Here is an 88,964-nt window from a genome sequence, read left to right as displayed (position 1 = left end):
GGATCTGCTGGGTCGTGCAGGACAGGGGCTTGTCGATGCCGTCCTCGCCACGCTGCAGGCGCAGCTGTTCTTCCTGCAGCCGATCGAACAGCTGTCCTTCGGGGCGTCCGGCCAAGGCACGGCGCGCGGGGTGCATCTGCGGCTGGTCGCCCGCGATCACCGAAAGGAACTGCTGGCCATAGCTTTCCAGCTTCTTGGCACCGACGCCGCTGATCCCCGCCATGTCGTCGATGTTGCGGGGGCGACGCTCGGCCATCTCGATCAGGGTGCGGTCGGGGAAGATGACATAGGCCGGCACGCGCGCGGCCTCGGCCAGGGCGCGGCGCTTGGCCTTCAGGGCGGACAGAAGCGGCTCGTCCTCCTCGGACACCTGGGTGCGCAACACATTGGCGCCCTTGGTCCCCTGGGTCGTGTCCTGACGCAGGGTGACGGTCTCGTCGCCGCGCAGGATGGGATGGGCGGCCTCGGTCAGGTGCAGCGCGCCGTGGCGTTCGGGGTCGGGGCGGCACAGGTCCAGCCCCATCATCTGCCGGAAGATCGCCTGCCACTGACCCTTGCCGAAATCGCGGCCGACGCCAAAGGTGGGCAACTGGTCATGCCCGCGTTCCTTGACCTTCTCGGTCTGGTTGCCGGTCAGCACGTCGATCAGATGGCCGCTGCCAAACCATTCGCCGGTCCGCACGATGGCCGACAGCGCCTTCCTGACGGCCATCGTGCCGTCGAACAGCTTGGGCGGGGTCTGGCACAGGTCGCAATTGCCGCAATCCTGCGCCATCTCCTCGCCGAAATAGGCCAGCAGGCGACGGCGGCGGCATCCCGTCGCCTCGGCCAGGCCCAGCAAGGCGTTCAGGCGGGCGTGATCGGCGGTCTTGCGGGCCGGATCGGCCAGGCCTTCGTCGACCTGGGTGCGGCGCAGGCGGATGTCGTCGGGCCCATAGAGGGTCAGCGTATCGGCAGGATCGCCATCGCGCCCCGCGCGGCCGATCTCCTGGTAATAGCTTTCGATGCTTTTGGGCAGGTCGGCATGGACCACCCAACGGATGTCGGGCTTGTCGATGCCCATGCCGAAGGCCACCGTCGCCACGACGATCAGCCCGTCCTCGCGCTGGAAGCGGCCTTCCGCCTCGCGGCGGGCCTCGGCCTCCATGCCGGCATGATAGGCGATGGCGGGATGGCCTTCGTCGCGCAGGGCCTGGGCCAGCGTCTCGGTACGGGCGCGCGATCCGCAATAGATGATGCCCGACTGGCCGCGGCGACCCTCCACATAGGATGTCACCTGCTTGCGCGGGCTGTTCTTGGGCTGGAAGGCCAGCCGGATATTGGGGCGGTCGAAGCCGCGCAGGAAGGTCACCGGTTCGCGGCCGTCGAACAGGCGGGTGACGATCTCGGCCCGCGTTTCCGCATCGGCGGTGGCGGTGAAGGCGGCCAGCGGCACGTCCAGCGCCCGCTTCAGATCCCCGATGCGCAGGTAATCAGGGCGGAAATCATGACCCCACTGGCTGACGCAATGCGCCTCATCGACCGCGATGGCGGTGACATTCGCGCGGCGCAACAGGTTCACCGTCCCGCCCGAAGCCAGCCTTTCCGGCGCCATGTACAACAGCTTCATCTCTCCGGCCTGCAAGGCCTGGAAGACGGCATCGGTTTCCTCGTCCGTGTTGCCGCTGGTCAGGGCGCCCGCATTGACGCCCGCCGCGCGCAGGGCCCGGACCTGATCGCGCATCAACGCGATCAGCGGCGAGATGACGACCGTCACCCCGTCCCGCATCAGCGCCGGCAGCTGGAAGCACAGCGACTTGCCGCCGCCCGTGGGCATGATGGCCAGGACGTCGCTGCCCTGGGCCACGGCCTCGACGATGTCCTGCTGACCGGGCCTGAAGCCGTCGAAGCCCCAGACCTGACGCAGCAGATCGTTCGATGCCAGATCCCGTGTCATCATGCGCCGTAGAAGAAGCCTGCATTGTTGGCCAGGGCCCGCTGCGCGATGATGATCGCGATGAAGACGATCAGCGGCGCCAGGTCCAGCCCGCCCATGTCGGGCAGGCGGCGGCGGATGGGGGAATAGATCGGCTCCAACAGCCGGTTCAGACCGTCCCAGATCTGGGCGACCAGCGGCTGGCGCAGGTTCAGGACCTGGAAGTTGATCAGCCAGGACATGATGATGTGGACGATCATGATGAACCACAGAACCTGCAGGATCAGTTGCAGCGCCTCGTACAGCGTTCCCATCGTCGCGTCCTTCCCGTGGTGTTGGCTTGTCATGTTGGCAATTCGGCCCCTGTATGCGTGTCCGGCCCGCGGGACGCAAGCGGCTGCGACCCCATGCCGCCGCGTCCCTGTTGACGACATCGCGATCCGGGGCCACCCAAGGGACAAATGAAAGGCCCCGCATGTATCCGTTGATCCGTTTCGCCAAAGAGCTGCTGAAATTCCGCAACGCGCCGCCGCTGCCGCCGACCGGCACGCATGTCTCCACCCATATCTGCTGGCCCTGGGACCTGGACCCCTGGATCGAGCTGAACAACGGCCGCACCCTGACGCTGTTCGACCTGGGGCGCATCCCGCTGGCGCGACGCACGGGGATGATCCCGGTCCTGCGCGCCAACAGCTGGGGGATCACGGTGGCCGGAAACTCGACGCGCTATCGCAAACGCATCCGGGCCTTCGACCGTTTCACCATGCTGTCGCGGATGGTGGGCTGGGATCACCGCTTCGTCTATATGGAACAGTCCATGTGGAGGGGCGGCGAATGCTGCAACCAGGTGCTGATCCGCAGCGCCATCACCTCGGCCCAAGGCATCGTCCCCCCGGCCGATGTCGTGCGCGCCCTTGGCCATGACATGGACAGCCCGGCCCTGCCCGACTGGATCACCGCCTGGATCGCGGCGGATGCCGAACGCCCCTGGCCCCCCGCCATCCCCGAGGACGCCAAACTTTCCTTGCCACTGTAATCGGCAAGGGGCCTTATATGTCGCAAACCGGAACAACCGGATCGGGGCACAGGGGGCATGAATGAACCGCAAGCGCATCTGGGGGTGGTGGTTCTTTGACTGGGCCAGCCAGCCCTTCCACACCCTGCTGCTGACCTTCATCTTCTCGATCTATTTCGCCGAGGTCGCGCGCCGCCATTTCGTCAGCCTGGGCGACAGCGCGGGCCTTGCGGGGGCCAATGCGCAGGCACTGTGGGGATACGGGCTGTCGGCGGCAGGCGTCGTCATCGCCCTGCTGGCCCCGGTGCTGGGCGCCATCGCCGACAGTTCGGGCCGCCGGATGCCCTGGGTCTGGCTGTTTTCGGCGCTCTATGTCGTCGGATCGGCGGGGCTGTGGTTCCTGATGCCCACGCAGCCCGCACTGATCCAGGCGGTGGTGCTGTTCGGCATCGGGCTGATCGGGGTCGAATTCGCGACCATCTTCACCAATGCCATGCTGCCATCCCTGGCCCCCCGATCCGAGATCGGCCGCCTGTCCGGGTCGGGCTTCGCCTTCGGCTATCTGGGGGGCGTCGTGTCGCTGGCGGTGATGCTGGCGCTGTTTGCCGAAACGCCGGGCGGGCGGACGCTGGCGGGCATCCCGCCGCTGTTCGGGCTGGACCCCGCGCTGCGCGAAGGGACCCGCTTTGTCGGGCCCTTCACCGCCATCTGGTACATCATCTTCATGCTGCCCTTCTTCCTGTGGGTGCGCGATCCGCGCGGCGCGGCGCGGCCCATCCGCGTGCGGGCCGCGCTGCGCGACCTCTGGGCGCTGGTGCGCAGCCTAGGGCATCGCGACAGCCTGCGGAACTGGCTGATCTCGTCGATGCTGTCGCGCGACGCGCTGAACGCGCTCTATGGGTTCGGCGGGGTCTATGCGGGCACGGTGCTGGGCTGGCCGGTCTTTCTGGCGGGGATCTTCGGGGTGGTCAGCGCGATCTCGGCGGCGGCGATCAGCTGGCTGGGCGGGCGGGCCGACCGCCGGTTCGGGCCGCGCCGGGTCATCGTCCTGTGCATCCTGGCACTGACGGCGGTCTGCACGATCCTGGTCGGCATGGACCGCGACGCCATCTTCGGCATCGCGGTGCCGGCGCAACCGGTGGTGGCGGGCCTGCGCCTGCCGGACCTGGTGTTCTTTGTCTGCGGCGCGGTGATCGGCGGGGCGGGCGGCGCCCTGCAGGCGGCCAGCCGCACGATGATGGTCCGCCACACGACCCCCGAACGCGCGACCGAGGGCTTTGGCCTTTACGCGCTGTCGGGCAAGGCCACGGCCTTTCTGGCCCCCTTCCTGATCGCGGTGACCACCGATCTCAGCGGCAGCCAGCGCATCGGGTTCCTTCCGCTGATCGTGATCTTTCTTGTCGCGCTGGTTCTGTTACGGTGGGTCAACCCGGAAGGAGAGTCATACCCGTGATCCGCAAGACCCTGACGACCGCCGCCATCCTGATCGGACTGGCGATGCCCGCCACCGCGCAATCGCTGGCCAAGGACGTGTTCGGCTACGCCCCCGGACCGACCGGCGGCACCCCCGCCGCCTTCGGCACCTACAGCAAGGGCTGCTTCAACGGCGGCGTCCAGATGCCGGAAAGCGGCCCCACCTGGCAGTCCATGCGCCTGTCACGCAACCGCAACTGGGGTCATCCCGACCTGGTCAACTTCCTGCAGGGCCTGTCGCAGGCCGCCACCAAGATGGGCTGGAACGGTCTCTATATCGGCGACATGAGCCAGCCGCGCGGCGGCCCGATGCTGACCGGCCATGCCAGCCACCAGATGGGGCTTGATGCCGATATCTGGATGCTGAAACCGCAAAGCCTGTCGCTGAGCCGCCAGCAGCGCGAGAATATCTCCTCGGTTTCGGTCGTGGCGTCGAACGGGCTGGGCATGTCGGGCTATTGGACGCCGTCCCACGCGGCGCTGATCCAGTCGGCGGCAATGGACCCGCGCGTCGATCGCATCTTCCTGGACGCGGCCATCAAGGACGCGATGTGCAAGGCCAACGGCAATCGCGGGTCCTGGCTGCAAAAGCTGCGCCCGACGCCGAATCACGACTATCACTTCCATGTCCGCCTGAACTGCCCCGCGGGCAATCGCGGCTGCTCGAACCAGGCCACGCCCGTCGCGGCGCTGTCGGGCAACGACAATGGCTGCGGCGCGGCGGCGCAGGAACTGGCCTATCGCGCCAACCCCGCGTCGCGCCCCAAGGCCGGCCCCGGAAACCCGAACTATCGCCACCCCCGCACCTATCAATTGGCTGAAATGCCGCGCCAATGCCAGATCATCGGCACCGCGCGCTAGGCGCCATCCTGTCGTCGCTGCTGTTCGCCGCGCCTGCCCATGCAGGCGCGGTTCTTGATTACGTGGGCACCTATGTCTGGTCCCGCGAGGAAGACAGCTTCGGCGGTTTTTCCGGGGTCGAGATCAGCCCGGACGGCCGCGAATTCCACGCCCTGACCGACCGGTCGCACCTCTATTGGGGGCGCGTCCAGCGCGATCCGCGCGGCATCGTCCGCGACATGGTCGTGGCGGGACGCGCGCATCTGCAGGACAGCAAGGGCGAACCCTTGCCGCCGGGTTATATCGGCGACAGCGAGGGGCTGGCGGTCGGCACCCGGAACGACATCTGGATCAGCTTCGAGGGGCTGGACCGCATCGCGCGCTATGACGATCCCGACCGCCCCGCCGTCACCCTGCCCCGCCCGCCGGAACTGCCCGGCATGGGCCAGAACGCAGGCCTCGAGGCGCTGGCCATCCGCCAGGACGGCACCGTCTTCGCCATTCCCGAACGATCCGCCGATCCCGAGACGCCCTTCACGGTGCTGTCCTTTGCCGATGACGCCTGGTCGAAGCACACGACCATCCGCCGCGATCCGCGCTGGCGGCCCGTCGGCGCCGATTTCGGACCCGATGGCTGGTTCTATCTGCTGGAGCGCAACTTCCACGGCATCCTGGGCTTTTCGTCGCGCATCCGGCGCATGCACCTGACCCCCGGCCAGGCGCAGGACGACGAGATCCTGCTGGAAACCAAGCCGCTGCAATATGACAACCTGGAAGGGCTGTCGGTCTGGGATGACGGGACCGGCACGCGGCTGACGATGATCTCGGACGACAATTTCCTGTTCGTCCAGCGGACCGAGATCGTCGAATACCGCCTGCGCCCCGAAAACGCGCCGCCACGGGAAAATTGACAAGGGGGTGCGGGCGCGCCTATGCCACCCGCTGCCCATGCCCGATCCGGGCCGAGTTCTTCCGCAACCTTGTAAAACGGAAACAATCCTGATGACCCGCTTTCTGCCCGGCATCCTTGCCATGGCCGCCATCGTCGTGGCCTCGAACATCCTGGTCCAGTTCACCGTCGCCGACTGGCTGACCTGGGGGGCCTTCACCTATCCGCTGGCCTTCCTGGTCACCGACGTGATGAACCGCGTCGACGGTCCTCGGGCCGCGCGCCGGGTCGTGGTGGCCGGTTTCGTCGTCGGCGTCGTCTGTTCGCTGATCGCGGCCCAGATGGACGCGACCACCCTGCGCATCGCCATCGCCTCGGGGGCGGCCTTCCTGACGGCGCAGCTGGTCGACATCGCCGTCTTCGACGCGCTGCGCGGCGGGCGCTGGTGGCGGGCGCCCCTGGCCTCGACGCTGGTCGGGTCGGCGCTGGACACGGCGCTGTTCTTCGGCATCGCCTTCGCGGCCGTCCTGCCCCATGACATCAACACCGGCTGGTCGTCGGAAGCCGTTCCGCTGCTTGGTCAAGGACCGGTCACCGCGCTGTGGGTTTCGCTGGCAGTTGCCGACTGGCTGGTCAAACTCTGTCTGGCGATACTGGCCCTTGTGCCCTTCCGGCTGATCGTCCGCAATTTGTTGGGCGATGCACGCGAAAGCTGATTGACAGAATCTGGATATGTGGCAACCTCGGCCTTACAACGGCAAACTTTTGAAAGGAGGTGGTCCAGTGTCTAGAGTGATATTGGAGAGCGGTGTCGGAACAGTCTGGGGGGCCGTGGCCTGAGGGCAATCCTGAAGGTCGTAAACCCTGATTGGGACCGGACGGGTTTCCATCCCTAACCGGACCATCTCCGTGGAACTCGCGGGCCGCCGTATCTGGGCGGTCCGTTTCCAGTTCGGCCAACCGGGCCTTGTCCCGGATGGCTGCACAGAAAAAAGGGCGGTCCGATCGGACCGCCCTTTTCCGTTCTATCTGCCGTGGCTCGCGCGCATGGCCCCCACGACGATCGCGGCCCAGGCCACGGCTGCCGCCCACCACAGGCCGCCCCCGATCAGCGCCATGCCGATCAGCCCCGCCTGCACCACGTAATAGGCCATGGTGATCAGCGTCTTGCGGATCAGGTCGCCCTCGCGGTCGGTCAGACCCACGGTGGCGGATGCGGCCACGACGTTATGCACGCAGATCATGTTGCCCGCTGCACCGCCGACCGCCTGCAGGACCACGACGACCGTGATGCCCGCCAGGTCCAGCCCGATGCCCTGCGCGGTCGAGAACTGGAACAGCGAGAACATCATGTTCGACACCGTGTTCGACCCGGCAATGAAGGCGCCCAATGCGCCGACGACCGGGGCAAAGATCGGCTATGTCGCCCCGGTCGCCGCCGCCATCCCTTCGGCCAGGGTGATGGGCATGGATGCCGTCCCCTCGGACCCCGAATTGATGAAGACCTGCACCATCGGCACCGCCAGCAGCAGCGCCGGGGCGGCCGCCAGCATCGTCTTGCCGGAAATGGCCCAGGCCTGCCCGTAATCGCGCCCCCGCATCCGGAACAGCGCGACCGAGATCAGCGAGGCGACGATCATCACGCTGCCCGGCGCATAGAGGAACTGCGCCGAAGCGTTGATCCCCGATCCGAACAGGTCGCGAAAGGCGATGGTCGTGGACGGTCCCGTCAGCCATGCCTTCAGCGGCGCGATGGTGCGGGTCAGGACCAGCAGCACCGCGACGATGACATAGGGCATCCAGGCCGTCAGCAGGGATATCGGCCGCCCTTCGGGGCCCAGATCGGCCTCCTCGGGGTGGACGCTGCCCTGCCAGCCCTCTTCCCACTGGTCGCGGGGCGGGAACTGGAAGCTGTCGGAGGGCATGAACCAGCCTGCCCGCGCCGCCGGCACCACGATCAGCAGCCCGATCAACCCGCCCAGCAGCGACGGGAATTCCGGCCCCAGAACGCGCGCCACCAGCAGATAGGGCAGCGTGAAGGCCAGCCCCGCAAAGATCGCGAATTTCCATGCGCGGAAGCCTTCGGCAAAGCTGCGGCTGGCCCCGAAGAACCGCGTCAGCATCCCCACCATCAGCAGCGGGATCAGCACGCCGATCAGTGCATGGACCAGCGCCACCTGCGCGGCCACGACCGGCACGTATTCCGCCACCGTCAGCGGCGCGATGGCCGTATCCACCGCCGCGCTGTTCGACAGGCCGGTGTTGATGCCCACCAGCATGGGCGTGCCCACCGCGCCGAAGGATACCGGCGTCGACTGGATGATCAGGGTGACCATGACCGCGGCCATGGCCGGAAAGCCGATCGCCAGCAGCAGCGGTGCCGCCACCGCGGCGGGCGTCCCGAAGCCCGAGGCCCCCTCGATCATCGAGCCGAACATCCAGGCGATGATGATCGCCTGGATGCGTCGGTCGGGCGAAATGTCGGTGAAACCACGCCTGATGGTGCGGATCGCCCCCGATTCCTGCACCGTGTACAAAAGCAGGATCGCCCCGAACACGATGTAAAGCAGCGTCACCGCCGTCACCAACCCGTTGACCGTGGCCCCCGCGATGCGCGCGACCGGCGCCCCCCACAGCACCAGCGCCAAGGCGACGGTGACCAGATAGGCCGCCAGCATGGCCAGCTTGGCCGACCGCCGCATGACGACCAGCAACACGAAAACAATCGCGACGGGCAACGCCGCCGCGACAAAGTATATGCCCTGTGACACCTCGTCTCCTCCTCGATCTGTCCGGTTCAGTCGAGGCGCCCCCTTCAACCAAAGCAAGAAAAAACCGGCCCGAAAAACGGGCCGGTTGCAGGACGTGTCAATTCCGTCTCGTGCTTAGGTCTGAGGTCAGTCCCGCCGGATGGCGATGGCGATGCCCTGACCGCCGCCGATGCACATGGTGATCAGGCCGGTGCGCTTGCCGGTCCGCTCCAGCTCGGCCAGGGCCTTGACCATCAGGATGGCGCCGGTCGCACCGACCGGGTGACCCAGTGCGATGGCGCCGCCATTGGGGTTCACGCGGGCCGGGTCCAAACCCAGGCCCTTGTTCACGGCCAGGGCCTGGGCCGCGAAGGCTTCGTTCGATTCGATCACGTCGAAATCCGCCGCCTTCAGCCCGGTCCGCGCCATCAGCGCCTCGACCGCGGGGATCGGGCCGATGCCCATCACCTCGGGGCGCACGCCCGCCACGGCATAGCCCAGGATCCGCGCGCGCGGCGTCAGACCCGCGCGCTCTGCCGCATCCGCCCGCGCCAGCACCAGCGCTGCCGCACCATCGTTGATGCCGCTGGCATTGCCCGCGGTCACGCTGCCGCCCTTCTGGAACACGGCCTTCAGGCCCGCCAGCTTTTCGGGGCTGGTCTCCTTGGGATGTTCGTCGGTGTCGAAGGCGACCATGCCCTTGCGGGTCTTGACCTCGATCGGGACGATCTGGTCCTTGAAATGGCCCGCTGCGATGGCCGCCGCCGCGCGGCGCTGCGATTCCATCGCGAATTCGTCCTGCTGTTCGCGGGTGATGTCATGTTCGGCGGCGACATTTTCCGCCGTGACGCCCATATGGCCGGTGCCCATCGGGCAGGTCAGCGCGCCGGTCATCATGTCCAGCATCGTCTGATCGCCCATCTTGGCCCCGAACCGGGCCGAGGGGATGACATAGGGCGACCGGCTCATGCTCTCGGCGCCGCCGGCGATGGCGAAATCGGCGTCGCCCAGCATCAGCGCCTGCGCGGCGGACACGATGGCCTGCGCGCCCGATCCGCAAAGGCGGTTCACGTTCATCGCGGGGGTGGTATGGGGGATGCCCGCCTCCAGCATGGCGACGCGGGACAGATACATGTCACGCGGTTCGGTGTTGATCACGTGGCCAAAGACCACCTGCCCGATCTGGTCGGGGGCGACGCCCGCGCGTTCCAGCGCGGCGCGGGTCACGGTGGCAGCCAGCTGGATCGGCGGGATGGCGGCAAGGCTGCCTCCGAAGGTGCCGATGGCGGTGCGGGCGCCGGACAGGATGACGATATCAGATGCGGACATGGCGGGCCTCCTCTTGGTGTGCGGGAAGAATAGGCGTGACGCGCGTCCCGACAAGCGCCGCCGGATATTCCGTCGCGGAACCCGCCTTTTCACGCCCGGCAAATTGCAGCCTCGCGCGCAAGGCGCTATGCTGCCACGGAATAACGAACATGAGGCGACGCATGACCCAGACCGGCCCCCGGCTGCGCATCAAGCTGCGGCTTGAATACGATTCGCCGCTGATCCTGGGCCCGGGCAAGGCCGAACTGCTGTCGCGCATCGCGCGCCTCGGCTCGATCTCGGCCGCCGCGCGCGAGATGGGCATGAGCTACAAGCGCGCTTGGACCTTGGTCGAGGAAATGAACATCGCCTTCGCCCAGCCCGTCATCGACAGCGCCCGCGGCGGCCCCAAGGGCGGCGGCGCGACGGTGACCGAAACCGGCCAGAAGGTGCTGCAGCATTACCGCGCGCTGGAAACCCTGCTGCTGGATGCGGGCGCCACGGACCTGAACGCCCTGAACGATCTGCTGCGCCCCGAGGGCAGCAGCTAGGCCGGGTCCCGCCCATCCACCGGCTTTGTGATTTCAACGCGACGGTTTTTTCCGTATGATCATGAAAAAACGAACAAGAGAGCAGGACGAGGGCAGGATGAACACGCTTTTGAAGCTGGCCATTGTGGGGCTGGTCGCCTCGTGCGGTGGCGGCAACTACAGCGCGCCGCGCCAGTTGAACAACGCTTGCGCCATCGCGGCAGAGCGTCCGGCCTATCTGCGCGCCATGAAAAAGACCGAACGCCGCTGGGGTGTTCCGGTCCATGTGCAGATGGCCACGATGTACCAGGAATCGAAATTCATCGGCGATGCCCGCACCCCGCATCAATACGCCTTGGGCGTCATTCCGATCGGTCGGCAAAGCAGCGCCTTCGGCTATTCCCAGGCGCTTGACGCCACCTGGGAGGAATACCAGCGCAAGACCGGCAACCGGCGCGCCAAGCGCGACAACATCCGCGACGCCACCGATTTCATGGGCTGGTACATGGATGGCAGCCAGAACGCCCTGGGCCTGTCGAAACATGACGCGACATCGCAATACCTGGCCTATCACGAAGGCCGCAGCGGCTTTGCCCGTGGCAGCCACCGCAGCAAGGGCTGGCTGATGCGCGTCGCCGCCCAGGTCGGCCAAAGGTCCGAGATGTATCGCCAGCAGCTGATCGCCTGCCGAAAGGCCTGATCTTCCCCGCTTGACGCGACCGCCGCATGCAGGCCTTCTGTTGAAAAAACAGGGGGCCAGAAATGTACAATGTCATCGGTACCGCGAAAAGCCGCGCCTTCCGCGTGCTGTGGATGCTCGAGGAACTGGGCCAGCCCTATTCCCACATTCCCGCCAATCCGCGCAGCGACGGCGTCGCCCAGTTCAACCCGGCTGGCAAGGTGCCGGTGCTGATCGACGACGGCACGCCCATCACCGATTCCACCGCGATCCTGACCTATTTGGCCGACCGCCACGGCCAGCTGACCCACCCCGCAGGCACGCTGGATCGCGCGCGCCAGGACAGCCTGACCCAGTTCCTGCTGGACGAATTCGACGCAGCCCTGTGGCTGGCCGCCCGCCACAGCTTCATCCTGCCCGAGGAAATGCGCCTCAGCGCCATCAAGAACACCCTGCGTTGGGAATTCGAGGCCAGCCAGAAGACCTTGGTGAACCGGATGGGCGAAGGCCCCTTCCTGATGGGCGACAAGATGACGGTGCCCGACATCATCCTGACCCATTGCCTGTCTTGGGCCCTGGGCGCGCGCTTCCCCATCGTGGAACATGACCTGACCGTCTATCTGGACCGCATGCGCGAACGCCCCGCGCATCAACGCGCCTCGGCGCTCTAGGTCCCGGTCAGGGCGCGCGCGGCGGCCAAGCCCGCGCGACGCCCGCTGTCCAGGCAGGCCGTCAGCAGATAGCCGCCCGTCGGCGCTTCCCAGTCCAGCATCTCTCCGGCGACGAAGACTCCGGGCAGTGCGCGCATCTGCAGGGTCTCATCCACCGCCTCCCGCATGATCCCGCCGGCGCTGGAGATGGCACGGTCCAGCCCCATCGGGCCATCGTGGCGCAGCGGCAGCGCCTTGGCCCGCGCGGCCCATCCGGCCGCATCCGCCGGCAAGGGTTGCCCCCATTCCAGCAACAGCGCCACCTTCACCGGATCACCCAGGATCCGGCGCAGCCAGTTCCCCAGCGACAGCTTGCCACGCGGCCGGGCAAATCGCGCCGCAAGGGCTGTCGCGTCCAGGTCGGGGGCCAGATCGACCCGCCCCTCGGCCCCGTCGCGCAGCGCCGAGGCCACCTCATAGACGCCGCCACCTTCGATGCCCTGCCGGGTGATGACCCATTCGCCGCGGCTGACCGCATCCCCCGCATGGATCGCCACACCCTTGACCGCCGACCCCATGATCCGCGCCATGGCATCGGTCCAGGCGACATGAAACCCCATATTCGCGGGCCGGAACGGCGCAATCGGCACGCCTGCACCCGCCAGCATCGGAACCCAGGCGGCATCCGAGCCCAGCCTCGGCCAGCTGGCCCCGCCAAGCGCCAGAACCGTCGCATCGGCATTCACCGTCACATGGCCGTCCGGCGTCGCAAACCCAAAGCCGCCTTCCAGATCGACCCACCGCCAGCGCGTCCGCAATTCGACCCCGCCCGCCCGCAGTCGGACCATCCAGGCCCGCAGCAGCGGAGAGGCCTTCATCCCCACCGGAAACACCCGTCCCGAGGACCCGGTGAACATCGGCACGCCCAACCCCTCGGCCCAGGCCATCACCTGGTCGGGACCAAAGGCTTCTCCGTTGTCCAAATACCCCGGGGTCCGGGGCAGAGCCCCGGTGACCCTGTTCCAGAACGCCGCGTCCGGCTCGGATTTCGTCAGGTTCAGGCCGGATTTTCCCGCCATCAGGAACTTGCGCGCGGGCGTCGGCATGGCCTCGGCCACGACGACACGCCGCCCCTGCCCCATCAGCATCTCGGCGGCCATCAATCCGGCGGGACCTGCGCCGATGACCAGCGCATCGACCCGTTCCGTCACCGCCGACCCCGTGGCTTCATCGCCAGACGCAACAGCGCGCGCTCAACTAGGGGCATCTGCGGCGCGCGGCTCGCGCTGCGCAGCGTCATGTCGGCCTGCAGCAGGGTCGAGACCGCCTCCTCCAGCGGCCCCATTCCCCAGCTTTGCGCCTGCCGCGCCATCCGCTCGCGCCGCGGGCCAAAGACCGGCGGCCGCGCCCGCGCCAAGGCCACGCCCGGCCCCGCAGGGTCCGCCGCCGCCAGGTGCAGCGCGCGAAAGTGGCGCAAGGCCGCGATGCACAATGCCACCGGCGAAATCCCCTGCCCCTCGATCCGCCGCATCAGCGGGCCGAAATCACCCTCGCGACGCTCGGCGACGACATGGATCAACTCGTCCAGCTCGGCCTCGATGGTCGCGGGGGCCAGCAGGGCGATTTCGTCCGGGGTCAGCGGCGCGGGGTCTTGGTATTTGTACAGCCCGATCTTCTCGATCGTTTGGCGCAGATCGCCGGGGTCCAGCGCGCGGGCCAGCAGCATCATTTCCTTCATGGCATCGCGCGGCACCTCGTGCAGGCCGACATCGGCCAGCCAGCGCGTCACCTCCTCGGGGCCGGGCGGATCGTCATAGATCGGCGCGGTCACCGCCTGTCCATGCGTCTCGAACAGCTTGCGCAGCGCCGAGGATTTCGACAATCCCCCCGCCGCCACGACGATCACCGCATCGCCCTGACGCCAATCTGTCAGGGCCGCGCGGATCGCATCGGCGGCGGAATCGGGTGTGTCATCCAGCAGAACCACCCGGGGTCCGGGAAAGAAGCCCACCTCGCGCACGGCGTCGATCAGCTGGGCAGGGTCCTTCTTCAGGCCCGCCCCCGGCATCCGGGTCAGGCGCATTTCCTCGTCGGCCTTTTCGCCGACCAGCGCCTGCACGGCCTCGGCCCGTTTCATCGCGACCCGCATCGGGTCCTGGCCATAGATCAGCAGCCCCGGCCGCGACGGATCGGGCCGCGTCAGATAGCGCGATATCTCGCCGCCTTTCAGCAGCATGGCACCCTCATTCCGGCAATTTCGACGCCGCTGCCAGCAGGCGCGTGACAACCTGGTCGGCCAGCATCAGCGCCAGCCGTTCCCGCGCCCCGCCCTCGGCCGCCAGGGTCGACACCGTCGTCCCCGTCGTCGAATAGGAGGTAAAGCTGCTGACCCGCCCCTGGGTGATGACCTGCCCGCCCGGACCGGTCAGCGTGAAATCGGCGGTGCCGTTCAGCGAATAGCGGGTCGTGACCTCGTCGGGGGTGATGGCCTGGGCCGCGACGGTGGCGCTGATGCGGTAATCCAGGTCATAGACCGCCGCGTCATCCGGCCCGATCCGTTCGGCCAGCCGCTGGTTGAAGACAAAGTCCAGGGGCGTGTCCGGATCGCGCGGGCGCACCTTGCCGAACAGCCGCGCCCCGCCTCCGCCCGGCCCATAGACCGGGGTCAGCCCGCAGCCCGCCAAGGCCAGGGCCGCGCCCAGGCCCAGCAGGACCGCGCGGCGGGACAGGCGGTCAGGCAACGACATTGACGATCCGTCCGGGCACCACGATCAGCTTCTTGGGGGCCGCGCCTTCCAGGAAGCGCTGCACGGTCTCATCGGCCAGGACCAGCGCCTCGATCCGGTCCTTGGGCATGTCCTTGGGGACCGTGATCTCGGCGCGGCGCTTGCCGTTGATCTGGATGGGCAGGGTCACGCTGTCATCCTCCAGCATTGCGGGATCGGCCTTGGGCCAGCCGGCATCGACCACCATGCCCTCTCCGCCCGATTTCGACCAGACCTCTTCGGCCAGGTGCGGTACCATCGGCGCCATCAGTTGGGCGATGATGCGCAGCGCCGCGCGACGGGCCTCGCCGCCCGCGCCCGACTTGCCGACGGCATTGGCCAGTTCGTAAAGCTTTGCGACGGCCTTGTTGAAGGCAAAGCCCTCGATCGCGCGGGTCACGTCGGCGATGGCGCGATGGGCGGCGCGGGTCAGTTCCAGATCCTCGCCCCCCTCGGCAGGGGCCTCGTCGGCCAGACGCCAAACGCGGGACAGGAACTTGTAGGCGGCCTCGGCCCCGGCGGCGGTCCATTCGACATCACGCTCGGGGGGGCTGTCGGACAGCATGAACCAGCGCGCGGTATCGGCGCCAAAGCTTTCGACGATGTTCACAGGATCGACGACGTTCTTCTTCGATTTCGACATCTTGGCCGAAGGGATCACCGTCACCGCCCGCCCATCGGCCAGCCTGCCGTCCGTCACATCCTCGGGCAGGTGATAGACGGGCCGGTCGCGGTCGTCGCGCGTCATGTAGATTTCATGCGTGACCATGCCTTGCGTGAACAGCGCGTCGAAGGGCTCGCGCGCCTTGTCGGGCAGGTGGCCGGTCTTGACCATCGCGCGGGCGAAGAAGCGCGAATAGAGCAGGTGCAGGATCGCATGTTCGATGCCGCCGATATACTGGTCGACATTCATCCAGTAATCCGCATCGGCCCGGTCGGTCGGCGTCGCGGCATGCGGGCTGGTGAAACGGGCGTAATACCAGCTGCTGTCCACGAATGTGTCCATCGTGTCGGTCTCGCGCCGCGCGGCCCCGCCGCATTTGGGGCAGGTGGCCTGACGCCAAGTCGGATGGCGGTCCAGCGGGTTGCCCGGCACGTCGAAGGTCACGTCCTGCGGCAGCAGCACGGGCAGGTTCGCCTTCGCTTCGGGGACGGTGCCGCAGCTGTCGCAATGGACGACCGGGATCGGACAGCCCCAATAGCGCTGGCGCGAGATGCCCCAGTCGCGCAGCCGGAACTTGGTGACGCCCTGACCGTAACCCGCGCCTTCCGCATGGGCGATGGCGGCGTCCACCGCGGCCTCTCCGGTCTGGTCGGCATCGCCCGCGAAACCGCGGACATAGGTCACGGCTTCCGTCTTGGTGGGCACGAAGGGCGCCTTGGCGACCAGATCGTCGGCCTGTTCCTGCGTCATCCCCGGCTGGCCGAAGGTCGCGCGGATCGGCAGCCCGTATTTCGTGGCGAATTCGTGGTCGCGTTCGTCATGCGCCGGGCTGCCAAAAATGGCACCGGTGCCGTAATCCATCAGCACGAAATTCGCGATCCAGATCGGCAGATGCCAATCGGCATCTAGCGGATGGGCGACGGTCAGGCCGGTATCGAAGCCCAGCTTGGGCGCGGTCTCGATCGCCTCCTCGGTGGTGCCGATGCGGCGGCACTCCTCGCGGAAGGCCTCGACCTTGGGGTCGTTTGCGGCCAGTTCCTTGACCAGCGGATGGTCGGGCGACAGCGCAACAAAGCTGGCCCCCATCAACGTGTCCGGACGGGTGGTATAGACCTCGATCCGGTCAAAGCCCGCGGGCGCATCGACGGTCGCGAATTCGAACTGCAGCCCGCGCGACTTGCCGATCCAGTTGGCCTGCATCAGGCGAACCTTTTCCGGCCAGCCCGACAAACCGTCCAGCGCCCCCAGCAATTCGTCCGAATAATCGCTGATCTTGAAGAACCACTGCGTCAGCTCGCGCCGCTCGACGACAGCACCCGACCGCCAGCCCTTGCCGTCGATGACCTGTTCGTTGGCCAGGACGGTCATGTCCTCGGGGTCCCAGTTCACCTGCGCCGACTTGCGCGTGATCAGGCCCGCCTCCAGCATGTCCAGGAACATCGCCTGCTGCTGGGCCACATAGGCGTCGTCACAGGTCGCGAATTCGCGGCTCCAGTCGATGGACAGGCCCAGGGGCTTCAGCTGTTCGCGCATGGTGGCGATGTTGGCATAGGTCCAGTCGCGGGGATGGCCGCCCTGTTCCATCGCGGCGTTTTCCGCGGGCATGCCGAAGGCGTCCCAGCCCATCGGGTGCAGCACCGAAAACCCCTGCGCGCGCTTGAACCGCGCCACCACGTCGCCCATCGTATAGTTGCGCACATGGCCCATGTGGATGCGCCCCGAAGGATAGGGGAACATCTCCAGCACGTAATATTTGGGGCGTTCGTCGCGGATGGCGGTAAAGGTGCCGGCCTCGGCCCAGGCCTTCTGCCAGTTGGCTTCGCTTTCGGACGGGGTATAGGGCATGGGTCAACCTTCGGGCATTTGCGTTGCCACGCGGTTTATACCCCAGACATGGGCGGGTCCAGTGTCCAGACCGACCCGCCGATCCAAAGGCGGGCGACCAAAAGGCGCCTGCCCTTAAAGACGGCCGTCCTGGATGCGCAGCTGGCGGGCGCGGGTCAGGATCGCGTCCTCGACCGCGCGCACGGTGCCGGGTTCGACCGCCGCCCCGCCCGGCCCCTGCAGCGACAGGCGCAAGCTGCGCGCGTCCAGCGCCGGGTCGCTGACCTGGATCGTCGCGCGATAGGACCGGCCACCGCCGGGAGGCGTGCCGTAACCCGTCTGGATCACGCCGGTGAAAGGATCGACCGTCTGCACCGGCAGGAAGTTCAGCACCTGAAGGCTGGCGTTCCACAGGTATTTGTTCACGCCGACCGTCGCGCTGGGGTTTTCGGACTGGCGGAACAGGTCCTGGATGCGGGTCACGCGCTCGGGCTCCTGCGGCGAGGCGCGTTCGGCCGTCCCGCCACAGGCGGCCAGTCCCGCGCAAAGCGTCGTGACGATCATCAGGCGTGCGGCGCGTGCGGTCTTCATGCTGTCCCCCGGGCGTATTTCGCGTGGGCCAGCTTTAACGCGGAACGACCGCCCGCGACAAGCGCCTTGGCCACGGGTCGCCGCCGCCACCCCCGGCGACGCCTAAGCCCCGCAAATCGCGGGGTTCCGCGATCACGGAAAGGTGTGGCGGTTGTGCATCACAGGGTTGGGGAAACCCCGGGGGGTCCGGTGATTCCGTTGCATCACGATTTCGAAAGAGGGAAACAACTAGACATACCCAAGGCGGGAGGCCGGTTTGGGCAACAGAGAGACAAGAGGGAACACGACCATGAAAAAGGTTCTTTTCGCGACGACCGCGTTGGTCCTGACGGCCGGCATCGCTGCGGCAGACGTCACCATCTCGGGCTACGGCCGCACCGGCGTGCTGTATCAGGAAGATGGCGTTCGCGGCGACCGCGTCGACGCTGATGGCAACGTCTACACCGCCAGCGACGCGATCGTTCAGTCGCGCCTGCGCATGAACATCGACGCGACGACCTCGACCGACCAGGACGTCGAATTCGGTGGCCGCATCCGCATCCAGTGGGACCAGGGCGACGACGAAACCACCGTTGCACCCGGCTACGTCTACGTGACCTCGAACGGTCTGACCGTCGAAGTCGGTAACTCGAACACCGCCTACGACTCGGCCGCTCTGATGTACAACTCGGAAATCGGCGTCTACTCGCGCTCGTTCGGCAACTCGCGCGGCGATTTCTTCGCCTACAACACCGACGGCTACCCGACCTACTCCAACGTCATCGACGCTACCAACCAGCGTCGCGCCGATTACATGGGCGTCATGGTCAAGTATGCCATCGCCGGCGTGAACCTGCGTGCATCGGTCGTCGATCCCGATCAGGTCTATGACGACCTGGGTGGCGACGACGAAAAAGAATACAGCATCTCGGCCGACTACGTCTGGAACGACATGCTGACCCTGTCGGCTGCCTACGTGAAGAACGGCGCCGGCATCGACGACAACGACCAGTTCTTCGTCGGTGGTGAATACGCCTTCAACGACAAGACCGACATCGGCATGCTGTACTTCGACAACGGCGAAGTCGAAAACGACGATTCGGAACTGGGCAAGACCTTCACCCTGTACGGCAGCTACGAAGTCGCACCGCTGACCACCGTCAGCGCCTACGTCACCAACAACGACGCAGAAGTCAACGAGACCGACAATGCTTACGGTCTGGGTGCTTCCTACGACCTGGGCGGCGCAATGCTGGCCGGTTCGGTCCAGCGCGGCTATGACGAGCGCGTCACCGCCGACATGGGCGTCCAGTTCAACTTCTGATCTGATCCAGATCACGCAGTTGCGGAAAGAGCGGGCCTTGCGCCCGCTCTTTTCTTTATGTTCAGTGGCTTCATGGGTTTGACAGATATCACCAGCCGCCTTGCCGCGGCCGAAGCCGCCGCAGGACGCGCCCCAGGCAGCGTCACGCTGATCGCCGTCAGCAAGGTCCAGCCGAACGAACGCGTCCGGGCCGTGCTGGATGCGGGCCACCGCGTGTTCGGTGAAAACTATGTCCAGGAGGCGCAGGCCAAATGGCCCGACTGGCGCCGGGATTTCGACGGCATCGACCTGCACATGATCGGGCCGTTGCAGTCCAACAAGGCCAAGCAGGCCGTCCAGCTGTTCGACGCGATCCACACGCTGGACCGCATGACGCTGGCCCGCAAGCTGGCCGCACAGATCCAGGAACTGGGCCGCCATCCGCAGCTGTTCGTGCAGGTCAATACCGGGGACGAACCGCAAAAGGCGGGCATCCTTGTGGATGAGCTGCCGGGCTTTCTGTCATCCTGCGCGCAGCTGGACCTGAGCCCCACCGGCCTGATGTGCATCCCCCCCGAAGGGCTGGACCCGCAGCCGCATTTCGCCTTGCTGCGCAAGCTGGCCGCCGATCACGGCCTGCCCCATCTGTCGATGGGCATGAGCGCCGATTTCGAGACCGCCGTGGCCGAGGGTGCGACCCATATCCGCGTGGGATCGGCCATCTTCGGCGCGCGCGATTACGGCTGACCCGTCAGGGGTATTTGAACAAAGAAGAAACCGGCGGGACGATCAGCGTCGTGCCGGGGACCGCACGTTCCGCGATCCAGCACAGGTCGCGGCGGGCGAAGGCGATGCAGCCCTCGGTCCCGAAATGCGGGCGGCGCCATTGGTGCAGGAAAATGGCCGATCCGCGCCCACCCCTGGCCTCCGGCCAGTTCCAGTCGGTGGTCAGCACCAAATCGTAAAGCGGATCGGCACGGCGCATCCGTTCATGGCTGTGGGCAAAGGGCGCGCGGACATGGTGGTTGTAATCCGCGTGCCCGCTGGCGTCGCACCACAGATCTGGGGGCCCGATGGGCCGCGCCCATGCGGTGGGGCGTTGCAGGCGGTCGGGGCGGTACCACAGACCGGTGATGCGGTGAACGCCGATGGGGGTGGCGCCGTCGCCTTCGCGCTTGGCGGCGGTCAGGCCCGCCTTGCCGATGGCGCAGGGGGTGGTTCGCCCGTGAAAGCGCAGGCCCGCGGGCGTCAGGACCATATCGCCGGGGGTCACAGCAGATGCCCCGATTTTTCGGCCTTGGTGTCCAGGTAGTCCGTGTTGTGGCGGTTGCGCGGCGTGATCAGCGCCACCCGTTCGGGCACCGCGATGCCGTGGCTTTCCATCATCGCCACCTTGCGCGGGTTGTTGGTCATCAGCCGTGTCGCGTTGAAACCCAGGCCCCGCAGCAGCGCGGCGCCGATGCGAAAGTCGCGCTCGTCATCCTCGAAGCCAAGGCGGTGGTTCGCCTCGACCGTGTCGAAGCCCTGGTTCTGCAGGTCATAGGCGCGCATCTTGTTGGCCAGCCCGATGCCCCGACCTTCCTGGTTCAGATAAAGCAGAACGCCCGCCCCCGCCTGCCCCATCGCATCCAGCGCCGCGCTCAGCTGCGGCCCGCAATCGCATTTCAGGCTGCCCAGCACGTCGCCGGTGAAACAGGCCGAATGCAGCCGCGCCAGGACGGGGGCATCGCGGGGCGGATCGCCTATTTCCACCGCGTAATGTTCGGCCCCGCCATCGTCGGGGCGAAAGACATGCAGGCGCGATCGTTCGGCCGATTGCAGCGGCAGACGGGCGGCGGTGACGGGCGCCATCGCGGTTTCGGCCGCAAGCTGGGCAATCACCGGGCCGGGCTGCAACCGGGTCAGCCCGGGGGGCGCGGGGGCGGTCACCAGCAGCATCGCGGGAAGCAGCTGCGCCGATTTCGCCAGCGCCAGCGCCGCCCGATGCGCGGTCACGTCGCCCCCCCGTTCCGTCGCCAGCGGGCCCTTCATGGGCGTCATCAGGTCGCCTGACGGGTCCGCCAGCGCCTGCAGCCACGCCAGATCAGCGCCTTGCGGCACGATCACCCGCGCGACGCCCGGATCATAGGCCCGCGCCTTCAGCGTCAGCGCGCGGCGGTCGGTCAGCGCCAGAACCGGCCGCGCCAGCGCCCGCAGGTCGGCCAGCCGGGCGGGCGACAGAGTCTCGACCGCCGCCGCGATATGGTCGCCCATCACCACGGGCAGCCCCATCCGCAGGTCGGCGCGGGCACGGGCGATGGTTTCGGAAAGGGTCGGGATCAGGCTCATCGGGCCACGCATTCTTGAAACATAGTGAAACATAACGCGCGATTCCGACAACTCCATGTGAGAATTCCGACATGTTGCTGGACGGATGGGGTCACGCACCCCACTCAAGTATCAACAAGCCATAGGAGGCAACATGCCCGGACTTAAAAAAATCCTGCTGGTGGATGACGAAGAAGACCTGCGCGAAGCCCTGGCCGAACAGCTGGTGGCCACCGATGATTTCGACGTGACCGAGGCCGGAACCGGTGCCGAAGCCGTCGAGGCCACGAAAAACGCCATCTTCGATCTGGTGGTGCTGGATGTCGGCCTGCCCGACACCGACGGGCGCGAATTGTGCAAGAAGCTGCGCAAGCTGAACGTCAAATGCCCCATCGTGATGCTGACCGGCCATGACACCGATGCCGACACGATTCTGGGTCTGGACGCGGGTGCCAACGACTATGTCACCAAGCCGTTCAAGTTCCCCGTCCTGCTGGCCCGCCTGCGCGCCCAGCTGCGCACGCATGAACAGTCCGAGGACGCGATCTTCCAGTTGGGGCCGTACACGTTCAAGCCAGCGATGAAGATGCTGATCGATCAGAAGGACCGCAAGATCCGCCTGACCGAAAAGGAAACCAACATCCTCAAGTTCCTGTATCGTGCCCAGGACGGCGTCGTGCCGCGCGACGTGCTGCTGCACGAGGTCTGGGGATATAATGCCGGCGTCACCACGCACACGCTGGAAACCCACATCTATCGGCTGCGCCAGAAGATCGAGCCGGACCCCTCGGCGGCGCGTCTGCTGGTGACGGAATCGGGCGGCTATCGACTGGTTGCATAAGACGACGAAAGGCCCGCTTCGGCGGGCCTTTCCAACGGTTCCGCCTGCCCATCGGCAGCTTTCCGCCAATGCAATCAGGGCGGGAACCCGGTCGGGATTTCGACGTTGAACCCATGAAGCCCAGTGGCCGGTGGATGCGGCCACACCCTCCCTCCCTGTTGGACTGCCCGGTGCCTTGCACCGGGCCTTTTTTTTCAGCCCCGCCCGTGGGGTTCGTTCCAATCGGCATCAGGTCCGACGGGGACGATCCGGTGCGGATTGATCATGTCGTGGCTGTAGTAATAGTGCCGCATGAAATGGTCGGGATGGACGGTTCCGGCCACGCCGGGCCGTTGATACAGCTCGCGCGCCCAAGCCCACAGATTGGGGTAATCGCCGATGCGGCGGCGGTTGCATTTGAAGTGGGTGTGATAGACCCCGTCAAAGCGGAAGACCGTCGTCAGCAGCCGCCAATCGGCCTCGGTCAGGCGGTCGCCTGCCAGATAGCGGTTTTCCGAAAGCAGCCCCTCGATCCAGTCGAGGCTGTCGAAAAGCGGCCCCACCGCCTTGTCATAGGCCTGCTGGGATGTGGCGAAGCCCGCCTTGTAGACGCCGTTGTTGACCGTGTCATAGACCCGGTCGTTCACCTGGTCGATCCGGTCGCGCAGATCGGCCGGATAGTAATCGTCGTGATTGCCGGTGATGCCGTCAAAGGCGGAATTGAACATGCGGATGATGTCGGCGCTTTCATTCGACACGATGCTGCCGGTCTGGCGATCCCACAGCACGGGGACCGTGACGCGCCCGGTCATGTCGGGCTGGACCTTCAGATAGACCTGGCGCAGGTAATCCAGCCCGAACTGGCGGTCGCCCGTCGCGCCTTCGAAATCGGTGCGGAATTCCCAGCCCTCGGACAGCATCTCGGGGTGGACGACGGAAATGTCGATATGGTCCTCCAGCCCCTTGATGGCGCGGAAGATCATCGTGCGATGCGCCCAAGGGCAGGCATGGCTGACATAGAGATGATAGCGCCCGCTTTCGGCCTGATGCCCGCCCTGCCCCGAGGGGCCGGGACTGCCATCCGCCGTCACCCAATCGCGGAACTTGGCGGCGTCGCGCTTGAATTCACCGCCATTGCTGTCGGTATCGTACCATTGGTCCTTCCAGACCCCGTTCACCAGCTGGCCCATCTTTCATTCCTTTCGTGATCCGTTGCGCCAACGGATGGCAGGCCGATCCGTTCCGGCGATCAGCCGATGGCGCGGTCGCGGGTTTCGGTGCGGATCAGCATCAGCGCCGCCGCCGCCAGCACCAGCAGCAGGGCAAAGATGCCGATGGCCAGGGTGAAGCTGCGGGTGAAGACCACGGCCAGCAGGCTGGGCGCCAGGATGCCGCCAAGCCGCGCGACCGCGCTGGCCGTGCCCATGCCCGTGCCGCGCAGATGGGTCGGATAAAGTTCGGGCGTGAAGGCGTAAAGCGCGCCCCAGGTCCCCAGCAGCGCAAAGCTCATCAGGATCAGCGCGGTGGCGACCATGGCGGTGCCGCTGGCCATGGTGAACAGGAAACAGCCCGCCGCGCTGAGCAGCAGGAAACCCGCAAGGGTCGGACGCCGGCCCAGAGCCTCGACCCCCCACGCGGCCAGCGCGTATCCGGGGATCTGCGCCAGGGCCAGGATCACCAGGAAGCCATAGCCGCGCACGAAGCCGAAGCCTTCGCTGGCCAGCTGCCCCGGCACCCAGATGAAGACGCCGTAATAGGACAGCGACACCAGAAACCACACGGCCATCACGCCGATCGTGGAACGGCGCAGCGGTTCCGAGAAGATCGAGGTGGCGACGCCCGACGGCACATGGGCCGCCTGAAGATGCGCGTCGGGCGGCAGGGGCGATGCGCCGTTGATGTGCAGGATGCGGTTGATGACGGTGCGCGCCTCGGCCTGGCGGCCCTTGCGGACCAGGTACATCGGCGATTCGGGCACCCAGAAGCGCAGGCCGAAGCCGATCAGCGCAGGCAGCGCCGCCACGAAGAAGATCCAGCGCCACGGTGCCTCGGCGCCCATGCTGGCGGCGGCCCATGCGGTCAGGGCCACGACGATGGTGCCCACCGCCCAGAAACCCTCCAGCCAGACCAGCCAGCGGCCCCGCGACCGTGGCGGCAGGAATTCGGCCATCATCGCGTAATCGACGGGCAGCGTGCCGCCCACCGCCACGCCCGTCAGGAAACGCAGCACCAGCAGCAGCGTGAAATCCCCCGCCATGACCGAGGCCAGCCCAAAGACCGCATCCATCGCGACGGTGGCGATCAGCACCCATTTGCGCCCCACCCGGTCGGCCAGCCGCCCGAAGGCGAAGGCGCCCACGAACATGCCCAGGAAGAAGACCGTCCCGATGTTCAGCGCCGTGACACGGTCCAGCCCAAAGGTCGTGGCGATCGAGGGCCAGGCAAAGCCCACCGCGATGACCTGCATCGCATCCGCCGCCCAGACCAGCCCGAAGATGCACAAGAGCCGCCATTGGAAAAGCCCGGTGCCGCCGCGGGTCAAGGCCTCGTCGATGGTCAGTTTCATGGTGATGTCCCCCGATACATCCTGCGTCACCCTTGCATAGCGCGGGCGGCGCACATGGCAAGCCTTGACCTCGACAGGCCGAAGACCCGCCGCTAGGGTCCGCGCGAAACCCGCCAAGGAGTGCCGCCATGTTCACCATCGCCACCTGGAACATCAACTCGGTCCGCCTGCGCGAGGGGCTGGTCGCCCGCTTTCTGGCCGAGGAAGGCCCCGACGTGCTGTGCCTGCAGGAATGCAAGTCGCCCGTCGACCTGATCCCGGTCGAACAGTTCCGCGCGCTTGGATACCATCACATGGTCGCGCGCGGGCAGAAGGGCTATAACGGCGTGGCGATCCTGTCGCGCCTGCCCATCACCGATGCGGGCGACCGCGATTACGCACAGCTGGGCCATGCCCGCCATGTCGCCGCGCGGATGGAAAACGGCGTCACCATCCACAACATGTACATCCCCGCCGGCGGCGACATCGCCGATCGCGAGGTGAACGAGAAATTCGGCCAGAAGCTGGATTTCCTGACCGAGATGCGCGACGTCTTCCACGCCGACCGCCCCACGAAATCCATCATGGTCGGCGATTTCAACATCGCCCCGCGCGAGGATGACGTCTGGTCGCACAAGCAGCTGCTGAAGGTCGTCAGCCACACGCCGATCGAGGTCGACCATCTGCTGACCGCCCAGGAGGCGGGCGATTGGGTGGACGTGACCCGGCAGGACATCCCCGAAGGTCTGCTCTATTCGTGGTGGAGCTATCGCGCGAAGGATTGGGACGGTGCCGACAAGGGGCGGCGCCTGGACCATATCTGGGCGACGCGCGACATCGCGCAGGCGGCCCATGGCAGCCGGGTGCTGCGTCCGCTGCGGGGCTGGGAAAAGCCCAGCGACCACGTTCCGGTCATGGCCCGCTTCGACCTGTAAAGGAAAAGCCGCCCCTGCAAGGGGGCGGCTTCGGGATCAGGCCGAGCTTTCGTCGCCCAGCGCGTGACCGTCCAGGTCCAGGATATCCTCGTCCTGGCGGTCCCAGTCACGGCGCTCATCCTCGGTCGCGCGGGGCGAGAACCAGCCCGTCAGCGCATAAAGGATGCCGATCAGCGGCGCGGTCCAGCAGGCGAAGGCCAGCGGGATATAGAGCAGGTTCGTCAAATCGCCGCCCATGATGTTCAACGACAGGGCCGTGATGACGAAGGCACCGCCCGCATTCCACGGGATCAGCGGCGACATCATCGTCCCGCCCTCCTCGACGGCACGCGACAGGTTCAGCGTCGAATAGCCCATGCCGCGGTACAGCGGCGCATACATCCGCCCCGGCAGCGCGATCGAGATATAGGGATCGCCCGCCACGACGTTGGTGGCGAAGGCGGTCGCGATGGCGCTGCTCTGAACCGCCGAGAAGCTTTTGACACGGCTGATGATGGCGTTGATGATCGATTCGAGGCACCCGGTGCGTTCCAGCGCACCGCCAAAGCCCAGCGCGATCAGCATCAGCGAGATGGTCCACATCATCGACTGGATGCCGCCCGCGTTCAGCAGGCTGTCGATATCCTCGACCCCGGTCTCGATGGCATAGCCCGACTGCGCATAGCTGAAGACGTCATGCAGCCCCGCGCCCTGCCAGAAGATCGCGACGACGGCCCCCAGCAGCACACCGGTGAACAGCGACGGCAGCGGCGGACGCTTGGCGATGGCCAGAACGATCACGACCAGCGCCGGGATCAGGGGAATGATGCCCAGCGTGAACTGCGCCGACAAGGTGTCGGTGATGGCATCGATCCGTTCGAAGCTGGTCGCGGCCGGGGTGATCAGCGCATAGCCGGCCACCAGATAGACCGTCAGCGCGATCAGCATGGCGGGCACCGTGGTCGGCAGCATGTTCTTGATGTGGTCGAAGATGTTGACCCCCGTCACCGCCGGGGCCAGGTTCGTCGTGTCCGACAGGGGCGAGACCTTGTCGCCGAAGAAGGCGCCCGACACGATCGCCCCCGCGGTCCAATAGGGCGGGATGCCGAAGCCCGCGCCGATCCCCATCAGCGCAACGCCGATGGTCCCGACCGTGCCCCAGCTGGTCCCCAGCGACAGCGACACCACCGCACACAGGATCATCGCCGCCGCCAGGAAGATCTGCGGGTTCAGCAGCGTCAGCCCGTAATAGATCAGCGTCGGAACCGTTCCGGATGCGATCCAGACCCCGATGATCATCCCCACGACGATCAGCACCGACAGCGACGGCATGGACACGTGGATGACGTGAAAGACCCCCTCGCGGATATCCAACCATTTCTGACCGCGCAGCACGCCCAGCAGACCGGTGATCGCAAGCCCCAGCACCAGCGGGATATGCGGTGTGAAATCGCCATAGTAAAAAAGCTGGATCGCCAGCAGCCCCAGCGTCAGCACGATGGGCAGCAAGGCCAGGTGCAGCGGCGGCAGGTCCCGCGTCGTTTCTGTGGTTTCGCTCATCCGGTTCCCCATTCTCTCTCAACGTTGTCGTCACATGCCCGTGAGGGCGTGATGCGGCGGTAACGCGCAATCCGCCCTTTTGTTCAACGCCTTCACCCCCCATATTGGGCGGGACCATGCGAACCGAATGATCCGGGGACAAGATGACAATGCTTTTCGATGGTGCGGGCAACGCACCCAAGACGGACGAATTTATCAAGGACGTGTCGCAGGCCGACTTCATGAAAGAGGTCGTCGAGGCCTCGATGGAGGTGCCGGTCATCGTCGATTTCTGGGCACCCTGGTGCGGTCCGTGCAAGACCCTGGGCCCGATGCTGGAATCCGAGGTCGCCCGTCACAAGGGCCGGGTGCGCATGGCCAAGGTCAATGCCGACGAAAACCAGGCCATTCTGGGCCAGCTGCAGATCCAGTCGCTGCCGACCGTCTATGCCTTCTTCAAGGGTCAGCCGGTCGACGCCTTCCAAGGCGCGCTGCCGCAAAGCCAGATCAAGCAATTCGTCGACAAGCTGGCCGAGATGGGCGGCGATGACGGCGGCCTGGCCGATGCCATCGCCGCGGCCGAACAGATGATCCTCGACAACGAAGCCGCCGACGCCATCGAGACCTTCACCGCCATCATCGGCGAGATGCCCGACAGTGCCGAAGCTTGGGGCGGCTTGATCCGTGCCCATCTGGCCGCCGGCGACCATGCCGCCGCTGCCGCCACCCTGACGCAGGTCCCCCCCGCCATCGCCGGGTCGAACCCCGTCGAGGCCGCCCGCGCCCAGCTGCAACTGGCCCAGCAGGCCGAAAGCGCGGGTCCGCTGGACGACCTGCAGGCGCGCGTCGATGCCGATCCGACCGATCAGCAGGCCCGGCTGGAACTGGCCCGCGCGCTGCATGCCGCCGGACAGGTCGAACAGGCGATCGACATCCTGCTGGAGAGCTTCCGCCTGGATCGCGACTGGAACGAGGGCGCGGCCAAGGCCCAGCTGATCACCATCTTCGACAGCCTGCCCGGCAAGGACCCGCTGGCACAAAAGGGCCGGCGCCGCCTGTCCTCGATGATCTTCGCCTGATCCATGGCATTGCGTCTGGACCTGCCCGAACGCATCGCGCTGTTTCCCCTGTCGGGGGCGGTGCTGATGCCCCGCGCGCGCCTGCCGCTGCATATCTTCGAACCCCGCTATCTGCAGATGATCGAGGATACGCTGAAGACCGGCCACCGCCTGATCGGCATGGTCCAGCCCGAGGCGGACGGGCTTTCGGCCATCGGATGCGCCGGACGCATCGTGTCGTTCAACGAAAACGACGATGGGCGGATGATGATCTCTCTGGGGGCCATATCGCGGTTCCGGCTTCTGGACGTGCAGGACAGCTTTGCCCCCTATCTTCAGGCAAAGGTGGACTGGTCCTCGTTCGCGCGCGACCGGGGCAAGCCGGAACATGATCCCGCGATGGACCGCAAGGCGCTGTTCGACCTGCTGGCGCGCTATATGGAAAGCCGGGACCTCTCGACCGATTGGGACGCCGCCGCCCAGGCCGAGGACGAGATGTTGATCAATTCCCTGTCGATGATGCTGCCACTGTCCCATGGTGACAAGCAGGCCTTGCTGGAATCCCCCACATTGGTCGATCGCCGCGAATTGCTGGTCGGCCTGATCGAATTCGCCCTGCGCGGCGACGAACCCGAGGAACGACTGCAATGACCGAACCCGCCCATGACCGCCACATGCTCGAGGCGCTGGTCTGCCCGGTGACCCACACCACGCTGCATTACGATGCCGACAAGCAGGAACTGGTCTCCTCGGCCGCCGGCCTGGCCTTTCCGATCCGCGCCGGCATCCCGATCATGCTGATCGACGAGGCGCGCCAGATCCGCGCCGATGATTGACCGCGAACGCCGCCTGCCCCTGTGGGTGCGGGCGCTGATCCTGGTCTGTCTGTTGGCCGAAGGGATCCTGAGCGTCGCCGATCTGGCGGGCTATCCGGCGCTGCGCCCGGCCACCTTCATGCTGGGGGCCTTCTGGTCGCCGCTGCTGATGCAGGGGGTCGGCCTCTATCCCGGTCAGGGCGTGGCGATGTTCCTGACCTATGGCCTGCTGCATGGCGGCCTGCTGCATGTGGCGATGAACATGGTGTCGCTGGCCGCCATCGCGCGCGAACTGACCCGCATGATCGGACCGGGGGCGATGGCCCTGACCTATCTGGTCAGCCAGATCGCGGCGGCGCTGCTGTTCGCCGTGATGCAGCCGCAGGCGGGCCCGATGATCGGTGCGTCGGGCGCGGTCTTCGGTCTTGCGGGCGCGCTGGTCGGCTATGCCGCCATCAACCTGACGCGCCGCCGCAAGGCCCTGACGCCGCTTTTCCGGTCCGTGGGGCTGATCCTGCTGCTGAACGTCGCCCTGACGGTGATGATGCCCTCGATCGCGTGGCAGGCCCATCTGGGCGGCGCCGCGGCAGGCTTGATCATCGGCCTTGCCCTGGGCATGCGCAGGTCCTGACCGGGCTTCTCCTTTGCACCAATACCCTGCGGGGGTCCGGGGGCGCAAAGCCCCCGGCTTGGGCGGGGCGCAATCAGGTCTCGCCGGCGTCCTTGCCCGCATCCTCGGCTTCCGGCATCTCCGCTTCGCCCTCGCCCTCGGCAGCCAGCAGGCGGCGCATCACGGGCCGGAACGCGTCGGCGGGTGTGTGGGCCAGCGTCGCCGCATCATCCAGGGGCGCGGCCGCCAGATGCTCGGCGATCAGCCTGTGGCCCAGGCCATAACCGGTCCATTTGCGCAGATCGCCCTTGCCCAGGAACCAGCGCGCGTGGTCGTAATCCAGCCGTGCCCATTCGTTCATCGCCTGCCGCGCGACGCCCGATGCCGGACGCACCGCATCCCATGGGTCGGGCTGGCCGCCCAGAACCTGCAACACGAAATGCCCCGCCAACCCTTCGCTGACCAGGGCCGCCCCCAACGACTTGCCATAGCCGGGGCCGTCCCACCGCATCAGGTGATGCAGTTCATGAACCAGCGTGCGCATCAGGTGGCTTTCGGAAAAGCGGTCGGGGTTCAGCGTCAGCTCGATGATGCCCGGCGACGGCGCATGGCCCGCCACGCCCCAATCGGGCATTCCGCCCCCCGGCAGGACCCGGATCACCAGGTCGAAATCCGGCAGATCGGCATGACCGCCGGCCAGGGCCACGGCCTGCTTTGCCGCGGCGCGGATATCGGCCATGTGGCGCGTCACCGCATGACGCGCGTTCAGAAAATGCATGGTCCAGAATGTCATGTCGTTCCTGACGGTGCCTCAGACTTCGGGCACCAGAACCTCGCGCTTGCCGACATGGTTGGCCGGGGACACGACGCCCTGGTCTTCCATCTGTTCGACAAGACGCGCGGCCTTGTTGTAGCCGATCGCCAGCTTGCGCTGGATATAGCTGGTCGAGCATTTGCGATCCTTGGCCACGATCATCACGGCCTGGTCGTAAAGCGCGTCGTCGCCATTGTCGCCGCCACCCAGACCCAGAACCGCGTCGATATTGTCGGCCTTGTCATCCTCGGGGCCTTCGACCACGCCGGATTTATAGCTGGGAGGACCGAAGGATTTCAGGTGGTTCACGATCTCCTCGACCTCCTCGTCGGAAACGAAGGGACCGTGGATGCGGGTGATGCGCGCGCCGTTGCCCATATACAGCATGTCGCCCTGACCCAGCAGCTGCTCGGCCCCCTGCTCGCCCAGGATGGTGCGGCTGTCGATCTTCGAGGTCACCTGGAAGCTGACGCGCGTCGGGAAGTTCGCCTTGATCGTACCGGTGATGACATCGACGGATGGGCGCTGCGTCGCCATGATCAGGTGGATGCCCGATGCCCGCGCCATCTGCGCCAGGCGCTGGATGCAGGCCTCGATCTCCTTGCCCGCGACCATCATCAGGTCGGCCATCTCGTCGACGACCACGACGATATAGGGGAAGGCCTCGGGCTGGAATTCCTCGGTCTCCCAGATGGCGTCGCCGGTATCCTCGTCGAAACCGGTCTGGACGGTGCGCTTGAACATTTCGCCCTTGGACAGGGCCTCGGCCACGCGGCCGTTATACCCTTCGATGTTGCGCACGCCCATCTTGGACATCTTGCGATAGCGGTCCTCCATTTCGCCCACGACCCATTTCAGGGCGACGACCGCCTTCTTTGGGTCGGTGACGACCGGGGACAGCAGATGCGGGATGCCGTCATAGACCGACAGTTCCAGCATCTTGGGGTCGATCATGATCAGCCGGCATTCATCCGGCGTCAGCTTGTAGAGCAGGCTGAGGATCATCGTGTTGATGGCCACCGACTTGCCCGACCCGGTGGTCCCGGCGATCAGCAGGTGGGGCATCTTGGCCAGGTTGGCCACGATCGGATCGCCGCCGATATCCTTGCCCAGCGCCAGGGGCAGCGGTTGCTTGCCATCGCTGAAGGCGCGGCTGGCCAGGATTTCGCGGAAAGCGACCTTTTCACGCCTGGCGTTGGGCAATTCGATCCCGATGACGCTGCGACCGGGCACGGTGCTGACCCGCGCCGACAGGGCGGACATGGACCGCGCGATGTCATCGGCCAGCCCGATCACCCGGCTGGCCTTCAGGCCCGGCGCGGGTTCCAGCTCGTAAAGCGTGACGACGGGGCCGGGGCGGACCTCGGTGATCTGGCCCTTTACGCCGTAATCGTCCAGCACCGCCTCCAGCGCGCGGGCGTTTTCCATCAGCATCTCTTCCGAGATGGGGGCCTGATCAGCCTCGTCGGGCAGCGACAGCAGGTCCAAGGGCGGACGTTCGTAGCCGTTCGCGTCCTCCTCGACATCCGGCATGGCGCGCGGGGCCGCGGGCTTGGGCGTTGCCTTGGGCATGACCTTGGGCGCGGGCGCGTCCAGGCGCATCGGCGCATCCTCGGCAGGCGCGGGCGCGGGCACGCCGTCGCGCGCCAGCTTCGATGTCACCGCCTTCAGGACCGAGGATTTGGCCGCATGGCTGCGGATCGCGTCGCTGATGCGGCCGCGCACCTCCTCGTCGGTGGGGGCATCGCCCTCGTAATCGGAATCACGCTCGATCAGCTCGGGCTCGGGCATCTCCTCCTCCAGCTGGAAGGGCTGGGGGGCAGGACGCGCACGGGCGGGGCTTGGTTCGACGCGGGACTGACGGTCGTCAGGGGCGCGGGGCTTGCGCAGGCGCTGGACCAGCGCCCCGCCCGCATCGACCGCCCGCATTGTCACATGCAGCGCCGTGGCAAGGCCGCGGAAGAAGCGCGTCTTCAGGGCCGTCAGCTCGGCCTTGCTGAAGCCCAGGACGAAGGCCCCGGCACTGACCGTGGCCACCGCGACGATCAGCGCGGCCAGGCGGATGCCCAGCTGTGCCTTCATCGGCAACAGGTTCAGGAACGCGCCCATGATCATGTCGCCGAAATGGCCGCCCATGCCGTAATTCTGCTGCCATTCGGGACCCGGCGTCAGCGTGCTGCAATAGATCGACACCAGCGCCACGGCGATGGGCGTGAAGATGCCGCGCATCAGGCGTTCCTCGCCCTTGTGCAGCATCAGGCGCAAGCCCCAGACGGCGGCGGCGGTCACCAGCATCCACGACCCATAGCCCGCGATCATCATCAGGGGTGCGGCGATGTATGCACCAAAGCTGCCCAGCATGTTCTGCGCGGGCGCATCGGTCGCCGACAGGAAGCTGGGATCGTCCGCCGACCAACTGCCCAGCATCATGCCCACCAGCAGCGCCAGCAGGATCAGGCCAGCGCCCAGCAATTCCTTGCCGCGCCGTTCAAGGGCCGCCTGGGTGGTCTGGTCGAACAGCGGATCGCGGTGTTTCGCCTGCCAACTTGCCATCTGCTCATCCCCTCGCGTCGGTCATGTCATCATAAATCACCGCGCGCAGCCGCGTCAGTGCCGTTTCGGTCTGGTCCGCATCCGCGACCAGCGCCACGCGGATGAACCCGCGCCCCGGATTGTTGCCATCCACTGCGCGCGAGAGATAGGCACCGGGCAGCACCTGGATGCCTGCCTGTTCCCACAGCTTGCGCGCGGCAGCCTCGCCGTCCTCGACGGGCAGCCACAGGAAGAACCCGCCATCGATGGGCAGGTATCCGGGAATGTTGCCGAAGATCCGGTCGGCGATCCGGTATTTCACCTGATAAAGCGCGCGGTTCGCATCCGCATGCGCATCGTCGGACCAGGCCGCCTGCGACACGCGCTGCACCGGCAAAGGCAGCGGCGCGCCCGCGAAACTGCGCAGCTGACGCATCTTCGCGATCTGCGCGCGGCCCCCGGCGGCGAAACCGGACCGCAGCCCCGGCAGGTTCGACCGCTTGGACAGCGAATTGAACATCACCACCCGGTCGGGCAGGCCCATCTGCGTGGCGACGGCCAGCGCGCCGGGCGGCGGCGTGTCGCGATAGATCTCGGAGTAGCACTCATCCGAGAAGATCAGGAAATCATGGCGTTCGGCCAGCGCGACCAGCCGCTCCAGATAGTCGCGATCTGCCATCGCGCCCTGCGGGTTGGCGGGCGAACACAGATAGGCGATGGCCACGCGGTCCAGCAGATCGGGGTCCAGCGCGGCGTAATCGGGCAGGTTGCCGGTTTCGGGCGTGGCGGGCAGAAAGACCGGATCGGCATTCACCGCCGCCGCGGCCACGGCATAGACCTGATAGAACGGATTGGGCACCAGGATCGCGGGCCGCTGGCCGTTCTTGTTTTCCGGACACAGTGCCAGCGCCGCATTGAACAGCCCTTCGCGCGTGCCGTTCAGCACCATCAGCCGGTCCGGCGTCACGTCCAGGGCATGACGGCGCTGCAACCAGCCCGCGATGGCGGCCAGCAGTTCGGGGGCGCCTTCGTTCGGGGGGTATTTGGCGAATTGCGCGATGCTGTCGGCCATCACCGGCCCGACGAAATCGGGCATGGGGTGGCGGGGTTCGCCGATGGTCAGGACCATGGGGGATTCGCCCGGCGCAAGCCCCGGTTGAATGTCGGACAACAGCGCCCGCAGCCGCGGGAACGCGTATTCCGGCAGGTTCGCGAACCGCTGGGGGAATGTCATCTCTGCCTCGCTTTCGGGGTCTGCGCCCCGTTCCTTGGCAGAAACATTAGCGTGAACACCGTCTTGCGTCCAGCGAAACACCCGATTGTCGCGGCCCGTCGCCTCAGGCCACGCCCAGCGCGGTTTCGGCCCCCGCCGCGACCCGCAGCAGATGCCGGTCCAGCCCCGCATGCCCCATCAGCGAGATCCCGCAGGCCGGCAATCCCGTCGGCAGGGTGACCGAAGGAAGGCCCAGCAGGTTCGCGATGCGGGTGTTGCGCAGCGTCAGCAGGTTGGCGCGGACGAATTCGGCCTGATCCTCCATCAGGCGATGCGTGACGGGGGGCAGGATCGGCACGGTCGGGACCAGCACGGCGTCGTAACCGCCCACCACCTCCTTGATCCACTTGCGGCGGATCCGGGTCAGGCTTTCCCAGGCGGCGACGTAATCGGGACCGCTGACATCGGCGCCCCCGCGAAAACGTTCCAGGATCGGCGCCCACATCAGTTCGGGTGCATCCTCGATCTGCGCGCGCCAGATGCCATAGGCCTCGGGGGCGAAGACCTGCGGGGACAGGGCCATCGCCTTGTCCAGCCAATCGGTCGAGACATGGGCGATCTGTGCCCCGGCCCGCGCCAGCCGATCGACCGCGTCCTGAAAGGCGGTGACCACGCCGGATTCGGCATCGTCGAAGGGCAACCCCTCCAGCACCATCAGCCGCAGCCCGCGGACCGACGCATCCTGCAAATCCGGTGCGGGCTGGTCGGCCATGATGGCGAACAGCTCGGCGCAGTCTTCGACCGTGCGGGCGATGGGGCCGGGAATGTCGAACTTGCGCGCCAGCGGCACGATGCCCTTTTCCGGCAGCGCGCCATGAGTCGGCTTGAAGCCTACCAGCCCGTTCCACGCGGCCGGCACGCGGACCGAACCGCCCGTATCGGTGCCGATCGCCGCCGCCGCCAGCCCCAGGGCCACCGACACCGCCGCCCCCGAGGACGACCCGCCCGGCGCAAGGTCCGGGTCCAGCGCATTGGGCGGCGTCGCGGTGACGGGGTTCAACCCCAGCCCCGAAAAGGCCAGTTCGGTCATGTGGGTCTTGCCAAGGCAGACGGTGCCGCGACGGGCGGCGCGGGCCAGGATGTTGCCATCCTTGCGGGGCACGCGGCCTTCCAGCAGCTTGGACCCCGCCTCGGTCACGGTGCCGCCGCTGTCGATATTGTCCTTCCAGCTGATCGCCACCCCGTCCAGCAGGCTGTGGCGGCGTTCCTGTTTCGCGCGATCATGGGCGGCGACGGCCTCGGACCGCGCGCGCGCGGGCGTCAGGCGGGCATAGATGCGCGCGCAGTCCGGATGGTCCTTGGCGGCGGCCAGATAGGCCTCGGTCTGGTCGATGGGGTCAAGAAGGCCCGCAAGAATCGCGCGGCCCTGCTGGGTGGCGGACTGGAAACGCCACTCCATTCAGAAATCCACCGCGATGCCGTTCTTTTCGTAATCGCCGAAACGCACGGCCTCGGGGCCGTCGCGACCGCCATATTCGACGGGCAGTTCCTGGTCCTTGGCGGCCTTGCGGCGGGCCTCGGCCTCGGCCAGGGCGCGCAGGGCGGCGGGCGGCAGGTCGTCGCGGTCTGGGTTGGTCGTATCACTCATGGAAACATCCCCCGAATGGGCGTATGGGTCGCGTTCAGTCTTGAACAACATCTAGGTGAAGGAAAGCGTTTTGGCAAAGCCGGGCGGCGATATGGCGCGAAAGGGCGCATTGCGATTGATCCAGGGGGTGCGCGAGGGCCGTTCCCTGTCCGACCAGTCGGGGGCGCTGCGTGCGCTGCCCGTGGCAGACCAGGCCCGCGCGGCGCGGCTGGCGGCAGAAACGCTGCGCCACCAGGGCCGTGCCGATCGCGTGATCGAGGCTTTCGTGAACCGCACCCCGCCCCCGCAGGTGGCCGACGTGCTGCGCCTTGCCGTGGTCGAGATGCTGGAGCTGGGCGCCCCCGCCCATGGCGTCGTCGGCGCCGCGGTCGATCTGACCCGCACGCTTGGCCAACGCGGTCAGGCGGCGGCGGGGATGGTCAACGCGGTGCTGCGCAAGGCCTCGGGCTTTGATGGATGGGCCGATCTGCCGCCCCAGGAATTGCCCGAATGGCTGCGCGAGCCGCTGCTGGACGCCTATGACGATGCCGCCATGACCGCGATGGAGGCCGCCCATCAGCAGGGCGCGCCCATCGACCTGACGCTGAAGCCGGGCGTCGCCCCGATCGAGGGCGGCGTCCTGCTGCCCACCGGATCGCTGCGCATGCAGGGGCCGGTCCAGGTTTCGGCGCTGCCGGGCTTTGATGCGGGCGACTGGTGGGTCCAGGACGCCGCCGCCGCCCTGCCCGCGCGCATGCTGGATGCGCGCCCCGGCGAACGCGTGGCCGATCTTTGCGCGGCCCCCGGCGGCAAGACCATGCAGCTGGCTGCGACCGGCGCGGATGTCATCGCCATTGACATCAGCGAACACCGCCTGAAGCGCGTGTCCGAGAACCTGTCCCGCTGCGGGCTGACCGCCACCATCGTCGCCGCCGACGCGCTGGAATGGCGCCCCGACGCGCCTTTGGACGCGGTTCTGCTGGATGCGCCCTGTTCGGCCACGGGCACCATCCGCCGCCACCCCGACATGCCCTTTGTCCGCGACGGCTATGGCGTGGCCGAACTGATCGAATTGCAGGCCGCGATGCTGGATCACGCCCTGAGCCTGCTGCGCCCCGGCGGGCGGCTGGTCTATGCCACCTGTTCGCTGATCCCCGACGAGGGCGAGGTCCAGATCGACGAAGCGCTGCTGCGCCATCCCGGCCTGATGGTCGAACGCCCGGTCCTGGACGGCATCGACCCGGCCTGGATCACGCCCGAAGGCGGCTTGCGCCTGCGGCCCGATTACTGGGCAGATCTGGGCGGCATGGACGGCTTTTACATGGCCTGCCTGCGAAAGCCCGCCTGATCCCGATCCCTGCTGGACCTTGGGGCCCAGCAGGGGTAACTGACGCCTGACCAGATAAACGAGGCCCACATGACCCGTCCCGTCGCCCTGAAACGCGCCCTGATCTCGGTATCCGACAAGACCGGCCTGATCGATTTTGCACGGGCGCTCGACGCCCGGGGCGTCGAGATCCTGTCCACCGGCGGCAGCGCCAAGGCCATGCGCGAGGCGGGGCTGACCGTCATCGACGTGGCCGATGTGACCGGTTTCCCCGAAATGATGGATGGCCGCGTCAAGACGCTGCACCCGGTCGTTCACGGCGGGCTGCTGGCGCTGCGCGACAATGACGAACATCTGGCCGCGATGGAGGCCCATGGCATCGGTCCGATCGACCTGCTGGTCGTGAACCTCTATCCGTTCGAGGAAACCGTCGCCAAGGGCGGCGATTACGACGACTGCATCGAGAATATCGACATCGGCGGCCCCGCCATGATCCGTGCGGGCGCCAAGAACCACGGTTTCGTCAACGTCATCGTCGACGTGCAGGATTACGACGCCCTGCTGGCCGAACTGAACGACAATGACGGCGCGACCACGCTGGAATTCCGCCAGCGCCAGGCCCAGATCGCCTATGCCCGCACCGCCGCCTATGACGCGGCCGTCAGCACCTGGATGGCCGGCGCCATCGGGATGGACCAGCCGCGCCGCCGCGCCTTTGCTGGCACGCTGGCCCAAGGGCTGCGCTATGGCGAAAACCCGCATCAGCAGGCCGCCTTCTATCGCAACGACGAATCCCGCCCCGGTGTCGCCACCGCGACCCAGCATCAGGGCAAGGAACTGTCCTACAATAACATCAACGACACCGACGCGGCCTTTGAACTGGTGGCCGAATTCGACCCGGCCCAGGGCCCCGCCTGCGCCATCATCAAGCACGCCAACCCCTGCGGCGTGGCGCGCGGCAAGACGGCGCTCGAGGCCTACAAGCGGGCCTTCGACTGCGACCGCACCTCGGCCTTCGGCGGCATCATCGCGCTGAACCAGCCGCTGGACGGCGCGACGGCGGAAGAAATCGTCAAGATCTTCACCGAGGTCGTCATCGCCCCCGATGCCGACGAGGATGCCAAGCGCATCTTCGCCGCCAAGAAGAACCTGCGCCTGCTGACCACCGGCGGTCTGCCCGACGTGACGGCGGCGGCCACCACCTTCCGCCAGGTCGCGGGCGGTTTCCTGGTGCAGGGCCGCGACAACGGCCGCATCACCCGCGACGACCTGACGATCGTCAGCGAACGCCAGCCCTCCGAGGATGAACTGGCCGATCTGCTGTTCGCCTGGAACGTCGCCAAGCACGTCAAGTCGAACGCCATCGTCTATGCCAAGGACATGGCCACCGTCGGCATCGGCGCGGGTCAGATGAGCCGCGTCGACAGCACCCGCATCGGCCGCCGCAAATCCGAGGACATGGCCCAGGCGATGGGCCTGTCCCAGCCCCTGACCATCGGGTCCGCCGTGGCCTCCGACGCCTTCTTCCCCTTCGCCGACGGCATCGAAGCCCTGGCCGAGGCCGGCGCCCGCGCCGTCATCCAGCCGGGCGGATCGATGCGCGACGACGAGGTCATCGCCGCCGCCAACCGCCTTGGTCTGGCCATGGTGCTGACCGGCCAGCGCCACTTCCGTCACTGATGGGCGGCCCTTCCAAGACGGGCGGGGCCGGGTCCATGCGCGGCAGGGGGAAACCCCTGCCGCGCGGCGACATGCGGCTGGTCGCCTGGGTCGCGGGTGCCATCTTCGTGCTGGACCAGGCGCTGAAATACCTGGTCGTCCACATGATGCAGCTGGACGTCAAACGGTCCATCGACGTGTTGCCGCCTTGGCTGAACCTGCGCATGGCCTGGAACCAGGGCGTGAATTTCGGCCTGATGTCCTCCGAACAGTTCCTGATGCGTTGGATCCTGGTGGGCATCGCGGTGGCGATCTGCATCTGGGTCTGGATCTGGGTCTGGCGTGGCAATTTCGGGCGCATCGCCAGGATCTCGGCAGGGTTCCTGATCGGGGGGGCCCTGGGGAACGTGGTCGACCGCATCCTTTATGGCGCTGTGGCCGACTTCCTGAACATGTCGTTGCCGGGATGGCAGAACCCCTACAGCTTCAACGTCGCCGACATCGCCATCTTTGCGGGCGCCATCGGCCTGGTGCTGATGCCGCAAAAGCCCGCCGATGCCGCCAAGCCGGTGGCAAGGCCCGCGGCGAAACCGAAAACCGCACCAAAGACCGTCAAGCCGGCCCCGGCCCAGCACAGGCAGGGCGACCTGTTCAGGGACGGCACCCCGCGCGACAGCACGCGTGACGGCGATGGAAAATCGGGCTAGAACGGCCCAAAGGACGAAGGGGCAGGACATGCGGACAATCGCGCTGATGATCGGAATGGCGGCTGTGACGGCCCTGGGGGCCTGTTCGGGCGAACCACGGCTGAACAACCTCAAGGCCGGACAGGCGGGACCGGACGAATTCTCGATCCTGCCGACGCGGTCGCTGTCGATGCCGCCCGATCTGGCGGTGCTGCCCGCGCCGACGCCGGGGGGGGCCAACATCACCGATCCGAACCCGCAGGGCGACGCGGTGGCGGCCCTGGGCGGCAATCCCGACCGCCTGCGCGACCAGGGCATCGGCGCGGCCGACCAGGCGCTGGTGGCCCAAGCCACGCGCACCGGCACCGATCCGGCCATCCGCCAGACGCTGGCGACCGAAGATGCCAGATGGCGGTCCCGGAACGGCCGGCGCCTGCTGGAACGCGTCTTCGGCACCTCGGTCTATCAGCGCGCCTATGCGCCGATGGCACTGGACGGGACCGATGAACAGCTGCGCTGGCAGCGGGCTGGCGCGATCACCTCGACCTCTCCGGCGCCTAGGGACCAATAGGTCTTGGCGGCGGTCTTCGACCCTTCGGCCCCCGGTTTCGGGGCCGATCCCTGGCCCGCCTATGCCGCGCTGCGCGACAGGCCCGGCCTGCCCCATTGGGACAGTTTCGGCGGATATCTGGCCAGCCGGATGGAGGATGTCCGCGCCATCGCCCTGGACCGCCGGATGGTGCGGGGCGCCGCGGCCTTTGCCGACGCCCGGGAACTGCGCCGCATCCAGATCGCCGCGAATTTCCACGACATGCCGTTCCACGAACGCTTCGTGCAGACATCCATGCTGGAGATCGACGGCCCCGCCCATGACAAGCTGCGCCGCGCGGTCTTTCCGTTCTTCACCAAGACGCGGCTGGAAAGCCTGCGCGGCTTTGTCACGGATTGGGTCGACCGGGCGCTGGACCGGCTGATCGCGCGGGGCCGCATCGACTTTATCGCCGATCTGGCGGCCCATCTGCCCGGTCAGGTCATCGGGCACCTGATCGGCACGGCCCCCGAACTGGCCCCGCAGATGACCCTCTGGTCCGAAGATGTCGTCAGCTATTTCGACATCGACCGGACGGCGGCCAAAAAGGCCCGCGCCGAGGAATCGACCCGCCTGTTCGCCGAACTGCTGGAGGATCTGCACGCCGCCCGCAGCGCCGCGCCCCGCGACGACCTGATGTCGCAGATGATCCAGACGGAACAGGCCGGGCTGATGACCCATGACGAGGTGATCGCCACGATCATGCAGATCCTGCATGCGGGCCACGGATCGACCATCGACGTGATGGGCAGCGGGCTGCACGCGCTGTTGACCCATCCGGACCAACTGGCCCTGCTGCGCGCCGATCCGTCGCTGATGCCCTTGGCCGTGCAAGAAATGTTCCGCTTTGCCGCCCCCCTGCCCTTCTTTCACCGCTTTGCATCCCAGGACCTGACGATCTGTGGACAGGACTGGCCCAAGGGGACGAAGTTCGGGCTGCTTTACGCCAGCGCGAACCGCGATTCGGCGGCCTTTGCCGACGCCCATCGGCTGGACATCACGCGGCGTCCGAACGTGCATCTGGCCTTTGGCGCCGGTCCGCATGTCTGCCTGGGCAACAACCTGGCGCGGCTGAACATGGAAATCCTGTTCACCGCCCTTCTGGACCGCGCGCCCGCCCTGGCGCTGGACGGGCCGGTGCGGTGGAAATCCGGCCTGCAGGCGCATGGCCCGACCTGCCTGCCGCTGGTTCTGGACCGATAGGGCCGACCCCGCACAATCCCGCGAGGGTCTCTTGTGCAGCCATCCTCTCCGGTCCAAGTTTCCAAGCAGCAAGAGGAGGTTGCACAGCCCATGCGTCGCCCGACCATTCGTCCCACCCTGATGCTGTCCTCGGCATTGGTGCTGGGTTCCGCCTTGTCCGCCTTGGCCCAGATGCCCCAGGACGTGACCCATTTTACCCTTCCCAACGGCCTGGAAACCGTCGTCATCCAGGATGACCGCGCCCCGGTCGTGGTGCAGATGGTCTGGTACAGGATCGGAGCCGCCGACGAGGTGCCGGGCAAGTCCGGCATCGCCCATTACCTGGAACATCTGATGTTCAAGGGCACCGACAAGCTGGCCCCGGGCGAATTGTCCAAGACCGTGACCGCCAATGGCGGCAGCGACAATGCCTTCACCAGCTGGGACTACACCGCCTATTTCCAGCGCATCGCCAGCGATCGCCTGCCCCTAGTGATGGAGATGGAGGCCGACCGGATGGCGAACCTGAAGATCTCGGATGACGACTGGATGGCGGAACGGCAGGTCGTGCTGGCCGAACGCGCGCAGCGGGTCGACAGCGACCCGGCCGCGCTTTTCGCCGAGGAGATGAACGCCATCGTCTATGACAACCACCCTTACGGACGCCCGATCATCGGGTGGCGGAACGAGATCGCCGACCTGACCCGCCAGGATGCCATCGACTGGTACGACACGCATTATTCCCCGAACGAGGCGATCCTGGTCATCGCGGGCGACGTCACCCCCGAAGAGGCCCGTCGCCTGGCCGAGGAAAACTATGGCCCCATCCCCGCCAAGGGCGAGGCCGAACCCCGTATCCGCCCCCAGGAACCGCCCAAGCAGACGGCGCGCCGCATCAGCATGTCGGACCCGCGCGTGGCCCAGCCCCGCATGACCCGCAGCGTGCTGGCGACCGAACGCAATCCCGGCGACCAGGAACGGGCGGCGGCGCTGACGGTGCTGGCCGATCTGCTGGGCGGTTCGCCCCAGACATCCGTGCTGGCCCGAGAGCTGATGCTGACGGGCAAGGCGCTGTGGGCCGGGGCCTCCTATGACGGGCTGTCGCTGGACCCGACCGAATTCACCCTGTCGCTGGTGCCCCCGCAAGGCACCGAGCCCGCCAAGGCCGAAGCCGCCTTGGACGAGGTGATCGCCAAATTCCTGAAGGACGGCGTCGATCCCGGCGATCTGGAACGCGTCAAGACGCGCATCCGGGCCACGCAGGTCTATGCCCAGGACAGCGCCCATGCCCGCGCCTATGATTACGGGCAGGGCCTGGCCACCGGGCTGAGCGTCGAGGACGTGAACGACTGGCCCGACATCCTGGCCGCCGTCACCGCCGATGACGTGATGGACGCGGCCCGCGACGTGTTGGCCGACGGGGGTGGCGTCACCGGCTGGCTGACGCCCGAACCGCCTGCCGAACCCGCCGCCAAGGCCGCACCTCCGAAATCCGACCCCGAACCTGCAAAAGCCGAGGTGCAAGGATGATCCGTGCCGCAATCGCCACCGTCCTGACGCTGCTGGCCCTGCCCGCCCATGCGATCGAGATCCAGGACGTCACCTCGCCCAAGGGGATCAAGGCCTGGCTGGTCCAGGATGACAGCATCCCCTTTGTCGCGCTGGATATCCAGTTCAAGGGCGGCGCCAGCATGGATGCGCCGGAAAAGCGCGGCGCCATCAACCTGATGACCGCCCTGCTGGAAGAAGGCGCGGGCAAGCGCGACAGCACCCAGTTCGCCCAGGCGGTCGAGGATCTGGGGGCGCGGATTTCCTTTGATGCCGATGACGACACGCTGAGCGTCGGCTTTCGCGCCCTGTCGGAGAACCGCGACGAGGCGGCGGATCTGCTGGCCCTGGCGCTGACCCAGCCACGCTTTGACGATAGCGCCGTCCAGCGCGTCCGCGCGCAGGTCCAGGCCGTCATCCGGTCCGAGGCGACCGACCCCAACAGCATCGCCGCCAAGGAACTGGCGCGTCAGGCCTGGGGCGACCACCCCTATGCCACGTCCCTGAACGGCACCGAGGAGAGCGTCGCCAAGCTGACCCGCCAGGATCTGGTCGCGGCCAAGAACCGCATCCTGGCCCGCGACCGCGTGGTGGTGGGTGCGGCAGGCGACATCTCGCCCGAGGAGCTGGGGCCGCTTCTGGACCGCATCCTGGGCGGCCTGCCCGAAGCCGCGACCGCGCCCCTGCCCGACAAGGCGGAACTGCAGCTGACCGGCGGGACGACCGTCATCGATTGGGACAGCCCGCAGACGGTGGTGTCCTTTGCGGGGCCGGGCATCGCCATCGACGATCCCGATTACTTCGCGGCCTTCGTGGCCAATCACATCCTGGGCGGCGGCGGCTTCAGTTCGCGCCTGATGACCGAGGTGCGCGAGAAGCGCGGCCTGACCTATGGCGTCGGCACGGCCTTGGCGACGGGCCTGTTCGGCCAGTCCTGGCAGGGCGGCATGGCGGGTGGCAATGACACCACCGGCCAGGCCGTGGACCTGATCCGGCAGGAATGGGCCGGCATGGCCGAAGGCGTGACCCAAAAGGAACTGACCGACGCCAAGACCTATCTGACCGGGGAATACCCGCTGCGCTTTGACGGGAACGGGCGCATCGCCGCGATCCTGGCGGGGATGCAGCTGATCGGTTTCCCGATCGATTATATCAACACCCGCAACGACAAGGTCGAGGCCGTCACCGCCGAGGACGTGGCCCGCGTGTCCAAGCGTCTGCTGGACCCCGCGCAGCTGCGCTTTGTGCTGGTCGGTCGCCCCGAAGGCGTCGAATCCACCGATTGATGTCCTGCGCCGCGCCCTTGCCGGGGCGCGGCGACCCTCTGGCGGCGATGCCCCCCCGGTGCTAGTTTCGCGCCGATGAACGCCCCAAGCCCCCATACGCGCCCGACGATCCGTCAGCTGGACGAGACCACCGCCAACCGCATCGCGGCGGGCGAGGTCGTGGAACGTCCCGCCTCCGCCGTCAAGGAGCTGGTGGAAAACGCGCTGGACGCAGGCGCCACCCGCATCACCATCGAGATCGAGCAAGGCGGCAAGCGCCTGATCCGCGTCACCGACGATGGCTGGGGCATGACGCCCGACGACCTGCCGCTGGCCCTGTCGCGCCATGCGACCAGCAAGATCGACGGCACCGACCTGCTGGCCATCACCAGCTTCGGCTTTCGGGGCGAGGCGCTGCCCTCGCTTGGGGCGGTGGGGCGGCTGACCATCACCTCGCGCAGCGACGGGTCCGAGGGCGCGGTCATCGCCGTCGCGGGCGGGCGGATCACGCCCCCGCGTCCCGCCGCCGCGAACCGGGGCACCGTCGTCGAACTGCGCGACCTGTTCTTTGCCACGCCCGCGCGGCTGAAATTCCTGCGCACCGACCGGGCCGAGGCGCAGGCCGTGGCCGACGTGGTCCGCCGTCTGGCGATGGCCGAACCCTACGTCGCCTTCCACCTGACCGCCGATGGCCGCGACATCTTTCGTGCCGATGCCGAACAGGGCGAACTGTTCGGGGCGCTGCAGACCCGCCTGTCGCGGGTGATGGGGGCCGATTTCATCGACAACACCCTGCCGGTCGATGCCGAACGCGACGGGCTGACCCTGACGGGCTTTGCCGCCCTGCCGACATTCTCGCGCGGCGCGGCGGTGGCCCAGCATGTCTACGTGAATGGCCGGCCCGTCCGGGACAAGCTGCTGACCGGGGCGCTGAAGGCGGGGTACGTGGACGTGCTGGCGCCGGGGCGGCATCCGGCGGCGGTGCTGTATCTGGCCTGCGACCCGCAGCTGGTCGACGTGAACGTCCACCCCGCCAAGGCCGAGGTGCGCTTTCGCGACCCGCAGGCCGCGCGCGGTCTGGTCGTCAGCGCCCTGCGCCATGCGCTGGCCCATGCCGGGCACCGGGCCTCATCCACCGTGGGCGACGCGACCCTTCGGGCCTTCCGCCCCGAACCGGCCCCCTCCGCCATGCCCGCCCCGCACCACGACCATCAGGCATGGCGTGCGGACAGGCCGTCAGGCGCGGCGATCCGCGCGGGGTTGGACATGCAGGCGCCCGTTCTGGACGCGGGCTTTGCCGAAGGGCCTTCGGCGCGTTACGAACCCGTCCATGACGACACGCCGGTCAGCGCACCCCTGGGCGCCGCCCGCGCGCAGATCCACGAAAACTATATCATCGCCCAGACCGAGGACGGGATGATCCTGGTCGATCAGCATGCGGCCCATGAGCGGCTGGTCTATGAGCGGCTGAAGGCGCAGGCCGGGACCTGCGCCATTCCCGCGCAGGCCATGCTGATCCCCGACATCGTCGACCTGCCCGAGCCCGATGCCGCCCGCATCCTGTCGGTCGCGGATGACCTGGCGGAACTGGGCCTGGTGATCGAGGCCTTCGGGGGCGGGGCCATCGCCATCCGCGAAACCCCCGCCATGCTGACGCGGCTGAACACCAAGGCGCTGGTCAACGACATCCTGGACGATCTGGCCGATCAGGGCAGTTCGGACCGGCTGCGGGCGCGGATCGACGCGGTCCTGTCCTCGATGGCCTGCCACGGGTCGATCCGGTCGGGCCGCCGCATGTCGGCCGATGAAATGAACGCCCTTCTGCGGGAAATGGAACGCACGCCAAGGTCAGGCCAGTGCAATCACGGGCGCCCGACCTGGGTCAAGCTGCGCCTGACCGATATCGAGCGCCTGTTCGGGCGTTCCGATTAATCGCCGCGGGTCACGCGGATCAGCTGGCCGTCATCCTCGTCAGTGATCAGCACGATCGCGCCGTCCTCTGCCACCTCGATGTCGCGGACCCGGCCGATGCCTTGCAGATGGCGGGCCTCACCGGTGACCTTTTCGCCTTCGATGTCCAGACGGATCACCGAACCGGATTGCAGCCCGCCCAGCAGGGCGTCCCCCTGCCATTCGGGGAACATCGGGCCGTCATAGAACACCATCCCGCTGAGCGCGGGCGACGGGTCCCAGTAATAGACCGGCTGAACGGTGCCCTCGACCTGGGTCTGGCCCATCTGCGCGCCGTCGTAATTGGTGCCATAGGTGGCCAGCGGCCAGCCGTAATTGTCGCCCTGACGGATCAGGTTCAACTCGTCCCCTCCCTTCGGACCGTGTTCGTTCATCCAGATGCGCCCATCGGGACCCATCGCCGCGCCCTGGATGTTGCGGTGGCCCATGGTCCAGATCTCGGGCAGGGCGCCGTCGATGCCCGCCCCTGCCGGGCTGCCATCCATCGCGTCGATGCGGATGGTCTTGCCCAGGGTCGCCTGCGGGTCCTGCGCCAGCTGGCGTGGTTCGGGGTTGGATCGTTCGCCGACGCCCACATGGATGCGCCCCTGCCCGTCATGGACGATCCGCGCGCCGAAATGCTTGGTCGAGGCCCAGGCCGGGTTCTGTTGCCAGATGCGGGTCACATCCTGCATCTGCGCGCCGTCATCCGACAGCACGCCGGTTGCGACGGCGGTGGCATTGCGCCCCTCGCCCCGCGGTTCGGCATAGGTCCACCAGACACGGCGGGTCTGGGCAAAGTCGTCGGCCACCGCCACGTCGTGCAGCCCGCCCTGATCGCGCGCATCCACCTGCGGCAGCCCGCCGATCGGATCGCCCATCGCGCCATCCGCGCCGATCACCCGCATCCGGCCCGGCCGTTCGGTGACCAGCCAAGCGCCATCGGGCAGCATCGCCAGACCCCAAGGATGCTCCAGCCCTGCGGCCAGAACCGTCTGCTGCAGAGGCATGTCGCTCAGCAGGGCGGGGGCGCGGGTCTGACCCGCAAAGGCGGGCGACTGGTCATAGGCCGCACCGTTCGGTGGCGTGTCGTTGAAGCCCTGGGCCAGGGCACAGCCGGCCCCCAGCAGCGTGGCCAGCAGCGTGGTCGTGCGTCCGATGCGGTTCATGATCATTTCCTCCGATGCGGTCTTGGGTTGCCTCAGGAACGCCGCCCGGTTCAGCGCCGTTCCTGACCTGCGACCATGTGCCCGTTGATATGCCCGTCAAAGATCCCGCGCGCCCGTTCCCAAGGGCCCGTCCCGATATCGTCCAGCCGCGCCAGCACCGGCAGCAGCTGGGCCGCGTAATCCTGCGACGATTCGCGCGGCAACATCGAGGGCAGGTTGTCGATCGCCATCACGTCCAGGGGCGGTTCCTCGGCCACGCGCAGGGCCGGGCGATCCCAGGTCGTGGTGCGGTCATAGACCTTGATGGGGGAAAAGTCGCTGGTCGGATCGCAGGCCACATCCCCGATGACTCGCAATTCGCGCCCCGGCCCCCTGGCGCTTTCGGGCACGAAGACCGGCACGCCGGGCTGGGCCAGGATGGCGTTGATGAAGATCTGGTGCATCATGATCTGAGGGAAAGGCCCGCCCGATGCGGTCTCGGCCATGTCCCAGGCCGTGACGCCGATGCCCATCCCCGTCAGCAGGTCGCAGGCGCCGCTGCCGACGCGGCCTTTGGCACCGATGACGATGGCGCTTGGGCGGGCTGTCTGCGTGGCATCCAGCTGGGCGCGCAGCTCCTGCAGCAGATGATCCTTGTCGGGATAGGCGCCGACCGGCCCGCAGACCGTGCCCCGCCTTTGCGCGATCCAGCATTTCAGCGCCACCGCCGCCCCCGCATAGCCGGCCCAATAGCCGAAGGCCGCCAGCCGCCGCCCGTCGTCGTCGGTCAGGTATTCCAGGTCATAGAGCGCCCCGCCCCCGGCCCGGAACCGGTCCAGCAGCACCTGCCCCGCGGGCTGGCCCTTGAAGGCATGGCCGAACATGATGTGGCGGTGGCGCAGGGGCGATCCGTCCTCGGGCAGTTCCTTCAGGCCGAAGACGATCGCGTCGTCCGGGGCGGCATGCCAGGACCCCTCGGGGGCGATGGCGGCGCCTGCGCGGGCATAGGCATCGGTCGGGATGATGCGGCGCGGACTATCCTCGACGGTGACGCGCATGCCCTGCGCGATCAGCTGCGCGACGCCCTCGGGGGTGATGCCGGTGCGGTCTTCGTTCGGGCGGCTTTCGGCCCTGACCCACAGATGTGTCATACGGATTTGTCCCATCGCCTGTATCCTTGCCGCCAAGGTTAGGTCACGATGCCGCACGCCCGCAAGCCACTGGAACCGGTCGCGGTCCCAAGGGGTTTGCTGGTCAGTCCCCGTAAATCCATCCGATGAAGGAACGATCATGCTGATAAGCCGCCGCACCGGACTGAAACTGGCCGCAGCCCTGCTGGGAAGCGCGCTGATCCCCGCATTCGCCATGGGGCAGGATGCCCCCCAGGACGCCTCGATGGACATGCCCAAGGTGCTGACCCATGCGACCGATGCGGGCGACGTGGTCATCCATCCCGTCGATCACGCCAGCATGGTGTGGGAAACTCCGGCGGGCGTCATCTATGTCGATCCGGTGGGCGGGGCCGAAGCCTATGCCGACCTGCCCGCCCCCGATCTGATCCTGATCACCCATGAACATGGCGACCATTTCGACCAGCCGACGCTGGATGCCCTGGCCGAGGTCCCGCTTATCACCAACCAGGCGGTCTTCGACATGCTGCCCGAGGCCATGCAGGGCCGCGCCACGGCAATGGCGAACGGCGATACCGGCACCGCGCTGGATTACGACCTGGAAGCGATCCCCGCCTACAACATCACCGAAGACCGCCTGCAATATCACCCTCAGGGCCGCGACAACGGCTATATCCTGTCCATCGGCGGCAAGCGGTTCCTGATCGCGGGCGATACCGAGGACACGCCGGAACTGCGGGCGCTGAAGGACATCCACGTCGCCTTCCTGCCGATGAACCTGCCCTATACGATGACCGTCGAACAGGCGGCCGATGCGGTGGCAGCCTTCCAGCCGCAGACCGTCTATCCCTATCATTTCCGCGACAGCGACGTCGAGGAATTCGCCCGGCTGGTCTCGGAGGGTGACGCGGAAACCGAAGTCGTGATCGCGGATTGGTATCACGCCGCCAGCTGAGGGATCGCCGCCATGCCGGCCCGCATCCTGCGCATCACCTTCGTGCTGGGATGGGTCGTCATCCTGCTGGCCGCGGCCTTCTGGCTGTGGCCATCCCTGCCCGCGCTGCAATCCGACCTGACGCGGCTGCATGACCTGCTGCAGCATGGCGAAGGTTGGAGGCAGCGCAATCCGGCGCTGGCGGTCCTGTCCTATCTGGCGATCTTCGTGGGGGCGGCCAGCCTGCCCCTGCCGGTGGTCGTGGCGCTGACCCTGGCGGGCGGCACCTTCTTCGGCTTCTGGTTGGGGCTGGCGTTGTCGCTGCTGGCGACCGTGCTGTCGGCCCTGGTCAGCTTCCTGGTCGCCCGTCACCTGCTGACGGGGGTGATGCGGCGGACATTCGGGCACCGCATCCGGCAGATGGACAGCCGGGTCGAACGCGACGGAGCGCTGGCGCTGCTGAGCCTGCGCCTGACCCCCGCGCTGCCGTTCTTTCTGGTCAACATCGTCTCGGGGCTCAGCATCATGTCGGCGCAGCGATTTGCGCTGGTGACGGCGATCGGCGTGCTGCCCAACAAGATCATCCTGACCGCCGCCGGCACCCAGTTGTCCGAGGTCCAGCGCGTCTCGGATATTTTCGGGCCGCGGGTCATCGCACTGATCGCGGCGCTGGCGATTCTGCCCTGGGTCACGCGCTGGATGCTGGAGCAGCTGCGCGCCAAGCGCCTCAGAAGGGGACCGGCGCGCTGAAGCTGTGATGCACCCCGCCATCGGGGTGACGAAAGCGCAGCGTTTCGGCATGCAGCATCAGGCGCGGAAAATCGGCGGCAGGCCCGGTGGCATAAAGCGGATCGCCCAGGATCGGATGACCGCTTTCGGCCATGTGCACCCGCAGCTGGTGGCTGCGCCCCGTCACCGGCATCAGCCGCACCCGCGTTTCATCCGCCAGGGTCTTCATCACCCGCCAATCGGTCTGCGAGGGGCGCCCTTCGCCATGGTCCACCTTCTGGCGCGGGCGGTTCGGCCAATCGACCATCAGCGGCAGGTCGACGCGGCCTGTCTTGGGCTGCAACCGGCCCCAGACCCGCGCGACATAGGATTTCTTGGTCTGGCGATCCTCGAACTGCTTGGACAGATGGCGCTGCGCATGGGGCGTCAGGCCGAAGACCATCACCCCGGACGTGTCCAGATCCAGCCGGTGGACCAGCAGGACCGTGGGAAAGGCGCGGCGCAGGCGGGCGATCAGGCAATCGGCGCGGTCATCCCCCCGCCCCGGCACCGACAACAGCCCCGCCTGCTTGTCCACCACCAGGATTTCATGGTCGGCATGCAGGACGACCGGATCATCGGGCGGCGGGTAATAGATGAAACGGTCCGCCGTCATTTCGCCACAAGACGGATCGCCAGGCCCGCGAACATCACGGCGGCGATCTTGTTGACCAGCCCCAACCGCTTGCCGATGACATGGCCCGCCACGCCGCCCACGACACCGTAACCGATGGTGACCAGCGTGCCGGTGAAGGCAAAGATCAGCCCCAGCCCCAGGATCTGCTGCCAGATCGGGCCCCAGGCGATGTTGGTGAATTGCGGCAGGAAGGCCAGCATGAACAGCACCGGCTTGGGGTTCAGCGCATTGGACAGGAAACCCCGGCGGATGATGTTCCAGACCCGGACGCTGCCCCGTGCCGACGGGTCGACGTCGCCCGCGCGCCAGCTTTTCCACGCCAGCCACAACAGATAGGCGGCACCTGCGTATTTGATGGCGCGCAAGGCCTCGGGGTGGGCGGCAACGACGGCACCAAGGCCGATGGTGGCCAGCGTGACATGCATCAGCACGCCCAGGCCCACGCCGAAGCCCGCCCATGCGCCCGCGCGCGGGCCGCCCTGGATGCCGCAGGCGCTGGCAAAGAACACGTCCTGGCCGGGGGCAAAGTTCAGCACCAGCCCCCCCGCGATGAAGGCCATCATCTGGCCCGCGGGAATGTTCATCAAGGTATCCCAGATCATCAGATGCCCTTTCGCACCCATGCAGGCGGCAGGCCCGCGGCGTTTCGGATCAAAGCTGGCCGAAGACCTGCGCCAGCATGGCGCTCAGCGCATCGGCGTCGCGCTGGTCGAAGGCGTCGGGCCGGTCGCTGTCGATGTCCAGCACCCCGATCAGCCGGTCGTCCCGGCCGATGACCGGCAGCACGATTTCCGACCGGGTCGAGGAGGAACAGGCGATATGGCCGGGGAAGGCTTCCACATCAGCCACGATCTGGACCTGCCGCGTGCGGGCGGCCGCCCCGCAGACACCGCGCGCAAAGGGAATCACCAAACAGCCGTGACCACCCTGATAGGGGCCGATCTTCAGCAGCTCGGGCGCCACGACGCGATAGAAGCCGGTCCAGTCGAACCGGTCGTCGGAATGGTGCAGTTCGCAGGCCATGGTGGCCATCAGGGCGACCTCGTCGGTCTCTCCCTCGGTCAGGGCCCGGATGCGGGCGGCAAGGTCTTGATAATCGCTCATGCGCCATCTCTACGACGGCGGCAGGGCGCGGAAAAGCCCGTCCCGCGCGGCCCGTGCAAATATCGGCCCCGCTTGCCCATTGCCCCGGCAACCGCTTGCCGCCAGTCTGCGCCCATGACGCTGAAGACCCGCATCCTGATCGTGATCCTGACGACGCAGCTGTTGCTGATCGGCGTTCTGGCCATGGGCAGCCTGGACCGGCTGCGCGGCGATATCGCGGCGGGCAGCCGCCTTGGGGCGCAGGCCGCGCGTCACCTGGTTCTGGCCACGATCGGCACGATGCAGGGCGCGGTGCCTCCCGACCGCATCATGGCGCTGCTGCCCGAACGCCTGAGCGAGCCGCCCAATGCCCGCATCGCGGTCCTGGACGCGCGCACCGGAACGCCGCGACGGCCCGCAGGCGTCATCGACCGGCCCGATGGCGCGCCGGGATGGTTCCGCGACCTTGTCGCCCCGCAGGTGACCGAATCGCGCCTGCCCGTGGTGATCGCCGGACGTCCGCAGGGGATGGTCGTGATCTCGGGCGATCCCTCGCGCCAGATCGCGGTGGCGTGGCGCGACATGCGCGATCTGATGGCGCTGGTCTTGGCCATGGCGGCGCTGCAGGGGGCGCTGGTCTGGTGGGCGGTGCGCCAGGCGCTGCGCCCCGTCACGGCCCTTGGCACCCGCCTGTCCGAGATGACGCGCGGCCAGCTGGACGACCGGATCGGCACGCTGCGCCAGCCCGATCTTGCGCCCTTGGCCCACCACGTCGACCAGCTGGCCGACACGCTGGCCCAGGCCCGTCTGGACCGCCAGCGGCTGCAGCATCAGATCGTCAGCCGCGCCGATGCCGAACGCAAGGCCATCGCCCGCGACCTGCATGACGAGATGGGCCCCTGCCTGTTCGGCCTGCGTGTCGAGGCGGACGCCCTGGCCACCGCCGCCCCCGATGCCGCCACCGCAGGCGCGGCCCGTCAGATCGCGGCGATCGCGGATCAGATCGCCCGGCTGAACCGCAACCTGCTGAACGACCTGCGGCCCATGGCGGTGGGCCAGCTGCCCTTGGCCACGGTGCTGGGCGATTTCGTCGACGACCTGGCCCGGCGGATGCCCGACATCCGCTTCCGGCTGGAGATCGCCGCCGGCCTTCCCGAGCCCGACGAGGCGACCGCCCTGACCCTGTTCCGCATCGTACAGGAGGGGACGACCAACGTGCTGCGCCATGCCGGGGCGCGGCAGGTGGCGATCCGGCTCTGGACCGATCCGGCGCATTGGCGCATGATCCTGACCGATGACGGGGTGGGCCTTGGCCCCGACCACCGCGAAGGCACCGGCCTGACCGGCATGCGCGAACGGATCACCCTTCTGGGCGGGACCCTTTGCATCGGCGCCGAGGGCCGGGGAACCCAGCTGCAGGCCAGCCTGCCCCGTCCGACGACATCATGAATGGACCCTGACGTGACCAAACGCGCCCTTGTGATCGACGACCACCCCATCACCCATCTGGGCGCCAGCCGCCTGCTGCGCGATCTGGGCTATGACCATGTGGGCCAGGCCATGTCCGGCGAGGAGGCGCTGACGCAGCTGCAGGACCAGCCCCTGCCCGACCTGATCGTGCTGGACATCAGCCTGCCGGGCGCGGGGGGGCTGGATCTGGTGGCGCCCCTGCGGGCGCAGGCGCCGGATGCGCGCATCCTGATCTTTTCCATGAACGACCAGACGGGGTTCGCGGCCCGCGCGCTGCAGGAAGGCGCGCAGGGCTTCCTGTCCAAGAACGCGCCGCCCGCGGATTTCCGTCAGGCCGTCACCACGCTGGAGGCGGGCGAGTTCTATCTGGACCCGCGCCAGGCCATGGCGCTGGCCACGCTCCGGGCGGGGGCGGCGGATGACCCCCTGGGGGCGCTGTCGGATCGCGAAAGGCAGGTGCTGGCGCTGATCGGACAGGGTCACGGGCTGCAGACCATCGCGGATCGGATCGGGGTCAGCTACAAGACGGCGGCGAACACGTCCTCGGTCCTGAAAAGGAAGCTGGGCGTGGACGGGATCAACGGCTTGATGAAATTCGCGCTGGATAGCGGCGTCTGAAGCAGGAGAGATGCGATGCTGGCATGGTTCGGCCTTGATGAAACCGCCGCCCCCGGTGCCGCCGACCGCCTGATCGCGGATCTGGCCCGCGACCTGCAGGCGCGCGGCCTGCGCGTGGCGGGGGCGTTTCAGACCAATCACGACCTGGGCCCCGATTGCGCCTGCGACATGGACATGCAGGTGATCGGCGACGGCGCGGCCCCGGTGCGGATTTCGCAATCGCTTGGGGCGGGGGCCTCGGGCTGTCGGCTGGATACCGGCGCGCTGGAGGAGGTCGTGGCCCGCACCGCCCCGACCCTGCCCGGCGCCGATCTGGTCGTCATCCCGAAATTCGGCCGGCAGGAGGCGATGGGCCGCGGCTTTTACAGCCTGATCGCCGAGGCCGCCGCCGCGGGTCAGCCCGTCGTCCTCTACGTCCCCCGCCAGCAGCGCGCGGCCTTTCTGGCGTTTGCGGGCGGGCTGGCGGTCGAACTGGCCCCCGGTGATGTCGCGGGTTGGTGCCTGGAACAGGCGGCGGCGCTGTCATGACCCATGTCGATGCGCGGGGGCTTTTGTGCCCGCTGCCGGTGCTGCGGCTGCGCAAGGCCCTGATGGCGGTGGCGCCGGGGGACCTGGTCGTGATGGTCGCGTCCGATCCGATGGCGGTGGTCGATGTGCCGCATTTCTGCGGGCAGTCCGGTCATGCCATGGTGGCGCAGCGCGACCTTGGAAACGGCGCGTTCGAATTCACGGTGCAAAGGGGGCGATCCGTCCCCCCGGCCACAGGCGGCCCCACCCCCGAGGATATTTGAGCACGAACGATGAACCTGTCCTTCATGTCCACCCGCAAGCGCCTGTCGGACCTGTCCGAGCGCGAGATCCTGGCCCTGGCCATCGCATCCGAGGAGGATGACGCCCGCATCTATCGCAACTGGGCGGATTTCCTGCGGGCCGATTATCCCGCCACCGCCGCCATCTTCGAGGGCATGAGCGCCGAGGAGGACGGCCACCGCCGCCAGCTGATCGATGCCTTTGCCGCGCGGTTCGGCGACGCGATCCCCGTGATCCGGCGCGAACATGTGGCGGGGTATATCACCCGCCGCCCCGCCTGGATGATGCAGAACCTGTCGCTGGAAACGATCCGCGCCGAGGCGGCGGGCATGGAGCGCGACGCCGCCGATTTCTATGCCCGCGCCGCCCAGCTGAGCCTGGATGCCGGAACGCGCAAGCTGCTGGGCGATCTGGCCGCCGCGGAACGGGGCCATGAAAACCGCGCCCATGAACTGACCGACCAGCATCTGGGTGACGATGCCCGCGCCGACGAGGACGCCGTGGCGCATCGCGATTTCGTGCTGACCTGGGTGCAGCCCGGGCTGGCGGGGCTGATGGATGGCAGCGTGTCCACCCTGGCGCCGATCTTTGCGGTGGCCTTCGCCACGCAGGACCCCTGGACCACCTTCCTGGTCGGGCTGGCCGCCAGCGTCGGCGCGGGTATCAGCATGGGCTTTACCGAGGCCGCATCCGATGACGGCGTCATCTCGGGGCGGGGATCGCCCCTGAAGCGGGGCCTGTCGTCGGGGGTGATGACGGCGGTGGGCGGCCTGGGGCATGCGCTGCCCTATCTGATCCCCGATTTCTGGACCGCCACCACCATCGCCATCATGGTCGTCTTCATCGAGCTGTGGGCCATTGCCTGCATCCAGAACCGCTGGATGCAGACGCCCTTCTGGCGGGCCACCTTGCAAGTGGTGGTGGGGGGTGGTCTGGTGCTGGCCGTGGGGGTGCTGATCGGTTCCGGATGACGCCCCCCGGCAACGGGGACCATTGGATTGACCGAGATTTTCCTAAAGACGCTGCCCTTTTTCGGGCTGATCGGACTGGGCTGGGCCGCCGCCGCATCGCGGTTCTTTCCGCCCGAGGCAGCCGCATGGCTGACGAAATTCGTCTTCTACTTCGCGCTGTCGGCCATGCTGTTCCGCTTTGCGGCGGGGCTGGACCTGGGGGCGCTGTTCGACCTGCGCTTCGTCCTGGCCTATCTGGCGGGATCGACCCTGGTCTGGGCGATCGGCATGACGGTGGGCCGGTGGCGCGGCCTGCCCCTGTCTGATGCCGCGATGGAGGCGCAATGCTGCATGACCGGCAATACGGGCTTTCTGGGCGTGCCGATGCTGGTCGTGCTGCTGGGCGAACGCGCCGTGGGGCCGGTGCTGATGGTGCTGACCATCGACATGCTGGTCTTTTCCACGCTGATCACGCTGATCATCCACGGCGCGCGCCAGGGGGGACTGCGCGGGGCGGCGATCCTGCCGGTGCTGCGCGGGGTGGCCGCCAACCCGATGATCCTGTCGATGGTGGCGGGGCTGTCCTGGTCGCTGCTGCATCTGCCGATGCCGGGGCCGCTGGACGAATTCCTGACCATCCTGGGACAGGCCGCCACGCCCGGCGCGCTGTTCGCCATCGGGGCCAGCCTTGCGGGGCGGCAGCTGCGGCGGATGGCGGCGTCGGGGTGGCTGGGTTTCGCCAAGCTGGTGCTGCATCCCCTGGCCGTGGGCGTCGCGGCCCTGCTGCTGGCCGTCGAACCCTTCTCCGCGGGGGTCATGATCGCGGCGGCGGCCCTGCCGGTCGCGGGCAACGTCTATATCCTGGCCCAGCATTTCGGAGTGGGCCAGCAGCGGGTTTCGACCGCGATCCTGATCTCGACCGCGTTCAGCATCGTCACCATTCCGCTGGTGATCGGGTTGATCGCCGCCTGATCGGGCCTCTCGACCCCGGCCGGGCGGCGGGCTATCCCCATCAGGTCACTTTGAGGGAGGAGACCCGGACATGCGCGGCATCGCGGACCTGACGCTGGAAAACATCGTGCTGGAGGTGGACGAGGATGACATCGCCACCGTCACGCTGAACCGACCCGCCAAGCGCAACGCGCTGGATGCCGCCACGATCGAGGAACTGGTCGACATCTTTTCGACCCTGCCCCGCGCGGGCGTGCGTGCGGTGATCCTGCGATCCAACGGCGATCATTTCAGCGCCGGACTGGACCTGGTGGAACATCACCGCGAAAACCGCAATGCCAGCGACTTCATGCATCTGTGCCTGCGCTGGCACGAGGCGTTCAACAAGATGGAATATGGCGGCGTGCCGATCATCGCCGTGCTGAAGGGCGCGGTCGTGGGCGGCGGGCTGGAGCTGGCCAGCGCCGCCCATATCAGGGTGGCCGGACCGGACACGTATTTCGGCCTGCCCGAGGGCCAGCGCGGGCTGTTCACCGGCGGCGGGGCCACGATCCGCGTGGCGGACCTGATCGGCAAGGCGCGGATGATCGACATGATGCTGTCGGGGCGGCTTTATCGCGGGGCCGAGGCCGTCGATGTCGGGTTGTGCCAGTACATGGTCGAGGATGCCGAGGCCAAGGCGTGGGACATCGCGCGGGCTGCCGCCAAGAACCCGCCCTTGTCGAATTTCGCCATCTGTTCCGCCATCAGCCATATGCAGAACATGAGCGCCCTGGACGCCGCCTATGCAGAGTCGGTTGTGGCCGGGGTGGTGAACACCCAGGACGCGGCGCGCGAAAGGCTGGCGGCCTTTGCGACCGGAGCCGCCGCCAAGATCAAGCCCGCCGACTGAGCGCAGGATCGCCGCGTCGTCGGCCATCGAGGCCGACGCCGCGGCGGCGCATGCGCCGGCCTCGATGGCCGGCTCATGCGCTCCTCGGGTTGCGGATGTCGGATTACAGGAAAAGCCGGGTTGCCGCCCAGAACAATCCGCCCAATGCGCCAAGCCCCAGCAGAGTGAACAGACCGTCCCGCGCCAGCATGCCGAAGGCAAAAAGGCACACGACGAACCCCATGATCGAAGAGGTGAAGGGCACCAGTTCCAGAAACGGCATCATCAACCCGCAGATCAGGCAGATCGCCTGCGTGACCCACAGAAACGGACGATGCACCAGCAGCCGTAATCTCTCCTTGGTGATCCGGTCCAGAAATCGGGCGGGTTTGCGCATCCAGTCGGTCGCCTTGCGCACCCGGTCCGTCCGCAGATGCTTGCGCATCAGGAAGTCGGGCAGCCAGATGTGGTCGCGCTGGATCAGCATCTGCACTGCCACCAGCGCGATGGTCAGTCCGCAGATCGATGAAAACAGCGGCACTCCGGACAGGGGGGACACCACGGCCAGGGCCGGAATCATCAGGTTGGGCAGAAAGGATGATGGACCCAGTGCCGCCACGATCTGCGCGACGCTGGTCTGATCGCCTGTCGAGGCCTTGTTCACCCGATCCACCAGATCCGTGATGCTGATATGGTCGGACATGATACCTCGCTGCTATGCGCCCACGGACCGACAACGCCGCCGAACCGGCCGGGTTTCCTTCAGCCGCGCAACGCCTGGGACAGTTCGCGGTCCAGCGCCTGCAGGAACCTGGCGCGATCGGCCTTGCCGAAGGCCGCGCCGCCGCCCTGCATGAAGGGATTCGCGGCCCGCAGGTCGGCCATCAGATCGCGCGTCGCAAGCCGTCCGCCGATATTGGCGATGGTCAGCGGCTCTCCGTCGTGGCGCAGAACCCGCGCGCCCGCCTTGAGGCAGCGATCGGCCAGGGGCAGGTCGCCCGTCACCACGATATCGCCTGGGCCGCAATGTTCGGCGATCCAGATATCGGCGACATCGGGGCCCTCGGGGACGATCTGCAGCGTCACGAAGGGGTTCTGCGACGGGCGCAGCCCGCCATTGCAGACCAGCACCATGGGAACGCGCAGCCTGGTGGCCACGCGTTCCGCCTCGGCCTTGACGGGGCAGGCATCGGCGTCGATGTAAAGCGTCGTCATCTGCCCCGGCCCCCTTTGGCGATCAATCGCGCAGCAATTCGTTGACCGAGGTCTTGGACCGCGTCTTGGCATCCACCCGCTTGACGATCACCGCGCAATAGAGATGCACGCCGTTCTTCGAGGGCATCGACCCCGACACGACGACCGACCCCGCGGGGACTTCGCCATACATGACCTCGCTGGTCTCGCGATCGACGATCTTGGTCGACTGGCCGATATAGACGCCCATGCCCAGCACCGCGCCTTCGCGGATGATGCAGCCCTCGACGACTTCGGACCGGGCGCCGATAAAGCAGCCATCCTCGATGATGGTGGGACCGGCCTGCAGGGGTTCCAGCACGCCGCCGATGCCGACGCCGCCCGACAGGTGGACATTCTTGCCGATCTGCGCGCAGCTGCCGACGGTGGCCCAGGTGTCGACCATCGTGCCTTCGCCCACATGGGCACCCAGGTTCACGAAGGAGGGCATCAGGACCGCGTTCCGGCCGATGAAGGCGCTGCGGCGCACAATGGCGCCCGGAACGGCGCGGAAGCCCGCCTCGCGCCACTGGTTGTCGCCCCAGCCGTGGAATTTCGACGGCACCTTGTCCCACCAGTTGCTGCCCTGCGGGCCGCCCGACATTTCTTCCATGTCGTTCAGGCGGAAGGACAGCAGCACGGCCTTTTTCGCCCATTGGTTCACATGCCAGTCGTCGCCGCGCTTTTCGGCCACGCGCAATGCGCCGCTGTCCAGCTGGGTCAGCGTCTGCTCGACCGCCTCGCGCACGGGTCCGGTGGTGGCATTGTTGATCTGGGCGCGGTTTTCCCACGCGGCTTCGATGGCGGTTTCCAGGGCTTGGGTCATGATGGCCTCTCTTGGATCGGGTGTGCGGGTGGAAAACGTCTTGGTCGGGCTATAAGCATCGGGGAAAGCCCGCGCAATCCGCGCGTGGCCGCAGATGAGGCCATGGATGACCGACACGCCCAAAGACGACCACGTTCACGCCCTTCCCCACAGCGATCAGGACGTGGCGCGGGCAAGGCGCACGCCCGACACGCCGCAGACCCGCGCACCGTCCTATCGGCTGGCCTTCACCGACACCGACTTCATGCTGCGCGACGCATTGCGCCCCGTCCGCCTCCAGCTGGAGCTGCTGAAGCCGCAGCTGATCATGGATGAACACGGCATCGAATCGACCGTGGTGATCTTTGGTGGCGCGCGCATTCCCGCCCCCGACCGCGCCGATCAGGCCCGCACGCCTGAACTGGCGGCGCTGTCGCAATATTACGAACAGGCGCGCGTCTTTGGCCAGAAGATGACCGAACGCAGCTTGGCCAGCGGCGGGCGCGATTTCGTCATCTGCACCGGCGGCGGCCCCGGCGTGATGGAGGCGGGCAACCTGGGCGCGGCGCAGGCAGGCGGGGAATCCATCGGCCTGGGGATCGTGCTGCCCCATGAACAGGCCCCGAACGCGCATGTGACGCCGGACCTGTGCTTCAACTTCCACTATTTCGCGATCCGCAAGATGCATTTCCTGATGCGCGCCTGCGCGATCACGGTCTTTCCGGGCGGGTTCGGCACGCTGGACGAATTGTTCGAGACGCTGACCCTGATCCAGACCGGGCGGATGGCCCGCGTGCCGGTCCTGCTGTTCGGCAAGTCCTTCTGGGAGGAGATCATCAACTGGAAGGCCCTGGCCCGCGCCGGCACCATCAGCGATGCCGACCTGGACCTGATCCATTATGTCGAGACCGCCGAGGAGGCCATCGAGATCATCGACACATGGCCCGCACCCGCGGGTTAAGCCGCTTCGGGGGCGGGGCGGCGGCGCATCAGCATCAGCATGACCCCCGTCCCGACCAGGAGGCCCGCCAGCAAAAAGCCCTGCGGCAGCGGTTCGGCAAAGATCCACAGCGCGCCCGCGGCCCCGGTCAGCGCCGCGACCGGGCCCAGCAGCGACAGCGTCACCGGTCCGCCAAGGCGCTGAAGCTGGAAGAAGGCGATGTACTGGATGACGAAGACGGCGATGTCGACGCCCAGCAGGTGGCGCAACGCCCCCTCATGCCACAGCGCGGCAGGTGATCCGTCCATAAGGGCCGCCACCGGCACGCAGGCCAGCCCGCCCATCAGCAGCGTCAGCCCCGACAGCGTCAGCGGGCGCGCGCCTTTCGGCCAATAGCGGCTGCGGAAGATGTTGCCGCCCGCGATCACCACCGGCATCGCCGTCGCCGCCAGCAGCCACAGCGTCGCATCCGACGGTAGCTGCGTCAGCTTGGACGTCGCGATGATCAGACCCCCGATCAGCCCCAGCCCCACGGCCAGCGTGCGGCGGCGATCGGCGCCCTCCAGCCCGATCAGCCGGGCCAGCGCCCAGGTCAGCAGGATCGGAAAGGCGAAGGTCATCGAGATGTAGCCCGCCCCCACATGCGACACCGCCAGATAGCCCAGCGCGGTCGGCCCCGCCAGCAGCGCCCCCGCCCCCAATGCAAAGACCAGCATCGGCCGCATATCCTGCCCCTGGCCCAGCACCTGGGCCAGCACCAGCTGCGCCAGACCGCTGCCCGCCAGCACCGCGCCCAGGAACCAGATCATCGGCGCCCCGGCATCGGATGCCATCCGGGAAATCAGGATGGTGACCGCCAGCGCGGCCCCCGCCGTCACCAGGCATGCCAGCATGACGATGCGCGCTTGCAGGTCGGTCATTGAAACACCTCGTCCCCAGGGGGTAATGTCTTGATGGAAACTATCTTGATGGAAAAACATATGCCCGAAAAGGATCGCGCTGCCAAGGCCGCGGCATCATGGCGCCGCGAACGTCCCGATCTGGATGTCGAGGCGATGGAGATCATCGGCCGCCTGAATGAACTGTCCGCCCTGATCACCCGCGACCATCTGCAACCGGGCTTCGACCGATTCGGCCTGCAGGGCGGGGAATTCGACGTGCTGGCGACGCTGCGCCGCGCGGGCGCGCCCTATCGGCTGACGCCCACTGCGCTTTACGAGGCGACGATGCTGAGTTCGGGGGGCATGACGGCGCGTCTGGACCGGTTGCAGGCACGCGACCTGATCCGGCGCGAACCCAACCCCGACGACCGCCGCGGGACGCTGGTGGGGCTGACGGATGCAGGGCTGGCGCTGATCGACCGCGCCATCGGCCCGCATGCGGAGAACGAGACGCGGCTGCTGTCGGCGCTGACCGGTGACGAACGCGCGCAGCTGAACGGCCTCTTGGCCCGGTTGCGCGCGGTACTGTGATCAGCCGGCGGCTTCGGCGGCGATGGCTGCGGCGGATTTGCGGCCGCGTTCGGTCGCCGATTTCAGCTGTCCGCAGGCCGCCATGATATCCTCGCCCCGCGGGGTGCGGATGGGGCTGGCATAGCCGGCCTTGTGGACGATGTCGGCAAAGGCGTGGATGCGGTTGTTGCTGGACCGCTTGTAGGGCGCACCGGGCCATTCGTTGAACGGGATCAGGTTGATCTTGGCGGGAATGCCCTCGATCAGCTTGACCAGTCGATGCGCATCCTCGTCACTGTCGTTCACGCCCGCCAGCATCACGTATTCGAAGGTGATGCGTTCGCTGTTCGTCAGGCGCGGATATTCCCGCAGGGCGTTCAGCAGGGTTTCGATGTTCCAGCGCTTGTTGATGGGCACCAGCTTGTTGCGCACCTCGTCGGTGGTGGCGTGGAAGCTGACGGCCAGCAGGCAGCCGATTTCCTGCGCGGTGCGGGCGATCTCGGGGACGACGCCGCTGGTCGACAGGGTGATGCGACGGCGCGACAGCGACAGGCCCTCGTTGTCCATGACGATCTTCATCGCGTCGCGGACGTTCTCGAAATTGTACAGCGGTTCGCCCATGCCCATCAGGACCATGTTGCTGATCAGGCGGGTTTCGTCCTTGGGCGCACCCTGGACGGGCCATTCGCCCAGATCGTCGCGCGCCAGCAGCAGCTGGCCGACGATTTCACCAGCGGTCAGGTTGCGCACCAGCTTCTGCGTGCCGGTGTGGCAGAAGGAACAGGTCAGCGTACAGCCGACCTGGCTGCTGACACAGAGCGTGCCGCGGCCTTCTTCGGGGATATAGACCACCTCGACCTCGTGGCCGCCGGCGATGCGGACCAGGTATTTGCGCGTGCCGTCGGTGCTGACCTGACGGGACACGATCTCGGGCAGGGTGATCTCGAATCTATCGGCCAGCAGCTGGCGGTAATCCTTGGCCAGGTTCGTCATCTGCGCGAAATCGCGCACGCCCCAATGATAGATCCATTGCCAGACCTGCCCGACGCGCATCTTGGCCTGACGTTCGGGGGTGCCTGCCGCGACCAAGGCGTCGTGCAACTGGTCACGGGTCAGACCGACGATGTTCATGCGGCCCGATTCGGGCAGCTTGCGGGGGATGGTCAGAACATCCTGCGTGATCGGGGCGGACATGACGATACCTGAGTTTGGGTGAAACGACGCAGATATGCCAAACGGGGCCGGAAATCAACCAGCCCCGCCCGATCGTGATGGAACCCTGGGGGGATATCCCCCAAGGGCGTCTTACTTGCAGCGTTCGCGCGCCGTGTTCGTCGCGGCGGTGATGCCCGACAGGCTGAACGTGTCCTTGGTGGTCGTGCCACGCGACGAACGTCCGGTCACGACGGCGGTGGACCCCGCGCGCAATGCGCTGATCACGGCCTGATCGTCCGAGGGGCTGCCCGTCCAGGCGCTCTCGCCTTCGGTGAACAGGTTGAACTGACGACCGCCGATATCGACCTCGACCGTCGAATCAGGCGCGAAGGGATAGCCGCCGGTAAAGGACAATTCGCCCTCCTGGCCGGGACGATAGGCGACGTAAAGCCGGATATCCCCACGGGCCACCTCGGTCGGCTGACCGTCCTTAGTGTTGATCGTCGATTTGGGCGGGGACACCGCCCAGCATTCGCGGGGGTTGTCGGCGGCAAAGACCGTCCAGTCACCTTCCGTCGCCACGACGTTGTTGGATTCCTGTGCCATCGCCGTACCAAGTCCGCCGATCAGGACAAGACTTGCACCGATGCCGCGCAGCGTAGTTTTCATCATGCTCTGGCCTCCTGACATTCATTTCGCCACTTCGATCGGCGTTGTTCCCGATTGCTGTGGTCTTTTCAACCGTCTCTCGTCAGGATAGCGAAAATCGCGGCCCCCGAAAGGGTGCACGATGCAAATCGCGCAATTGTCAGGGAGAATTTGCCTATGCGGTCTGCGGACATGATCGAATTGTGGCGTGGCGACCTGAGGGAAAGCCTGCACCGGGGCCATGCCGTCATCTGCGACGCCCATGGCCTGGTCGAGGCCTGGGGCCAGCCCAGCCGCACGATCTTTCCGCGATCCTCGTGCAAGATGATCCAGGCGCTGCCCCTGGTGGAAAGCGGGGCGGCGGATGCGGCCGGGCTGACCGACCGGCAGCTGGCCCTGGCCTGCGCCAGCCATTCGGGATCGGCGATGCACGTCCAGGCAGTGCGCGACTGGACCCGCGCGCTGGATCTGTCCGAGGATGACCTGCGCTGCGGCACCCACATGCCCCGCGACCCCGACGAGAACCGCCGCCTGACCTGTTCCGACGACAGCCCCTGCCAGTTCCACAACAACTGTTCGGGCAAGCATGCCGGTTTCCTGACGCTGAACCGCCATCTGGGCGGCGGGCCGGACTACATCGACCCCGACCATCCCGTCCAGCAGGCCGTCAAGGACGCCTTCGAGGAAGTGACCGGCCAGACCAGCCCCGGCTTCGGCATCGACGGGTGTTCGGCCCCGAACTGGGCCTGTTCGCTGGAGGGGCTGGCCCGCGCCATGGCGCGTTTCGCCAATCCCGGCGACGACACGCGCGGCCGCGCCATGCGTCGGCTGACCGACGCGATGCGCCACCATCCCGACATGGTGGCGGGGGCGGGCCGGTCCTGCACCCTGCTGATGGAAGCGATGGACAACAAGGTCACCGTCAAGACCGGGGCCGAGGGCGTCTTCGTCGCCATTCTGCCCGAACAGGGTCTGGGCGTCGCGCTGAAGATCACCGACGGCGCCACCCGCGCCAGCGAAGCGGCCATCACCGCGCTGCTGATCCATCTGGGCGTGCTGGACGCCCAGCACCCCATTGCCGGCAAACTGCTGAACAGCCCCATCGTCAATTGCCGCGGGATCGTCACGGGCCGGATGTGCACCGCCGACGCCTTTCCACACTGAGCCGTCACGAAACCGTCGCGCAAACATGGTTTCATCACGGGCACAAGGTCCCCACCTTGCCTGTCCCGTATCATGACCGGCGTCCTCTTGGCAGAGAGGGCGCCGCGACCGTTCACAGCATCTGCCAGATCAGCCGCAGCGCCAGGATGGTCGAGGTCGCGACCAGCAGCGGCTTGATCAGCCGCGCCCCGATCCGCGTGGCCAGCCGCGCCCCCAGGGCCGCCCCCGCGATCTGCGCCAGACCCATGCAGATCCCCAACCCCCACAGCGGATTGCCGACCAGCGCAAAGGCCGCCAGCCCGCCCAGGTTCGAGGCGAAGTTCAGCATCTTGGTATGGGCGGTGGCCTTCAGCACGCCATATCCGGCCAGGGTGACGAAACCGATCATGTAGAAGGCCCCCGCCCCCGGCCCGATCAGCCCGTCGTAAAAGCCGATCAGCGGCACGATGGCGATCGCGAAGGCCAAGGGCGTCAGGCGGCGCGTGCGGTCCAAGTCGTCAAGGCCGGGCTTCAGCGCGAAGAACAGCGCGATGGCGATCAGCACCACGGGCAGGATCAGCCGCAGCCCATCGGTCGGGATCCAGCTGACCAGAGCCGCGCCCGCAGCCCCCGCCGCCCCCGCGATCAGCGCGGAACGCCACTGGCTGCGCAGGTCGACCAGCCCCTTGGCGGCATAGCTGATGGCGGCGGTCGCGGCGCCAAAGACGCCCTGGACCTTGTTCGTGGCCAGCGCCTGCGCGGGGGGAAGGCCCGCCAGCATCAGGACGGGCACGGTGATCAGCCCGCCCCCGCCCGCGATGGCATCGACGAATCCCGCCGCAAAGGCGGCACCGACCAGCAGGATCAGCAATTCGGCAGTCAGGTCCAGCATCATGCACCAGGGGTCGGGGCACCGTCGCGGCGGGGATCACTGCCCCCGCGCCCCCGTTCGGACAGGTCGGTTCCCCTGCAGATGCGCGCGGCCCGCGCCTGCGGGGATGTCTCAGGCAGCAGGATCGGCGGTAACGAAATCGGCCTGCGCATAGCCCTGAAGATACAGAAGCGCCGTCAGATCGCCGTGATTGATGCGGATCCGGGCTTGGGCCGCCACGGCGGGCTTGGCGTGCAGCGCCACGCCCGATCCGGCCAGCTGGATCATGCCTAGGTCGTTGGCGCCGTCGCCCACCGCCATCACGTCCTGCGGCGACAGGCCGAATCGCTCGGTGATCCGCTCCAGCGCCTCGATCTTGGCCTCGCGGCCCAGCACGGGCAGCGCGACATGGCCGGTCAGCACCCCGCCATCGGCCAGAAGGACATTGGCGCGGTGTTCGTCAAAGCCCAGCTGGTCCGCGACCGCCGCCGTAAAGGCCGTGAACCCGCCCGACACCAGCGCCGCATGCGCCCCGTGCGCGCGCATCGTGGCCACCAGTTCCCGCCCGCCCGAGGCCAACGTGATGCGGCTGTCCAGCACCTTCTGGATGACGCCTTCGTCCAGCCCCGCCAGCAGGGACACCCGCTCGATCAGCGCTTCGTGGAAATCCAGTTCGCCGTTCATGGCGCGGGCGGTGATGTCGGCGACGCGGGGGCCGACGCCCGCGAAATCGGCCAGCTCGTCAATGCATTCCTGGTCGATCATGGTCGAATCCATGTCCGCCAGCAGGACCTTCTTGCGGCGGCCCTCGGCGGGTTGGACGACCATGTCGATGCCGATCACCTGAAGGTCGGACCAGACCTGGTCGATATCGTCGGGGATTGCCGCGATGTCGAATTCCGCAGCGATGCCCGATGCCAGCCAGCGCGGTTCCGACCCGCCCCATCGTGCGGCGATGCCCTGCGGAAGATCGGCGTCCAGATTGGCAGCGGCAGGGGCGGCAATCAGCGAGAGGGTGAACATGGCGCTTCCTTCGTTGGGCTTGGCCGGGAACGTGAACCGGGATCCTGAGCGGGGGGTGTAGATCAAAGATTTTTCTTGCGCCAGAGATCAGCGGGTCTTAAGTCCGGCAGTGGGACACCCTTCCCCAACGAAGGGCTTTTAGCTGGAAGGCTAGTCACATGACCGAACTGAAGACCCCGGCGACGCGGCCGGCAAACCCGCGCTTTTCCTCTGGCCCCTGCGCCAAGATCCCCCATTACAATCTGGACATGCTGGCCGACGCCCCCTTGGGCCGTTCGCATCGCGCCGCCGTGGGCAAGTCGAAGCTGGCCGAGGCCATCGAGCTGACCCGCGACGTCCTGAACGTTCCCGCCGATTACCGCATCGGCATCGTCCCCGGTTCCGACACCGGCGCGGTCGAGATGGCGATGTGGACCATGCTGGGCGCCCGCCCCGTGGAAATGCTGGCCTGGGAAAGCTTTGGCGAAGGCTGGGTCACCGATGCCGTCAAGCAGCTGAAGCTGGACGCCACTGTCCGCAAGGCCGATTACGGCCATATCGTCGATTTCGCCGAGGTGGATTTCGACAGCGACGTGGTCTTTACCTGGAACGGCACGACCAGCGGCGTGCGCGTCCCCAATGGCGATGCGATCCCCGCCAACCGCCAGGGCCTGACCATCTGCGACGCCACCAGCGCCGCATTCGCCATGGACCTGCCTTGGGACAAGCTGGATGTCGTGACCTTCAGCTGGCAGAAGGTGCTGGGCGGCGAAGGCGCGCACGGGATGCTGATCCTGTCGCCCCGCGCGGTCGAGCGCCTGGAGAGCTTTACCCCCGACCGTCCCCTGCCCAAGATCTTCCGCCTGACCAAGGGCGGCAAGCTGATCGAGGGCATCTTCAAGGGTGAGACGATCAACACGCCATCCATGCTGGCGGTCGAGGATTATCTGGTCGCGCTGAAATGGGCACAGTCGCTTGGCGGCGTGTCGGGCCTGATCGCCCGCGCCGATGCCAATGCGGCGGCGGTCCGCGATTTCATCGCCGACAAGGACTGGATCGCGGATCTTGCCGCCGATCCCGACACCGCATCGACCACCAGCGTCTGCCTGAAATTCACCGATCCTGCCATCAAGGACGGTGCCGCCTTTGCCAAGGCCGTGGCCAAGCGGCTGGACAAGGAAAACGTGGCGCTGGACGCGGGTGCCTATCGCGACGCGCCTGCGGGCTTGCGCATCTGGTGCGGATCCACCGTCGAGACATCGGACGTGGTCGCCCTGATGCCCTGGATCGAATGGGCCTATCGCGCCGAACTGGCCGCGCAATAAGCCGGACGGTCCGGGGGCCAGCCCCCGGGCCCCCGGGGTATTTTCCCAAAGTAGAAGCAGGATGTCAGCGTGGCCAAGCCCGGATGTCCCCAGACAAGGATGCACCACATGCCCAAGGTTCTCGTTTCCGACAAGCTGTCCGAAACCGCCGTCCAGATCTTTCGCGATCGCGGCGTCGAGGTCGATTACATGCCCGATCTGGGCAAGGACAAGGAAAAGCTAGCCGAGGTGATCGGTCAATATGACGGCCTGGCGATCCGTTCCGCCACGAAGGTGACTGACAAGCTGCTGGAAGCCGCGACCAACCTGAAGGTGATCGGCCGCGCCGGCATCGGTGTCGACAATGTCGATATCCCCGCCGCCAGCAAGAAGGGCGTGATCGTGATGAACACGCCCTTCGGCAACAGCGTGACCACCGCCGAACACGCCATCGCCATGATGTTCGCCGTCGCACGCCAGCTGCCCGAGGCCAGCGTCAGCACCCATGCCGGCAAGTGGGAGAAGAACCGCTTCATGGGGGTCGAGCTGTTCAACAAGACCCTGGGCGTGATCGGCGCGGGCAATATCGGCTCGATCGTGATCGACCGGGCGCTTGGCCTGCACATGAAGGTCGTGGCCTATGACCCCTTCCTGTCGGAGGAACGCGCCAAGGAACTGGGCGTCACCAAGGTCGAGCTGGACGAGCTACTGGGCCGCGCCGATTTCATCACCTTCCACGTGCCGCTGACCGACAAGACCCGCAACATCCTGTCGCGCGACGCCATCGCCAAGCTGAAGCCGGGCGTCCGCATCATCAACTGCGCCCGTGGCGGTCTGGTCGATGAGGACGCGCTGGCCGAGGCCCTGAAGGAGGGTCGCGTCGCCGGGGCGGCCTTCGACGTCTTCGCGGTCGAACCCGCCACCGAGAGCCCGCTGTTCAACCTGCCCAACGTCGTCGTCACCCCGCATCTGGGTGCCGCCACGACCGAAGCCCAGGAGAACGTGGCCCTGCAGGTCGCCGAGCAGATGTCGGATTACCTGCTGACGGGCGCGGTCGAAAACGCGCTGAACATGCCTTCGGTCACCGCCGAGGAAGCCGCCGTCATGGGGCCGTGGATCAAGCTGGCCTCGCATCTGGGGGCCTTTGTCGGCCAGATGACGGACGAGCCGATCAAGGCGATCAACGTGCTTTACGACGGGTCGGTGTCGGGGATGAACCTGAACGCGCTGAACGCCGCCGTGATCGCGGGCGTGATGAAGGCGACGAACCCGGACGTGAACATGGTTTCGGCCCCCGTGATGGCCAAGGAACGCGGCGTGCAGGTCGCGACCACGCGCCAGGACAAGGCCGGCGCCTATGAGGGTTACATCAAGCTGACCTGCGTAACCGCCACGCGCGAGCGGTCCATCGCGGGCACGGTCTTCAGCGACGGCAAGCCGCGCTTCATCCAGATCCGCGGCATCAATGTCGATGCCGAGGTGGGTGAACACATGCTGTACACCCGCAACAAGGACGTTCCGGGCGTCATCGGCCAGCTGGGCATGACCCTGGGCGATCTGGGCGTGAACATCGCGAACTTCACGCTTGGCCGTTCGGCCAATGACAAGGACGCCATCGCCATCCTGTACCTGGACGAGGCGATCAGCGACGAGGCCCTGGCCACGCTGCAGAACACCGGCAAGTTCCTTCAGGCCCGCCGCCTGCAATTCGAGGTTTGACCTGAACGCCGCGCGCCCTTACCCAAGGGCGCGCGGCATGCCTGCCTTGCCGCCCGCCACGACAAGGATGACAGGATGCGACTTTACGCGATCGGCGACATTCACGGGCAACTGGATCTGCTGAAGGCCGCGCATGGGCGCATCTTCCGCGATGGCGGGCGCGATGCCACCATCGCCCATGTGGGCGACCTGATCGACCGCGGCCCGGATTCCGCAGGCGTGGTCGATTACCTGATGAAGGGGCGTGCGGATGGCCGGCCCTGGATCGTCACCCGCGGCAACCACGACCGCTTTTTGCCGAAATTCATCGACGATCCGGACTGGATCGATCCGGGGCTGTCCTCGGGGGCGCATTGGGCCGATCATGCGGGGCTGGGGGCGGCGGCGACGCTGGCCTCCTATGGGGTCGATCCCGACCGGCCGCGCGACGCCGTGCTGCGCGACACACGCCGTGCCGTCCCCCGGGCCCATGCACGGTTCCTGGCGACGCTGCCGCTGTGGTATCTGCACCCCCGCGCGCTGGTCGTGCATGCGGGCATCCGCCCCGGCGTCGATCTGCAGGCGCAGGACGAAGGCGACCTGGTCTGGATCCGCAAGGGTTTTCTGGACAGCGATGCCGATCACGGCCCCCTGGTCGTGCATGGACATACCGCGCTGGATCGGCCCATGCTGCATCGCAACCGGTTGAACATCGACAGCGGCGCCGCCTATGGCCGCGAATTGACCGCCGTCGTCATCGATGATGACGGCGTGCATGTGCTGACGGAAACGGGCCGCGTGCCCATGATGATGGAATAGATGATGCGCAGAATTGCCGCCGCGATGGCCCTGGCCGCCCTTCCCCTGACCGCCCTGCCCACGGCTGCCGCCGCCGAGGAGGTCGCCCGCGTGGGCGTCGATTGGGTGGGCAACGACGTGATCGTCGAGGCGATCCAAGATCCCAAGGTGTCCGGGGTGACCTGCCACCTGGCCTATTTCAGCCGTTCGGTCCTGGACCGCCTGAGCCAGGGCAACTGGTTCGAGGATCCCTCGAACAGCGCCATCCAGTGCACGCGGACCGGACCCATCGACCTGTCGCAGATCGAAACCGGCGATGACGGCGAAAAGGTGTTCAGCGAAGGCCGGTCGCTGATCTTCAAGTCGCTGAGCGTGCGGCGGATCTATGACGCGGAGAACCGGGTGCTGATCTATCTGGCCCACAGCGCCGAACTGTCCGAAGGGTCGGCCAAGATGTCGCTGGCGACCGTTCCCCTGACCCAGGACGACAAGGCCCCCTGATGGCCCTGCCGTCATGCACCCGTCATCTGGTGGACAGAATCGCCCAAGCCAGCTAGAAGGCCCGCTGTCTCTCAAGGATATCGGACTTTGACGATGGATGCCCCCTCTATGCCGGTTGCAAGCCGCAGCGCCAAATACAGCCTGGGCCAGGTGGTCAAGCATCGCAACCGCCCCTTCCGGGGGGTGATCTTCGATGTCGATCCGGAATTCGCCAATACCGACGAATGGTACGATTCCATCCCCGAAGATGCGCGTCCCGACAAGGACCAGCCCTTCTATCATCTCTTTGCCGAAACCGAGGCGACCTATTACGTGGCCTATGTCTCGGAGGGGAACCTGGAACCGGATGCGTCGGGGGAACCGCTGGACCACCCCGAGGTCGACGAGATGTTCGGCGCCTTCGAGGATGGCCGCTATCATCTGGCAGCCCACGTCAACTAGACGCGCTCAGCTCTCTCCGTCCGCGGCGAAGGGGATGTTGAACGCCAGATAGTTCCGGCTTTCGCGCCGGTAATAGCACAGCGCCTGCGTCAGATCCTGGATCAGGAACCAGCCGAAGCCGCCTTCGGGCAGGTCATCGGGAATGGCGGCGGGCAGGCTGCGCGGCAGCACGCATTCGTCGGGCAGCGAAGTGCCGTCATCGGTCAGCGCGCAGGCCAGCCCCCCCTTGTGGCGCACCACGCACAGATGGATCACCGGAACGCGGTGCGGGCGTTCCTTCCCGGTCACCGGCGCATGTTCGGCGACGTTGTTCATCAATTCGGCCAGCACCAGCTCCAGCCGACCCAGGGTGTCGTCGCCGACATCACGGGCAAAGCGGCGGCGCACATCCTTCAGCGTGGCGCGGACGATCATCGGCTGCGCGTTCAGCACGCGGTGGAACATCGGCTGCCGGGACGCGTCCTTGAAGCCCACCGTCCCGGTCTGATGGTTTTCGGGTGCCGTCATTCGCGGATATCCTTGCCGGCGGCATCCGCCCGGATGTCGAAGACGCTGTCCATGCGCGTCAGCCGGAACACGCGTTCCACATTCGGCGTCATCGCGCAAAGCACCATCGCCAGGTTGGCGGGCAGGCTCTTGCGGACGGCGATCATCGCGCCCAGTCCCGAACTGTCCATGAAATCGACCGCCGTCATGTCCAGATGCACGGGCTTGCGGTTCTTCATCACGATCTCTCTCAGCTTGTCCTTGAAGGGCGTGGCGATGGCCGCGTCGATCCGCGTCTCGGTCACCTTGATCTGCAGATGGGTTGCGGCATCTTCGACGATGAACTTCATGGGGCGGCCTTCCTTGGTGTTTCCAAGCTGACTAGACGCAAAAGGTTACGATCCGGTAAGCGTGGACCCAGGGGAGGACACCATGAACGACAGACAGGTCTATGTGCTGGGTGCCGCGCGCACGCCGATGGGCGGGTTGCAGGGTGCATTCGCGGGCGTCACGGCGCCGCAGCTGGGGGGAACCGCGATCGCTGCCGCGCTGGCGCGGGCCGGGGTGGCGCCGGACGCCCCCCAGGCGCTCTATATGGGATGCGTGCTGCCGGCGGGCCTGGGACAGGCCCCGGCACGCCAGGCGGGCTTTGCGGCGGGCATGCCCGAATCGGTGCCCGCCACCACGCTGAACAAGATGTGCGGGTCGGGGATGCAGGCCGCGATGATGGCCTGCGACGCGATCCGCGCGGGCAGCGCCGAGCTGGTCGTGGCGGGCGGCATGGAAAGCATGACGAATGCCCCCTACCTGCTGCCCAAGATGCGCGGGGGCGCCAGGCTGGGCCATGGCCAGGTCATCGACCACATGTTCCTGGACGGGCTGGAGGATGCCTATGACAAGGGCCGCCTGATGGGCACCTTCGCCGAGGATTGCGCGTCCGAATTCGCCTTCACCCGCCAGGCGCAGGATGAATTCGCCCTGGCCAGCCTGACCCGCGCCCTGTCGGCCATCGAAACCGGCGCCTTTGCCGCCGAGATCGCACCCGTGACCGTTCCGGGCCGTGGCGGCGACAGCGTGATCGACACCGACGAACAGCCCGGCAAGGCCCGCCCCGACAAGATCCCGCAGCTGAAGCCCGCCTTCCGCAAGGATGGCACTGTGACGGCCGCCAACAGCAGCTCGATCTCGGACGGGGCGGCGGCGCTGGTGCTGGGCACGCGCGCGGATGGCGCGATCGCCCGCATCATGGGCCATGCCAGCCATGCCCAGGCCCCCGGCGATTTCCCGACCGCCCCCGTCCCCGCCGCCGAAAAGCTGCTGGCACGGATCGGCTGGACCCGCGACGACGTCGATCTGTGGGAGGTGAACGAGGCATTTGCCGTCGTGCCCATGGCCTTCATGGCGCGCATGGGTGTATCCCATGACAGGGTCAACGTGAATGGCGGGGCCTGCGCGCTTGGTCATCCGATCGGCGCGTCGGGGGCGCGGATCATCGTGACGCTGATCCATGCCCTGCAGGCCCGCGGTTTCAAACGCGGTGTCGCCGCCATCTGCATCGGCGGCGGCGAGGGTACGGCCTTGGCCGTGGAACTGGTCTAGGACTGCTTCGAAAACGGGCAGAGCGTGCATGCTCTGCCTGATTCCACCTCGGGGCGGCCGGGGGATTGCGGAACCAACGGGCATCGCGGACGGTTCGAATATGGACTTGCCGCAAAGCTTCGGGATCTGATGTTTGCGCAAGACCCAAGAAGAACATGCGTCAGGCAGTGGGGGAATGATGAGTTATTACAACGAAATGTTCGAGGGCGACCAGGTCCGCGACCCCTATGCGCGTCTGCAGGAATGGGTCCAGACCATGCCCGACGATTTCCGGCAGATGAAGCAGGCCGAGGCCGAGGCGCTGTTCCGGCGCATCGGCATCACCTTCGCCGTCTATGGCGAAGGCGGCGATCCCGACCGCCTGATCCCCTTCGACATGATGCCGCGCGTCTTCGAACAGGCCGAATGGCGCAAGCTGGAGCGCGGCATCAAGCAGCGCGCCCGCGCCCTGAACGCCTTCCTGCGCGACGTCTATGGCCGCGGAGAGATCGTCCGCGCCGGCCGCATTCCCGCGCGCCTTGTCTATCAGAACGAGGCCTATGAAAAATCCGTGGTTGGCATCGTGCCGCCGCGCGGCGTCTATTCCCACATCATCGGCATCGACCTGGTGCGCACGTCGAAGGACGAGTTCTATGTCCTCGAGGACAATTGCCGCACGCCCTCCGGTGTCAGCTACATGCTGGAAAACCGCGAGATCATGATGCGCATGTTCCCGCAGCTGTTCCGCAAGAACCGGATCGAGCCGGTGGACCAGTATCCCGACCTGTTGCGCCGCACGCTGGAATCGGTGGCCCCCGCCAAGTGCAACGACCGCCCCACCTGCGTGATCCTGACGCCCGGCCATTACAACAGCGCCTATTACGAACACAGCTTCCTGGCCAACCTGATGGGGGTCGAGCTGGTCGAGGGGCAGGATCTGTTCGTGGATGGCGATTTCGTCTATATGCGCACCACCACCGGCCCGCGGCGTGTCGACGTCATCTATCGCCGCATCGACGATCCCTATCTGGACCCGCTGTGCTTCCGGCCCGACAGCATGCTGGGCATTCCGGGTCTGATGAACGTCTATCGTTCGGGGGGCGTGTCGATCTGTTCGGCCCCCGGCGCGGGCGTGGCCGACGACAAGGCCATCTATACCTTCGTGCCTGAAATGGTCCGGTTCTATCTGGGCGAGGAGCCGATCCTGAACAACGTCCAGACCTGGACGCTGTGGAAGGACGACGACTATCGCTATGTGATGGAACACCTGCCCGAACTGGTCGTGAAGGAGGTTCACGGATCGGGCGGTTATGGCATGCTGGTCGGCCCGAAATCCACCAAGGAGGAGATCGAGGCGTTTCGTGCCAAGATCCAGGCCAACCCGTCGAACTATATCGCCCAGCCCACGCTGGCGCTGTCGACCTGCCCGACCTTTGTCGACGAGGGCATCGCCCCGCGTCACGTGGACCTGCGCCCCTATTGCCTGTGTGGCGACCGGATTGAACTGGTGCCGGGTGGCCTGACCCGCGTGGCCCTGCGCGACGGCAGTCTTGTCGTGAACTCGTCCCAGGGCGGGGGCGTCAAGGACACTTGGGTGTTGTCAGAATGAGGGGACGTTCCACGATGCTCAGCCGTACCGCCGCCAACCTGTTCTGGATGGGTCGCCACCTGGAACGCGCCGAAACCGCCGCACGCCTCTTGGACGTGGGCCAGCGCATCACGCTGTTGCCCAATACCGATGCGGGTTATCAGAACGAATGGCGGTCGCTTCTGCAGGCTTCGGGAACATCGGACATGTTCACCGCGAAATACGACGAGTTCAGCCAGGAAAACATCGAGGAATTCATCTTCTTCGACCGCGACAACCCGTCGTCCGTCGTCAACTGCATCGAGAAGGCGCGCGAGGCGGGCCGCATCGTCCGCACCGCCCTGACCAGCCAGGTCTGGGACGCGCTGAACGTCACCTATCAGGAATTGCGCAAGATCGAGAACACCCCCCGTCACCGGCTGGACACGGCATCGCTGACGGATTTCACCACGGGCCATACCTCGACCGTGCGGGGCGCCATCAACGCCACCCAGCTGCGCAACGACGGCTGGCATTTCATGAACCTGGGCTATGGGTTGGAGCGTGCCGATGCCACCGCCCGCCTTCTGGACGTCAAGTATTTCGTCCTGCTGCCGCGGATCGAATTCGTCGGCTCGGGGCTGGACACCTATCAATGGCAGGTGATCCTGCGCTCGCTCTCGGCGCATCGCGCCTATCACTGGGCGTATGGCGGCGACATCACGGCGGGACAGGTGGCCGATTTCCTGATCCTGAACGGCGAAAGCCCGCGTTCGCTGATCACCTCGCTCTATGAGGTCGTCTGGCACCTGGAAGGGCTGGCGCGGCGCTATGGCGATGCCGTCAGCACCGATGCCCGCGACAAGGGCCGCGAGGTTCTGGAACAGCTGCAAAGCCGCGACATCGACATGATCTTCGACGAAGGTCTGCACGAATTCCTCAGCTGGTTCATCCGCGAGCTGGGGACAATCTCGAACCTGGTGCACCAGGATTACCTGCTGGGGGGCGCTTGAGGCCATGAAACTGCGCATATCGCATGAAACGACCTATCGCTATGGCCAGCCGATCCGCAATCTGGTCCAGAGCCTGCGCCTGACGCCGTCGATCTTCGAAGGGCAGAAGGTCCATGAATGGCAGATCGACGTGTCGGGCGGCATCCGCGGCCCGGGCTTTCGCGACGGGGCGGGCGACTGGATCGAGGGCTGGACCGTGCGCGGCCCCGTCGATCAGGTCACCATCCGCATCGACGGGCGCATCGACACCCGCGACATGGCCGGCGTCCTGCGCGGCCACCGCGAGATGATCCACCCGATGGCCTATCTGACCGAAACGGCGGCGACGAAACCCGATGCCAGCCTGCGCGACCTGGCGACCGGGGTTCAGGGCAGCACCGCCGACAGCCTGGATCTGGCGCACCGCCTGTCCACACAGGTCAGCGACAGCATCGCCTTCAGGCCCGGCGTCACCGGCCACGCCACCACCGCCGCCGAGGCCTTGGCCCTGGGCGAGGGCGTCTGCCAGGACCACACCCATGCGCTGCTGGCGCTGGCGCGCGTCCGCGACCTGCCCGCGCGCTATGTCTCGGGCTATCTGCAATCGACCGTCGACGGCAAGGCCAATGACGCCGCCCATGCCTGGGCCGAGATCCACGTCCAGGGGCTGGGCTGGGTCGGCTTTGATGCGGCGAACAGATGCTGCCCCGACGAACGCTATGTCAGGCTGGGCTCGGGGCTGGACGCCTCGGATGCGGCCCCGATCCGCGGTGTGGCCATGGGCAGCGGCTCCGAGGAACTGGCCGTCGCCGTCCGGGTCGAGGAATTGGCACAATAACATGATGCGATGATGCACGGGGGCGGACCGGTCTTCCCGGCCCGCCCCTGTTTTGTTGCGGGGACCCTACAGCGTGATCCGATATTCAACAAAGCCGTCCTCGGCCTCGCCCGCCGCGGCGATGTCCAGCGTTGTCACGTCCCCGACATAGGCGGCGGCGCCCGGCCCGGTCTGGAAGAACACCGTGGCCCCGTCCAGCGGCGCAAAGGACCAGTTCCCGTCGGCCTGCGGATCGATGGTCCCCTTGTCGACGATATAGCGCACGATGATGTCGCGGTTGGTATCGGGGCCTTCGAAGACGACGGTCGACCCGTCCGCCCCCGGAAACGCCCCCCCGCCCGAGGCGCGGTAATTGTTCGTCGCCACGATGAATTCGGCCGCCATGTCCAGCGGCTTGCCCTGCCAGGTCAGATCGACGATCCGGTTCGCCGCGGCATCGGCCACCGCGCCTTCGCTGTCGAACCGCGCGGGCTGGGACAGGTCGATCCGGTAGCTGACCCCGTCGATCACGTCGAAATTATAGCTGGGGAAATCCGGGTTGATCAGTTCCTGATCCGCCTCTCCGGGCGTGATCCGGTTGAAGGCCCCGGCGCTGCGTTCCAGCCAGTCCTTGACCTGCTGGCCGGTGATCCGCACGGCCCGGATGGTGTTGGGATACAGATAGAGATCCGCGACGTTCTTGATGGCGATATCGCCCGTCGGCACGTCGGTATAGTAATCCGCGCCCCCGCGTCCGCCCGCCTTGAAGGGTGCTGCCGCCGACAGGATGGGCAGGCCCTCATGCGCGGTCCCCGCCATCATCTGTTCGATATACCAGCTTTGGGCGTTCGACACGATCTGCACCGAAGGATCATCCGCCACCATCGCGAAATAGCTGTAGAGCGGCGCGCTGGTCTGGCCCACGGGGCGGCGGACATAGTCCAGCGTCGCCTGATGCTCGGCCTGTGTCACCTCTTCGATGGCGGGCACGCTTTCGACCAGGGGCGTCACGTTGCGATCCGCGTCACGCTCATAGATCGGGCGCGCCTCGGATTGGTGGCTGGCGATGACCCACCGATCGCCCTGGCGTTCCATCAACAGGTCGATCAGCCCCATATGCGACCCCCAGAAGCCGCCCATGACCGCAGGCTTGCCGTTGATCGTGCCGGCGGCCACGTCGACACCGTCGACGCCTTCGAAATCGGGCCCCGGAAAGACCAGGTGCTGGTGGCCGGTCAGGACGACGTCGATGCCCTGAACCCCGGCCAGCGGCACCGAGGCGTTTTCCATCCCCTGAACCGCCTTCGCATCGCCGATGCCCGAATGGGACAAGGCGACGACCAGTTCGGCCCCCTGTTCCAGCAGCTTGGGAACCCAGGCCTCGGCCGCCTCGACGATGTCGCGGGTGGTGACGTTGCCCTCCAGATGCGCGCGGTCCCATTGCATGATCTGGGGCGGGACGAAGCCGATGACGCCGATCCGGATCGGATGCGCGGTCCCCGCCCCGTCGGTCAGCTGATGGTCGATGATCGCATAGGGCGGCACCAGCGTCTTGTCCTGATCGGGCGTGGCCCCGCGTTCGGTCACGACATTGGCGCAAACCACCGGATAGCCCGCACCCGCCAGGGTGTTCTTCAGGAAATCCAGGCCATAGTTGAATTCATGGTTCCCCAGCGTGCCTGCCGCGACACCGACCTCGTTCAGGGCCGATATGATGGGGTGCATCTGCCCCTCGGCCATGCCGCGTTCATAGGCGATGTAATCGCCCATCGGGTTGCCCTGCAGGAAATCGCCGTTGTCGAACAGGATGGCGTTCGTCGCCTCGGCCCTGATCGCCTGCACCAGCGCCGCGGTGCGGGCCAGCCCCAGCGTATCGACCGGCTTGTCGGCGTAATAGTCATAGGGCCAGACATGCACATGCAGGTCGGTCGTTTCCATGATGCGCAGATGCGCCTGCCCCGCCTCGGCGCGGGCCGAAAAGGGGTGCAGCGCCACGACCGCCAGTCCGGCGGCGCTGGAGGTCAGGAAACCGCGGCGGGTCAGGGCAAGGGGATGGGACATGGCGAAGGCTCCGGGATGATGATGCCGGAAAGTTGCACGAAGTGCAGGCGGATTGCCAAGACTTCTCTGCCCGAGTTCTATCCGTTCGGAAGCATTGCCTCGCCCGCGGCAGACCCCTAGTCTGCTTTGCGGAAGACGAAGGGAAAGACCGCCGATGACCTATTGCGTCGGACTGAAACTGGATGCCGGGCTGGTGCTGCTGTCGGATACGCGCACGAATGCGGGGCTGGACAACATATCCTGCTATCGCAAGATGTTCTTCTTCGAAAACCCCGGCGAACGCATCATCACCATCATGACCGCCGGGTCGCTGTCGGTCACCCAGACCACCATCGCCCGCCTGGAGGAGGCGATCGAGGACGACCTGGCCGATGAGACGACATCGATCCTCAAGGCGCCGACGATGTTGCGCGTGGCCACGATCATCGGCGACACGCTGTCGCGCACGCGCCGCGAAATCGCCGACCAGTGCCGCGACCTGAAGCAGCAGGCATCGGCCAGCATGATCGTCGCGGGCCAGCGGCAGGGCGGCGACATGCGCATGTTCCTGATCTATCCGGAAGGCAACTTCATCGAGGCGACCGAGGACACCCCCTTCCTGCAGATCGGCGAACACAAATACGGCAAACCGATCCTGGACCGGGTGGTGACGCCCGACACGAACCTGCAGGACGCCCAGAAGGCGGTGCTGCTGTCGATGGATTCGACGCTTCGATCCAACCTGTCGGTCGGCATGCCGCTGGACCTGGCGGTGATCGCGCGGGATCATTGCGGCATCACCCTGCGCCGCCGCATCCAGGACGGGGATGCCGATTTCATGCAGATGAGCGCCGCCTGGTCCGCCGCCCTGCGCGACAGCTTCGTCAACATCACCATCTGAATTCCCCCGGGGCGGTCGGTCCCGCATGTTAGCGCAACCCCGCGCCCGTTGCGCGTTGATGCAGCCAAACCGGCGCGCTAAGCATGCGGGACACAGTCCCGGGGGAACGATTTCATGACCGACAAGACCACCCGCAGCACACGGATCACCCCCGAAGAGGCGCTGGCCTATCACATGGAGCCGCGGCCGGGGAAATACGACATTGTCGCATCGACCCCCATGACCACGCAGCGCGACCTGTCGCTGGCCTATTCGCCGGGCGTCGCGGTGCCGGTGCAGGCCATCGCGGACCGGCCGGAAACGGCATACGATTATACCACCAAGGGCAACATGGTCGCGGTCATTTCCAACGGCACCGCGATCCTGGGGATGGGCAATCTGGGCGCGCTGGCCTCGAAGCCGGTGATGGAGGGCAAGGCGGTGCTGTTCAAGCGCTTTGCCGACGTGAACGCCATCGACCTGGAGCTGGACACCGAGGACGCCGATGAATTCATCAATGCCGTCAAGCTGATGGGCCCGACCTTCGGGGGCATCAACCTGGAGGACATCAAGGCGCCGGAATGTTTCATCATCGAACAGCGCCTGAAGGAGCTGATGGACATCCCGGTCTTTCACGACGACCAGCACGGCACCGCCGTCATCTGCGCCGCGGGCCTGCTGAACGCGCTGGAGCTGTCGGGCAAGAAGATCGAGGATGTGCGCATCGTGCTGAACGGCGCGGGGGCCGCTGGCATCGCCTGCCTGGAACTGCTGAAATCCATGGGCGCGCGGAACGACAACTGCATCATGTGCGACACCAAGGGCGTCATCTATCAGGGCCGCACCGAAGGCATGAACCAGTGGAAATCGGCCCATGCGGTCGTGACCGACGCCCGCACGCTGGAGGAGGCCATGAAAGGCGCCGACGTCTTCCTGGGCGTCAGCGCCAAGGGTGCCGTGACCCAGGACATGGTCGTCAGCATGGCCGACAACCCGGTGATCTTCGCCATGGCGAACCCCGACCCCGAGATCACCCCCGAGGACGCCCATGCCGTCCGCCCCGACGCCATCGTGGCCACCGGCCGCAGCGATTACCCGAACCAGGTGAACAACGTCCTGGGCTTTCCCTACCTGTTCCGCGGCGCGCTGGACATCCACGCCCGCGCCATCAATGACGAGATGAAGATCGCCTGCGCCGAGGCCCTGGCCCGCTTGGCGCGCGAGGATGTCCCCGACGAGGTCGCCGTCGCCTATGGCCGCAAGCTGCAGTTCGGGCGCGACTACATCATCCCGACGCCTTTCGATCCGCGGCTGATCCACGTCATCCCGCCCGCCGTCGCCCGCGCGGGAATGGAAACCGGCGTTGCCCGCCGCCCGATCATCGACATGGACGGCTATGTCCAGACGTTGAAGAACCGGATGGACCCGACCGCCTCGATCCTGCAGGGCATCCATGCCCGCGCGCGGTCCAAGCAGGCGCGGATGATCTTTGCCGAAGGCGACGATCCGCGCGTCCTGCGCGCCGCCGTCGCCTGGCAACGCGGTGGCATGGGCCAATCGCTGGTCGTCGGCCGCGAGGCCGAGGTCAAGTCCGAGCTGGAGGCCCTGGGCATGGGCGACGCCTTCCGCGAGATCAGCGTGGTGAACGCCGGCAACACCCGACATTTGGAAAGCTATCACGAGTTCCTGTACCAGCGCCTGCAACGCAAGGGCGTCGACCGAGAGGATGCCTACAAGCTGGCCAATCGCGACCGCCACATCTTTGCCGCCCTGATGCTGGCGCATGGCCATGGTGACGGGCTGGTGACCGGGGCGACGCGCAAGAACGCGCCGGTGCTGGCGCAGATCGGCCATGTCTTCGACGTGCGCCCGCAGGATGGGGCGGTGGGCATCACCGCCGTGCTGCACCGGGGCCGGATCGTGCTGATCGGCGACACGCTGGTGCATGAATGGCCCGAGGCCGAAGATCTGGCCGATATCGCCACCCGCGGTGCATCTGTGGCGCGTGGCCTGGGGCTGGACCCGCGCGTGGCCTTCCTGTCGTTTTCGAACTTCGGCTATCCGGTCAGCGAACGCGCCATCAAGATGGCCGAGGCCGCCAAGGTGCTGGACCGCCGCGGCGCCGATTTCGAATACGAGGGCGAGATGACCGTGGACGTGGCGCTGAACATGGACGCCGCCGCACGTTACCCCTTCAGCCGCCTGACCGCGCCCGCCAACGTGCTGGTGGTGCCGGCGCGGCATTCGGCATCGATCTCGGTCAAGCTGCTGCAGGAAATGGCGGGGGCGACGGTGATCGGACCGATCCTGACGGGCGTGCCCAAGCCCATCCAGATCTGTTCGACCAATTCGACCGTCAGCGACATCCTGAACATGGCGGCCATCGCGGCGGGGGGCGTCGGCGCCGCCGGGTAAAGGCGCGGCCGCCCCTCAGGCGTTGCGGTCGAACTGGCGCTGCCTTTCGCGGAAACGCTCGCGATCCTCGGGGGTGTATTCGTCGATGCAGCGATGACAGCAGGCGCCCTCTTCGAATTCGGGGCGCTGGCGATCCTCGGGGGACAGGGGGCGGCGGCAGGCGTGGCACAGCTGGTGCCGGCCCTGCTGCAACCCGTGGCCCAGGCTGACGCGCTGGTCGAAGACGAAGCATTCGCCCTGCCACAGGCTGTCATCCTGCGGCACCTCCTGCAGGTATTTCAGGATGCCGCCCTTGAGGTGGAAGACATCCGTGACGCCCTGCGCCATCAGGAAATTGGTCGATTTCTCGCAGCGGATGCCGCCGGTGCAGAACATCGCGATCCGCTTGTTGTGGAAACGATGGGCGTTTTCCTCCCACCAGGCGGGAAAATCGCGAAAGCTGGCGGTGCCGGGATCGACCGCGCCCTGGAAGGTGCCGATCTGGACCTCGTAATCGTTGCGGGTGTCGATGACGGCGACATCGGGGGCGCTGATCAGCGCGTTCCAGTCCCGCGCTTCGACATAGCTGCCGACGGCGGCGGTGGGGTCCACGTCGGGCTGGCCCATGGTCACGATCTCGGCCTTCAGGCGGACCTTCATGCGGGCGAAGGGCGGGGTCGCCGCAGAGCTTTCCTTCCAGTCCAGCGCCGAAAATCCGGGCCAGGCGCGGATATGGGCCAGCACGGCGTCGATGCCCGCGCGGGGACCGGCAATGGTGCCGTTGATGCCCTCGGGGGCCAAAAGCAGGGTGCCGCAAAGGCCTTCGGCGCGGCACAGGTCCAGCAGCGGGGCCTGCCGGACCGCGGGGTCGGGAAGCCGGGCGAAATGATAAAGGGCGGCAACGGTCAGCATGGGCGTGATTTAGACAGCGCCAGCCCTCGGGGCAAGGGTCGCCGTCGCATCGGGGGTCGCATCGGGGCTTGACCATGGCTGCCCGGCCCCGGCTTACTGGGGACCCGGGGAAATGGCACAGGTGGACCATGGCAAACGCGCTGATCGTGATCGACATGCAGAACGATTTCTGCCCCGGCGGCAGCCTGGCGGTGCCGCATGGCGACCAGATCATCGACCCGATCAACCGCCTGATGCAGGATTTCGACGCCGTCATCCTGACCCAGGACTGGCACCCCGCCGATCACGCCAGCTTTGTCGACAACCACGAAGGCGCCGAACCCTTCAGCGTGACGCAGATGCCCTATGGCCCCCAGGTGCTGTGGCCGCGCCATTGCGTCATCGGCACGCCGGGTGCTGCCTTTCACCGCGATCTGACGGTCAAGCGGGCGGACATGGTGCTGCGCAAGGGCTTTCGCGCCGGAATCGACAGCTATTCCGCCTTTTACGAAAACGACCATGCGACGCCGACCGGCCTGGCGGGCTATCTGCGCGAACGCGGCATCACGCAACTGTCGCTGGTGGGGCTTGCCCATGATTTCTGCGTCGCCTGGAGCGCGATCGACGCCGCCAGGCTGGGCTTTGCGACGCAGGTGATCGAAGATGCCTGCCGGGCCATCGACATGGATGGCAGCCTGGCCGCGGCCCGCAAGGCCATGCGCGATGCGGGCGTCACGCTGGCCTGACGCGACTTGACGTGGGCTTGCGCCCCGATGCCGGAACGGGCACCAAAGGCGAAATGCCATAAGGAATGCGGTCATGGTCGATATCGCCACGCGCGTCTATAACCACAAGTGGAAGATCGACCCCATCGTGCGGTCCCTGATCGACACCGATTTCTACAAGCTGCTGATGTGCCAGTCGGTGTTTCGCAACCACCCCGATACCACCGTCACCTTCAGCCTGATCAACCGCAGCAAATCGGTGCGCCTGGCCGACATCATCGACGAGGGAGAGCTGCGCGAACAGCTGGACCATGTGCGCGACCTGTCCCTGACGCGCGGCGAAAGCACCTGGCTGCGCGGCAACACCTTTTATGGCAAGCGCCAGATGTTCCGACCCGACTTCATGGAATTTCTGGAGGGTCTGCGCCTGCCCGCCTATCACCTGCGCAAGCATGACGGGCAGTATGAACTGACCTTCGAGGGAAAGTGGCCCGAGGTGATGCTGTGGGAAATTCCGGCCCTGTCGATCCTGATGGAGCTGCGGTCCCGCGCCGTCCTGAAGGATATGGGCCGGTTCGAACTGCAGGTCCTTTATGCCCGCGCCATGACGCGTCTGTGGGAAAAGATCGAGACGCTGCGCCAGCTGGACGATCTGCGCATCGCCGATTTCGGGACCCGCCGCCGCCACAGCTTCCTGTGGCAGGACTGGGCCGTGCAGGCCATGATCGAGGGGTTGGGCGACCGGTTCACCGGCACCTCGAACTGCCTGATCGCCATGCATCGCGACATCGAGGCGATCGGCACGAACGCGCATGAACTGCCCATGGTCTATGCCGCGCTGGCCGAAACCGACGCGGCGCTGAAGCAGGCCCCCTATGACGTCCTGGCCGACTGGCACGAGGAACACGAGGGCAACTTGCGGATGATCCTGCCCGACACCTATGGCAGCGCGGGTTTCCTGAACGACGCGCCCGACTGGCTGGCGGGCTGGACCGGTATCCGCATCGACAGCGGCGATCCCGCCACGGGGGCGGAAACCGCCATCCGCTGGTGGAAGGACCGGGGCGAAGACCCGCGCCGCAAGCTGATCATCTTTTCCGACGGGCTGGATCAGGACCGGATCGTGGCGCTGCACAGGCAGTTCCACGGGCGGGTCAAGGTCAGCTTCGGCTGGGGCACGCTGCTGACCAACGATTTCCGCGGGCTGGTGCCGGGCGACGGGCTGGCGCCGTTCAGCCTGGTCTGCAAGGCGGTCGCAGCGAATGGCAGGCCCACGGTCAAGCTGTCGGACAACCCCGCCAAGGCCACCGGTCCCGCGGCCGAGATCGAACGCTACAAGCGGGTCTTCGGCGTCGGTGCCCAGGAAAGCCAGGCCGTCACGGTCTAGGGCCCGTCAGACGCCGGTCGCGCGCAGGACCAGCGCGCAGGCCAGCGCGCCCAGGGCCGCCGTGATCGGCAGGGTGATCAGCCATGCGGCCATGATCGTCACGACATGGCTGCGCCGGACCAGCATGCGACGGCGGGTTTCCTCGGCGGGCATGGCCTCGTGGCGGGCGTCACGGCGGCGGTCCAGCCATTCGCGGGCAAAGCCCACGCCGAAGATGCCCCCCACCGCGACATGCGTCGTCGATACCGGCAGGCCAAAGCCCGACGCCCCCAGCACCGTGACCGCCGTCGCCAGCGACACGCAGAAGGCACGCCCGGCATTCAGCTTGGTGATGCCGCTGCCGACCATGGTGACCAGCCGCCTTCCGAACAGCAGCGTGCCCGTGGCGATGGCCAGCCCCCCCCCGATCAGGATGGCCGCAGGCACCACCCCGATCTGGCCGCTGACCGCATGGCCCTGCAGGATGACCGAAAGCGGCCCGGCGATATTGCCGACATCGTTCGCCCCGTGGGCAAAGCCCATAATGACCACCGCGATCAGCAAGGCGGGGCGCAGCAGGCGCTTGGTGCTGGGCTTTTTGGGATGGTCCTTCAATTCGCGCAGCACGCCGCGATGGGTGATGCCATAGCCCGCGGCCCCGGCCAGGGCGGCGGCGGCCGGATAAAGCAGCATCAGCTGCGGCCCGTCGAAGATCAGGATGCAGACATAGACGGCAAAGGCGGCGCACATCGTCGCCACCATGCCCGGCAGCCACCGCAGGGCCGCCGCCCCCCGGTCAGGGGCATCGACCACATTGGCCCGCAGGAAGACCAGCAGCAGTGCCGCAAGCCCCCCCGCCACCAGGGGCGTCGCCACCCAGACCGAGGCGATCATCAGCACCGTCGTCCAGGCCACCGAGGACAGGCCAAGCGCCACCGCCCCTGCCCCCGTGATCCCGCCCACGATGGAATGCGAGGTGCTGACCGGCAGTCCGATCCCCGTCGCCAGCGTGATCCAGGACGCCGCCCCGATCAGCGCCGCGACCATGACCATCGGACCGCGGATGCCCTGGCTCAGCGGGGCCAGGTCGATGATGTCCCCTGCCAGCCTGTCCGAAACGGCGCCGCCTGCCAGAAAGGCACCCAGCAGCCCCGCCACCGCCACCAGCACCAGCCCCGGCAGCAGCGAGATCGCCCCGGCCCCGACCGCCGGCCCAAGCGAGTTCGCGACATCGTTCGACCCGATCGCCACACCCAGCCAGGCGGCCACGATCAGGCCCGCCCCTATTGCCAAAACCCCCGGCGCGGCCCCCGACAGCGCCAGGAAGACCAGAAGCCCGCCCACCAGCGACAGCACGCTCAGCCCCAGGCGCCAGACGGGGCGGAAGGCGTGCAGCTGGGCGACCTCGGCATGGGTGATGCGGCCAAGATCCTTGTCCAGGGTGCGAAAACTGGGGCGTGGGCTCATGCGGGGGACCGGGCCTCAGATCTGGAAATCATGGTGGGCCAGGGCGTTCAGCATCGTCTTCAATTCCGGTTCGACGACCATGTTGGCGGCGTCGGCGGGGGCGAACCAGCGGCGCTTGCGTTCGCTGGCCTCGGGGAAATCGTCGTGCAGCTTGTGGACCGACAGCAGGAAGACCCGCACCTCGACCGGGACGGCAAAGCCGCGATTCTGGTCCTTGTCATAGGTAAAGCGCCCCAGTTCCCGTGCGGAGATGTCGCCGCGAACGCCAGCTTCCTCCCAGGCTTCCTGGGCGGCAGCGCCGGGCAGGCTGCGTCCGGCCATCGGCCAACCCTTGGGGATGACCCACCGCCCCGTGTCGCGGCTGGTGATCAGCAGCACCTTGCGCGCGACCGGGTCGCAGCAGACCGCACCCACCTGCATCGACACCGGCCTGCGCCCCAGCAGCATGTCCAATGATCGTCCAAACCAGCTCATTCTGCGTCATCCACCTTGCCGCGCATCGCCTTGACGCCCGACCGCACGGTCTTGGCCTTCAGGCGGCGGCGCTGGCTGCCCAGGGTGGGGCGGGTCGCGAGGCGCCGCTTGGGGGCGGTCAGGGCCTGACGGATCAGTTCGGCCAGGCGTTCGCGCGCCAATTCGCGGTTGCGCGCCTGGCTGCGGGTTTCCTGCGCCAGGATCAGCAGCGCGCCTTCCGAGGTCCAGCGCCGTCCGGCCAGCCGTTGCAGGCGGCGCTTGACGGGATCGGACAGGTTCGGCGACCGCGCGGCCTCGAACCGCAATTCGACCGCGGTTTCAACCTTGTTCACGTTCTGCCCACCCGGGCCTTGCGACCGGGTGAACTGTTCGGAAAGCTCCCATTCCTCGATGGAGATGTTGTCGGTGACATAAAGCATAACCACAGGATATGGCGCGTTTCCCGCTCAGTTAAAGCGCAAACCGGTTAATTTACGGTAAATATGGACACTAATCGGTCAGCAGGCGGCTTGCAGCCTGTTCGGGCCAGTGTACGAAGGGCAGAACGGCCCCATCGGCGCGACTTTGACGCACGCGCGACAGATCGACGTCCGTGATAACCCAGCCCGGTTCGTCCATCGCGCCCTCCGCAATGATGCCGGTTTCGGGCCAGAACCCGTCGGGCGGACCATAAATCGCTGCCCGCCCCCGGTTTTCGTCCAGCGCGGGCATCCAGTCGCAGGCACCCACCGTGGGCGCCTGAACCACCACACATTGGCTTTCCAGCGCCCGCGCCATCGCCCCGATGCGCACCCGGTGGAACCCCGCCACTGTATCGGTGCAGCTGGGCACCAGCAGCAGTTCCGCCCCGGCTTCGGCCAGGATGCGCCCCAGCAGGGGAAATTCGCTGTCATAACAGATCAGGATGCCGATCCGTCCCACAGCCGTGTCGAAGATCCGCAAGCCCGGACCGCCTGTCACGTCCCAGTCCTCCCGCTCGAATCGGGTCATGATCTGCTTGTCCTGATGGCCGATGACGCCGTCGGGACCATAGAGCACGGCGCGGTTCACCGGGCGCGGCCCGTCAAAGACCGGACCGGACCCTGCAAGGATATGACAGCCATGTTCCGCCGCCAGCGCCGCATGCAGATCGCGCACGGCATCGGCATGACGCGCGACCTGATGCAGGCCGGCCTCCAGATCGCCCGCCACGTCGCGTCCGCCCAGCGAGGCCAGTTCCATCGCCGCATATTCCGGAAAGACCAGCAGATCGGCCCCCTTCGCCTCTGCAACCCAGCGGCCGATCTTGGATGCATAGACGTCGAAATTGTCGAACCAGTCGATGGGATAGGCGGCAGCGGCGATCTTCACAGGGCTTTCATCCAGAATTGCAGCGGCTTGTCGGTTTCCTCGGGCTGACCGATATCCTTCCAGGCAAAGCGCGCGATCACCCCCGGCAGCGGGGCATAGCCGCGCTTGCGCCAGAACGGGTCCAGCGGGCGGTAATCGGCCGGGCGCGCGGGATGGTCGTCCGGGCGGATCACGCTGCAGAAGGCGCTGTAGCGGTGACCCAGGGCACGCGCATGATCCTCGCGCGCGTCAAAGAAGGCGTGACCGATGCCCCGCCCGCGATATTCGGGCAAGAGCGCCGATTCGGCACAATAGAAGATGTCGGACAGATCCTCGGGGCGATCCTGGAAGGCGGCGGCGAAATCGGCGGCATGGTCGGCCATCGGCGCCCCCGTGGCCGCGCCCACGATGCGGTCGCCGTCC

Annotated in this window: 89 protein-coding genes and 1 pseudogene (2 of these 90 cut by a window edge); 49 read left to right on the top strand and 41 right to left on the bottom strand. The window is 66.9% G+C overall.

The window, feature by feature from the left end:
- Together recQ and IE00_RS12910 are read right to left on the bottom strand one after the other, a co-directional pair.
- A protein-coding gene (gene recQ / locus IE00_RS12915) for a DNA helicase RecQ (RefSeq protein WP_072297624.1) crosses the window boundary here: on the bottom strand, positions 1-1,936 show its 5' portion. The gene continues 113 nt to the left of window position 1, outside the view; only the first 1,936 of its 2,049 coding nucleotides appear in the window; the start codon lies at positions 1,934-1,936; its stop codon lies off the left edge, out of view.
- Entirely contained in the window at positions 1,936-2,229 is a 294-nt protein-coding gene (locus IE00_RS12910) for a YggT family protein (protein WP_072297573.1), read from the bottom strand. Before IE00_RS12910 ends, recQ begins: the two co-directional genes overlap by 1 nt.
- Before the next feature lie 161 nt (positions 2,230-2,390).
- Between IE00_RS12910 and IE00_RS12905 the strand changes: the two genes are divergently transcribed.
- The 5 genes from IE00_RS12905 to IE00_RS12885 all read left to right on the top strand — a co-directional run bounded on the left by IE00_RS12905 (position 2,391) and on the right by IE00_RS12885 (position 6,848).
- Entirely contained in the window at positions 2,391-2,951 is a 561-nt protein-coding gene (locus IE00_RS12905) for an acyl-CoA thioesterase (protein ID WP_072297571.1), read from the top strand.
- A 61-nt stretch (positions 2,952-3,012) separates the two neighbouring features.
- A complete protein-coding gene (locus IE00_RS12900) occupies positions 3,013-4,383 on the top strand; it encodes an MFS transporter (RefSeq protein WP_072297563.1) in 1,371 nt (456 codons plus the stop codon).
- Entirely contained in the window at positions 4,380-5,264 is an 885-nt protein-coding gene (gene mepA / locus IE00_RS12895) for a penicillin-insensitive murein endopeptidase (RefSeq protein WP_072297561.1), read from the top strand. Before IE00_RS12900 ends, mepA begins: the two co-directional genes overlap by 4 nt.
- Entirely contained in the window at positions 5,237-6,154 is a 918-nt protein-coding gene (locus tag IE00_RS12890; protein WP_072297558.1) for an esterase-like activity of phytase family protein, read from the top strand. Before mepA ends, IE00_RS12890 begins: the two co-directional genes overlap by 28 nt.
- 91 nt (positions 6,155-6,245) lie before the next feature.
- Positions 6,246-6,848 (top strand): queuosine precursor transporter, encoded by a 603-nt coding sequence (locus IE00_RS12885; RefSeq protein ID WP_072297556.1) that lies wholly within the window; start codon positions 6,246-6,248, stop codon positions 6,846-6,848.
- A 309-nt stretch (positions 6,849-7,157) separates the two neighbouring features.
- On the opposite strand, the pseudogene IE00_RS12880 reads toward IE00_RS12885, so the two are convergent.
- Together IE00_RS12880 and IE00_RS12875 are read right to left on the bottom strand one after the other, a co-directional pair.
- Positions 7,158-8,903, bottom strand: a pseudogene (locus tag IE00_RS12880) (L-lactate permease).
- A gap of 126 nt (positions 8,904-9,029) precedes the next feature.
- Positions 9,030-10,211, bottom strand: coding sequence for an acetyl-CoA C-acyltransferase family protein (locus IE00_RS12875; RefSeq protein WP_072297554.1), 1,182 nt, complete (start codon positions 10,209-10,211; stop codon positions 9,030-9,032).
- A 149-nt stretch (positions 10,212-10,360) separates the two neighbouring features.
- Between IE00_RS12875 and IE00_RS12870 the strand changes: the two genes are divergently transcribed.
- The 3 genes from IE00_RS12870 (at position 10,361) to IE00_RS12860 (ending at position 12,070) form a co-directional block, all read left to right on the top strand.
- On the top strand, positions 10,361-10,741 hold the full coding sequence (locus IE00_RS12870) for a winged helix-turn-helix domain-containing protein (protein WP_072297552.1): 381 nt from the start codon (positions 10,361-10,363) through the stop codon (positions 10,739-10,741).
- Positions 10,742-10,838: 97 nt separating this feature from the next.
- Complete coding sequence (locus IE00_RS12865) at positions 10,839-11,420, top strand: lytic transglycosylase (RefSeq protein WP_072297550.1); 582 nt, start codon at positions 10,839-10,841, stop codon at positions 11,418-11,420.
- Between the two features lie 62 nt (positions 11,421-11,482).
- Positions 11,483-12,070, top strand: a complete 588-nt coding sequence (locus IE00_RS12860) for a glutathione S-transferase family protein (protein ID WP_072297548.1) — start codon at positions 11,483-11,485, stop codon at positions 12,068-12,070.
- On the opposite strand, the gene IE00_RS12855 is transcribed toward IE00_RS12860, so the two are convergent.
- From IE00_RS12855 to IE00_RS12835, 5 genes are all read right to left on the bottom strand, one after another.
- Positions 12,067-13,260 (bottom strand): TIGR03862 family flavoprotein, encoded by a 1,194-nt coding sequence (locus IE00_RS12855; RefSeq protein ID WP_072297546.1) that lies wholly within the window; start codon positions 13,258-13,260, stop codon positions 12,067-12,069. The two genes, IE00_RS12860 and IE00_RS12855, sit on opposite strands and share 4 nt — an antisense overlap.
- Positions 13,257-14,285 carry a DNA polymerase III subunit delta gene (gene holA / locus IE00_RS12850; RefSeq protein ID WP_072297544.1) on the bottom strand — a complete coding sequence of 343 codons (1,029 nt, stop codon included), beginning with the start codon at positions 14,283-14,285 and terminating at the stop codon, positions 13,257-13,259. The genes IE00_RS12855 and holA overlap by 4 nt, the downstream gene beginning before the upstream one ends.
- 7 nt (positions 14,286-14,292) lie before the next feature.
- Positions 14,293-14,796 carry an LPS assembly lipoprotein LptE gene (gene lptE, locus IE00_RS12845; protein WP_072297542.1) on the bottom strand — a complete coding sequence of 168 codons (504 nt, stop codon included), beginning with the start codon at positions 14,794-14,796 and terminating at the stop codon, positions 14,293-14,295.
- Entirely contained in the window at positions 14,783-17,323 is a 2,541-nt protein-coding gene (leuS, locus tag IE00_RS12840) for a leucine--tRNA ligase (RefSeq protein WP_072297540.1), read from the bottom strand. Before leuS ends, lptE begins: the two co-directional genes overlap by 14 nt.
- Positions 17,324-17,437: 114 nt before the next feature.
- A complete protein-coding gene (locus IE00_RS12835; protein WP_072297538.1) occupies positions 17,438-17,893 on the bottom strand; it encodes a DUF3576 domain-containing protein in 456 nt (151 codons plus the stop codon).
- A gap of 289 nt (positions 17,894-18,182) precedes the next feature.
- On the opposite strand from IE00_RS12835, the gene IE00_RS12830 reads away from it, so the two are divergent.
- Both IE00_RS12830 and IE00_RS12825 read left to right on the top strand, forming a co-directional pair.
- Positions 18,183-19,196, top strand: a complete 1,014-nt coding sequence (locus IE00_RS12830; RefSeq protein WP_072297537.1) for a porin — start codon at positions 18,183-18,185, stop codon at positions 19,194-19,196.
- A 57-nt stretch (positions 19,197-19,253) separates the two neighbouring features.
- A complete protein-coding gene (locus IE00_RS12825) occupies positions 19,254-19,922 on the top strand; it encodes a YggS family pyridoxal phosphate-dependent enzyme (protein WP_256374821.1) in 669 nt (222 codons plus the stop codon).
- Between the two features lie 4 nt (positions 19,923-19,926).
- On the opposite strand, the gene IE00_RS12820 is transcribed toward IE00_RS12825, so the two are convergent.
- Positions 19,927-20,448, bottom strand: coding sequence for a L,D-transpeptidase (locus tag IE00_RS12820; RefSeq protein WP_240493890.1), 522 nt, complete (start codon positions 20,446-20,448; stop codon positions 19,927-19,929).
- Complete coding sequence (gene ribA / locus IE00_RS12815; protein ID WP_072297536.1) at positions 20,445-21,503, bottom strand: GTP cyclohydrolase II; 1,059 nt, start codon at positions 21,501-21,503, stop codon at positions 20,445-20,447. Before ribA ends, IE00_RS12820 begins: the two co-directional genes overlap by 4 nt.
- A gap of 133 nt (positions 21,504-21,636) precedes the next feature.
- Here ribA and IE00_RS12810 point away from each other — a divergent pair, with 133 nt between their 5' ends.
- On the top strand, positions 21,637-22,323 hold the full coding sequence (locus IE00_RS12810; protein ID WP_072297535.1) for a response regulator transcription factor: 687 nt from the start codon (positions 21,637-21,639) through the stop codon (positions 22,321-22,323).
- Between the two features lie 194 nt (positions 22,324-22,517).
- Here IE00_RS12810 and IE00_RS12805 read toward each other — a convergent pair whose 3' ends face one another.
- The gene (locus tag IE00_RS12805; RefSeq protein WP_072297534.1) at positions 22,518-23,492 is read right to left on the bottom strand and encodes a glutathione S-transferase family protein; all 975 of its coding nucleotides are present in this window, start codon (positions 23,490-23,492) and stop codon (positions 22,518-22,520) included.
- A 59-nt stretch (positions 23,493-23,551) separates the two neighbouring features.
- Positions 23,552-24,868, bottom strand: a complete 1,317-nt coding sequence (locus IE00_RS12800) for an MFS transporter (protein WP_072297621.1) — start codon at positions 24,866-24,868, stop codon at positions 23,552-23,554.
- A gap of 128 nt (positions 24,869-24,996) precedes the next feature.
- On the opposite strand from IE00_RS12800, the gene IE00_RS12795 reads away from it, so the two are divergent.
- Entirely contained in the window at positions 24,997-25,782 is a 786-nt protein-coding gene (locus IE00_RS12795) for an exodeoxyribonuclease III (RefSeq protein WP_072297532.1), read from the top strand.
- Positions 25,783-25,818: 36 nt separating this feature from the next.
- Here IE00_RS12795 and nhaC read toward each other — a convergent pair whose 3' ends face one another.
- On the bottom strand, positions 25,819-27,321 hold the full coding sequence (gene nhaC / locus IE00_RS12790) for a Na+/H+ antiporter NhaC (RefSeq protein ID WP_072297530.1): 1,503 nt from the start codon (positions 27,319-27,321) through the stop codon (positions 25,819-25,821).
- 143 nt (positions 27,322-27,464) lie between these two features.
- Here nhaC and IE00_RS12785 point away from each other — a divergent pair, with 143 nt between their 5' ends.
- Genes IE00_RS12785 through IE00_RS12770 form a run of 4 tightly spaced genes read left to right on the top strand, consistent with a single transcriptional unit; the run spans position 27,465 to position 29,804 of the window.
- Positions 27,465-28,379 (top strand): tetratricopeptide repeat protein, encoded by a 915-nt coding sequence (locus IE00_RS12785; protein ID WP_139291427.1) that lies wholly within the window; start codon positions 27,465-27,467, stop codon positions 28,377-28,379.
- Between the two features lie 3 nt (positions 28,380-28,382).
- Positions 28,383-29,009, top strand: coding sequence for an LON peptidase substrate-binding domain-containing protein (locus IE00_RS12780; RefSeq protein WP_072297525.1), 627 nt, complete (start codon positions 28,383-28,385; stop codon positions 29,007-29,009).
- Complete coding sequence (locus IE00_RS12775; protein WP_072297523.1) at positions 29,006-29,194, top strand: Trm112 family protein; 189 nt, start codon at positions 29,006-29,008, stop codon at positions 29,192-29,194. Before IE00_RS12780 ends, IE00_RS12775 begins: the two co-directional genes overlap by 4 nt.
- Entirely contained in the window at positions 29,187-29,804 is a 618-nt protein-coding gene (locus IE00_RS12770) for a rhomboid family intramembrane serine protease (protein ID WP_072297521.1), read from the top strand. Before IE00_RS12775 ends, IE00_RS12770 begins: the two co-directional genes overlap by 8 nt.
- A gap of 73 nt (positions 29,805-29,877) precedes the next feature.
- Here the strand turns inward: IE00_RS12770 and IE00_RS12765 are convergent, their stop codons facing one another.
- From IE00_RS12765 to IE00_RS12745, 5 genes are all read right to left on the bottom strand, one after another.
- Positions 29,878-30,576 carry a DUF2268 domain-containing putative Zn-dependent protease gene (locus tag IE00_RS12765; protein WP_072297520.1) on the bottom strand — a complete coding sequence of 233 codons (699 nt, stop codon included), beginning with the start codon at positions 30,574-30,576 and terminating at the stop codon, positions 29,878-29,880.
- Positions 30,577-30,594: 18 nt separating this feature from the next.
- Entirely contained in the window at positions 30,595-33,150 is a 2,556-nt protein-coding gene (locus tag IE00_RS12760; RefSeq protein WP_072297519.1) for a DNA translocase FtsK, read from the bottom strand.
- A gap of 4 nt (positions 33,151-33,154) precedes the next feature.
- Complete coding sequence (locus IE00_RS12755; RefSeq protein ID WP_072297518.1) at positions 33,155-34,363, bottom strand: aminotransferase class I/II-fold pyridoxal phosphate-dependent enzyme; 1,209 nt, start codon at positions 34,361-34,363, stop codon at positions 33,155-33,157.
- Positions 34,364-34,466: 103 nt separating this feature from the next.
- On the bottom strand, positions 34,467-35,801 hold the full coding sequence (locus tag IE00_RS12750) for an amidase (RefSeq protein WP_072297517.1): 1,335 nt from the start codon (positions 35,799-35,801) through the stop codon (positions 34,467-34,469).
- Positions 35,802-35,990, bottom strand: coding sequence for a DUF1674 domain-containing protein (locus IE00_RS12745; protein WP_072297515.1), 189 nt, complete (start codon positions 35,988-35,990; stop codon positions 35,802-35,804). It abuts the gene before it with no gap.
- Positions 35,991-36,045: 55 nt separating this feature from the next.
- Between IE00_RS12745 and IE00_RS12740 the strand changes: the two genes are divergently transcribed.
- The 8 genes from IE00_RS12740 (at position 36,046) to mutL (ending at position 46,157) form a co-directional block, all read left to right on the top strand.
- Positions 36,046-37,317: an RsmB/NOP family class I SAM-dependent RNA methyltransferase gene (locus IE00_RS12740; protein WP_371328444.1), complete on the top strand. Its 1,272-nt coding sequence runs from the start codon at positions 36,046-36,048 to the stop codon at positions 37,315-37,317.
- 69 nt (positions 37,318-37,386) lie between these two features.
- Entirely contained in the window at positions 37,387-38,976 is a 1,590-nt protein-coding gene (purH, locus tag IE00_RS12735) for a bifunctional phosphoribosylaminoimidazolecarboxamide formyltransferase/IMP cyclohydrolase (protein ID WP_072297513.1), read from the top strand.
- 35 nt (positions 38,977-39,011) lie between these two features.
- Complete coding sequence (gene lspA / locus IE00_RS12730) at positions 39,012-39,662, top strand: signal peptidase II (protein ID WP_371328443.1); 651 nt, start codon at positions 39,012-39,014, stop codon at positions 39,660-39,662.
- 28 nt (positions 39,663-39,690) lie between these two features.
- On the top strand, positions 39,691-40,212 hold the full coding sequence (locus IE00_RS12725; RefSeq protein ID WP_072297507.1) for a DUF3035 domain-containing protein: 522 nt from the start codon (positions 39,691-39,693) through the stop codon (positions 40,210-40,212).
- A gap of 3 nt (positions 40,213-40,215) precedes the next feature.
- Positions 40,216-41,433, top strand: coding sequence for a cytochrome P450 (locus IE00_RS12720; protein ID WP_072297505.1), 1,218 nt, complete (start codon positions 40,216-40,218; stop codon positions 41,431-41,433).
- 90 nt (positions 41,434-41,523) lie between these two features.
- Positions 41,524-42,942, top strand: a complete 1,419-nt coding sequence (locus IE00_RS12715; RefSeq protein ID WP_083554352.1) for a pitrilysin family protein — start codon at positions 41,524-41,526, stop codon at positions 42,940-42,942.
- Positions 42,939-44,246 (top strand): pitrilysin family protein, encoded by a 1,308-nt coding sequence (locus IE00_RS12710; protein ID WP_170864146.1) that lies wholly within the window; start codon positions 42,939-42,941, stop codon positions 44,244-44,246. The genes IE00_RS12715 and IE00_RS12710 overlap by 4 nt, the downstream gene beginning before the upstream one ends.
- Positions 44,247-44,321: 75 nt before the next feature.
- Positions 44,322-46,157 (top strand): DNA mismatch repair endonuclease MutL, encoded by a 1,836-nt coding sequence (gene mutL, locus IE00_RS12705; RefSeq protein ID WP_072297503.1) that lies wholly within the window; start codon positions 44,322-44,324, stop codon positions 46,155-46,157.
- Here the strand turns inward: mutL and IE00_RS12700 are convergent.
- Both IE00_RS12700 and IE00_RS12695 read right to left on the bottom strand, forming a co-directional pair.
- Positions 46,154-47,344: a PQQ-dependent sugar dehydrogenase gene (locus IE00_RS12700; protein WP_083554359.1), complete on the bottom strand. Its 1,191-nt coding sequence runs from the start codon at positions 47,342-47,344 to the stop codon at positions 46,154-46,156. The two genes, mutL and IE00_RS12700, sit on opposite strands and share 4 nt — an antisense overlap.
- A gap of 50 nt (positions 47,345-47,394) precedes the next feature.
- Positions 47,395-48,474: a saccharopine dehydrogenase gene (locus IE00_RS12695; RefSeq protein ID WP_072297499.1), complete on the bottom strand. Its 1,080-nt coding sequence runs from the start codon at positions 48,472-48,474 to the stop codon at positions 47,395-47,397.
- A 139-nt stretch (positions 48,475-48,613) separates the two neighbouring features.
- Here IE00_RS12695 and IE00_RS12690 point away from each other — a divergent pair, with 139 nt between their 5' ends.
- A complete protein-coding gene (locus IE00_RS12690; protein WP_072297497.1) occupies positions 48,614-49,408 on the top strand; it encodes an MBL fold metallo-hydrolase in 795 nt (264 codons plus the stop codon).
- A gap of 12 nt (positions 49,409-49,420) precedes the next feature.
- Complete coding sequence (locus IE00_RS12685; RefSeq protein WP_072297494.1) at positions 49,421-50,137, top strand: TVP38/TMEM64 family protein; 717 nt, start codon at positions 49,421-49,423, stop codon at positions 50,135-50,137.
- On the opposite strand, the gene IE00_RS12680 is transcribed toward IE00_RS12685, so the two are convergent.
- From IE00_RS12680 to IE00_RS12670, 3 genes are read right to left on the bottom strand one after another with little or no spacing between them, the layout of a single operon-like run.
- Complete coding sequence (locus IE00_RS12680) at positions 50,115-50,771, bottom strand: pseudouridine synthase (protein WP_072297492.1); 657 nt, start codon at positions 50,769-50,771, stop codon at positions 50,115-50,117. The genes IE00_RS12685 and IE00_RS12680 overlap by 23 nt on opposite strands.
- Entirely contained in the window at positions 50,768-51,394 is a 627-nt protein-coding gene (locus IE00_RS12675) for a LysE family translocator (protein WP_072297490.1), read from the bottom strand. The genes IE00_RS12680 and IE00_RS12675 overlap by 4 nt, the downstream gene beginning before the upstream one ends.
- A gap of 49 nt (positions 51,395-51,443) precedes the next feature.
- The gene (locus IE00_RS12670) at positions 51,444-51,896 is read right to left on the bottom strand and encodes a GAF domain-containing protein (protein ID WP_072297489.1); all 453 of its coding nucleotides are present in this window, start codon (positions 51,894-51,896) and stop codon (positions 51,444-51,446) included.
- 114 nt (positions 51,897-52,010) lie between these two features.
- Here IE00_RS12670 and IE00_RS12665 point away from each other — a divergent pair, with 114 nt between their 5' ends.
- The 7 genes from IE00_RS12665 (at position 52,011) to IE00_RS12635 (ending at position 57,566) form a co-directional block, all read left to right on the top strand.
- Complete coding sequence (locus IE00_RS12665; RefSeq protein WP_072297486.1) at positions 52,011-53,324, top strand: histidine kinase; 1,314 nt, start codon at positions 52,011-52,013, stop codon at positions 53,322-53,324.
- Between the two features lie 12 nt (positions 53,325-53,336).
- Entirely contained in the window at positions 53,337-53,963 is a 627-nt protein-coding gene (locus IE00_RS12660; RefSeq protein WP_170864145.1) for a response regulator transcription factor, read from the top strand.
- Positions 53,964-53,978: 15 nt separating this feature from the next.
- Positions 53,979-54,491, top strand: coding sequence for a DUF2478 domain-containing protein (locus IE00_RS12655; RefSeq protein ID WP_072297483.1), 513 nt, complete (start codon positions 53,979-53,981; stop codon positions 54,489-54,491).
- A complete protein-coding gene (locus IE00_RS12650; protein WP_072297482.1) occupies positions 54,488-54,754 on the top strand; it encodes a sulfurtransferase TusA family protein in 267 nt (88 codons plus the stop codon). The genes IE00_RS12655 and IE00_RS12650 overlap by 4 nt, the downstream gene beginning before the upstream one ends.
- 9 nt (positions 54,755-54,763) lie before the next feature.
- Positions 54,764-55,744 (top strand): iron exporter MbfA, encoded by a 981-nt coding sequence (gene mbfA, locus IE00_RS12645; protein ID WP_072297481.1) that lies wholly within the window; start codon positions 54,764-54,766, stop codon positions 55,742-55,744.
- A gap of 27 nt (positions 55,745-55,771) precedes the next feature.
- Positions 55,772-56,695 (top strand): AEC family transporter, encoded by a 924-nt coding sequence (locus tag IE00_RS12640; protein WP_072297480.1) that lies wholly within the window; start codon positions 55,772-55,774, stop codon positions 56,693-56,695.
- A gap of 70 nt (positions 56,696-56,765) precedes the next feature.
- Positions 56,766-57,566 (top strand): crotonase/enoyl-CoA hydratase family protein, encoded by an 801-nt coding sequence (locus tag IE00_RS12635; RefSeq protein WP_072297479.1) that lies wholly within the window; start codon positions 56,766-56,768, stop codon positions 57,564-57,566.
- Between the two features lie 103 nt (positions 57,567-57,669).
- Here IE00_RS12635 and IE00_RS12630 read toward each other — a convergent pair whose 3' ends face one another.
- Genes IE00_RS12630 through dapD form a run of 3 tightly spaced genes read right to left on the bottom strand, consistent with a single transcriptional unit; the run spans position 57,670 to position 59,607 of the window.
- On the bottom strand, positions 57,670-58,248 hold the full coding sequence (locus IE00_RS12630; RefSeq protein WP_139291426.1) for an exopolysaccharide biosynthesis protein: 579 nt from the start codon (positions 58,246-58,248) through the stop codon (positions 57,670-57,672).
- Positions 58,249-58,307: 59 nt separating this feature from the next.
- Positions 58,308-58,760, bottom strand: a complete 453-nt coding sequence (locus IE00_RS12625; protein ID WP_072297477.1) for a YaiI/YqxD family protein — start codon at positions 58,758-58,760, stop codon at positions 58,308-58,310.
- Between the two features lie 22 nt (positions 58,761-58,782).
- The gene (gene dapD / locus IE00_RS12620; RefSeq protein WP_139291430.1) at positions 58,783-59,607 is read right to left on the bottom strand and encodes a 2,3,4,5-tetrahydropyridine-2,6-dicarboxylate N-succinyltransferase; all 825 of its coding nucleotides are present in this window, start codon (positions 59,605-59,607) and stop codon (positions 58,783-58,785) included.
- 103 nt (positions 59,608-59,710) lie between these two features.
- On the opposite strand from dapD, the gene IE00_RS12615 reads away from it, so the two are divergent.
- Positions 59,711-60,544, top strand: coding sequence for an LOG family protein (locus tag IE00_RS12615; protein WP_072297475.1), 834 nt, complete (start codon positions 59,711-59,713; stop codon positions 60,542-60,544).
- Here IE00_RS12615 and IE00_RS12610 read toward each other — a convergent pair.
- Positions 60,541-61,443, bottom strand: coding sequence for an EamA family transporter (locus IE00_RS12610; protein ID WP_072297474.1), 903 nt, complete (start codon positions 61,441-61,443; stop codon positions 60,541-60,543). The two genes, IE00_RS12615 and IE00_RS12610, sit on opposite strands and share 4 nt — an antisense overlap.
- 48 nt (positions 61,444-61,491) lie before the next feature.
- Here IE00_RS12610 and IE00_RS12605 point away from each other — a divergent pair, with 48 nt between their 5' ends.
- On the top strand, positions 61,492-61,995 hold the full coding sequence (locus IE00_RS12605; RefSeq protein WP_240493888.1) for a MarR family winged helix-turn-helix transcriptional regulator: 504 nt from the start codon (positions 61,492-61,494) through the stop codon (positions 61,993-61,995).
- Here the strand turns inward: IE00_RS12605 and rlmN are convergent, their stop codons facing one another.
- Both rlmN and IE00_RS12595 read right to left on the bottom strand, forming a co-directional pair.
- Positions 61,996-63,168 (bottom strand): 23S rRNA (adenine(2503)-C(2))-methyltransferase RlmN, encoded by a 1,173-nt coding sequence (rlmN, locus tag IE00_RS12600; protein ID WP_072297473.1) that lies wholly within the window; start codon positions 63,166-63,168, stop codon positions 61,996-61,998. It abuts the gene before it with no gap.
- A 111-nt stretch (positions 63,169-63,279) separates the two neighbouring features.
- Positions 63,280-63,798, bottom strand: coding sequence for an invasion associated locus B family protein (locus tag IE00_RS12595; RefSeq protein WP_139291429.1), 519 nt, complete (start codon positions 63,796-63,798; stop codon positions 63,280-63,282).
- Positions 63,799-63,954: 156 nt separating this feature from the next.
- Between IE00_RS12595 and IE00_RS12590 the strand changes: the two genes are divergently transcribed.
- Entirely contained in the window at positions 63,955-64,941 is a 987-nt protein-coding gene (locus IE00_RS12590) for an asparaginase (protein ID WP_072297471.1), read from the top strand.
- 112 nt (positions 64,942-65,053) lie between these two features.
- Here the strand turns inward: IE00_RS12590 and IE00_RS12585 are convergent, their stop codons facing one another.
- Entirely contained in the window at positions 65,054-65,812 is a 759-nt protein-coding gene (locus IE00_RS12585; protein ID WP_072297609.1) for a TSUP family transporter, read from the bottom strand.
- A gap of 111 nt (positions 65,813-65,923) precedes the next feature.
- The gene (gene serB, locus IE00_RS12580) at positions 65,924-66,814 is read right to left on the bottom strand and encodes a phosphoserine phosphatase SerB (protein ID WP_072297470.1); all 891 of its coding nucleotides are present in this window, start codon (positions 66,812-66,814) and stop codon (positions 65,924-65,926) included.
- A gap of 158 nt (positions 66,815-66,972) precedes the next feature.
- Here serB and IE00_RS12575 point away from each other — a divergent pair, with 158 nt between their 5' ends.
- From IE00_RS12575 to hspQ, 5 genes are all read left to right on the top strand, one after another.
- Positions 66,973-68,118, top strand: a complete 1,146-nt coding sequence (locus tag IE00_RS12575) for a phosphoserine transaminase (RefSeq protein ID WP_072297469.1) — start codon at positions 66,973-66,975, stop codon at positions 68,116-68,118.
- Positions 68,119-68,226: 108 nt separating this feature from the next.
- Entirely contained in the window at positions 68,227-69,816 is a 1,590-nt protein-coding gene (gene serA / locus IE00_RS12570) for a phosphoglycerate dehydrogenase (protein WP_072297468.1), read from the top strand.
- A gap of 75 nt (positions 69,817-69,891) precedes the next feature.
- Positions 69,892-70,614 (top strand): metallophosphoesterase, encoded by a 723-nt coding sequence (locus IE00_RS12565; protein WP_072297467.1) that lies wholly within the window; start codon positions 69,892-69,894, stop codon positions 70,612-70,614.
- Positions 70,615-71,094, top strand: coding sequence for a CreA family protein (locus tag IE00_RS12560; protein WP_072297466.1), 480 nt, complete (start codon positions 70,615-70,617; stop codon positions 71,092-71,094).
- A 108-nt stretch (positions 71,095-71,202) separates the two neighbouring features.
- Positions 71,203-71,535, top strand: coding sequence for a heat shock protein HspQ (hspQ, locus tag IE00_RS12555; RefSeq protein ID WP_072297465.1), 333 nt, complete (start codon positions 71,203-71,205; stop codon positions 71,533-71,535).
- A 6-nt stretch (positions 71,536-71,541) separates the two neighbouring features.
- Here hspQ and IE00_RS12550 read toward each other — a convergent pair whose 3' ends face one another.
- Positions 71,542-72,042 carry an ATP-binding protein gene (locus tag IE00_RS12550; protein WP_072297464.1) on the bottom strand — a complete coding sequence of 167 codons (501 nt, stop codon included), beginning with the start codon at positions 72,040-72,042 and terminating at the stop codon, positions 71,542-71,544.
- Entirely contained in the window at positions 72,039-72,371 is a 333-nt protein-coding gene (locus IE00_RS12545) for an STAS domain-containing protein (RefSeq protein ID WP_072297463.1), read from the bottom strand. The genes IE00_RS12550 and IE00_RS12545 overlap by 4 nt, the downstream gene beginning before the upstream one ends.
- An 82-nt stretch (positions 72,372-72,453) precedes the next feature.
- Between IE00_RS12545 and IE00_RS12540 the strand changes: the two genes are divergently transcribed.
- The 4 genes from IE00_RS12540 to IE00_RS12525 all read left to right on the top strand — a co-directional run bounded on the left by IE00_RS12540 (position 72,454) and on the right by IE00_RS12525 (position 76,996).
- Complete coding sequence (locus IE00_RS12540) at positions 72,454-73,620, top strand: acetyl-CoA C-acyltransferase (RefSeq protein ID WP_072297462.1); 1,167 nt, start codon at positions 72,454-72,456, stop codon at positions 73,618-73,620.
- A gap of 175 nt (positions 73,621-73,795) precedes the next feature.
- Positions 73,796-75,208, top strand: a complete 1,413-nt coding sequence (locus tag IE00_RS12535; RefSeq protein ID WP_072297461.1) for a circularly permuted type 2 ATP-grasp protein — start codon at positions 73,796-73,798, stop codon at positions 75,206-75,208.
- 14 nt (positions 75,209-75,222) lie between these two features.
- On the top strand, positions 75,223-76,179 hold the full coding sequence (locus IE00_RS12530; protein ID WP_072297460.1) for an alpha-E domain-containing protein: 957 nt from the start codon (positions 75,223-75,225) through the stop codon (positions 76,177-76,179).
- A gap of 4 nt (positions 76,180-76,183) precedes the next feature.
- On the top strand, positions 76,184-76,996 hold the full coding sequence (locus tag IE00_RS12525; protein ID WP_072297459.1) for a transglutaminase family protein: 813 nt from the start codon (positions 76,184-76,186) through the stop codon (positions 76,994-76,996).
- Positions 76,997-77,062: 66 nt separating this feature from the next.
- On the opposite strand, the gene IE00_RS12520 is transcribed toward IE00_RS12525, so the two are convergent.
- On the bottom strand, positions 77,063-79,036 hold the full coding sequence (locus IE00_RS12520; RefSeq protein ID WP_072297458.1) for a bifunctional 2',3'-cyclic-nucleotide 2'-phosphodiesterase/3'-nucleotidase: 1,974 nt from the start codon (positions 79,034-79,036) through the stop codon (positions 77,063-77,065).
- Positions 79,037-79,190: 154 nt separating this feature from the next.
- Between IE00_RS12520 and IE00_RS12515 the strand changes: the two genes are divergently transcribed.
- On the top strand, positions 79,191-79,916 hold the full coding sequence (locus IE00_RS12515) for a peptidase (protein ID WP_072297457.1): 726 nt from the start codon (positions 79,191-79,193) through the stop codon (positions 79,914-79,916).
- A gap of 114 nt (positions 79,917-80,030) precedes the next feature.
- On the top strand, positions 80,031-82,310 hold the full coding sequence (locus IE00_RS12510) for an NADP-dependent malic enzyme (protein ID WP_072297456.1): 2,280 nt from the start codon (positions 80,031-80,033) through the stop codon (positions 82,308-82,310).
- A gap of 15 nt (positions 82,311-82,325) precedes the next feature.
- On the opposite strand, the gene IE00_RS12505 is transcribed toward IE00_RS12510, so the two are convergent.
- Positions 82,326-83,201 (bottom strand): rhodanese-related sulfurtransferase, encoded by an 876-nt coding sequence (locus tag IE00_RS12505; protein WP_072297455.1) that lies wholly within the window; start codon positions 83,199-83,201, stop codon positions 82,326-82,328.
- Positions 83,202-83,329: 128 nt separating this feature from the next.
- On the opposite strand from IE00_RS12505, the gene pncA reads away from it, so the two are divergent.
- Both pncA and pncB read left to right on the top strand, forming a co-directional pair.
- Positions 83,330-83,926, top strand: a complete 597-nt coding sequence (gene pncA, locus IE00_RS12500; RefSeq protein WP_072297454.1) for a bifunctional nicotinamidase/pyrazinamidase — start codon at positions 83,330-83,332, stop codon at positions 83,924-83,926.
- A 73-nt stretch (positions 83,927-83,999) separates the two neighbouring features.
- Positions 84,000-85,292, top strand: a complete 1,293-nt coding sequence (pncB, locus tag IE00_RS12495; RefSeq protein ID WP_072297453.1) for a nicotinate phosphoribosyltransferase — start codon at positions 84,000-84,002, stop codon at positions 85,290-85,292.
- A gap of 6 nt (positions 85,293-85,298) precedes the next feature.
- Here the strand turns inward: pncB and IE00_RS12490 are convergent, their stop codons facing one another.
- The 5 genes from IE00_RS12490 to IE00_RS12470 form a co-directional block, all read right to left on the bottom strand.
- On the bottom strand, positions 85,299-86,738 hold the full coding sequence (locus IE00_RS12490; protein ID WP_072297452.1) for an inorganic phosphate transporter: 1,440 nt from the start codon (positions 86,736-86,738) through the stop codon (positions 85,299-85,301).
- Between the two features lie 15 nt (positions 86,739-86,753).
- A complete protein-coding gene (locus IE00_RS12485; RefSeq protein WP_072297451.1) occupies positions 86,754-87,212 on the bottom strand; it encodes an NUDIX hydrolase in 459 nt (152 codons plus the stop codon).
- A complete protein-coding gene (arfB, locus tag IE00_RS12480; protein WP_072297450.1) occupies positions 87,209-87,631 on the bottom strand; it encodes an alternative ribosome rescue aminoacyl-tRNA hydrolase ArfB in 423 nt (140 codons plus the stop codon). The genes IE00_RS12485 and arfB overlap by 4 nt, the downstream gene beginning before the upstream one ends.
- 70 nt (positions 87,632-87,701) lie before the next feature.
- Positions 87,702-88,562: a carbon-nitrogen hydrolase family protein gene (locus IE00_RS12475; protein WP_072297449.1), complete on the bottom strand. Its 861-nt coding sequence runs from the start codon at positions 88,560-88,562 to the stop codon at positions 87,702-87,704.
- Positions 88,559-88,964, bottom strand: the 3' portion of a protein-coding gene (locus IE00_RS12470; RefSeq protein ID WP_072297448.1) for a GNAT family N-acetyltransferase. The gene runs 179 nt beyond the window's last position; only the last 406 of its 585 coding nucleotides appear in the window; its start codon lies beyond the right edge, outside the window — the gene reads right to left on this strand; the stop codon is at positions 88,559-88,561. The genes IE00_RS12475 and IE00_RS12470 overlap by 4 nt, the downstream gene beginning before the upstream one ends.

Origin of the sequence: Paracoccus sp. SM22M-07 (assembly GCF_001887735.1) — a bacterium.
In the GTDB taxonomy this organism is placed as follows: Bacteria; Pseudomonadota; Alphaproteobacteria; order Rhodobacterales; family Rhodobacteraceae; genus Paracoccus.
The sequence above is the reverse complement of the archived record's forward strand: the minus strand, read 5'-3'. Positions and strand labels throughout refer to the sequence as shown.

What these genes read in the sequence shown, in the direction of transcription:
- IE00_RS12910 (WP_072297573.1), bottom strand. Translation starts at nt 2,229, where the DNA reads ATGGGAACGCTGTACGAGGCGCTGCAACTGATCCTGCAGGTTCTGTGG.
- IE00_RS12905 (WP_072297571.1), top strand. Translation starts at nt 2,391, where the DNA reads ATGTATCCGTTGATCCGTTTCGCCAAAGAGCTGCTGAAATTCCGCAAC.
- IE00_RS12900 (WP_072297563.1), top strand. Translation starts at nt 3,013, where the DNA reads ATGAACCGCAAGCGCATCTGGGGGTGGTGGTTCTTTGACTGGGCCAGC.
- IE00_RS12890 (WP_072297558.1), top strand. Translation starts at nt 5,237, where the DNA reads ATGCCAGATCATCGGCACCGCGCGCTAGGCGCCATCCTGTCGTCGCTG.
- IE00_RS12885 (WP_072297556.1), top strand. Translation starts at nt 6,246, where the DNA reads ATGACCCGCTTTCTGCCCGGCATCCTTGCCATGGCCGCCATCGTCGTG.
- IE00_RS12875 (WP_072297554.1), bottom strand. Translation starts at nt 10,211, where the DNA reads ATGTCCGCATCTGATATCGTCATCCTGTCCGGCGCCCGCACCGCCATC.
- IE00_RS12870 (WP_072297552.1), top strand. Translation starts at nt 10,361, where the DNA reads ATGAGGCGACGCATGACCCAGACCGGCCCCCGGCTGCGCATCAAGCTG.
- IE00_RS12865 (WP_072297550.1), top strand. Translation starts at nt 10,839, where the DNA reads ATGAACACGCTTTTGAAGCTGGCCATTGTGGGGCTGGTCGCCTCGTGC.
- IE00_RS12860 (WP_072297548.1), top strand. Translation starts at nt 11,483, where the DNA reads ATGTACAATGTCATCGGTACCGCGAAAAGCCGCGCCTTCCGCGTGCTG.
- holA (WP_072297544.1), bottom strand. Translation starts at nt 14,285, where the DNA reads ATGCTGCTGAAAGGCGGCGAGATATCGCGCTATCTGACGCGGCCCGAT.
- lptE (WP_072297542.1), bottom strand. Translation starts at nt 14,796, where the DNA reads ATGTCGTTGCCTGACCGCCTGTCCCGCCGCGCGGTCCTGCTGGGCCTG.
- leuS (WP_072297540.1), bottom strand. Translation starts at nt 17,323, where the DNA reads ATGCCCTATACCCCGTCCGAAAGCGAAGCCAACTGGCAGAAGGCCTGG.
- IE00_RS12835 (WP_072297538.1), bottom strand. Translation starts at nt 17,893, where the DNA reads ATGAAGACCGCACGCGCCGCACGCCTGATGATCGTCACGACGCTTTGC.
- IE00_RS12830 (WP_072297537.1), top strand. Translation starts at nt 18,183, where the DNA reads ATGAAAAAGGTTCTTTTCGCGACGACCGCGTTGGTCCTGACGGCCGGC.
- IE00_RS12825 (WP_256374821.1), top strand. Translation starts at nt 19,254, where the DNA reads ATGTTCAGTGGCTTCATGGGTTTGACAGATATCACCAGCCGCCTTGCC.
- ribA (WP_072297536.1), bottom strand. Translation starts at nt 21,503, where the DNA reads ATGAGCCTGATCCCGACCCTTTCCGAAACCATCGCCCGTGCCCGCGCC.
- IE00_RS12810 (WP_072297535.1), top strand. Translation starts at nt 21,637, where the DNA reads ATGCCCGGACTTAAAAAAATCCTGCTGGTGGATGACGAAGAAGACCTG.
- IE00_RS12805 (WP_072297534.1), bottom strand. Translation starts at nt 23,492, where the DNA reads ATGGGCCAGCTGGTGAACGGGGTCTGGAAGGACCAATGGTACGATACC.
- IE00_RS12800 (WP_072297621.1), bottom strand. Translation starts at nt 24,868, where the DNA reads ATGAAACTGACCATCGACGAGGCCTTGACCCGCGGCGGCACCGGGCTT.
- IE00_RS12795 (WP_072297532.1), top strand. Translation starts at nt 24,997, where the DNA reads ATGTTCACCATCGCCACCTGGAACATCAACTCGGTCCGCCTGCGCGAG.
- nhaC (WP_072297530.1), bottom strand. Translation starts at nt 27,321, where the DNA reads ATGAGCGAAACCACAGAAACGACGCGGGACCTGCCGCCGCTGCACCTG.
- IE00_RS12785 (WP_139291427.1), top strand. Translation starts at nt 27,465, where the DNA reads ATGACAATGCTTTTCGATGGTGCGGGCAACGCACCCAAGACGGACGAA.
- IE00_RS12780 (WP_072297525.1), top strand. Translation starts at nt 28,383, where the DNA reads ATGGCATTGCGTCTGGACCTGCCCGAACGCATCGCGCTGTTTCCCCTG.
- IE00_RS12775 (WP_072297523.1), top strand. Translation starts at nt 29,006, where the DNA reads ATGACCGAACCCGCCCATGACCGCCACATGCTCGAGGCGCTGGTCTGC.
- IE00_RS12770 (WP_072297521.1), top strand. Translation starts at nt 29,187, where the DNA reads ATGATTGACCGCGAACGCCGCCTGCCCCTGTGGGTGCGGGCGCTGATC.
- IE00_RS12765 (WP_072297520.1), bottom strand. Translation starts at nt 30,576, where the DNA reads ATGACATTCTGGACCATGCATTTTCTGAACGCGCGTCATGCGGTGACG.
- IE00_RS12760 (WP_072297519.1), bottom strand. Translation starts at nt 33,150, where the DNA reads ATGGCAAGTTGGCAGGCGAAACACCGCGATCCGCTGTTCGACCAGACC.
- IE00_RS12755 (WP_072297518.1), bottom strand. Translation starts at nt 34,363, where the DNA reads ATGACATTCCCCCAGCGGTTCGCGAACCTGCCGGAATACGCGTTCCCG.
- IE00_RS12750 (WP_072297517.1), bottom strand. Translation starts at nt 35,801, where the DNA reads ATGGAGTGGCGTTTCCAGTCCGCCACCCAGCAGGGCCGCGCGATTCTT.
- IE00_RS12745 (WP_072297515.1), bottom strand. Translation starts at nt 35,990, where the DNA reads ATGAGTGATACGACCAACCCAGACCGCGACGACCTGCCGCCCGCCGCC.
- purH (WP_072297513.1), top strand. Translation starts at nt 37,387, where the DNA reads ATGACCCGTCCCGTCGCCCTGAAACGCGCCCTGATCTCGGTATCCGAC.
- lspA (WP_371328443.1), top strand. Translation starts at nt 39,012, where the DNA reads ATGCGCGGCAGGGGGAAACCCCTGCCGCGCGGCGACATGCGGCTGGTC.
- IE00_RS12725 (WP_072297507.1), top strand. Translation starts at nt 39,691, where the DNA reads ATGCGGACAATCGCGCTGATGATCGGAATGGCGGCTGTGACGGCCCTG.
- IE00_RS12715 (WP_083554352.1), top strand. Translation starts at nt 41,524, where the DNA reads ATGCGTCGCCCGACCATTCGTCCCACCCTGATGCTGTCCTCGGCATTG.
- IE00_RS12710 (WP_170864146.1), top strand. Translation starts at nt 42,939, where the DNA reads ATGATCCGTGCCGCAATCGCCACCGTCCTGACGCTGCTGGCCCTGCCC.
- mutL (WP_072297503.1), top strand. Translation starts at nt 44,322, where the DNA reads ATGAACGCCCCAAGCCCCCATACGCGCCCGACGATCCGTCAGCTGGAC.
- IE00_RS12700 (WP_083554359.1), bottom strand. Translation starts at nt 47,344, where the DNA reads ATGAACCGCATCGGACGCACGACCACGCTGCTGGCCACGCTGCTGGGG.
- IE00_RS12695 (WP_072297499.1), bottom strand. Translation starts at nt 48,474, where the DNA reads ATGACACATCTGTGGGTCAGGGCCGAAAGCCGCCCGAACGAAGACCGC.
- IE00_RS12690 (WP_072297497.1), top strand. Translation starts at nt 48,614, where the DNA reads ATGCTGATAAGCCGCCGCACCGGACTGAAACTGGCCGCAGCCCTGCTG.
- IE00_RS12685 (WP_072297494.1), top strand. Translation starts at nt 49,421, where the DNA reads ATGCCGGCCCGCATCCTGCGCATCACCTTCGTGCTGGGATGGGTCGTC.
- IE00_RS12680 (WP_072297492.1), bottom strand. Translation starts at nt 50,771, where the DNA reads ATGACGGCGGACCGTTTCATCTATTACCCGCCGCCCGATGATCCGGTC.
- IE00_RS12675 (WP_072297490.1), bottom strand. Translation starts at nt 51,394, where the DNA reads ATGATCTGGGATACCTTGATGAACATTCCCGCGGGCCAGATGATGGCC.
- IE00_RS12670 (WP_072297489.1), bottom strand. Translation starts at nt 51,896, where the DNA reads ATGAGCGATTATCAAGACCTTGCCGCCCGCATCCGGGCCCTGACCGAG.
- IE00_RS12665 (WP_072297486.1), top strand. Translation starts at nt 52,011, where the DNA reads ATGACGCTGAAGACCCGCATCCTGATCGTGATCCTGACGACGCAGCTG.
- IE00_RS12655 (WP_072297483.1), top strand. Translation starts at nt 53,979, where the DNA reads ATGCTGGCATGGTTCGGCCTTGATGAAACCGCCGCCCCCGGTGCCGCC.
- IE00_RS12650 (WP_072297482.1), top strand. Translation starts at nt 54,488, where the DNA reads ATGACCCATGTCGATGCGCGGGGGCTTTTGTGCCCGCTGCCGGTGCTG.
- mbfA (WP_072297481.1), top strand. Translation starts at nt 54,764, where the DNA reads ATGAACCTGTCCTTCATGTCCACCCGCAAGCGCCTGTCGGACCTGTCC.
- IE00_RS12635 (WP_072297479.1), top strand. Translation starts at nt 56,766, where the DNA reads ATGCGCGGCATCGCGGACCTGACGCTGGAAAACATCGTGCTGGAGGTG.
- IE00_RS12630 (WP_139291426.1), bottom strand. Translation starts at nt 58,248, where the DNA reads ATGTCCGACCATATCAGCATCACGGATCTGGTGGATCGGGTGAACAAG.
- IE00_RS12625 (WP_072297477.1), bottom strand. Translation starts at nt 58,760, where the DNA reads ATGACGACGCTTTACATCGACGCCGATGCCTGCCCCGTCAAGGCCGAG.
- IE00_RS12615 (WP_072297475.1), top strand. Translation starts at nt 59,711, where the DNA reads ATGACCGACACGCCCAAAGACGACCACGTTCACGCCCTTCCCCACAGC.
- IE00_RS12610 (WP_072297474.1), bottom strand. Translation starts at nt 61,443, where the DNA reads ATGACCGACCTGCAAGCGCGCATCGTCATGCTGGCATGCCTGGTGACG.
- IE00_RS12605 (WP_240493888.1), top strand. Translation starts at nt 61,492, where the DNA reads ATGGAAAAACATATGCCCGAAAAGGATCGCGCTGCCAAGGCCGCGGCA.
- rlmN (WP_072297473.1), bottom strand. Translation starts at nt 63,168, where the DNA reads ATGTCCGCCCCGATCACGCAGGATGTTCTGACCATCCCCCGCAAGCTG.
- IE00_RS12595 (WP_139291429.1), bottom strand. Translation starts at nt 63,798, where the DNA reads ATGAAAACTACGCTGCGCGGCATCGGTGCAAGTCTTGTCCTGATCGGC.
- IE00_RS12590 (WP_072297471.1), top strand. Translation starts at nt 63,955, where the DNA reads ATGCGGTCTGCGGACATGATCGAATTGTGGCGTGGCGACCTGAGGGAA.
- IE00_RS12585 (WP_072297609.1), bottom strand. Translation starts at nt 65,812, where the DNA reads ATGCTGGACCTGACTGCCGAATTGCTGATCCTGCTGGTCGGTGCCGCC.
- serB (WP_072297470.1), bottom strand. Translation starts at nt 66,814, where the DNA reads ATGTTCACCCTCTCGCTGATTGCCGCCCCTGCCGCTGCCAATCTGGAC.
- IE00_RS12575 (WP_072297469.1), top strand. Translation starts at nt 66,973, where the DNA reads ATGACCGAACTGAAGACCCCGGCGACGCGGCCGGCAAACCCGCGCTTT.
- serA (WP_072297468.1), top strand. Translation starts at nt 68,227, where the DNA reads ATGCCCAAGGTTCTCGTTTCCGACAAGCTGTCCGAAACCGCCGTCCAG.
- IE00_RS12565 (WP_072297467.1), top strand. Translation starts at nt 69,892, where the DNA reads ATGCGACTTTACGCGATCGGCGACATTCACGGGCAACTGGATCTGCTG.
- IE00_RS12560 (WP_072297466.1), top strand. Translation starts at nt 70,615, where the DNA reads ATGATGCGCAGAATTGCCGCCGCGATGGCCCTGGCCGCCCTTCCCCTG.
- hspQ (WP_072297465.1), top strand. Translation starts at nt 71,203, where the DNA reads ATGCCGGTTGCAAGCCGCAGCGCCAAATACAGCCTGGGCCAGGTGGTC.
- IE00_RS12550 (WP_072297464.1), bottom strand. Translation starts at nt 72,042, where the DNA reads ATGACGGCACCCGAAAACCATCAGACCGGGACGGTGGGCTTCAAGGAC.
- IE00_RS12545 (WP_072297463.1), bottom strand. Translation starts at nt 72,371, where the DNA reads ATGAAGTTCATCGTCGAAGATGCCGCAACCCATCTGCAGATCAAGGTG.
- IE00_RS12540 (WP_072297462.1), top strand. Translation starts at nt 72,454, where the DNA reads ATGAACGACAGACAGGTCTATGTGCTGGGTGCCGCGCGCACGCCGATG.
- IE00_RS12535 (WP_072297461.1), top strand. Translation starts at nt 73,796, where the DNA reads ATGATGAGTTATTACAACGAAATGTTCGAGGGCGACCAGGTCCGCGAC.
- IE00_RS12530 (WP_072297460.1), top strand. Translation starts at nt 75,223, where the DNA reads ATGCTCAGCCGTACCGCCGCCAACCTGTTCTGGATGGGTCGCCACCTG.
- IE00_RS12525 (WP_072297459.1), top strand. Translation starts at nt 76,184, where the DNA reads ATGAAACTGCGCATATCGCATGAAACGACCTATCGCTATGGCCAGCCG.
- IE00_RS12520 (WP_072297458.1), bottom strand. Translation starts at nt 79,036, where the DNA reads ATGTCCCATCCCCTTGCCCTGACCCGCCGCGGTTTCCTGACCTCCAGC.
- IE00_RS12515 (WP_072297457.1), top strand. Translation starts at nt 79,191, where the DNA reads ATGACCTATTGCGTCGGACTGAAACTGGATGCCGGGCTGGTGCTGCTG.
- IE00_RS12510 (WP_072297456.1), top strand. Translation starts at nt 80,031, where the DNA reads ATGACCGACAAGACCACCCGCAGCACACGGATCACCCCCGAAGAGGCG.
- IE00_RS12505 (WP_072297455.1), bottom strand. Translation starts at nt 83,201, where the DNA reads ATGCTGACCGTTGCCGCCCTTTATCATTTCGCCCGGCTTCCCGACCCC.
- pncA (WP_072297454.1), top strand. Translation starts at nt 83,330, where the DNA reads ATGGCAAACGCGCTGATCGTGATCGACATGCAGAACGATTTCTGCCCC.
- pncB (WP_072297453.1), top strand. Translation starts at nt 84,000, where the DNA reads ATGGTCGATATCGCCACGCGCGTCTATAACCACAAGTGGAAGATCGAC.
- IE00_RS12490 (WP_072297452.1), bottom strand. Translation starts at nt 86,738, where the DNA reads ATGAGCCCACGCCCCAGTTTTCGCACCCTGGACAAGGATCTTGGCCGC.
- IE00_RS12485 (WP_072297451.1), bottom strand. Translation starts at nt 87,212, where the DNA reads ATGAGCTGGTTTGGACGATCATTGGACATGCTGCTGGGGCGCAGGCCG.
- arfB (WP_072297450.1), bottom strand. Translation starts at nt 87,631, where the DNA reads ATGCTTTATGTCACCGACAACATCTCCATCGAGGAATGGGAGCTTTCC.